Origin of the sequence: Kitasatospora sp. NPDC087861, from assembly GCF_044742585.1 — a bacterium.
Classification (GTDB): Bacteria; Actinomycetota; Actinomycetes; order Streptomycetales; family Streptomycetaceae; genus Kitasatospora.
This window is the reverse complement of record NZ_JBIUUS010000010.1, coordinates 1-113,581: the sequence shown is the minus strand read 5'-3', so window position 1 is coordinate 113,581 and position 113,581 is coordinate 1. Positions and strand designations below refer to the sequence as shown.

Below are 113,581 nucleotides of genomic sequence, written 5' to 3'. Positions count from 1 at the left end.
TGGGGCGGAGCTGGTCGGGGGTGCGGCCGTCGATGCGTGACATAGGCACTGAGCGTAGTCGCTCGGGGTGGGTGTCCCGGCTGCGGCTCGGGCGGTCGCGGTACGCCTCGGCCCGCCGTTCCCCGGTGGGGCGGCGGGCCGTGGAGTGGGGTGAGCCCGGCGGCTCAGCTCACATCATGTCCTCGATGTCGGCGGCGATCGGGTCAGCGTCGGTGCCGATGACGACCTGGATCGCGGTGCCCATCTTGACGACGCCGTGGGCGCCGGCGGCCTTGAGGGCGGCCTCGTCGACCAGGGCGGCGTCCTTGACCTCGGTGCGCAGGCGGGTGATGCAGCCCTCGACCTCTTCGATGTTGTCGATCCCGCCCAGACCGGCGACGATCTTCTCAGCCTTGCTGGCCATCTGATTTTCTCCCTCTGTCTCGGCCCGCCGGCCGCTCTGCCGGGTGCCGTCCTGCGCTGTGCTGGGGTGTCCGCCGGCCGGTGGCCGGCGAGGTCGGGTGCCGGTGCTGACGCGGGTTCAGCTGCGGTCGTGCTGCCGGGCAGCGCGACAAGCATGACCCGCTCCGGTCCGATCTGCCACGTTAGTCCACTTTTGGCCCAGTCCGGCGCGCACGGTCCCGACCGTCGCCAGAGGATGACGATCAGCGGGGTTCGCGCCCGGCGTGCGGCCTGCGTCCCAAAGTGGTCTACACCAATATATGTGTACCCCGATGAACGCGGAAAGGACCCCGGGTGTTCCAGGGCCCTGCCCGAGGGTCTCGCGAGGGGCCACCGGCCGGCAACCGCTCCCGGAGGGCGACGGATGAGTTCGGCAGGCGCCACGGCCCCGCAGAAAGTGTGGTGGCACTCCTTCTACGGCGGCCTCCAGAAGATGGGACGCTCGCTCCAGCTGCCGGTGGCGGTGCTGCCCGCGGCCGGCATCCTCAACCGGCTCGGCCAGCCCGACGTCTTCGGCAAGGACGGCCTCGGCTGGACCGACGTCGCGAAGGTCTTCGCCTCGGCGGGCGGCGCGCTGCTCGACTCCTCGTTCGGCCTGCCGATGCTGTTCTGCGTCGGCGTCGCGATCGGCATGGCGAAGAAGGCGGACGGTTCGACGGCGCTGGCCGCCGTAGTGGGCTTCCTGGTGTACTACAAGGTCCTGCACGCCTTCCCCGAGAGCTGCAAGGCCGGGACGGTCCTGGTCCAGGACGCGTGGACCGGCCAGTGCGTGGACTACGGCTCGGCCAAGGCGGCGGCCGCGACGTACCAGAACCCGGGCGTGCTGGGCGGCATCGTCATCGGACTGCTGTCGGCCTGGCTCTGGGTCCGGTTCCACCGCACCAAGCTGGTCGACTGGCTGGGCTTCTTCAACGGCCGCCGCCTGGTGCCGATGATCACCGCCGTGGTGGGCCTGGCCGTCGCCTGCGTCGCACTCGGGGTCTGGCCGCCGATCGGCCGCGGGCTCAACGACTTCAGCCAGACCCTGGCCGACCTGGGCGCGGGCGGCGCCGGCATCTTCGGCCTGTTCAACCGCGCACTGCTGCTGATCGGCATGCACCAGCTGCTGAACACCTTCGTCTGGTTCCAGTTCGGCGAGTTCATCAAGCCGGACGGCACCATCGTGCACGGCGACATCCCGCGCTTCCTGGCGGGCGACCCGACGGCCGGCCAGTTCCAGTCCGGATTCTTCCCGATCATGATGTTCGCGCTGCCGGCCGCCGGTCTGGCGATCGCGCACGCGGCGAAGCCGCACCGCCGCAAGGAGATCTACGGCCTGATGCTCTCGGTCGGCCTGACCTCCTTCGTGACGGGCGTCACCGAACCGCTGGAGTACTCCTTCGCCTACATCGCCCCGGCCCTGTACGGCGTGCACGCGGTGCTGACGGGCGTCTCGATGGCGGTGACCTGGGGGCTCGGGGTGCACGACGGCTTCAGCTTCTCGGCCGGCCTGATCGACTACGTGATCAACTGGGGGCTGGCCACCAAGCCGTGGCTGATCATCCCCATCGGGCTCTGCTTCGCCGTGGTGTACTACGCGCTCTTCCGGTTCATCATCATCAAATTCGACCTGAAAACACCGGGGCGGGAGGACGAGAGCGAGGTCGAGGACGTCACCAAGATCTGAAACCGAGCGTCATCCGGGATCACCCGCAATGGCCTCCGGACCCGTCGGCCCGGGGGCCTTCGGCATTTCCGGAAAGGACCAACGGCCCGACCTGAAAACAATTCCGATATCGACCGCGCGCATTCCCGGGCCGGGCCGCCCACCGGGCCGGGAGGGGTCATCGGCGCCGGAGCCGCCCGGCCCGGGCGGCTCCGGAGGGGGCGGGGCCGGGTGGCACCGGGGTGGGGGCGTGGCATCACCGGGGGTTTTACGACACCGCCGCTCCCGACCGCCCCGCACCGGTTCCCGAATGCCTTCTTCCAGGTTCCGGTCCGTTTTCCGGTCCGCGCCCACCCCGATCGCGACGTTCGGCCCCGTCGGCCGCCACCGCTCCGATCGCTCGCGCCGTCCGCCCCGAGCGCCGCGAGGTCGCCCCGGGGGCGACGGCGGTCGCCCCCGCCGTCCGACCCGACTCCGCCCGGCCGAGGACCCCGCACCCCGCCCGTTCGCCCACCTCCGGACCCCGCCCCGGAGCCCGCCCCGGAGCCCGGTCCCGCGGCCTCGGGCGGGGCCGGGCCTTTTGTTGCGCAAATAGCCAAAATCCCAATCACGGCGGTAATCATGATCGCCGTTCCGCACCTAGGTTTCGATTTCATAGCACTTCCCGGCGGTGGCCCTTTCCGGGGTTCCCCCCCTTCTCCACCCGTGCTACAAAACTGGTCTACACCACACGTGGTGTAGACCAGTTCGCGGTTCGGCCCCCTGTGCCCCTCCCCCGACCGCCATGCCGTTAGGAAGCCCACCCCATGAGTCAGTCAGCGCAGGCACCGGCGCCCGCCACGGCTCCGGCCACGCCAAGCCCCGCCAAGAAGTTCGGCCAGAACCTCCTGCAGGGCCTGCAGAAGATCGGCCGCAGCCTCCAGCTGCCCATCGCCGTGCTCCCCGCCGCCGGTCTGCTGATGCGCCTCGGCCAGGACGACGTGTTCGGCAAGGACGGCCTCGGTTGGGACAAGGTCGCCGCGGTGTTCAACACCGCCGGCAGCGGGGTCTTCGACAACCTCCCGCTGCTGTTCGCGGTGGGCATCGCGATCGGCTTCGCCAAGAAGGCGGACGGCTCCACCGCCCTCGCCGCCCTGGTCGGCTTCCTGGTCTACAAGAACGTGCTGACCGCGTTCCCGATCACCGAGGGCCACATCGCCGACGGCAAGTGGGTCGCCCCGACCTACCAGAACCCGGGCGTGCTCGGCGGCATCGTGATCGGTCTGCTGGCCGCCGTGCTGTGGCAGAAGTACCACCGCACCAAGCTGGTCGACTGGCTCGGCTTCTTCAACGGCCGCCGTCTGGTGCCGATCCTGATGGCCTTCGTCGGCACCGCCGTCGGCGTGGTGTTCGCCCTGGCCTGGGGCCCGGTCGGCGACGCCATCAAGAGCCTGAACGACACCCTGATCGGTGCCGGCGCGCTCGGCGCGGGCGCCTTCGGCCTGGTCAACCGCGGTCTGCTGCCGGTCGGCATGCACCAGTTCGTGAACTCCTACGCCTGGTTCCAGACCGGTGACTTCACCAAGGCCGACGGCACGGTCGTGCACGGCGACATCCCGCGCTTCTTCGCCGGCGACCCGACCGCCGGCCAGTTCATGTCGGGCTTCTTCCCGATCATGATGTTCGCGCTGCCCGCCGCCGCGCTGGCGATCGCCCACGCCGCCAAGCCGCACCGCCGCAAGGCCGTCCTCGGCATGATGATGTCGCTGGCCCTGACCTCCTTCGTCACCGGTGTCACCGAGCCGATCGAGTTCGCCTTCGTCTTCATCGCACCGGCCCTGTACGTCATCCACGCGGTGCTCACCGCCGTCTCGATGGCCGTCACCTGGGCGCTCGGCGTGCACGACGGCTTCACCTTCTCGGCCGGCCTGATCGACTACGCGCTGGCCTGGAGCAAGGCCACCGACCCGTGGATGATCATCCCGATCGGCCTGGTCTTCGCCGCGCTGTACTACTTCCTCTTCCGCTTCGCGATCACCAAGTTCAACCTCAAGACCCCCGGTCGCGAGGACGACGACGAGATCGAGGACGTGACCAAGGCCTGAGGCCCCGCCCGTCCGCACACCACGACCCCGCCCCGCCGCTGCTCCCCCAGCGGCGGGGCGGGGTCGTCGCGTATCCCGATCCGGGGCGGGGCCGTCATGCGTCCCGATCCAGGTCGGTGGGGACAGCGGTTGCGGCGGGAACGGCGGTTGACGAACCGGCGGGGGCACTGGTCAACTGAAGCGGTGAACGCCTCGTGCCCGCTGGTGACCCGCAGCCACATCGACTTCGGTCGCGTGTGGTCCGCGGCGTGTCGCGGCTGAACCGACCGTTCCCCCCGCCGCCGCCCGGCTGACGTCCCGCCCGGCGCCGCTCCTCCCCTCCCGCCCGCGCGGGCCCCGCCCGCCTCCGGGCCGTCACCGCGCACCCGCGCGCGGCCGCACGCACCCGCACACCCCTGTGCGCGTCCGCCGGCGTCGCCCGCACGCGTCCGCACGAGGAAAGTCAGGCCCCTCCATGCCCCGCCCACTGCACCTCTCCGCCGCCCTGGACAGCCCCGGCCACGTCGACGCCGGGCACTACGCCGCCCTCGCCCGCCTCGCCGAACGGGCCGCCCTCGACTTCGTCACCCTCGACGACTCCTTCACCCCCGAACCGCGCCGCCCCGACGCCCTCGCCACCCTCGCCCGGATCGCCCCGCTGACCGAGCGGGTCGGGCTGGTGCCCACCGTCACCACCACCCACACCGAGCCGTTCCACACCTCGATCTCGGTCAACACCCTGGACTGGGTGAGCCGGGGCCGGGCCGGCTGGCTGGTCGGCGTCTCCGCGACCGAGGCCGAGGCGAAGGCCTTCGGCCGCCGCCCGACCGCCCCCGCCGACGCGCTCTGGGCCGAGGCGGCCGACGCCGCCGAGGTCGCCGCCCGGCTCTGGGACAGCTGGGAGGACGACGCGGAGATCCGCGACGCCGCCACCGGGCGGTTCATCGACCGCGACAAGCTGCACTACATCGACTTCGAGGGCGCGCACTTCTCCGTCCGCGGCCCGTCCATCACCCCGCGCCCGCCGCAGGGCCGCCCGGTCGTCTCGGTGCCGGTGACCGCCGCCGACCTCGCCCCGGACGCCTCCCCCGGCGGGCGGGCCCGGGTCTCGACGGCGATCCGGTACGCGGACGTCGTGCTGCTCGACGCCCCCGACCACACCGCCCGGCTGACCGCCGCCACCGAACTGCGGCTGCGCGCCGGGGAGCACCTGCGCATCCTCGCCCGGACCGAGGCCGCCCTGCCCGACGCCGCCGCCGTCGAGCGCCTGCTCGCCGAGCTCGCCGCCACCGGCGCCGGGGTCGACGGCTTCCACCTCGTCCCCGCCGACCCGGGACGCGACCTGGCCGCACTCGCCGAGCGGGTCGTCCCGATCCTGCGTGCCAGGGGGCTGTTCCGCGCCGGGTACGCCGGCCGCACCCTGCGCGACCACCTCGGCCTGGCCCGCCCGGCCAGCCGCTACGCCGCCGGCCCTGCCGCCGCCACCGACTCCGCCGGCCCCGCCGCTCTCGCCGAGGTGACCCGATGACGGACCGCCCGCTCAAGCAGATCCACCTCGCCGCGCACTTCCCGGGCGTCAACAACACCACGGTGTGGAGCGACCCGGCCTCCGGCAGCCACATCGAGTTCGACTCCTTCCGCCACCTCGCCGAAACCGCCGAGCGCGGGAAGTTCGACTTCTTCTTCCTCGCCGAGGGCCTGCGGCTGCGCGAGAACAAGGGCCGCATCCACGACCTGGACGTGGTCGGCCGCCCCGAGTCGATCACCGTGCTGAACGCGCTGGCCGCCGTCACCACCCGCCTCGGGCTGGCCGCCACCGTCAACGCCACCTTCAACGAGCCGTACGAACTGGCCCGCCGCTTCGCCTCGTTGGACCACCTCTCCGGCGGACGCGCGGCCTGGAACGTGGTCACCTCCTCGGACGCCTTCACCGGGGAGAACTTCCGCCGCGGCGGCTACCTCGACCGCGCCGACCGCTACACCCGGGCCGCCGAATTCGTCCAGTTGGCACGGGAGTTCTGGGACGGCGACGAGGAGACCGTCCGGCACCAGGGCCCGCAGTTCGACGTCGAGGGCCGGCTCTCGCTGCCCCGCCCGCCCCAGGGCCACCCGGTGGTCATCCAGGCCGGGGACTCCGACGAGGGCCGGGAGTTCGCCGCCGCGACCGCCGACGTCGTCTTCAGCCGGCACTCCACCCTCGCCGACGGCCAGGCCTTCCACGCGGACGTCAAACGCCGGCTCGCCGCGTACGGCCGCAAGCCGGACGAGCTGAAGATCATGCCCGGCGTCACCTTCACCCTCGGCGACACCGACGCCGAGGCCGCCGAACTCGCCGCCGAGACCCGCCGGGCCCAGGTCGGGGCGCCGACCGCGATCGCCTTCCTGGAACAGGTCTGGGGCATCGATCTGTCCGACCACGACCCGGACGGCCCGCTGCCCGCCGTCGACCCCGACCCCGGCAGCGCCCTGGCCCAGGGCCGGGTCCGGATCGGCGACCCGCTGGCCATCGCCGCCAGGTGGCGGACACTGGCGACCGAGAAGAAGCTCACCAGCCGTGAGCTGGTCATCGAGGTGACCGGCCGACAGTCCTTCATCGGCTCCCCCGCGACGGTCGCCGAGCAGATCGACTTCTTCGTGCAGAACGACGCGGCGGACGGCTTCATCCTCGTCCCCCACCTGACCCCGGGCGGCCTCGACACCTTCGTCGACCGCGTGGTGCCGCTGCTCCAGGAACGCGGGGTGTTCCGCACCGACTACAGCGGGACGACCCTGCGCGAGCACCTCGGCCTCCCGCTCCCCGGCCGGCGCTGACACCAGCCGGCGCCCAGAGCTTGTCTCACAACTCGCGCGCGGCGGGAATTGTGAGCGGCGGTGCCCGGTCGGGGGCTTCCGATCGGCGAGACGGCTCCGCACGGAGTCCATGGCTCGGGACGGCGTTTCCGCTCCCGGTCATGGCCGGTTCCGGTCGTCCCCGGCGGGCTACCTGCGGCGCGGCGGCCCGCAGGATGGCGGCATGGCTCCTCCCGAAGCTTCGACGATCTGGTTGGACGGCGCCCTGGTGCCCTGGCACGAGGCCCGGGTGCACGTCCTCACGCACGGCCTGCACCACGGCACGGGGGGTACTGGAGGGCACCCGGGTGTTCGCCACCGCGGACGGTCCGGCGGTGTTCCGACTGTCCGAGCACCTGCGCCGACTGGACCGCAGCACCCGCGTGATCCGGATGGAACTCCCGTACGGCACGGACGACTTGGCCAAGGCGACGGTGGACCTGGTGCGCGCCGACAGCCACCGGGCCCGCTATCTGCGGCACTTCGCGTTCCCGGGCTACGGCTCGGTGGGCGAGTGCACCGGGGAGAACGTGTTCGCCGCCCGCGACGGGGTGCTGCGCACGCCGCCGACCAGCGCGGGAGCCCTGGAGGGCATCACCCAGGACACCGTGCTGACGCTGGCCCGCGACCTCGGTCTGCCGGTCCGGGTGGAGGGCCTGCTGCGCTCGGACCTGTACGCGGCGGACGAGCTGTTCGTCTGCGGGGCGGCGGCCGGGGTCGTCCCGGTCCGCTCGCTCGACGACCGCGAGCTGCCGACGGCCCCCGGCCCGGTCACCACCCGCCTGCGCGAGGCGTACGCGGCCGCGGTCTCGGGCGCCGACCCGCGCTACCGGCACCGGCTGACCCCGGTGGGTTGAGCGGGTGCCCGCTCCGCCCGGGCGGGGCGGAGCGGGCGGTGGTCGCCGGGCGTCAGACGGAGCGGCGGCGGCGCCGGAGCAGGGCGAACGTGGCGGTGCCGGCGCCGAGCAGCATCGCGGAAGCGCCCGCGATGACGCCGGTGCGGTCCCGGTCCGCGCCCGTGCCGGCCAGCCGGTCGGCCGGAGCGGGCGCGGCCCCGGTGCCGGACGGGGCGGGTGCGGCAGCGGTCGGCGTGGCCGTCACGCTCGGCGCCGCAGCGGGGGCGGGCGGGGTCGCCGGGGCGGTGGTGACGTCGGCGGCCGGCTTCGGCGCGTGGGCGGGCGCCGGGTTCTTCGCCTTCGGCCCGGCCGGGGCGGCGTCGGTGCCGGCGGTACCGGTGCCGGCCGGGGCCTGCGGTCCGGCGTCCACCGCGATCTGCACGTTCGCGGGGTCCGAGCACGTGGTGGTGCCGCGGAAGGGCTGGTCGAGCCCTTCGTTGACGAAGACGCAGGGATTCAGCCGGGTCATGCCCGCCGGCATGTCGGCGGGGTAGCTCACCCGTACCCGCCTGGTCGTCGTGCTGTCGGGCCCGACCGAGGAGTCCCGGCCGCCCAGGTGGAAGCCCACTATTCCTTCGTCCGCCGCTCCCGGGGACACCGGGGTGAGCGCGGTCCAGCCACCGTCGGCGCCGCGCATCTCCAGCTTGGCGCGCTTGTCCGTGAAGAGCACGTTGCCGACGTTGACGTAGGCCGACGGGGTCGGGTTCTTCAGCACCGCGTCGAACTCGATCGGCGCACCGCCCGCGATGGCCATCCGCGGCACTCCGGCGATGCCGTTGGAGATCGTGCCCACCGCGATCCGATGGGTGTCCTGAACCGGCGGGTCGACCGGGTGGTCCAGCCGCCATCCCTTGACCTCCGAACGGAGCGTGAGGACCGGGCCGACGCCCCCGTTGCTCGCACCGTCGTGCGGCGTGCCCATGGGCGCGCCGAGGCGCAGGTGGACGTCCGCTCCGCCCGGCATGACGAGGATCTTCCCGGCCTGGGCCGTGTAGACGATCCGGTCCTCCTCGGTACGCTGCTCCAGCGGCAGGTCCTCCCAGTTGCCGCCGGCGAAGTCGTTGCGGTACGCGAGGCTGAGCGCGTGCTGCGGCGCCCCGATGCCGGTCTCGACCGCCAGTTCCAGTACGACGGCGAAGCCCTGGTCCCCCGGGTTGGCGATGGTCTCGGTGAACTCGACCGGCTCGCCCGCGGCGCCGATCATCGCCGGCGCGTGGACGGTGAGGCTCAGCGGCCCGGCGTCGGCGAACGCCGGGGCTGCGGTGACGGTACCGCCGGCGACGAGCCCGGCGGTGAGGACGAGGGCCGGAACAACGCCCCGGACCTGGCGCAGGGCACGGTTGATCTGTCGCATGGGAATCCCCCCTGGATTTCCTCCCGGGTCGGCGAGGCCGAGGCCGGGCAGCACGAAGTAAGCCTGGTGACTGGTGTGATGGCGGCCGCGCCCGACGGGCCGGCCGGTCGAGCGGCTCCCCTCGCCGCTCACTCACATAGACGTGCGGGGGCCGGGAAGGTTGCAGGTGGTGCCAAGAGCTTTTCCGGAACCTCGCCCGGCACCTCGGAAATGACCGCCGACCAGGTCAGATCAGGTACACCGCGCCGGCCCGGGCGACCTCGACGGGGCCGGCGTAGACGGCGGCGGCGTCGCGGCGGTTGTGTTCGGCGTCGGTCCACGGCGGGATGTGGGTGAGGACGAGCCGGCGGACTCGGGCGGCGGCGGCGTGCTCGCCGGCCTCCCGGCCGTTGAGGTGGACGGCCTGGTAGGTGTCCCGGCCGTCGATGTAGGCGGCCTCGCAGAGGAACAGGTCGGCGTCGCGGGCGAGTTCGACGAGTTCGGCGCTCTCACCGGTGTCGCCGGAGTAGACCAGCGCGCGACCGCCGTGTTCGAGCCGGAAGGCGAAGGCGTCGACGGGGTGGTTGACCTGGGCGACCTCGATCCGGAACGGGCCGAGGTCGAAGGCGCCGGGGGTGAGGGTGTGGAAGTCGAAGACCTCCTTCATCCCCGGGTTCTCCGGCATGTCGTAGGCGCGGGCGAGCCGTTCGGCGGTGCCGTCCGGGCCGTAGACGGGCATCGGGTCGGGGCAGCCCTCGGCGCGGTAGTTGCGGGCGACCCAGTAGGCGCACATGTCGATGCAGTGGTCGGCGTGCAGGTGGCTGAGCAGGACGGCGTCGACCTCGTAGAGGCTGACGTACTTCTGCAGGGCGCCGAGGGCGCCGTTGCCGAGGTCGAGCACGACGCGGTAGCCGTCGGCCTCGACGAGGTAGCTGGAGCAGGGGGAGTCGGCGGACGGGAAGCTCCCCGAGCACCCCACCACGGTCAGTTTCATCCGAGCCCCTCCGCCCCGACACGTCCTGGCTGCTGCTGGAAAACGGCAGGCCGGGCCGGTCGACCGGCCAGTAGCACTGCTTCGCGTGTCGAGAGTAAGGGCGGAGCGGCACTTTGCCCCCGTCCCCGTGCCGGGCTGTGGCTGGAATCACCAGAACGCCGGGGCGGGGGCGGGGCGTCGGTTCGGGTGCCGCCGGGTCAGCGGTGGCGGGGCCGGTTGCGGGCCCAGGCCCTGATCGTGCCGGGGTACCAGCGGGGGTGACCGCTGCCGTCGACGACGTCCGGCTCGGGCAGTAGCCCGTGCCGCCGGTAGTTGCGGACGGTCTCGGCCTGGACGTTGATGTGGCGGGCGATCTCGGCGTAGGACCACAGGTCGGTGCTGCGGCTCACGGGTGACCTCCGGGGGTGTGGGGGCGTTCGCGAGCAGCCTTTCCGGGCACCGGTGGTCACTCCGTCGCGGAACGGACTTCGTGGTCATTCCGTGACGAACTGGGAGCAGGGTGCGGACAAATGCCCAACTGCCACGGTGGTCACGGTGGTGGGGGACCTCGCGGGCCCGGTACGGTCGGCGGCATGACTGGCATCTGGGTGGCCCTGGCGGCGGCGGGCGTCGTCCTGCTGGCCTTCGTCGTGTCGGCGCTGGTCCGGCGGGGCCGGCCGGCACCGGCACCGTCCGCGCCGCGGCCGCGGCCGGCGAAGGGGCGTCCGGCACCGGCGCCGCAGGAGATCTGGTGGGCGGAGGTGCCGTTCGAGGACGGCCCGGGGGCGAAGGACCGCCCGTGCCTGGTGCTGCGGGTGCACGGCCGCACCGCCACCGTCGCGAAGATCACCAGCAAGCACCACGCCGACCGCCCGGGCGTGCTGCCGCTGCCGCCCGGTTCGGTGGGCGACCGCCAGGGCCGGACCAGCTGGCTGGAGACCGACGAGCTGCGTGAGGTGCCGCTGTCGGCGTTCCGCCGCCGGGCCGGCGCGGTGGACGGGCAGATCTGGGCCCGCGCCCAGCGTGCGGCCAAGGCCGGTTAGCACCGGGCGGGTTGGAGCCGGGCCGGGTTGGAGCCGGGCCAGGTGGGACTACGCCCAGAGCTGGCCCTGCAGCGCCTCGACGGCCGCCTCGGTGGACTCCGCCGTGTAGATGCCGGTGGACAGGTACTTCCAGCCGCCGTCGGCGACCACGAACACGATGTCCGCGCGCTCCCCGGCCGCCGCGGCCTTGCGGCCGACGCCGATCGCGGCGTGCAGGATGGCCCCGGTCGAGACGCCCGCGAAGATCCCCTCCTGCTGGAGGAGTTCGCGGGTGCGGCGGACGGCGTCCGCGGAGCCGACCGAGAACCGGGTGGTGAGCACCTCGGCGTCGTACAGCTCGGGGACGAAGCCCTCGTCGAGGTTGCGCAGCCCGTACACCAGGTCGTCGTAGCGGGGTTCGGCGGCGACGATCCGCACGCCGGGGACCTTCTCGCGCAGGAAGCGGCCGACGCCCATCAGGGTGCCGGTGGTGCCGAGGCCGGCCACGAAGTGGGTGACGGTCGGCAGGTCGGCGAGGATCTCGGGGCCGGTGGTGGCGTAGTGGGCGCCCGCGTTGTCGGGGTTGCCGTACTGGTAGAGCATGACCCAGTCCGGGTGCTCGGCGGCGATCTCCTTGGCGATCCGGACGGCGGTGTTGGAGCCGCCGGCGGCCGGGGAGGGGATGATCTCGGCGCCCCACATGCGCAGCAGCTCGCGCCGTTCCTCGCTGGTGTTCTCGGGCATCACGCAGACCATCCGGTAGCCCTTGAGCTTGGCGGCCATGGCGAGCGAGATGCCGGTGTTGCCGCTGGTGGGCTCCAGGATGGTGCAGCCGGGGGTGAGCCGGCCGGCGGCCTCGGCGCGCTCGATCATGTGCAGCGCGGGGCGGTCCTTGATGGAGCCGGTGGGGTTGCGGTCCTCCAGCTTGGCCCACAGGGTCACCAGGCCGTCGGCGTTGCCGGGGACGGCGGCGGACAGCCGCGGCAGGCGGACCAGTGGGGTGTTGCCGACGGCTTCGAGCGGGCTGTCGTAACGCAAGGGAGGCCTCCGGCGTCGGCGGTGAGGGTGGGGAAGGGCGCTCCCCCGCCCGCTCCTCGCAACGGGCGGGTGGGGGAGCGGGAGGTCAGCGGGCGCCGCCGGCCACGGCGGGCAGGATGGTGACGCTGTCGCCGTCGGCGAGGGCGGTGGAGATCCCCTCCAGGAAGCGGACGTCCTCGTCGTTCAGGTAGACGTTGACGAAGCGGCGCAGCTCGCCGCCCTCGACCAGGCGGGCGGCGATGCCGGGGTGGCGGGCGTCGAGGTCGGTGAAGAGTTCCCCGAGGTTGCTGCCGGTGCCCTCGACGGCCTTGGCGCCGTCGGTGTAGGTGCGGAGGATGGTCGGGATGCGGACCTCGATGGCCATGGGTGCGCTCCTGTGCGAGTCGTGAGGTGGGTGGGCCGCAACGGGCGCGGCAGGGCGGATGGTCCCGGGGCTCGGCGCCGTCGGCGGGCGGCGGGCCCGGGCGGGGCGGCTCAGCGCGAGCGCGCGGGCGTGCCGGGACAGATCGCGCTGGCGAGCCGGCACAGGTCGACGTGCAGGCGCGCCACGAGGCGGGTGCCCGGGGCCTGGTTGCTCACATCGACGGAACGCATGGGCTCATCGTATAGATTCCCCGCCCCGCTCCTCCATGCCTGTCTCGGGATCCGGATGTTCCCGTTTCTCAGGCTGAGACGACACGGGCCCGCCGACCGCTCGACGGCGGTCGGCGGGCCGCGCCCAGGTGGGTGCTGGTCAGGCCGGGTAGGCCTCGACGACCTGGACGTCTTCCTCTGTGATCTCGCCGTCCACGATGCGGAACGAGCGGAACTGGTACGGGTCGTCCTCCCCGTCGCCCTCGGCGGTGGAGACCAGGACGTAGTGGGCGAACGGCTCGGAGGCGTAGCTCACGTCGGTGCGCGAGGGGTAGGCCTCGGTGGCGGTGTGCGAGTGGTAGACGATCACCGGCTCCTCGTCGCGGTCGTCCATCTCGCGGTAGAGCTTGAGCAGGTCGCCCGAGTCGAACTCGTAGAAGGTGGGCGAGCGGGCCGCGTTGAGCATCGGGACGAACCGCTCGGGCCGTCCGCTGCCGGCCGGTCCGGCGACCACGCCGCAGGCCTCGTCCGGGTGGTCGGCGCGGGCGTGGGCCACGATCCGGTCGCGGAGTTCTCGGGTGATGGTCAGCATGCGGCCAGGATAGCCACGCTCCGGCGGGTGTCCGCCGGGGCGTCCGAGGCCCGGTCACCGGGCGTCCGCCACCTGGGCGCGGAGGGCCGGCGACCGGGCGTCCGCGGCCGGTTCAGCCGCCGTTGCGCGCGTGCAGGTGGTCGTGCGCGACGGCCTGGGCGGCCTGCGGATTGCGGCGCTTGAGCACCTGGTAGCCGACCACCAGCAGCACGGCCCAGCACGGGAAGACGTACAGCGAGATCCGGCTGCTCGCGTCGAAGGCGATCAGCACCACGACCAGGACGAGGAAGGCGAGCGCGGCCCAGCTGGTCCAGACGCCGCCCGGCGCCTTGAAGGTGGGCGGCGGCAGGTGGCCGGACCGCCAGGCCTTCCGGTAGCGGATCTGGCAGATCAGGATCATCGCCCAGGTCCACAGGCCGCAGACGGTGGCGACGGAGGTGATGTACTCGAACGCCTTGGCCGGGACGAGGTAGTTGAGCACCACGCCGGCGCCCATCAGCAGGCAGGAGACGGTGATCGCGAAGGCCGGGGTGCGGCGGGAGTTGAGCCCGGTGAGCCGCCCGGGGGCCTGGCCGCGCAGGGCGAGGTCGCGCAGCATGCGGCCGGTGGAGTACATCCCGGAGTTGCAGGAGGAGAGCGCGGCGGTGAGCACCACGAAGTTGATGATGCCGGCCGCCGCCGGGATGCCGATCTTGCCGAAGGCGGCGACGAACGGGCTGACGCCCGGCTGGAACTCGGTCCACGGCACGAGCGCGAGGATGACCGCCAGGGCGCCGATGTAGAACAGCGCGATGCGCCAGGGCAGCGTGTTGATGGCGCGCGGCAGGGTCTTCTCGGGGTTCTCGCTCTCGCCCGCGGTGACGCCGACGAGTTCGACGCCCAGGTAGGCGAACATGACGATCTGCAGGGTCATCACGGTGGCGCCGATGCCCTTGGGGAAGAAGCCGCCGTTCTGCCACAGATGGGTGATCGACGCGGTGTCACCGGCCTTGCTGAAGCCCAGGGTGAGGACGCCGACGCCGATCAGGATCATGCCGATGATGGCGGTGACCTTGACCATGGAGAACCAGAACTCGATCTCGCCGAACAGCTTCACCGAGATCAGGTTGGCCGCGTAGAGGATCACCAGGAAGGTCAGCGCGCTGATCCACTGCGGGATGTCGGGCGCCCAGAACCGCACGTACACGGCGGCGGCGGTGGTCTCCGCCATGCCGGTGACGACCCAGAACAGCCAGTACGTCCAGCCGGTCACGTAACCGGCGAACGGGCCCAGGAACTCCCGCGCGTACTCGGCGAAGCTGCCGGAGACCGGGCGGTAGGTGAGGAGTTCGCCGAGGGCCCGCATGATCGCGAAGATCACCACGCCGGCGACGGCGTAGGAGAGGATCAGGCTCGGGCCGGACCTGGAGATCGCGGTGCCCGCACCGAGGAAGAGGCCGGTGCCGATGGCACCGCCGATCGCGATCATCTGGATCTGGCGGCTGCCCAGCCCGCGGTGATAGCCCTCCTCGTCCGGTGTCGGGTCGACCACGTCGTCGTACAGCTGCTCGGCCATGGTGCACCGTCCTGGGTGGGTCTCGTGGGGTGCAGAAGTCGTACCACGCAGGGTCCGGATAGCGGCGTTCATCTGAGCGTTATTTGAGCATGACCTGATATGGTTTGCCCGATTTAACCGGAAATGCCCCGACCGCCCGTCCACATGCTGGACGAAACGGCCGGGGCTTGCCCGAAAGCGGGCAGGATCAGTCCGCGATCGCCTCCAGCAGCGTCTCCTGGAGCGCCCCCAGCCAGACGTACGCCATCACCAGCGGCTTGCGGTCGTCCTCGTCCGGCAGCTCGTAGAGCTCCTCGTCGTCCTCGCTGACCTCCAGCTGGACGCCCAGGGTCAGCCGCAGGTCGTTGAGCGCGCCCAGCCAGTGCAGGCAGTCGGCCGGGTCCAGCTTGAGCACCCCGCCCTCGCCGCCGAGCCGGTCGAGCATCCGGACGACGTGCAGCGCGTCCTCGCGCTTGCGGGCCCGCAGATCCACCTCGGTGTAGCGGCGGAACTCGCCCGAGGCGGCGCGGCTCTCCGGGTCCTCCGGCTTGGCCGGGTCGCCGTAGGCGTCCGGGAAGAGCCGCGCGAGCATCGGATTGGCCGGCGCCTCCGTCGGGCCCTCGGCGAACAGCGCGGCCAGCGGATCGCCGCCGTCCCCGCCCGGGCCGGGCCCGATCATCTGCACCATCCCCACCTCCAGGGAGCGCAGGATGGAGACCTCCAGCTCGTCCAGCGCGATCGCCGCACTGCCGCCGCCGGCACTCTCGAACAACCCAGCCATGTCTATCGGTCAACCCGTCTTCGTCGTCTCGGGTGGGTACTGGCTCCGCGGGCCCGCGGCCAGTCGTACCCGCGGCCAGTCGCACCCGCGGTCAGTCGTGCTGCAACGTCGCCCACAGGCCGTAGCCGTGCATCGCCTGGACGTCGCGCTCCATCTCCTCACGGGAGCCGCTGGACACCACCGCCCGGCCCTTGGTGTGCACGTCCATCATCAGCTTCCGGGCCTTGTCCTTCGGGTAGCCGAAGTAGGCCTGGAAGACGTACTGGACGTAGCTCATCAGGTTGACCGGGTCGTTGTGCACGATGGTCACCCAGGGCGTGTCCGGCTCCGTCACCGGCAGTCCTTCGACCTCCGGGCGCTCGATCTCCACGGGCGCGACACTCACCGCCGGGTCCTCCTCGCTGCGCAGTCCGTCCACGCCTCTTCAGCCCCATGCTGCCATCCGAGGGATCCCCGGGCGATTCCGGCCCGGGTCCCACCACGAGAAATCGTCACTCTGACGCTAAGTGGTAGTAGCATCATCCGCATGGACGCCACTTCAGTGCGCGCGGCCGGTTCGACCGCGCTCCTCACCGACCGCTACGAGCTCACCATGCTGCAGGCCGCCCTGCGCAGCGGGGCCGCGCACCGCCGCTCCGTGTTCGAGGTGTTCACCCGCCGCCTGCCCAACGGCCGCCGCTACGGTGTCATGGCGGGCACCGGCCGAGTGCTCGACGCCGTCGAGAACTTCCGCTTCTCCCCCGCCCAGCTCGACTGGCTGGCGGGCCAGGGCGTGGTCGACGACGACACCCTGCGCTACCTCGCCGACTACCGCTTCGGCGGTGACATCCAGGGCTACCCCGAGGGCGAGATCTACTTCCCCGGCTCGCCGCTGCTCACCGTCGAGGGCAGCTTCGCCGAGGCGGTGATCCTGGAGACGGTGATCCTGTCGATCCTCAACCACGACTCGGCGATCGCGGCCGCCGCCTCCCGGATGACCGCCGCCGCCGGCGGCCGCCCGGTGATCGAGATGGGCGCCCGGCGCGCCCACGAGCACGCCGCCGTCGCCGCCGCCCGGGCCGCGTACGTGGCCGGCTTCGCCGCCACCTCCGACCTGGAGGCCGGCTTCACCCACGGCATCCCCACCACCGGCACCGCCGCGCACGCCTTCACCCTGGTCCACGACAGCGAGCGGGACGCCTTCCGCGCGCAGATCGCCTCCATGGGCAAGGGCACCACGCTGCTGGTCGACACCTTCGACCTGCGCGAGGCCGTCCGCACCGCCGTCGAGGTGGCCGGCCCTGAACTGGGCGCCGTCCGGATCGACTCCGGCGACCTCACCCTGCTGGCCCACCGGGTCCGCCGCCAGTTGGACGAGCTCGGCGCCGAGAAGACCCGGATCATCGTCACCTCCGACCTCGACGAGTACGCCATCGCCGCGCTCGCCGCCGCCCCGGTGGACGGCTACGGCGTCGGCACCAGCCTGGTCACCGGCAGCGGCCACCCGACCTGCGCGATGGTCTACAAGCTGGTCGCCCGCGCCGAGGCCGAGGACGGGCCGCTGGTGCCGGTGGCCAAGCGCGCGGCCGGCGGCAAGAGCAGCATCGGCGGCCGCAAGTGGGCCGCCCGCCGGCCCGACGCCGACGGCGTCGCCGAGGCCGAGGTGGTCGGCACCGGGGCGGTCCCCGCCGCCCTGGAACCCCACCTGATGCAGGTGCCGCTGGTGCGGGCCGGCCGGATCGTCGGCCGAGAACCGCTCACCGCCGCCCGCGAACGGCACATCCGGGCCCGGGCCGCGCTGCCGCTGTCGGCCACCCAGCTCTCCAAGGGCGACCCGGTCCTGCCGACCGAACTCCTCCTCTGACCCGGCCCCGGACGACCGACGCGACCCGGCGGACGGCCCCGGGGCCCGCCCCAGGCCTTCCGCCCCCGCGCGCCACTCCCTAAAGTCAGCCGTAGAGTTCCCCTGGAGCTCCCCGAGAACCCCCGAGCCCCGCAGCGGGCCGAGCACTCCCGAGGGCTCCCCCACTCGGGGCCGCCACCGTCGCCGCCCCCCACATCCGAGGATGCGAGCCATGCACCGGGCACTGATCGTCGTCGACGTGCAGAACGACTTCTGCGAGGGCGGCAGCCTGGCCGTCGCCGGCGGCGCCGAGGTGGCCGCCGCCATCACCGACCTGATCGCCGAATCCTCCCCCGGTTACCAGCACATCCTCGCCACCCGCGACCACCACATCGACCCGGGCGACCACTTCTCCGACGAGCCCGACTACGTCAACAGCTGGCCGGTGCACTGTGTCGCCGGCACCGAGGGCGTGGGCTTCCACCCCAACTTCGCCCCGGCCGTCATCTCCGGCGCGGTCGAGGCGGTCTTCGACAAGGGCGCCTACTCGGCGGCGTACAGCGGCTTCGAGGGGCTGGACGAGAACAACCGCGGCCCGGTGGAGTGGCTGCGCGAACGGCAGGTCGACGAGATCGACGTGGTCGGCCTCGCCACCGACCACTGCGTCCGGGCCACCGCCCTGGACGCCGCCCGGGCCGGCTTCACCACCCGCATCCTGCTCGACCTCACCGCCGGCGTCGCGCCGGAGACCACCGCCGCCGCGCTGGCCGAACTGCGGGCCGCCGGGGTCGAGTTGGTCGGCACCCCGGTGGTGAGGCCCTAGTGTCCTGCCGGGGCGGACTCTAGTCGACCATCAGCTCCACCACGTCCGTACCGCCCACCTGGAAGGCCTCGCGGAGTTCGGCGCCGACCGCGTCCCGGTCGGCCGCGAGCCGGGCGCCGGAGACGTACACCACCCGGATCCCCAGGTACTCCATCCGGTGCTGGCCGCCGCGCACCCAGGCGGCCTCGCCCTCGCTGACGCAGCGCAGGTCCGAGTCCACCTCCAACGCGACGCCCCGCTCCGGCCAGTAGAGGTCCGGGACGGCGATGAACGTGCCGCCGCGCATCCGCAGTTCGGGGCCGGCCAGCGGGACGGGCAGCAGGCACTCGTCCACCAGCTCGCCGACCCGGTCCAGGACGAAGTCCCGCTCGCCGGCCAGCAGTTCGTCCAGCGCGGCGCGCACCCGGGGCTCGCCGGTCAGCCCGGACTCGGTCAGCTCGGCCGCCAACTCCCGTACCGTGCACCGGCTGTCGGGCCGGGAGACGGCCTCTCGCAGCACCTCCCGCACCGGCATCGGGACGCCGGCCCCCTCCTCGGTCCACTCGCACAGCGCGTCCGCGACCGCCCGGGCGACCGGCGCGCAGGCCAGGCCGTGCACCGACCGGGCCACCAACTCCCGTCCGGTGCGCCGGATCCGCACCTCGCCGGCATCCTTCAGCCGACGCTGACGGGGCACCAGGACGTCCACCCCGGTCACCGCGGGCAGCCGGGGCACCGCGGCGAAGCCGTACAGCGCGAGCGCGGCCGCACCGGTGATCACCGCCCCCTCGCGGCCCTCCTCGCGGCCGTTCTGCGCCGCGTACAGCAGCGCGGCCCACAGCCGTTGCTCCGGGGTCGGCCCGTCGGACTGCAGCAGGTAGACCCGGGGCAGCAGCCGCCGCCAGGGCCCGCCGCGACGGCAGTGCTCGGTGATGACCCGGGCCGGCACACCACGGGCGCGCAACTGGCTCGCGGTGACGACGTTCTGTTGACGCTTCGCCAGCTCCTCCAGGGACGGTGGCGGCGTGGGAATCCGGTAGCTCATGCCGACACCATCCCCAACCGCCGCGACCCGCCACCGGCCGCCTGACGCACTGTTACCCAACCGTCGCGAAATCGGGATCAGCCTGCACTAAAGTCCCCATACCCTCACCCATTCGGAGTAATTGACGGTCGTCAGGTTGTCGTATCTGATCGAAAACGATCGCCCACCAGGCCGCCTGACCCAGAGTGACCAAGGGCATACGCCGAGGGACCCTCCGCGCGTCAATCCCGCCCCTGGAATTGCCTAGGCTTACGTCATGTCACGTGACGAGACCGCCGGCCTCCGCGCGGCCCAGCTCCGCCTCGGCCGTCTGCCCGGATACGTCCGCCGCCCGGACCCGGCCCGCCGCAGCGGCGAACAGGGCCATACGTACAAGAAGGGCTGGGAGGTCCGCTTCACCGCCCGCAGCGAGGCCGAGATAGCCGAGATCCGCGACCTCGTGGTCGCCGCCGGGTTCGCCCCGGCCAGACCGTTCTTCAAGGGCCACCAGCTCATCCAGCCGGTCTACGGCATGGCCGCCGTCCAGGCCTACCTGGCCGCGAGACAGGCGGCCGAGGAACACGCCGCCCGCACCGCGCTCGGCCGCCGACGACGCGCGCCCGGCGGGCACTCCGCCAGTGGGCACCCGACCGGAGGCGGGCACCGGTGCGAGCGGGAGGAGGCCGCCGCCGGGGCCGCTGCGGCGGCTTCGGCCGCAGCCGCCACCGCCACCGCCACCGCCACCGCCACCGCCGCCCAACTGGCCCGGCGGCGGGCCATCGAGTCCTTCCCCGCCCAGGTCGAGCGAGGCAACGCCGTCGACGACCGGATCTCCCCGACGGAGGCCCGCCCCACGTCCTGACGCCGGACCACCCCAGCCGCGCCTCGGGCTTCGGTCCTCGGGCTTCGGCCCTCGGCTTCGATCCTCGGATTTCGACCCTCGGGCTTCGACCCTCGGGCCGGACGGCCTCAGGCCGCCGGGGCGTGGTCGATGTGCACGGTGGCGGCCAGCAGGCGCGGGACCGCCCGGATCAGCGCCTGCTCCGCCGCCTCCGCCACCCCGTGCGCCGCCACCACGGTGAGCGCACCGTCCACCACCACGTCCGCCTCGGCGCGCAGCGAGTGCCCGATCCACCGCATCCGCAGCGCGCCCACCCCGCGCACGCCGTCCACTCCGCGCAGCGCTCCCTCGGCGGCGTCCACCAGGCCCGGGTCCACCCCGTCCATCAGCCGCCGGCCGACCTCGCGCACCGAGCCCCGCAGCACCACCAGGATCGCCGCCGTGATCAGCAGGCCGACCAGCGGATCCGCCCACGGCAGGCCCAGCCCGACCCCGGCCGCGCCGACCAGCACCGCCAGCGAGGTCAGGCCGTCGGTGCGGGCGTGCACCCCGTCCGCGACCAGCGCCGCCGAACCGATCCGGCGGCCGGTGCGGATCCGGTAGCGGGCCACCCACTCGTTGCCGAGGCAGCCGACCAGCGCGGCCGCCGCCACCGCCGCCAGGTGGTCCACCGGCCGGGGATGCAGCAGCCGGTCCACCGCCGCCAGGGCGGTGAAGACCGCCGACGCGGCGACGGCGAGCACGATCGCCACTCCCGCCAGGTCCTCCGCCCGCCCGTAGCCGTACGTGTAGCGGCGGTTGGCGGCCCGGCGGCCGAGCAGGAAGGCGATCCCCAGCGGGACGGCGGTCAGCGCGTCCGCGAGGTTGTGCACGGTGTCGCCGAGCAGGGCCACCGAGCCGGAGAGGGCCACAATGGCCCCCTGGAGCAGCGCGGTGGCGCCGAGCACCACGAGCGAGATCCAGAGGGTGCGCAGCCCCTCGGCGGAGGCCTCCATGGCGGCGTCCACCCGGTCTGCGGCATCGTGCGAGTGCGGGCGCAGGACGTGGGCGAGACGATGCCGCAGGGCGGCCGTACGGGAGCGCCCGAGCCCGTGCCGGTGGTCGTGGCCGTGGCCGTGGCCGTGGCCGTGATCGCGGGTGTGGTCGTGGGCGTGATCGTTCGCGTGATCGTGGTCGCGATCGTGGGTGTGGTTGTGCGGGTGGTTGTGCGCGCGCGGCTTCGCGCCGTGGGCGTGGACGTCAGCCTCCATAAGGCCTACGGTTGCACATCAACCGACTTGCGGCTATGGCCGTCCTACACCCTCTGACCAGCTGCGACGTGCTCGCAACTACGCCACCCACGCCACTGCGCCACCCTCCCCCCGCCGATCTCCCGCCCGGCCGCCCCACCACCGCTCCACCATCGCGCTCCACCGGTCGACACCGGAACCGGCCGAGCGGCGGCGGGTTCCGGGCATTCAATCCGATTGGTCACCCAGCGCACCGAGGGCATACCGTAGAGTGAGCACAGATGATCGACCGTCAGAAACCCATCTCCCTTTCCGAGAAGCCGAGATGACCATTCGTCACGCGACGTCCGCCGAGCCACCCCCGGGGCCCGGCGAACCGGAGGACGTACCGCTGGAGTTCGCCGCCTTCTGCGAACTCCACCGCCCCCGGTACCTCAGCTACGCCCGGGTGTGGCTGACCGAACACAGCGCCGCGGCCGCCGCCGTCCAACAGGCGTTCGCCGAAATCGCCGTCCAATGGCGCGAGTTACTGGGCAGCTCCAACCCCACCGCGCAGGCCTGGCAGATCCTGCGCGGCACCATCGCCGACCACACCCGGCAGGTGCCCGCGACCCCGGACCACCACCCGGCCGACGACGACCTGGCGATCCTGCACTACGTGGTCGGCCTCGCCGCCCCCGAGATCGCCGACGTCATCGGCACCGACACCGCCAGCGTGGCCGGCCGGCTCCGGCGCACCATGCTGCGCGAGGCCTCCGGCTGGTGAGCCCCTCAGACCCGCTCGCCGGTCACGTCGAACAGGTGGTGCACCGGGTCGTGGATCAGATAGCGGGCAAACGACTCCACGGTGAACCGCGCCCCGTCGCTGCGGTCCCCGGTCCGCCCCCACTGCTCGCCCGCAACCCGCCCGAAGGCCGCGGCCAAGGTCTCCGCTGCCTCCGCCAGCTCCCCGGCCACCACCGCCGGGGCCTGCTCCCCGTAGCGCTCGGCGAGCGCCGTCTCGTCCTGATCCCAGTTCGGGAACAGCGGGCCGTCCTCGTCGAGCATCAGGTTCAACCGGACGTGGAACAGCCGGAACACGTCCCGGACGTGGCACGCGTACTCCAGCCCCGACCAGACGCCCGGCGCCGGACGCCGCCGCAGCCCCGCCCCGTCCCCGGCCAACAGGGCAAGCCAGGCCTCCGCATTGGCGCGGACCATCCCCGCGACGTCCTCCCGGACCACCGCCGGGGTGTCCAGCCCGCAGTCCGGGCACGGGCGTTCCAGCACCCAGGTCCAGTCCTTGCCGTCCGGAACGATCACGTCCGCCGGGTCCACACCGCGCTCGCCGCGCTCAGAAGTACTCATGGCCCCAGCATGGCCACCGTGCCGCCCACCCCACCAGCAGCAGGGGCGCCAACCGCCGCCAAGATGCTGCCAGTCCGGCCGGGGCGCCTCGCTCCTCACCGATACGGAGACGACCCCGGGCCCGGCCCGCCTCCCGCAGCCGCCCGCCTGCGCCGCCGCGCCCGCACCACCGACACCACCACCAGCACCACCCCGCCGACCAGCGCCCCCCACAACGCCAGCCCCAGCACCACCCCGACCCCGAACCACCCACCGCGGTCGGCCTGCGCCTCGGGCACGACAGCCTGCTCGCCCGGCGGCTCCGTCGCCTCCCCCGGCGGAGCCCCCTGCGACTCCCTCCGCCCCACCAACGGATTCTCCCGAGGCCCGCTGTCCACGGCCGGATTCGCCTCCAACGCCTTCGCCGGCGCGAGGATCCCGTAGCCGTACTTGTCACCGGGCACCGCCGACCCGTCAGCCGGCGCGGCAGCGGACTTGATCAGCCGGTTGATCACCTGCCCGGCGGAGAGCGCCGGGTACTTGGCCCGGATGAGCGCGGCCGTGGCGGAGACGTAGGCGGTCGCGTCCGAGGTGCCGTTACCGACGCCGTAGCCGGCGGAGGTCTTGGCACTCGCCCGGTAGATCTCCGCCCCGGGGGCGACCAGTGTGGTCTCCGGTCCGTAGCTCGACTTCTCCCACAGCCGCCCCTGCCGGTCCACCGCACCGACTGCCACTACTCCGGGGAAGGCTGCCGGGTACTCGACCTGAGCGGCCTGGTTCCCGCTGTTTCCCGTCCCGGCGATCAGGAGCACATCATGGTCGACCGCGTACTTGATCGCCTCCCTGGTCGCCTGGTCCGCTCCGGAGTAGCCGCCGATGGACATGTTGACCACCTTGGCACCGTGGTCGACGGCGAACCGGATCGCCTGCACCAGACCGACCTGTGCCACGGCGCTGTTGGACTCCCAACTCACCCGAATCGGGAGGATCCTGGCCTGCGGGGCCAGACCCATGATGCCGGCCCGGTCGCCGTGTCCGTGGCCGGCGATGAGACTCGCCATCCCGGTGCCGTGGCCGTCCTTGTCGACCGTGCCGTCCCCGCCGTCACCGGAGAAGTCCGCCCCAGGGAGCACTTGTCCGGTCAGATCCTGATGGTCCTTCATGACACCGCTGTCGATGACGGCAACCGTGACGCCGCCGCCCCGCGACACCGGCCACAGCTCGGTGTCCGCCCGGTAGTCCCCGAGTACCCACTGCGCGTCACGGACACTGTCCGCTCCGGCCGGTCCCGCCCCGATCGCCGCGACCAGGCTCCCTGTCACCAGCACAGCCGCCCCGCGCCCAAGCCGCCCGTACCTCAAGCCCGGTCACCCCACTCAGCACAGCGGCGCCCCCGCGGTACACGAACCACGAGGGCCCCGATCGAATCACCCGGTCGTCTGAGAACCAGGAGTCATTTCACCACGTTCGGATTGACGGGCGCGTCCTCCGCCCAGGTCTCCTCGTCCTCGACCAGGTAGTCCGGCCGCTTGCGGCCGTTCTCCTTGTCCTTGGTCTGCCCGCGGGCGCCCCCGTACGGGACCGCAGACGTCTGGGACGGCGCGGGAGCACCCGCCGACTCCGGTCGCGGTCGATTGCGCATCCCAAGGCCCGACCCGCCCTCGGTGAAGGCCCACTTGCCGTTGGAGGCGCCTTCCTTGGCTGGGGTCCGGCCACCCGGCACGGCTCCCGGTCGTTCACCCACGCCCACCACCGTGCCCCCGGCCCGGCCCGACGTCGGGCCTGCCGACCCGGCCCGGCCTCCCGGACCCGGGCCGTCACCGTGAACGCCCTCCGAGGTCTGCCCACTGCCACCGCGAACAGCGCCGGGTCCGGTCAGCTGGTTGCCCCGACCCCCGGGCCCTCCTTCGGCGGCCGCCTGCTTCTCCCGCGCCCGGTCGAGCAAGCCTGGCGTCGTTCCAACACCGCCAGGTCCGAACCCGCCGGGGCCGGCGGCGGTCTGGCTTCCGGGCCCCGAGGAGACCGGTGTGCCCGTCACCCCGGTCGACGACGCTCCCGCGGCCGTCGTCAGCTGCGAGGTGCTCACACCGTCCACTGCCGTTACCGCGCCGACGTTGGCCGGTCCCGGTTTGGCCGGTCCCGGCTTGACCGGGGCCTCGGTCGCCCGGCCCGTGATCCCGGGATCCGAAGGTACCGAGGTCCTCCCCGAGGCAGCGGGGGGCTTCGGAGAGGCACTGGTGCTGCTCGACGTCCGGTCCCGGGGCGGCACGGCGGTCGCCTCGGGTGGGGTGCCAAGGCCGCCGAGCGAACCCAGGTTGCCGACCCCCATGCCGGTCATCAGGCCGCCCACTGCGGCCACTCCCCCTTGGTCGGCACCGGTCTTGTCGGTGAAGTCGTCCAGTCCACCGGGCTTCAGCGGGGACGGCGGCTTCAGGGCCGGGGTGGCGATGCGGTAGTGCATGGCGAGGGTCTGCATGACGGTGGCGGCTTCGGCTTTTCGGCGGTCGGCGACGGGGATGTGGTCGTCGTCGCCGCCGAAGACGGAGGAGACGCCGTCGCCGACGGTGTCCTTGACCTTCTCCCAGGTGCTGGGTTCCTCGGGCATGTCGCGTTTGGCCTTGGCGATGGCCTCGGACATGGCGTGGAGGGTGTTGGCCGCGTCGTTGGCGTAGGAGGCGGCGTTGTTGATGCCTGCGGCGAGGTGGAGCATGCGGGTGTGGAAGGCGTCGCTGGTGGTGCCTTCCCAGGTGACGGCGGCTTCGGTGCTGGCGCGCGTGAGGGTGGTGCGGATGGCCTTGAGGGTTTCGGCGGCGCGGCGCCAGGGGTCACCGGCGGCCATGACCTCGCCGGGGTTGAGAGCCTCCGCCATCGCGCGGAGTTGGGCGTGGCTGTATCTGGTGAAGTCGGTGTAGGCCATGGGTGGTTCGCCTCCGTTCGGGCTCGGCCGGCGGTCGCCGGGAGTTGACGACGGGCGTTACCGGGCGGATGGGCCGCCGTCGCGGGTGGGCGGGGTGACGGTGTGCTCGTAGGCGGCCTTGCTGCTTGCGGAGGGGTTGGCGATGGACCAGCCGTCGTCGCCGAGTTTGAGCTTCTTCGCGGTGTGCTGGTCGTGTTCCTCGTAGTTGGTGGCGGTGAGTTCGGCGTTCTTCTGGGCGTCGTCGACGGCCTGTTGGAGTTGGTTGAGCACGTCGCGCAGGCCGTCGCGCATGGTGTTGTAGCGGTTGTGGATCTCGGCGGCCTCGGCGAAGGTGCCGAAGGAGGTCTTGGCGACGCCGCTGCGCCCGTGCGTGTCGGTGCCGTCGGCGTGGTGCTGGAATTCGGCGAGCAGGAGCCGGACCTGGGCGGCGAAGGCGCGGAGTTGTTCGACCTCGACGCGGTAGCCCTGGCCGCCTCCGCCGGTCGTGCCGGTCCCTGTTGCCACGTCGGCGCCTCCCCCGTGCGTCCGCGAGTCGCTGCCAGGGGTCGGGCCCCGGTGTCCATGTCTAACACACCGGGCCCGAATCCCGCCTGGTACATGGTCAGTTCGCAGGCGTCCCCGACCGGAGGGCGTCGGCGAGGGCGCGGCGGCAGAGGGAGTCGGCGTGCCGGGTGGTCTCGGGGAGCCGGTAGTCGCGGGCGAGGTGGAGGGTGGTGCGGACGGCGGTGTCGAGGCCGATGCGGTGGCCGATGGAGACGTAGACGGGTTTGACGCCGGGACGGGTGCGGAGGGCACGGCCGACTTCTTCGCCGGTGGCGGGGTCGGTGAGCGGGGTGGTGGAGCCGCGGGGGGCGTCGGGGTCGCGGTGGTCGAAGGTGAAGGGGGTCTTGGCGACGCCGAGGGTGCGCAGGCCGGTGAGGACGCCGAGGTGGCTGGCGAGGCCGAGGCGGCGGGGGTGGGCGAGGCCGTAGCCGTCGCAGACGACGGTGTCGGGGGTGCGGGTGAGGGCGGCGAGGGCGTCGAGGACGGCGGGGAGTTCGCGGAAGGCGAGCAGTCCGGGGGTGTAGGGGAAGGGGATGCGGCCGACGGCGGTGGCCTGTTCGACGACGGTCAGGGTGTCGCGGTCGAGGAGGACGGCTGCGGCGGCGACGAGGTCGTGTTCGTCGTCGTAGGCGACGTCGACGCCGGCGATGAGGCGGCCGCCGTCCGGGGCGACGGCGTCGCCGGGGTCGTCGTGGGTCTGGACGAGGGGGCGCAGGCGTTCCTGTTCGGCGAGTGCCTGGGCTTCGGTGGTGGGCCAGTCGGCGGGGATGGGCACGGGCGGTTCCCTCGGTGTGGCGGGTCGGGCGCGGTCCTGTTCACCGTATCGAGGGGGCGGACGACCCCGGGGTGAGCCTGTGCGCCCCCTGTGCCCCCGGTCCGGCGGGTTAGCCTCGACTTACCGAACTCCCTTGCCGGGTAGGACCCTGGAACCGGCACCATTCCCGCTCGTTTCCCCCGACGTGCGAAGGACCCCCGCCATGCCGCGTCCGTCCGCTGCCCAGTACTGCCTCGGCTCGTTCACCGTCGTCGCCGCCACGGTGGCACTGCTGGCCGTCTCGGGCGCCTCGGGCGTCCTGGAGGTCGCGGTGCTGGTGGGGTTCGCGCTGGCGCTCGGCACCCTGGTGACGGTGTTGTCGCTCGCCATGTCCGGCAGGTCGGCGGCGGGGGCGGCCTCCCCGGCGCCCGCCGGGCGCGAGTACGCCCGGCAGCGCTGATCCGCCGCCGGGCGTCGCGGTCCGCCTGACCGGGTCAGTCGGTGGTAACCACCACGGTCTTCGCGGCCTTGTCGTGGATGCACTGCCGGTAGGGCTTGTCGAAGACGCCGAACAGCCCGTCGATGATCCACCAGAGGGCGGCGCAGCAGAGCACGGCCGGGAGGATGTAGACGGCCGCGCGGGTCCAGGCGGCGGCCTGGGTGGGCTTGTTCCCGTCGATCAGCATGGCGACCCGGATGTGCATCGCCTTCTTGCCGAGGGTCTGGCCGTCCCGGCTGAGCATCAGCGCCTCGTAGAGGAGGTAGATGGCGCAGCCGAGCCAGAAGGCGCCGGCCGAGCCGGAGCGGTCGCCGAGGTTGGCGAAGGGGGCCACCACGATCACGCCGACGGCCTGGATGAGGACGTAGTCGATCAGCCGGGCGACGATGCGCCGGGGCCAGCTGCCGATCGGCGGCATGCCGGGAACGGGGCCGGCGCCGGGGGCTCCGTGGCCGGCGGGGCCGTAACCGGGCGGGGGCTGGCCGTAGGGGTTCTGGCCGTAGCCGGGCTGGCCGTAGGGGCTCTGACCGTGGGTCGGTCCGCCGTAGGTGCCGCCGTACGCACCGGGGCCGCCGGGCGGGGCATCGGACGGGCCGCCGGTGGGCGGCGGGGCGGGCGACGGGTTCGGGTCCGACGGCCGGCCTTCCGGCGTGCCGCCGCCCGGCTGCGGGGACTGCTTGTCGAAGGAGGGCTGGCCGCCCCCCTCCGGCTGGGGGCCCGAGGGGTCGTGGGTGCTCATCCCTCGAGTAGAACATCACACATTCTCGCGTTTTGGGAGATTCTGTCCGTTTTGCCGCCCCGGGCTCGAAGGGACCTTCACCGAAACCTTCGCCGGACCTTCGCGCCGTCAGGCGGCCGCCGGGCCCGACGGCCTCAGTCGCGGACCACCCGGGTGCGGGCCGCCCGGTCCTGCCAGCCGCGCCGGACCGGACGGTCGAACACCGGCCAGACCAGGCCGACGAGCAGCACGAGGCCGAGTTGCCTGACGGCCCATCGGAGCAGTGAGCGGCCGAGGCCCAGCCTGATCCGGGAGGCAGGGGCGGCGGCGTCCACCACCCGGATCCGGGCCAGCCGCTTGCCGAAGGTCTGGCCGGTCCGGGCGGTCGGCAGCACCTCGCAGAGCAGGCTGACGAAGAGCAGGATGCCGAGCAGGACCGCGACCTTGCCGAGCACCACGTCGTCCACCAGCCAGACCTGGACCTGGCGCCGGGTGAGGGCGCTGGCCATCCGGGCCTGGTCGAGCTTCTGCTGGAGGTGCTCGGACGCGGAGTTGCCGAGCGGGATGCCGGCGGCGACGGCGACCACGAGGAGGGCGGCGGTGTCCACGGCCCGCGCGGCCAGTCGGCGCCCGAGGCCGGCCGGCACCGCCGGGGCGGAGCGGCGCCGGGCGACGGCCTCCCGGGCCGGGCGCGGCACGGGCAGCGACGCGGCGGGCGTCGGGGCCGGCACCGGGGCGGATACGGCGGCGGCCGGGGCAACCGGCTCAGGCTCGACCTCGGCCTCGGCCTCGACGGCACGCTCGACTTCGCGCACGACCACCGGAACGGACCCGGTGACGGACGCCAGGGTCTCCCGTACCGCCACCGCCGTCGGGGCGGCAGCCGTGACCGGCGCAGCGACGGCGGCCGCCTCCACGGCCACCGACGTGACGCTCGATACGCCGGCCGGGACACCGGCCGGGACGGCAATCGGAGCACTCGCCTCGCCCGCGCGCCCCTCCTCGGCCTCGGGCGCCCCCGGAAGCACTCCCCAGGAGACCCAGCGCGACGCATCACCCGTCTCCGTCAGCCCCCGCTGCGCCCGCGGATCGGCCTGCCAGCCGGGCTCCTCCAGCCCGGTAGCCGAAACCTCGACGACCGGCTCACCGAAGACCGGTTCGCCGAACCCCGCCTCACCGAACGCCGGCCCCTCGAACACCGGCCCCTCGACCGCCGGCCCCTCGACCGCCGCCGCCTCCACCCCGGACGGCCCGACCGTCCGGAACACCGGCCCGCCGATCACCTCCGCCACCCGCGACCCGAGGACGAACTTCGCCCCGCCCGTGGTCTGGTCGAGGTACACGGGCCCGGTGTCCCCGCCGCCGACGGCCCCACCCCAGGACGGCTCCGCAACGGCCAGTCCCGCAACGGCCGGCTCCGGCGCCATCGGCGGCGGCACCGCCCGCGCCGCCGCCGTACCGGGGGCGGGCCGCCGGTCCGCGAACCGGGGCGGCTCCAGCACCTCACCCTCGGCGGGCGCGGGCCGACTGGTGCCCGGCACCCAGGCCGAGCCGCCCCAGTACCGGACGAAGCCGGGGATGGAGGGATCGGGATAGTAGCCCGGCTCGGGTCCGACGGCCGGGTCGCCGGCGGCGGCGAAGGGGCGGTCCGTCATGGGGGTCTTCTTTCCTGGCGGGTCCTGGCGGGGCCGACGCGGCACACCCGCCCGGCGCGCCCGCGAGCCGCCCGGCACGCGTGGGGCGCCGCCGGTAGGCGGACAGTCGCCGGGCAGTCACAAAGGGTAGTACCTCACCAGGGCGCCGACGGAAAGTTGGCGAATCACCGGACAGCGGGGGGCCGTCCGGGGTAAGGACGGCCGACCGGCCCCGGCGTGCGACAGATGTCCGCACGCCGCGACCCCGGCCGTTCACCACCCCTCACCGAACTTCCCGGAGAAATCCCGGAAACGTGTGTAAGAGCCGGTGTGGACCGACCTCTCAAGAGGTCAACGGGCCCGGAACCGGGCAGGAACCGAAGGCAGAGAGGAAGACGATCATGGAGCTCCCCACCAGCGTGGTCGAGCACGAACTGGAACTCAACCTGGTGCTCTCCCCCGAGCACAGCGTCCCCGTCCCGGCCCGGCTGTCCTACGGCAGCCACGACCCGTACGCGGTGCACATCACCTTCCACCTGGACACCGGCTCGCCGGTGACCTGGGTGTTCGCCCGCGAGCTGCTGGTCGAGGGCACCTTCCGGCCGTGCGGCCAGGGCGACGTACGGATCTGGCCGACCCGCTCGGGCCGGCGCAGCGTGCTCTGCCTGGCGCTGAGCTCCCCGGCCGGGGACGCGCTGCTGGAGGCGCCGCTGCCGGCCGTCGCGGCCTGGCTGGAGCGGGCGCACCGGCTGGTCCCGCCGGGCAGCGAGCTGGCCGCGCTGGACATGGACGGCTCGCTCGCGGACCTGCTTGCGTGAGCGCGCGCGAACGCGAGCGCACGTACGCACACGGGCGGACCGGCGGACCGACGCACACAGGCAGAGCCGCGCACGCGGGCGGACCGACCAACACGGGCAGACCCGCGCACACGGGCGAACCGACGACCAGGAACGGCGCCCCCGCCGGCTCAGCGGGCCGCGGGGGCCTGCTGACGGCCGCGGGCGGCGTCCGGGCCGCCGCCGTCGCGCTGGCCGGGCAGCCGGACCAGCGGTGCGCCGGCGGAGCGTCGCCGTGCCCTTATCCGGATGGCGGCGGCGAGCAGGAAGCAGAGCCCGACCCACGGGTAGATCGAGGTCGACAGCTGGCGCAGCGGTGACATGTGGAGGACGGCCACCCCGACCGGCTTCGTGACCCACATCGCGAAGGAGAGGAACGCGAGCAGCGTCGCCCAGAAGGCGGCCCGCCAGCGCAGCCGGCGGACGGCGGCCGGGCGGGCGTGCTCGACGGAGGCCTCGGCGGCGAGCAGGACGAGCACCGGCACGCACCAGACCCAGTGGTGGGTCCAGCTGATCGGGGAGATCAGCACGGCGGTGACGGCGGCGCAGCAGACGCCCCAGGCCTCGGCGCGGGGCAGCCAGCGGGCGCTGCGGGCGGCCCAGGCCGCGACGGCGAGGCCGGCCAGCGCGACCAGGCCGGCCGCGAGGGTGGCGACGGTGCCGGGTTCGGCGACGTGCAGCAGGCGGGCGACGGCGCCGCGCAGCGACTGGTTGTCGACGATGTACGTCTTGCCGACCCGCGAGGAGTCGTAGAGGTACTTGGTCCAGAAGCCCCAGGTGGCGTCGGGCAGGGCGACGGCGCCGATCAGGAAGGTGCCGAGGAAGGTGAGGCCGGCCACGATGGCGGCCCGGATCCGGCCGGTGATCAGCAGGTAGACGGCGAACAGGCCGGGGGTGAGCTTGAGGCCGGCGGCGATGCCGATCGCCATGCCCTTGCTGCGGCGGGCGTCCGAACGGGTGAGGTCCCAGAGGATCAGGCAGGCGAGCGCGAGGTTGATCTGCCCGTACCGGAGCGTGGTGAACACCGGTTCGAGCCAGACGCCGAGGCCGGTCACCAGGACGACGCCGATCGGCCGCAGTTCGCGGCGCGGCCAGCCGACCAGCTTGAAGGACAGGTGGGTCAACAGGGCGAGCAACCCGAGGTTGCCGAGAGTGATCGCCACCCGGAGGAACGGGACCGGGAACCAGGTGGTCGGCACGAACAGCATCGCCGCGAACGGGGGGTAGGTCGCGGGCAGGTTCCACTCGGTGACGCGTAGTGCGTACAGGTCGTCGCCGTTGGCGACGGCGGCGCCCTCGGCCCGGTAGACGATCATGTCGACCATCGAGGTGTGGACGAAGTGGCGAACCACTGCGTACACGACCAGGGACAGGAGCGCCACGGCCGAGGCGGCCAGCAGCGGTCGGCGGGGGGCCTCGCGCAGCGCGCGGACGGGGGCGCCGAGTGCGTCCCGCAGCCGGTCCGACAGGGGGGCGGGCGCGGGGTCGGGTGCGGTCCGCACCGGGCTGCGCTCGTCTTGCACCGCTGTCACCAGTCCACTCCGTCCACCGCTCGACCAACCGCCGACGATACCGGATGCGGCCCCGCCCGGCCCGGGCACGATTAGTCACGGAACGTGACGAATGTGCCCCGACCGGCTGTACTCCGTTGCGGGCGGAACACGGACGGCCGGGGCTGCGCGAAGGGGCGCGGGGCCTCAGCCGGTGCAGGCGAGAGGGCAAAGGGGCGAGAAAGCGCCCGAAGCCGACCGGGCGGCCGTCACTTCTGGAACAGCGTGCCCCGGCTGCGTCGCCGCCCGGCCCGCGCGGGGGCGCCGTCCGGGCGGGTCTGCAGCCGGAGCCGGATCTCCGCGCCGCCGAGCACGGCGGAGCGGCCGAGCGCCAGGTCGCCGCCGGTGGACTCGGCGAGCTTGCGGGCGATGTCGAGGCCGAGGCCGGTGGAGCCCTCGCCGCCGTGGCCCTCGCCGCGCTTGAGGGCGGCGGCCGGGTCGCTGAAGCCGGGGCCGGCGTCGCCGACCAGCACGATCACCGAGCTGTCGGTGGCGAGCACGTCCACCGAGAAGGCGGTGCCGACGGCGGTGTGCCGGAAGACGTTGCCGAGCAGCGCGTCGACGGCGGCGGCCAGGTCGGCGCGCTGGATCGGGACGGGCGTCGCCCGGTCGGCTCCGGCCAGCTGCCAGCGGCGCCCCTCGTCCTCGGCGAGCGCGGACCAGAAGCCGACCCGCTCGCGGATCACCTCGGCGACGTCGCAGCCGACCGCGACGGCGGGCGCGTCCTCGGGGGCGCGGCGGGCCGAGCGGATGATCTGGTCGACCTCGCGCTCCAGTTGGGAGACCGCGTGCCGGGTGGCGTCGGCGGCGTCGCCCTCGCCGAGCGAGGCGGCGTTGAGCCGCAGCACGGTCAGCGGGGTGCGCAGCCGGTGCGACAGATCGGCGGCCAGTTCCCTTTCGGCGGCGAGGAGTTGGACCACCCGGTCGGCCATGGTGTTGAACGCGTGGGCGGCCTCGCGCAGTTCCTCGGGGCTGCCGGCGGCCTGCTTGCCGTCCGCCGGGACGCGTACCGCGAGGTTGCCGGCGCCGAGCGAACGGGCGGCGGCGGCGAGCCGGCGGGCGGAGGCCACGATCCGGCTGCCCATCCGGTCGGCGACCAGCACCGAGATGGCGACCAGGCCGAGCGCGACCGCGGAGAGCACCAGCCAGGCGGTGGAGACGCCCCGGGTCAGGTCGCCGTCGGCGACGAACACCTCGACCACGGCGGTCCGCCCGGTGTCCACCGCGACCGGCTGGAGCAGCGCGTACCCGCCCGGCACCTCGACGGTGAAGGAACGGCCCTGCCCGCCGGCGGTGGACACGTCGCCGGCGGCGGCGCGGGCCTCGCCGAGGGTGGGCCCGCCGGGGCCGTCCACCCCCGGCAGTACGGCCTGGTCCGCCGAGGCGGGCGGTACGGCCTGGGCCGCCGGCAGGTGGACCGCCATCCGGCCCTGCCCGCCGGCGTCGGTGCTGGCCAGGGCGCGGTTGATGGCGTCCTGGTCGGTGGTGATGGCGAGGGCCGGGCCGAGCGCTGCGGCCTGCCGCTCGGCGGCGGTGAACGCGCGGTCCCTCGCGGTCTGCTGGACCATCAGGCCGAGCGGGATGAGGAAGGCCAGCGCGACCATCGTGGTCCCGGCCACGGCGGCCTTGACCAGGGCCCAGCGCAGCGAACGCCCGGACTTCCTCATGTCCGGTGCTCCACCGGTCCCCCGGCGGCCTCCAGCCGGACCCCGACACCCCGGACGGTGTGCAGGTAGCGGGGGTTGGAGGCGGTCTCGCCGAGCTTGCGGCGCAGCCAGGAGAGGTGGACGTCGATGGTCTGGTCGCCGCCGTAGGTCTGCTGCCAGACCTCGGCCAGGATCTCCTTGCGCGGCACCACCACGCCGGGGCGCCCGGCCAGGAAGGCCAGCAGGTCGAACTCGCGCCGGGTCAGGTCGAGCGGCCGCCCGTCCAGCGCCGCCTCGCGCCGCTGGAGGTCGATGGCGAGCCCGCCGACCCGCAGCACCTGGGCGACGGGGGCGGCGCCGCCGCCGAGCCGGCGCAGCACGGCGGCCATCCGGGCGCTCAGGTGCTCCCCGGAGAAAGGTTTCACCAGATAGTCGTCGGCGCCGTCGTTGAGCAGCCGGACGATCTCGGCCTCGTCGTCCCGCGCGGTCGAGATGATCACCGGCACATTGGTCAGGCCCCGGATCATCTTGAGCGCCTCGCTGCCGTCCAGGTCCGGCAGGCCCAGGTCCAGGATCACCAGGTCACAGCCGACCTGGGCAACCTCCCGCAGCGCCTCAAGTGCCGTGCCCACACTGCGGACCGCATGACCGGTGTCGGTCAGGTGCCGGATGAGGGCGGAGCGTACGAAGGGGTCGTCCTCGACCACGAGCACTGTTGCCATGGCCCTGCACGGTACGCCATCGGCGGGCAGTGGTCTGTACCTCGGGGTGGCCTCCGGACCTTGTGCAACTGCCGTGACTGATAACGGGGCTGTCCGTCTGCACCGACCCGGGATACGGCAGGATGAGCGGACGATGCGGAACGGACTGGTACAGCTCGGCGCCTGGGCGGCGGCCACCGGGGCGGCGGTGGCGCTGTCCTGGCTCGGCGTGCACGCGGTGCTGACCGGCGCCGCGTTCGAGCAGCCCACGGCGCTGCCGCTGCCCTCCCCGAGGGTCGACGGCACGCCGCACACCGCGACCGCCACCCCGGACCAGGGCCGACCGGCCACCCAGACCGCGGCCCCCTCCCCACCGGCCTCCCCGGCCGCCGCCACCACGACGACGACGCGCGGGCCGGCCGCCCCCACCGCAGCCACCGCCCCGCAGCCCACCCGCCGCCCCACGCCCACCGCCACCGCGACGTCCTCCGTGAAGAGCTACCCGGTGCCGGGCGGCAAGGTCGCCCTGGACATCCGCCCCGACAAGGCCTCGCTGGTCTCCGCCACCCCGGACCCGGGCTGGCAGATGCAGGTGTGGAACGGCGACCAGTGGATGCGGGTGGACTTCACCAGGGGCGAGCAGGCCAATTCGGTCTTCGTCTACTGGAACGGCCACCCGCCCGTGGTCGAGACGGCCATCCGCTGAAACCGCCTCACCAGGCCTCGAACGGCAGGTACCCCGGCAGGTACGGCCCGGCGTAGCCGGACCGGTCGACCAGCGTGTGCCTGGTCCCGCCGGGCACCCCGATCGTCGCGAGCACCACCGTGCCGAAGCGGTCCCGCGCCTCGTACGGCTCGGCCAGCGACAGCGCACCCCGGTCCACCGCGTAGTCGTAGGCGTAGTAGACGTCCGGCACGCTCACCGCGAGGTCCAGCACCCCGTCCCCGTGCCGGGCCAGGTACCCGGCCAGCTCCCGGCCGCGCGGGCCGATCACCTGGACCAGCGAGGTGAGCACGATCCGGGTCCCGGGCGCGTCGAGCACGTACGAGACCGTCTCCGGCTCCCCGGTCTCCGGCCCGGCGTACGCGCTGCAGCGCAGCCCGAGCGCGGCGGCGTAGCGGCGGGCGGCCCGCTCGGAGTCGCCGACCGCGAAGACCACCGCGTCGGTGCGGCCCGTCGGAAGGGGGTGGGGCTCTCCGAGTCCCGCGGCGAGCAGGACGGGTTCGGCGGCGGTGTCGGTCATGACGGCCCTCCCGGTAGACGTACGGGACCACGGTGGGTGCGACCACGCGCCGGGGTGGGGCCCGGTGCACGGGGTTGTGGCTGGAGGGTGGCGCCGAGCCGACCGGCGCGCAACTGTTCCGTTTCCTCCTGGTCAAGCTGTGCGCCGGGGCGGGAGAATCAGCGGCGCCGCTGTACAGAATGCCCACCGGAGGACGGAGCCGCGATGCCCACCGCCCACTCCCCGAGCTCCCCCGGCTCGCCCAACTCCCCCGCCCCGCAGGGTGCTTCGGCAGGCGCCGGGCCGGTCGGCGGGAACGACACGATCGACGCGCTGGACGGCCGGCTGATCCGGCTGCTGGCCGAGGAGCCCCGGATCGGGGTGCTGGAGTGCTCGCGCCGGCTGCAGGTCGCCCGGGGCACCGTGCAGGCCCGGCTGGACCGGCTACAGGCCAAGAGGGTGATCGGCGGCTTCGGCCCGGAGGTCGACCCGGCGGCGCTCGGCTACCCGGTGACGGCCTTCGCCACCCTGGAGATCTCCCAGGGCCAGGGCGCGGACGTGCGGGCGCACCTGGCGAGCGTGCCGGAGGTGCTGGAGCTGCACACCATCACCGGGGCCGGGGACATGATGGTGCGGATCGTGGCCCGCTCCAACGCCGACCTCCAGCGGGTGATCGACCGGGTGGTGGGCTTCGACGGGATCGTCCGCTCGTCCACCGCCATCGCGCTGGAGAACCCGGTGCCGTACCGCATCCTGCCGCTGGTGGACCAGGCCGCGGCCGAGTAGGCCGCCGTCTGCTTCGCCTGGTACCGGCAGGGCGAGGTCGAACTGGTCGACGCGGCGCCCGCCCCCGGCGCGCCGCTGATCGACCCGGACCGGTTCCGGATCGGCGCGCACGCCCACTCGGCCGGCAAGACCCTGCTGGCCCTGATGTCCGCCGAGGAGCGCCGGGCGCACCTGGCCCGCTACCCGATGGGCGTTCACCCCGTACACCCTGCGGGAGCCCGCGCACCTGCCGATGCTGCCCCGGCAGGGGCCGCAGCGCGCCGCCCCGATCACCCAGTGTCAGGAGTACGCGCTCGGCACGGCCGGGGCGGCGGTGCCGATCGTCGCGGGCAACGGCATCGCCGCGGTCTCGGTCTCGCTGCCGATGGCCCAGGCCCACCGGTTAGCCGGGATCGCCGCCCAGCTGCGGACCCGGCTGAGCGACGACGTCGCCTCGGTGGCCTTCGGGCTCTGACCGGCGGCCGGTCCGGTCAGCAGCCGGGGACGCTGCCGCCGCTCTTCAGCGCCTCCAGCGCCGAGACCGCCTCGCCGAGCGTGCCGACCGGCACCAGTCGCAGCGTCCCGGGCGTGTTCACCTTGGCGTCCGTGCACTCGTCCCTGGGCAGCAGGAACACCGTCGCGCCGTCCCGGGCGGCCGCCTGCGTCTTGAGCGGGACACCGCCGACCGCGCCGATGACGCCCTGGTCGTCGATGGTGCCGGTGCCCGCGATCTTGAGCCCGCCGGTGAGGTCGCCGCCCTTGCCGTCACCGGCGAGCTTGTCGATGATGCCCAGCGCCAGCATCTGACCGGCGCTCGGGCCGCCCACGTCGCCCAGGTCGACCTTGACCTTCACCTGGTCCGGAGAGAGGTGGAGGTAGCCGAGCGCGGCGGCGGTGGCGCTGTTCTGCGACTCGACCATCTGCCGGGCGGTCTGTTCCTCGGCCTTGGCCGGGTTGCCCGGCGGGTAGACCGTGTCGGTCGGGCGCACCGCCTCGTCCTGGTCGAACCAGGCCCGCAGCGCGCGCCAGAACCCGGTCTTCTCCCCCGGGTTGGTGGCCGAGATGGTGACCATCCGCAGCTCGCCCTCGGTGGCGCGCAGCGGCGCCCCGGTGATGGTGAGGACCGGCTTGTCCTGGTACGTGCCGAGGGTGTCCGCGGTCAGACCCGGCCAGGTGAGCGTGTACGGCAGCGGGACGAAGGCGGTCACGCCGAACAGCGCGGCGACCAGCACCCCGCAGAGGGTGAGCGCGCGGGTCCGCGGGGAGGTCAGGGCCTTGGGCAGCTTGGTGTCGGACACAAGGGGAATCCAAACACACCTCGGGGCCTACCTCAGTGCGTCGGCCACCTCGGTCGCCGCCTCCACCACCCGGGGGCCGACCCGCTCGGGCACCAGCCCGTTCAGCATCACCACGCCGACGCTGCCCTCGATGCCGCTCAGCCCGATCAGCGCGGCGGCCGCACCGCTCGCCCCGGACTGCTCCTCCGCACGGGTGATCACGAAGCCCTGCTCCGGCCGGCGCTGGCTGGGGAAGGTGCGGGCCTCCAGGATCGCCCGGCCGGCGGCGCTCTCGCCGAGCGGGTGGCGCAGCCCGGTGCGGTAGGCGACGTGGAAGTCGGTCCAGCTCGGCTCGACCACGGCGACGGCCAGCGCCTCGTTGCCGTCCACCAGGGTCAGGTGGGCGGTGGCGCCGAGGTCCTCGGCCAGGCTGCGCAGGGCCGGCAGCGCGGCCTCGCGCAGCAGCGGGTGCACCCGGTGCGCCAGGCGCAGGACGCCCAGGCCCACCCGGGCGCGGCCGCCGATGTCCCGGCGGACCAGGCCGTGCTGTTCCAGGGTGGCCAGCAGCCGGTAGACGACGGTGCGGTTGACGGCCAGTCGGGCGGCCAGCTCGGTGACGGTGAGCCCGCGCTCGGAGTCGGCGAGGAGTTTGAGGACCCGGACGCCACGGTCCAGGGTCTGGGAGGTCTCGGCAGTCACGACGGGCATCCTTTCCGCGGCGCTCGCGGGGCAGGCGGCGCCGGTCCGGGTTCGGTGTCGCGCGCAGGTGGGTGGCCGCGCTCGGACCGCGCGGTGTCGTCCTTGACGTGCGTACGGTCCTGCGGCGCCCGTCCCGTGGGGATTGCCCGGTGGAAGAGCGTGGGGGAAAGGTAGTGAAGGAAGTGTCGTGACGGAAGTGGTTGTCCAAAATTCGGTCGTGATCGACACCAACAGCGCGACGAAACCGGGGCAGAAACACCCATTTCGCCGGGCCCGTCAGGACGTGGTTCCGCCCCCGGTCCGAAGTCCGGACACACCGGGGCGGACGGCCCGGGCGAACGCCGGGGCGGGCGGACCGACTCGCGGCCGCCCGCCGTACCGTTCCGGTGGCTACTTCGCCCACTCGCGGATCTTGGCGATCCGCGCCTTCAGCTGGTTGGCGGTGGCCTGCGCGGTCAGCGGGCCGCCGCACTGGCGGCGCAGCTCGTTGTGGATGGTGCCGTGCGGCTGGTTGGTGCGGTGGTGCCAGGCGGCCACCAGCGCGTTCAGCTCCTTGCGCAGCTCCCGCAGCTCCTGGTGGGTGACGACCGGCCGCTGCTCGGCCGGCAGCTCCAGCAGGTCGGCCTCCTCGGCGGGCTTGCCCTTGCTGCGCTGGATCTGCCGGTGCTGGCGCTTCTGCAGCAGCATCTGCACCTGGTCCGGCTCCAGCAGGCCGGGGATGCCGAGGTAGTCGTCCTCCTCCTCGCTCCCCGGGTGGGCCTGCATGCCGAACTCCATGGCGTTGTACAGCACCCGGTCGAAGACCGCGTCGGAGCCGATCGCCTCGTAGGAGAACTCCTCGCCGCCCGCGCCGTCCGGCCCGTCGTTGGCCCGCTCGGCCTCGGCGAGCAGCCGGTCCTCCTCGTCGAAGAGACCCTCGCCCTCCTTCTTCGGCCGGTCCAGCACGTGGTCGCGCTGGAGCTCCATCTCGTTGGCGAAGCCGAGCAGCATCGGGATGGTCGGCAGGAACACCGAGGCGGTCTCGCCGCGCTTGCGGGCGCGCACGAAGCGGCCGACGGCCTGGGCGAAGAACAGCGGGGTGGAGATCGAGGTCGCATACACCCCGACGCACAGCCGCGGCACGTCGACGCCCTCGGACACCATCCGGACCGCGACCATCCAGCGCGAGTCCCCGGCCGCGTAGTCGGAGATCCGCTTGGAGGCCTCGGTCTCGTCGGAGAGCACCACGGTGGCCTTCTCGCCGGTGATCTCGCGCAGCATCTTGGCGTAGGCGCGCGCGGTGTTCTGGTCGGTGGCGATGACCAGCCCGCCGGCGTCCGGGATCGCCTTGCGGACCTCGGACAGCCGCCGGTCGGCGGCCTGCAGCACGGCGGGGATCCACTCGCCCTGCGGGGCCAGCGCGGTGCGCCAGGCCTGGGCGATCAGGTCCTTGGTCATCGGCTCGCCGAGCCGGGCCTCCAACTCGTCGCCGGACTTGGTGCGCCAGCGCATGTTGCCGCTGTAGCTGAGGAAGATCACCGGGCGGACGACGTGGTCGGCGAGCGCGTGCCCGTAGCCGTAGGTGTAGTCGGCGACGGACTTGCGGATGCCGTCGCCGCCGGCCTCGTACTGGACGAACGGGATCGGGTTGGTGTCGGAGCGGAACGGCGTCCCGGTCAGCGACAGCCGGCGGGTGGCCGGCTCGAAGGCCTCGAAGCAGGCCTCGCCCCAGGACTTGGAGTCGCCGGCGTGGTGGATCTCGTCCATGATCACGAGGGTCTTGCGCGCCTCGGTCCGGTTGCGGTGCAGCATCGGGTTGACCCCGATGCCCGCGTAGGTGACCACGATGCCGTGGTAGTCCCGGGAGAGCGGGCCGGAGGAGTACGCCGGGTCGAGCCTGATGCCTATCCGCGCGGCGGCCTCGGCCCACTGCTTCTTCAGGTGCTCGGTCGGCGCGACGACGGTCACCTGCTGCACCAGGTGGTTGTGCAGCAGGTACGAGGCCAGGGTGAGCGCGAAGGTGGTCTTACCGGCGCCCGGGGTGGCGACCGCGAGGAAGTCGCGCGGCTGCGTCTCGATGTACTTGTCCAGCGCGCCCTGCTGCCAGGCCCGCAGCTTGCCCGCGGTGCCCCAGGGGGCGCGGCCGGGGAAGGCCGGCGAGAGGTGGTGCGAGGCGGCGGGCCCGGAGCCCCGGGCGGGGCCCTGCGGCTCCGGCACGTCGGAGAACAGGGGCATCGAGGAGGCGGCGGCAGTACTCACGGTCTCCGAGGGGGATCATCGCAGGTCAGAGGCGGTTTTTCAGCCCCGTCCCGCGGTCGGGCGGCGATCGGACAACCCGCCCAGCGTACCGGCCCGGCGCCGCCGGGGCGGCCAGGCGAGGCTCCGCGCCGGGCCCGGGCGGCCGGAAACCGACGTGACGCGGATCACATCCGATCGGATCCGAAACCGGGTAATCACGGCCGGTCCCAGGACTCTCACCAGGGTGAGGCCGTCCCGACCCTCCCCCCTGCCGACCGGCCTCACACCGACCCGAAGGGACTCGCCGTGCACACCCCCACCGAAGAGACCGTCCAGGCCCGCCTGATCCTCTCCCCCCACCGCTCCGTCCGGCTGCGGGTCGTCCTGACCTACCGGCCGGAGGACCCGCTCGCCGTCCGGATGGCCTTCCCCGCCGAGTTCTCCCTGGACGGGCCGGCGGACGGCGGCCCGGGCGGGGAGGCCGCCGACGACATCGTCTGGATCTTCGCCCGCCAGCTGCTCTCGGCCGGCCTGGAACTGCCGGCCGGTGTCGGCGACGTCCACATCCGGCCCGCGCTCGGCCGGCGCACCATGGTCGAGCTGCGGGCGCCGGAGGGCACCGCGCTGCTCCAGTTCGACACCACCGACCTGCGGCGCTTCCTGTGGCGCAGCCGGCTGCTCGTCCCCGAGGGCGAGGAGCACCTGTACCTGGACGCCGACCGCGCGCTCGCCGAGCTGCTCGGCTGAGCGGCGGACCGGCGCGCGGCGGCCGGCGTCCGGAGGCGCCCCCGCGCTTCCGGCCGCCCCCCCGGGTCCGGGGCCCGGGTGCCCGTCCGGCGCCGCCGCCCTCAGCCCGACAGCCTGCGCATCAGCCGGACGCCCTGCGCCGGCGTCAGGTGCGGCAGGTACGCCTTGCCGATCGCCCTGGTGATGCTGGGCAGCGCGGCGGGGTCGGGGTACGCCATGTACATCGGCCGGTACTCCGGCTGGAACTTCGCCTTGAACGCGAGCAGCGAGCGGAAGCCGTACACCGGCTCCAGCACCCGGCCCATCCAGTCCAGCATCCGCTGCAGGCCGGTGGGCCCCTCGTCCTGCCCGGAACGGGCCAGCGGCGCGCCGGAGAGCGACAGGAAGCGCGCGCCCTCCTCCTTGAAGCCCAGCGCGGCCGAGGCGATCAGGAACTCGTTGACGCCGCGGAAGCCGTCCGAGCGCCGGCGCATGAAGTCCAGCGTCCAGCCGACCGGCACGCCGTCCTCGTACACCGGCATCCAGCTGGTCAGCCCGTGCACGACGCGCTGCTCGTCCACCGCGATCAGCACCCGGACGTCCGGGTCGTCCAGTTCCTCCAGCCCGCCGAGCGTGAAGCCCATCTCGGGCAGGCCCTTCTCGGAGACCCACTCCTCGGAGATCGCCCGGATCTGGTCCCGCAGCGCGAGCGGCGCCTCGTGGTAGGCCCACCACTCGGCGGTGATGCCCTGCTTGCCGGCCTTGTTGAGCGCCGTCCGGATGTCCTGCCACTTGCGGCCGGTGAAGGCCAGCTCGGGCAGCGCGACCACGGTGTCCTCGGCGACCTGCACCGAGCGCCAGCCGAGCTGCCCGGCGGCGGCCCTGGTCTGCGGGGAGACGCTGTAGAAGCACGGCGTCCAGCCCCGCGCGTCGCAGTACCGGGCGAAGCCGGCCACCGCCCCGGCCCGGGCCTCCGGCGCGCCGAACGGGTCGCCGGTGGTCAGCGCCACGGTGCCCAGCACCCGGTAGGCGACCGCCGCCCGGCCCTCCTCGTCGAACCAGTAGTGGTTGCCGTCCCAGGTGGTGATGAACGACAGCGTCCCGCCGCCGTGCGCGGTGAGCAGCGCCCTGGCCCGGGCGGCCGCCGCCGCGTCGGTGTGCACCACCGGCCGGCGGAAGGCGAGCAGCAGCGCGCTCAGCGCGACCACCCAGAACGCCAGCCCGCAGTACGTCTCCAGGAAGAGCGCCACCGGGCCGACCGCGATCGGGTAGTCCGGCGTCAGGTCGTTGTACGCGGGCGGCAGGAACTGCGCCGGCAGCCCGTGCAGCAGCCTGCGGAAGGTCGCCCCGGGCTCGAACTGGTCGGCCGCGAGGACGCCGAGCCCGGTGTACGCGGCGGAGGCGGCCAGCGCGGCGCCGCCGGTCAGCGCCGCCAGCCGGCGCACCGACCGGCCGGACAGCCGCAGCCGGAACCGCTGGCGGTTGGCCAGCAGCAGGCCGATGGTCAGCAGCGGCAGCAGCAGCGCCTCGACGAAGTACTGGACCGCGTCGCCGCCGACCGGGCCGGAGCCGAGGTACAGCCAGCACAGCAGCCCCGCCCAGAGCAGCTCGGTGGCGATGGTGACCCGCCAGGCGAGCCGCAGCCCCCGGCGCAGCCCCTCGGCCAGGACCAGCAGCAGCGCCGGGAAGACGGCGGCCATCAGGCGGCCCGGGGTGTCGAAGATCCGCTCCACGGCGTGCGCGCGGGCGCAGTCGTGCGCCGAGACCGCGCAGAGGTCGGCCACCTCGTCCGGGCTGAGCCGGTGCGAGAAGTACAGCTCGGAGAAGGTGTTGAACGGCCCGCTGGCGTTGTCGTACAGCGAGGCGATCAGCGGCCCGAGGGCGGCGGCGACCAGGCAGACCGCCACCAGCACCCGGGTCTCGGAGTGCGAGGAGCGGTGGGTGCGCAGCCGCAGCCGGCCCCGGCCGAGCAGTGCGCCGACGCCCAGCCCGACGAGCGCGGCGGCGCACCGCTGGACGCTCTGCAGGTGGCCCACGTAGAGGGTCATGACCAGCGGGACGAGCAGCACCAGCAGGTGCAGCCGGCGGCGCCAGAGCACGGTCAGCCGGTAGCCGAGCACCCCGGCCAGGGTGAACAGGCCGATGGCGGGGCCGACGGCGGTCTGGTCGGCCACCGAGGCGGTCCACTGCTCGCCGACCCGGGAGCCGACCGCGATCAGCCCGGCGCCGAGCAGGGTGCCCGCCAGCTGCCCGCCGACCAGCACCGCGAGCGTGCGCACCCGCCCGAGCCGGTGCTCGGCGGCCGGGCCGACCAGGAGCAGCAGCAGGCTGGTGAACACGTACGAGCCCGCGCCGGAGCACCAGAACAGCGAGGTGAACGGCGTCCACCAACGGCCCTCGGCGAGGGTGGGCAGGCCGACCCCGACCCGGTCGAGCAGCCGCTCCGACGGCCCGTGGGCCAGGCTGCCGGTGGCCGCGCCGAGCGCCCAGAGCCCGGCCAGCAGCACCAGCGTCAGCGGCGCCGAGCGGAGCCACCCGCCGAGTGCCCGGGCCGCCCGGCGGGCCCGCTGCGGGCCCGGCTCCGGCGTCCGGGTGACCGGGCCGCGGTCCGGCCGGTCCGCCTCCTGTTGGCGCTCGCCGACGACGGCGGGCGCGGTGCCGACGCCGATCACCTGATCAGCCCGGTCTGCTGGGCGAGCCAGGGGATCTGCTGGACGATGCCGGGGCGGAACACGACCCAGCCGTGGTCACCCGGCATCAGCTCGAACTTGGCCTTCATCCCGGCCGCCTTCACGGACTTGTAGACCTCCTCCATCTGCGGCCGGAACTCGGTGTCGTTCTTGCCGACCACCATGGCGACGGCGGTGTCCGGGAACCGCTTGCGGGCCATCACCTGGACCGGGTCGACGGCGTCGAACTTCGCCTCGTCCCCGTCGTAGGCCGCGTTGACGGTGTCGGCCCGGGTGCCCAGGGTGGGCTCCAGCTGCCCGGACATGTCGAGCACGGTGCCGAAGACGTCGGGGGCGTTGACGCCGAGCTGGAGCGCGCAGGTGCCGCCCATCGAGGCGCCGCCCACGGCCCAGGACTTCCGGCCCTGGGCGGTCTGCAGGTTCTGGTGGATCCAGTCGGGGACGTCCTCGGCCAGGTAGGTGTGCACGTTGGCGATCTTGGAGTCCAGGCAGAGCGTGTTGGCCCAGGTCGAGCCCAGCTGATCCGGCATCACCACGATCGGCGCGAGGCCGCCGTGCTCCTTCGCGAAGTCGTCCATCGCCTCGTTCACCTGCCCGGAGAGCACCCAGTCCCCCGGGATGCCGGGCTGGCCGCTGATCAGCATGACCACCGGCAGCAGCGGGCGCGGGTTGGCCTGGTAGGCGGGCGGCAGGTAGACGTACGCGTCGCGGGCCTGGAAGCCGGACTTGGTCCCGGGGATCGGCACCACCGAGACGGTGCCCTTGTCCGGCAGGTCCGCCGGGGGCTTCCAGACCTCGGAGAGCACCTTGTCCGCCGGGGCGGCGGCCGTCCGCGCGACCTTGGGTGCGACCAGGTCGTCGGTCTTGGTCAGCCACGGCGCGAGCATCACCCGGCCGCTCGGGAACTGCCCGAAGCCGATGTTGATCTCGGAGGCGGCCATCAGCAGCACCAGCGAGCTCAGGCCGAGCGCGAGCGCCTTGCGCCGCCAGGCCAGTCGGCGTATTCGCCAGCCGGCCAGGCAGAAGCCGAGCAGGGCGACGGCGATCCACCAGGTGACGTACTCGGGCGTGCCCTCGGGGAAGGGATGCCACCAGCCGTCGACCACGACGTCGAGCAGCAGGCTCAGGGCCGCCGCGGTGAACAGGGCGGCGGGCAGCCGGAAGCGCCACCAGTTCCGGCTCCGGCCGACGGCGAGCGCGAGCAGCGCGACCCAGCCGACGACGTACACGGCGTACGGAATCGGGCCGTGGGTGAGCGGCCAGTCGATCGGGTTCCAGCGGGTGGCGAGGGTCAGCGTGGTCATGCGGGTTTACCCGGCCGGGTGGTGTCGGCCAGGAAGCCGTAGGCGACGACGTTGCCCTCGTAGCCGTGCTCGTCGCTGTACGCGCCGCCGCAGGTGATGACCCGCAGCTGTGCGTCGGCGGCCTGGCGGTACACCCGGTCGTCCGGGAAGTCCTTTCGGTCGTGCACTTCGATGGCGTACAGCTGGTAGACGGCGACGGCGCCGTCCGCGCGGACGATCTCGATCCGGTCGCCGCGGCGCAGTGCTCCCAGATGGTAGAAGACGGCCGGGCCTGCCTTGTTGTCGACGTGTCCGGCCAGGATGGCGGTGCCGCGCTGCCCGGGGCTGGCCCCGCCGCGGTACCAGCCCGCCAGGTTGCGGTCCGCCTCGGGCGGGGCCTGGAGGTGGCCGCGGGAGTCGAGGCCGAGCGTAGTCACCGGGGCGTCCAGCCGGACGACCGGGATGCGGATCCGGATGGGGTCGGACGGGCCGAGCGGCGGAACGACGGAGACCGGGGCGAAGCCGGACAGGGCCTGCGCGACGCCGGGGACGGGCGGCGGCGCGCCCGGTCCGCCGTCGTGCAGCAGCCAGGCGCCGAGCACCAGCGCGGCACCGGCCGCCAGGGTGCCCGGCCACGGGCCCCTGCTCTGCTGGACGCCCACGGGCGCTCCCCTCTGCCGACGGATTCCCGATCCTGGGAGTTCCCTGGGAACAATTCAATCCGATCGGACCTTAAAGCACGTCCATACGACGGTCGTACCGACACCCGCCGATCGGCAGGGCCACCGGTCCGATCACTGCGCCGAGTGGGTGCCCCGTGACGGAACGCGACGGCCGGCCCCCAGGCGTCGACGCCGCCCGGACACCTCGGCATGAGCTTCGACGGCGGACGGGGTCGATCCGGTTGCGTCAATCAGGCGATCGATTACGACCGTCCGTGGAGCCTCTCCGACCGATCGAGCCCACATGCCATGCTGACCCGGTCATGGGTTCTATCACCCCACTCGTCCGACCGGACTTTCGCACGCCTGTACGCATGCTGAACGCCTCATGAACGGAGTGACCATGGACGCTCTCTCCCGCCGAACCCTGCTGGCCGCCGGAGCGGCCACCGCCGCCACCCTGGCGGCCGGCTGCGGCAGCAACAGCGTCGGCGGCGGAGAGCGGGCGACCGGCGCCGGGTTCCCCGCCGCCGTCCCCACCAGCGACGCGGCCACCACCCGGGGCGGCATCCCCGCACCCGCCCCCAAGCCGCAGGCCGCCCTGATCGGCGACGGCTCCACCTCCGACACCGGCGCCCAGCCCCACCAGCCCGTCCCCGAACGCCTCAAGGCCGGCGAGCGCCCGCCGCAGTTCGTGGTCTTCTCCTGGGACGGCGCCGGCGAGCTCGACAACGGCCTGTTCGCCCGCTTCCGCCGGCTGGCGCGGGAGCACAACGCGTCGATGACCTTCTTCCTCAGCGGCCTCTACCTGCTGCCCGAGTCCAAGAAGGACCTCTACCGCCCCCCGCAGCACAAGGTCGGCGCCTCCGAGATCGGTTACCTGAGCGACCAGCACATCCACGACACCCTGGAGAACGTGCACGCGGCCTGGCTGGAGGGCCACGAGATCGGCACCCACTTCAACGGCCACTTCTGCGGCTCCACCGGCGTCGGCAAGTGGTCCCCGGAGGAGTGGGACAGCGAGATCCAGCAGGCGATGGACTTCGTGACCAACTGGCGGACCAACACCGGCTTCACCGACCTGCCCGCGCTGCCCTTCGACTACCGCAAGGAGCTGATCGGCAGCCGCACCCCCTGCCTGGAGGGCCAGCGCAACCTGCTGCCCACCGCCGTCAAGCGCGGCTGGCGCTACGACAGCAGCGGCAACGGCACCCAGGTGTGGCCGCAGAAGATCCAGGGCGGCGCGCTCTGGGACCTCCCGCTGCAGTCCATCCCCTTCCCCGGGCACACCTTCCAGGTGCTGTCGATGGACTACAACATCATGTACAACCAGTGCGGCCCCAACACCAAGGCCGACCCGGCGCTCCACCCGGGCTTCCAGACCCAGGCCCGCGACTCCTACCTGATGGGCTTCGACCGCACGTACAACAGCAACCGCGCGCCGTACATCATCGGCAACCACTTCGAGGAGTGGAACGGCGGCATCTACATGAACGCCGTCGAGGAGGTGCTGAAGAGCATCGCGGGCAAGCCCGAGGTCCGGCTGGTCTCGTTCCGCCAGCTGGTGGACTGGCTGGACGCCCAGGACCCGGCGGTGCTGCGCAAGCTGCAGAGCCTCGCCCCGGGCCAGTCGCCGGCAGGCGGCTGGGGGAGCTTCCTCGGCACCCCGGCGGCGCCGCCGGTGCCCTCCGCCGGCGCCACCGCCTCCGCCGGCGCCACCGCCTCCGCCGTCGGCTGACCGTCAGGCCTTGCGGACCCGGCCGGAGACCAGCGCGCCCAGCAGGGCCACCCCGGTCATGGTCAGGAAGATCACCGCGAAGGCGCCGGTCGAGCCGGCACCCTCGACGCCCTCGTGGGCGGCGGCCACCGAGCCGCCGCCCAGCGCCGCGAACAGCACCCCGGACAGGCCGACCAGCAGCACGTTGCCCAGCGCGTCGCTCATCTGCAGCGAGGCCGAGTTGGCCCCGGCGTCCTCCGGCGTGGACAGCTTCATCATCAGGACGCTGACGCTCGCGACCGTCAGCCCCATCCCGATCCCGCCGACACCCCAGGCCACCGCCGCCGCCCAGGCCGGCACCGCCGGGACCAGCACCAGCGCGGCGCCCGCGATCGCCACCGCGGTCAGCACGAACCCGCCCCGGATCATCGCCTCGCGGTAGCGCTCGGCCCCGGGCCGCCCCTGCAACCACGAGCCCAGCGCCCAGGACAGGCCGCCGCTGGTCAGGGTGAGCCCGGCCAGCGTCGGCGACAGGCCGCGCTGGGTGACCATCATCAGCGGGATGAACGACTCGGCCGCGAAGAACGCCCCCGCGGCCACCCCGCGCAGCAGGATCACCGTGGGCAGCCCGCGCCCGGCCCGCAGCGTCCCGGTGGGCAGCAGCCCCAGCACGGCGGGCAGCAGCAGCGCCGCCCCGGCCGCCGCCGGGAGCAGCCCGATCAGGTCCAGCCGCTGGCCCGCGTACTGCAGCAGGCCGGCCCCGAGCGCCGCCATCGCGGCCAGCACGGTGCGCCGGCGGTCGAAGTCCGCGCCCTTGAGCACCGGGTGGTCCCGCTCGGAGCGGGCCAGCGCCGGGCCCATCACCGCCAGCGGCAGCAGGATCAGCACCGGGACGGCCAGGAACACCCAGCGCCAGCCCAGGTGCTGGGTGATCGCCCCGGAGACCACCGGGCCGACGATCGAGGGCAGCACCCAGGCCGAGGAGAAGGCCGCGAACACCGCCGGGCGCAGCCGCTCCGGGTAGGCCCGGCCGACCACCACGTACAGGGCGACGATCACCAGTCCGCCGCCCAGGCCCTGGATCGCCCGCCCGGCCACGAACATCCACATCCCCGGCGCCGTCCCGGCCACCACCAGGCCCATGCCGAACACCGCGATGCCGGTGAACAGCGGCTGGAGCGGGCCGCGCCGGTCGCACCACTGGCCGGAGACGACCAGGGCGAACAGCGTGGTGGTGAAGTAGCCGGAGAAAGCGAAGGCGTACAGCCCGATGCCGTCCAGCTGGCGGGCCGCCACCGGCATCGCGGTGTTGACGGCCGTCGCCTCGAAGGCGAGCAGCAGGACCACCGAGACGATCCCCAGCGTCAGCGCCCGGTAGCGGCCGCTGAGCACCCCGCCGCCGGGGTCGTCATCGAGGGGTATCGGCGCGGAGTCGACCGAGGTGGGAGAGGCAGTGGTCATGGGTGACATCGTAAGGGCCGTCTTCGTCCGTGACCCCTGACCGGAGTTGGTGACCAGCTAGGTCTCAGGGCCTAGGCCCGAGGTCAGTGCAGCACCTTCAGGCCGACCACGCCGGAGACGATGAGCAGCAGGCAGCCGATCCGGGCCGCCGTCACCGCGTCCCCCAGGACGGCCATGCCGTAGAGCGCGGTGCCGACCGCACCGATGCCGACCCACACCGCGTACCCGGTGCCGATCGGAATGGTGCGCATCGCGTACGCCAGCCCGCCCATGCTCAACAGCAGGGCGACGCCGAAGACGAGGCTGGGGACGAGCCGGGAAAAGCCCTTGGACGACTCCAGGGCCACCGCCCACACGGTCTCCAGGACACCCGAGACGATCAGAACGAGCCAAGCCATGACGGCCGTACCTCCGCAGTCCACAGCGGCCGGATTGCCGCTGAACTGCGCCGTCTTGTCGTCACCGGGTACGACGCGCTCGTCCGGGGTGGCCGGACACCGGCCACCTGGCTCCGACGGTAACACAGGTTGCCATACAGAATTTACATTCCGCCGTTGACGGCCCCCCACGTATTCCGCCACTATGAATTCACTGGCCGTGTGCCCGAGTGGCTTAGGGAACCGTCTGCAAAGCGGTGTACACGGGTTCGATTCCCGTCATGGCCTCGCTGGAAAAAGGAATTGCCGGTCGACATTCCGTCGACCGGCAATTCCTTTTCAGGCGTTTCCGGGGCGGTCGGCGCAAAGCCGCCCGCCCCGGTCCGTCAGACCGCGACCGCGTCCTCCGGCCGGATCGGCAGCCGGCCGACCGGCAGTCCGGTGGCGGCCCGGACGGCGGCGGCGACGGCCGCCGGGGCGACCACCGCGGGGACGGCGCTGACCGCCTTGGCGCCGAAGGTGGCGACCACGTCCCGCTCCTCCAGCAGGGCGGCGATCCGCACCTCCGGGGTGTCCAGGGCGGTGGGCAGCCGGTAGCCGGTGAGCGAGGGGTTCTGCAGCACGCCGCCCTCGGTGCGCAGGTCCTCCAGCAGGGCCAGGCCGACACCCTGGGCCACGCCCGCCTCGATCCGGTCCTCGATCTGTCGCGGGTTCAGCGCCCGGCCGACGTCCTGGGCGACCGTCATCTCGACCACCCGGACGGCGCCCAGCTCGATGTCCACGTCCACCACCGCGCGCATCGCGCAGAACGCGATGGACACGAAGGCGTCGCCCTGCCCGGACTCGTCCAGCGGCTCGGTGGGGTGCGGGCGGCACTGCGCGGTCGCCCAGAGCTCCTTGCCCTCCAGCGCCTCGGCGACCGGCATGCCGAGCACCCCGTCGTACGAGGTGATCTTGCCGTCGGCGATCTGCAGCAGTTCCACCGACATCCCGAAGTTGGCGGCGATCGGCTGCAGCAGCTGGTGGCGCACCATCAGCGCGGCGCGCTCGACGGCGCCGCCGGAGACCCAGGTGTGCCGTCCACGGGCGGAGGGCCCGGCGATCGACTGGTCGCTGTCGGCCGGCGCGATGTACACCTCGCTGACGCCCAGCACGGTCTGCACGATCTGCCGGGCCAGCGTGGCGAAGCCCTGCCCGGAGTCGACGGCCGCGCAGATCACCGTGGCGTGGTCGCCACTGACCCGCACGGTGGCCGTGGAGACCTCGTCCTCGCCCTCGGCGCCGAGCATGTGCACCATGCCGACGGCGTAGCCGATCCCGCGCCGCACCGCCGCCGGGTCGCCGGCGCCGCCGGGCCCGCCCGGCAGCAGCCACTCGGCGTCCGGGTCGTCCACCGGCAGGGCCGGCAGCGGCTCGGCCGCGACGGCCTCCAGCAGCGCGCCCACCGGCGCCGGGCAGGTGACGGCCTGCCCGGTGGGCATCGGGTCGCCGGTGGCCATCGCGTTGCGGCGGCGGATCTCCACCGGGTCCACGCCGAGCCGGGCGGCCAGCTGGTCCAGCTGCGACTCGTAGGCGAAACAGGCCTGCAGTGCGCCCTCGCCGCGCATCCGCCCGGCCGGCGGGTTGTTGGTGCGCACCGCCCAGGCGTCCACGAAGACGTTCGGGCAGACGTACGGGCCGACCGAGAAGGCGGCGGCGGCGGCCAGCGCCTCGGCGGAGACGTCCGCGTACGCGCCGCCGTCCAGCAGGATCTGCGCCTCGACCTTCACCAGGGTGCCCTCGGCGTCGGCGTGGTGGCGGTAGCGCAGGAGCGCGGGGTGGCGCGAGGTGTGGGTCTGGAAGGACTCCTCGCGGGTGAGGGTCATCTTCACCGGGCGACCGGTGCGCAGCGCCAGCAGCGCCAGGGTGACCTGGAAGGAGATGTCCTCGCGGTCGGTGGTCGCGCCGGGCACGCCGGTGACCACCAGCCGGACCCGGTCGGGCTCCAGGCCGAGGCAGGCGGCGGTGCGGTCGCGGTCCCCGTGCGGATCGGTGGAGGACAGGTGCAGTTCGACGCCGCCGTCCGGGCGCGGCACGGCCAGCCCGGCCTCGGCGCCGAGCGGGGCCGGGTCCTGCCGGCCGACCTGGTAGAGGCCCTCGACGACGATCTCGCCGACCGCGTCCGGGTCCCCGGTGCGCAGCGGCAGGTGGCGGAACAGGTTGCCGTCCGGGTGCAGCGCCGGGGCGGTGAAGGCCTGCTCGGGGTCGGTGACGGCCTCCAGCGGCTCGTAGTCGACCGCGATCAGGCCGACCGCCAGCCGGGCGGTGTCGGGGTGGTCGGCGGCCACCGCGGCGATCGGCTCGCCGTGGTGGCGCACCACGCCCGCGGCCAGCACCGGCCGGTCGGCGACGATCGGCCCGGCCGGGGCGCCGTCCGGGCCGCCGTCCGGGCCGGGCGGCAGGTCCGCGGCGGTGACCACGGCGTGCACTCCGGGCAGCGCGAGCGCGGCCGAGGTGTCGATGCCCCGGATCCGGGCGTGCGGGTGCGGCGAGCGCAGCACCGCGCCCCAGAGCAGCCCTTCGGCCCACAGGTCGGCCGCGTACGGGTAGATGCCGAGCGCCTTGGGCAGCGCGTCGCTGCGCAGCGGTGAGCTGCCCAGGCCGAACGGCTCCGGTGCGCCGCCCTCGCCGCCGTCCTGCTGGAGTGCTGCGCCGATGTCGGTAGGCGACGTCATGATGCGTGGTCGTCCTCGGTGAGCCGGATGCCGTGGGCGGGGGTGGCGCCGTACGGGACGCCGGGCGGGGCGGTGCCCTCGGCCGGGGCGCCGTGCGGGGGCGTGGCGACGTACGGCGTGCCGTGCGGGGGCGTGCCGTCGAAGGCGGTGCCCGGCAGGGGCGTGCCGTGCGCGGGGGTGGGCTGGTAGACCGGGGCGTCGTCGTACCCGGTGTCGTAGCCGCTCTGCTGCGGGTAGCCGCCGGGCACGTAGGTGCCGTGGGCGGGGGTGCCCTGGTACGGCTGCTCGGGGTAGCCCTGCGGCGGGTAGTACACCTGGTCGTCGGCGGTCTGGGCGGGCATGCCCTGGACCGGCGTCAGGACGGCGGTGTCGTACACGCCGCTGTCGTAGCCGCCCGGCCCGTCGCCGTACGGCTCCCCGGCGCCCGCCGGGGTCTGCTCGGCGGGCGGCTGCGGAACGTGCTCGATCCAGGCGTCGGCGTCGGTGTAGACCGGCGGTTCGACGGCGGCCGCGGGTTCGGCGGCCGGCTCCTCGGCGGGGCGGTCGGCGGCGGGCTGGTCGGCGGCCGCGGCCTGCTCGGCCTGCTCGGCGGTCTCCTCCGCCTCCTCGACGTCCGAGGCGCGCCCGTCCGCGATGCTCTGGACGGCGGCCAGCACGCCCCGGTAGCCGGTGCAGCGGCAGAGGTTGCCGCAGAGCGCCTGGCGGGCCTCGACCTCGGTCGGGCGGTGGTTGCGCTGGAGCAGGTCGTGCACGGCCATCGCCATGCCGGGGGTGCAGTAGCCGCACTGCACCGCGCCGGACTCGGCCAGCGCCTGCTGGACGTCGCTCGCGCCGCCGGCGGCCGACAGGCCCTCAACGGTGTTGATCTCGCTGTCGGCGGCCAGGGCGGCGGGCACCAGGCAGCCGGCCACCAGCTGGCCGTCCACCTGCACCGAGCAGGCCCCGCACTCGCCCTGCTCGCAGCCGTCCTTGGCGCCGGCCAGGCCGAGCCGCTCGCGCAGCACGTAGAGCAGGCTCTCGCCGATCCAGGCGTCGGTGACGGGCCGTTCGAAACCGTTGACCCGCAAGGTGTACGAGGCGCACGGGCGCAGCTCGCGGCTGACCTGCGGGGTGAGGCCGAGCGGGTCGGCGTCGAGGGTCTCGTTGGGGTCTGTGGTCACTTCAGCGCCCTTCCCAGTGCCCGTCGGGCCAGCACCGATACGGTACGCCGCAGCCGAACGGCGGCCGCGCTCGGCCCCTCGGTCACGGCCTCCCAGGCGCCTTCGGCGCCGTAGCTGTCGGGGACGCACGCGGCGGCCACGTACTCGCCGAAGGCGGCGGTCGCGGCCGGGTCGATCTCCCTGCTGCCGTCCCAGTCGATGCAGCCGGCCACCCAGGCCTCGGCCTCCAGCGGGCGCAGCGGCACCGGGGCGACGGCGCCGACCGCGCAGCGCACGGCGCGCCGGGCGGGGTCGAGGACCAGCGCGACGGAGGCGGTGGCGCGGGCCGGGCCGCTGCGGCCGGTGGCCTTGAGGAAGACCTGCGGGGCGTGCAGCAGCGGGACGCGCACCCAGGTGAGCAGTTCGCCGGGGCGCACCGGGTCGAGGCCGGTGAGCAGGTGACTGACCGGCACCTCCCGGCTGGCGCCGGCCCGGGCGAGGGTGACGCTGGCCTCCAGGGCGGTGAGCACCGGGAGGGTGTCGCCGGCCGGGGCGGCGGTGACGATGTTGCCGCCGAGGGTGCCGACGTTGCGGACCTGCGGCGGGCCGGCCGTGCGGGCGGCGTCCGCGAGCGCGGGGATCAGCGCGGCGAAGTCGGGGCGGTCCATCCGGGCGTGGGTGAGTCCGGCGCCGAGGACGGCGGTGCCGCCGTCCTCGTAGCGCCAGCCGCGCAGTTCGGTGATCCGGCCGAGGCCGACCAGGGCGGCGGGGCGCAGCCGCCCTGCGTTGACGGCCTCCATCAGGTCGGTGGCTCCGGCCACCGGTACCGCGGCCGGGGTGGCGGCCAGCGCGTCGACGGCCTCGTCGAGGGAGGCCGGCAGCATGATCGTCCGGTTCACCTGGGTCCCACCGTGCTCCACTTGCTCATCGATCGCCTGCCGCCCGCGGCCTTCGGCCGTGGTGTCCGCGTCAGCAGCCCGGCCTGGCCCGTAGGGTACGGGCGATCGGGCCGGGTTGGGCAACTCTGGCACACAATGCTCGATGATCATTTCGGGGTCGGTGAACGGGACTGCCCGATTGGGACGGATACCGGGCGGTATCTGCCCCGACCCGAATCGGGCCAGGGCAGATGTTCATCTGTTCTTGACGTCGGATGACCACTCAGAAGTTCCCGGGACGTGACAACCGCCGCACTCAGCGCACCGGCGGCGGGCCCTCGATCGGCCGGCCGGCCACGCCGGGCCGGCGCTGCCAGGGGTGCGGACCGTCGGCCGGGCGGTACTCGACACCGAGCGCGTCCAGCACCTTCAGGTGCGTCTCCAGCCGGCGCTCGAAGCCCGCGTAGTCGCGCTCGGCCGGCTCGGTGGGCAGATCGGACCAGGCGACCTCGGCGAAGGCCACCAACCGGGGGAAGGCCCGGTAGTCGATGTCGCGGGCGCTGTCCATGAACTCGCTCCACAGGTTGGCCTGGGTGCCGATCACGTGCCGGGCGGCGGTCTCGTCCAGCTGCCCGGGCACCGGCTCGAAGCGGTAGACGTCCTCCAGCGTGCGCACGAAGCCGACCGGGATCGGCTCGTCGGGGCCGTCGGCCTGCCGGTGGTCGAAGTAGACGTGCTGCTCGGGGCACATCACCACGTCGTGCCCGGCCTCGGCGGCGGCCATCCCGCCGCCGAACCCGCGCCAGGAGGAGACGGCCGCGCCCGGGGCCAGCCCGCCCTCCAGGATCTCGTCCCAGCCGATCAGCCGGCGGCCGTGCTCGGCCAGCCAGCGGTCGAAGTGCCGGATCACGAAGCTCTGCAGTTCGTCCTCGTTGGCCAGGCCGAGCTCGCGGATCCGCGCCTGGGCGGCCGCGCTGTCCTTCCACTGCTCCTTGGGGCACTCGTCGCCGCCGAGGTGGATGAACTCGGACGGGAAGAGCTCCAGGACCTCCTCCAGCACCCCCTCGAAGAACCGCAGGGTGTCCTCGGAGGCGTTGAGCACGTTGTGGCTCACCCCCCAGTCCGTCCAGACGCCGAGCGCGGCGGTGTCCACCACGTCGGTGTTGCCCAGCTCGGGGTAGGCGGCGACGGCGGCCTGAGTGTGCCCGGGCAGGTCGATCTCCGGGACGACGGTGACCCCGCGCGCGGCCGCGTAGGCGACGATCTCGCGCAGGTCGTCCTGGGTGTAGTAGCCGCCGTGCGGGCGGTCGTCGCGGCGCTGGCCGGCCCGGTAGCCGACCATCGAGCGGTCCCGCCAGGCGCCGCGCCCGGTCAGGCCCGGGTAGCGCTTGATCTCCACCCGCCAGCCCTGGTCGTCGGTCAGGTGCAGGTGCAGCACGTTGAGCTTGTGCGCGGCCAGCAGGTCGACGAAGCGCAGCACGTCCGACTTGGGCAGGAAGTGCCGGGCGACGTCGAGCAGCGCGCCGCGCCAGCCGAACCGGGGGGCGTCCGCGATGTCCGCGCCGGGCAGCACCCAGCCGGTGCGGCGCAGCGGGGAGCGGCGGTAGGCGTCCGGGCCGAGCAGCTGCCGCAGGGTCTGCGCGCCCCACAGCGCACCGGCCGGCCCGCCGGCGGCGATCAGGGCGTGGCCGGGGCGCACCGCGATCCGGTACGCCTCGGCGGCCAGCGCGTCGTCCTGGACCAGCTCGACGCCCGCACCCGGCCGGCCCGGGCCGAACGGCAGCCCGGTGGCCGCGGACAGCGCGGTGCGCAGCCACCGCTCGGCGTCGGCCAGCCCGGGCGGCGCGGTCAGCGTGGTGGTGGCGTCGAGGGGGAAGTCCTCGTCCGGGCGGCGGACGGCACTCGAAGGCACGGGAATGAGGTCCATTCCGACATCCTGCCCCCGCCCTGGACGACTGGCATAGACCACTTCGGAAACGCGGCATTATGCAAAACGGCGCTGTGCACGACGACGCCGTGCACCTGCGCGGAGCGGCCGGTGCTACTTGTTGCCGTTGTCGTCCCCGCCCTGCGGCTTGCCGATGCCGTCGTAGATCTCCTTGCACATCGGGCAGACCGGGTACTTCTTCGGGTCGCGCCCGGGCACCCACACCTTGCCGCAGAGCGCCACCACGGGCGATCCGGAGAGCGCGCTCTCCATGATCTTGTCCTTCTGGACGTAGTGCGCGAAGCGCTCGTGGTCGCCGTCCCCGTGGGACACCTGCGGGACGGGCTCGACCAGGGTGCCGGTGCCGAGGCCGCGCTCGGGCTCAAGAGTGCTCATAGGTGCCAAGTCTATGGGCGCCCCGCGAAACCCGGCCAGTGTCGCGCCGACGGGCCGTGCGTCAGTTCAGCGTCGGGTCGTCCGGGTAGGTCGCCAGCAGCGCGAGCGGGCCGCGCTGGCGGCGCAGCACCGAGCGCCACAGCCGCTCCGGCTCCGGGCTGGAGATGTCCCCTGGCTCGCAGTCCACCAGGTACCAGGCGCCGCTCTCCAGCTCCGTCTCCAGCTGGCCGGGCGACCAGCCGGCGTACCCGGCGAAGATCCGCAGCCCGCCCAGCTCGCCGGCCAGCACCTCGGGTGGCGCCTCCAGGTCCACCAGGCCGATCGCGCCGTGCACCCGCCGCCAGCCGAGCGGCTCGCCGGTGCCCGGCTCCCCCGGCGCCACGGCGAGGCCGAGCGCCGAGTCCAGCGCCACCGGCCCGCCCTGGAAAACCACGGCGGGCTGCCCGACCAGCCGGCCCCAGCCGTCCAGCACGCTGCCCACCTCGACCGGCGTCGGCCGGTTGAGGACCACGCCGAGCGCCCCCTCGACGTCGTGGTCGAGGAGCAGCACCACCGCCCGGGCGAAGTTCGGATCGGTGAGCAGGGGCGTCGCGACGAGCAGACGGCCGGTGTGGGACCGTCCTGCGTGCGAATGGGCCGCCGTCATGCCACACATGATCCCGCAGAACGGCCGGGGTCGGACACCGCAACGCTCGAAACTTCCACGCCCGACGAACACCCGTACGGCCCCTCCGGCGGGCGGGACCGGACCCGGAGAGAGCACCATCACGGGAGAGGCTCACGGGAACCATCGGCACGCCCACTACCATCTACGGATGGTGGACGCCCTTTCTACGGTGCCGACTCGGTTTCGCCGGGGGCCCGAACGCGCCCGTACCAACCGGTCCACCACCGGCTCTCTACCGGAGCCCCTTCCCACTCCTCTGGCACCCCGGATTGCGAGAACGATGACCGACGACGTCCTGCTGGTCCACGGCGGAAACCCGCTCGAAGGCGAGATCCGCGTCCGCGGTGCGAAGAACCTGGTGCCCAAGGCCATGGTCGCCGCCCTCCTCGGCCAGGGCCCCAGCAGACTGCGCAACGTCCCGGACATCCGCGACGTCAAGGTGGTCCGCGGCCTGCTCCAGCTGCACGGGGTCACCGTGCGCACGGGCGACGAGGACGGCGAGCTGATCCTCGACCCGTCCCACGTGGAGAGTGCGAACGTCGCTGACATCGACGCGCACGCCGGCTCCTCGCGGATCCCGATCCTGTTCTGCGGCCCCCTGCTGCACCGCCTCGGCCACGCCTTCATCCCGGGCCTGGGCGGCTGCGACATCGGCGGCCGCCCGGTCGACTTCCACTTCGAGGTGCTGCGCCAGTTCGGCGCCACCATCGAGAAGCACCCGCAGGGCACCTACCTGGTCGCCCAGCAGCGTCTGCGCGGCACCAGGATCGAGCTGCCCTACCCCTCGGTCGGTGCGACCGAGCAGGTGCTGCTCACCGCCGTCCTCGCCGAGGGCGTCACCGAGCTGCGCAACGCGGCCATCGAGCCGGAGATCGTCGACCTGATCTGCGTGCTGCAGAAGATGGGCGCGATCATCACGCTGGGCACCGACCGGACCATCCTGATCACCGGCGTCGACGAGCTGGGCGGCTACACCCACCGCGCGCTGCCGGACCGCCTGGAGGCCGCCTCCTGGGCCTGCGCGGCGCTCGCCACCAAGGGCGACATCTACGTCCGCGGCGCCCGCCAGCTGGAGATGATGACCTTCCTGAACACCTTCCGGAAGGTCGGCGGCGCCTTCGAGGTGGAGGACGAGGGCATCCGCTTCTGGCACCCGGGCGGCGAGCTCAAGGCGATCGCCCTGGAGACCGACGTGCACCCGGGCTTCCAGACGGACTGGCAGCAGCCGCTGGTGGTCGCGCTGACCCAGGCCACCGGGCTGTCCATCGTCCACGAGACGGTGTACGAGTCGCGGCTCGGCTTCACCGGCGCACTCAACCAGATGGGTGCACACATCCAGCTGTACCGCGAGTGCCTGGGCGCCACCCCGTGCCGCTTCGGCGCGCGCAACTTCCTGCACTCGGCGGTCGTCTCCGGCCCGTCCAAGCTGATGGGCGCCGAGCTGGTCATCCCGGACCTGCGCGGCGGCTTCTCGTACCTGATCGCGGCGCTGGCGGCCGAGGGCACCTCGACCGTGCACGGCATCGACCTGATCAACCGCGGCTACGAGAACTTCATGGAGAAGCTGCGCGACCTGGGCGCCCACGTCGAGCTGCCGACCGAGCAGCTGGTCGACGCCTGATCACCGGGGCCGGAAAACCGAGCGGCCGGGCTCCCCAGTGGGGAGCCCGGCCGCTCGGGCGTTCAAGGGGCGGTTCAGCCCTTGGCGGCTTCCTTGAGCTTGGAGCCGGCGCTCACCTTGGCGCTGTAGCCGGCCGCGATCTGGATCGGCTCACCGGTCTGCGGGTTGCGGGCGGTGCGGGCGGCACGGTGGGTGCGCTCGAAGGTCAGGAAACCGGGGATGGTGACCTTCTCGTCGCCCTTGGCGACGACCTCGCCGACGATCTCGGCGAACGCGGCCAGAACGGCGTCGGCGTCCTTGCGGGTCACCTCGGCGCGCTCGGACAGCGCGGCCACCAGCTCACTGCGGTTCATGTGTACTCCTGTGGTCTGTTCGCTTGCGGTGTGCGGGGGCCCATCGGTACTCCCACCGGGGGGCACCCGGATGGGCCGCAGGTCCGCACACTGTGCTCATGCAGGCATTGCGTGGTCGCAGGCCGGGTCCGTACCCGATGCCGCGCGCCGGTGCCGTCGAAGGCCCGTCCGCCTGCCTGGATACGAATCCTGCCCCGACCGGCCCCGAGAAAGCCAATCGGGCCCCGGCCGCGACACCCGAACAAAGCCCGCCCGTTGGAGGTGTGACGCTCCGTCGGCTCCGGCGGACCGGGCGCGGGCGGCGGTCGGGAGGACGCGCCGGAAGACCAGGGGGACGTTCCGTACTTGTCGGACACGCCTGCCCCGTGCAGGGCTACCGTACGCCCTAGGCACGACAAGCCCAAACACGCCCCTCGCCCTTGTGTCGCAAGGGTTCGGGGCGGACTTGGGCGGGCATGTCCGCTATTCGGACATTTGACCGACCGGCGACATGCCGGCGACCGGTCCGGTCAGAGCTTGACGGTGGGGAAGGAGGACGCGTCGAGCGTGCCGACGATGCCCGGGGTCGGACGGGCCGGCTCCGTGTTCTCCTGGACGCCGGCCAGCGCCGCCTCGCGCACCGCCGAGGCCACCGTCTTGGCGACGTCCTTGTGGAAGACGCTCGGGATGATGTAGTTGGCGTTCAGCTCGTCGTCGCCGACGGTGGTGGCCAGCGCCCGGGCGGCGGCGATCATCATCTCGGTGTTGACGGTGCGGCTCTGGGCGTCCAGCAGGCCGCGGAAGACACCCGGGAAGACCAGCACGTTGTTGATCTGGTTGGGGAAGTCGCTGCGGCCGGTGGCGACCACGGCGGCGGTCTGCCGGGCGATGGCCGGGTCGACCTCCGGGTCCGGGTTGGCCAGCGCGAAGACGATCGAGTCCTCGGCCATGGTGGCCAGGTCGTCGCCGTCCAGGACGTTCGGGGCCGAGACGCCGATGAAGACGTCGGCGCCCGCCACGGCCTCCTTGAGGCTGCCGGTGCGGCCCGAGCGGTTGGTGTGCTCGGCGATCCAGCGCAGGCTCTCGTTGAGGTCCTCCCGGCCCTGGTGGACCACGCCGCGCACGTCCGCCACGGTGGCGTGCTCGACGCCGGCCGCCAGCAGCAGCTTGAGGATCGCGGTACCGGCGGCGCCGGCACCCGACATCACCACCCGGATGTCGCCGATCTCCTTGCCGACCACCTTGAGCGCGTTGGTGAGGGCGGCCAGCACCACGATCGCGGTGCCGTGCTGGTCGTCGTGGAAGACCGGGATGTCCAGGGCCTCGCGCAGCCGGGCCTCGATCTCGAAGCAGCGCGGCGCGGAGATGTCCTCCAGGTTGATGCCCGCGAAACCGGGGGCGATCGCCTTGACGATGGCCACGATCTCGTCGCTGTCCTGGGTGTCCAGGCAGATCGGCCAGGCGTCGATCCCGGCGAAGCGCTTGAACAGGGCCGCCTTGCCCTCCATGACCGGCAGCGCGGCGGCCGGGCCGATGTTGCCCAGGCCCAGCACCGCCGAGCCGTCGGTGACCACGGCGACGCTGTTGCGCTTGATCGTGAGGCGGCGGGCGTCCTCGGGGTTCTCGGCGATCGCCATGCAGACCCGGGCGACGCCCGGGGTGTAGATCATGCTGAGGTCGTCACGGTTGCGGATCGGCAGCTTGGACGACATCTCGATCTTGCCGCCGAGGTGCATCAGGAAGGTGCGGTCCGAGACCTTGCCGATCGACACGCCGTCGATCGCCCGCAGCTTCTCGACGATCTCCTCACCGTGCGCGACCGAGGAGGCCGCGACCGTGACGTCGATCCGCAGCGCCTCCAGGCCGGAGGCGGTGACGTCGAGACCGGTCACCGAACCGCCGGAGGACTCCACGGCCGTGGTGATCGCACTGACGGCGTTGCCCCGGGCCGGGACCTCCAGCCGCACCGTGATCGAGTTGGAGACACTGGGCACCGTCGCCATCGACGCTTCCTTCTTCCGTCCGTGCGGCAGGTTCAACGTTTTGTTGAAGGCATCGCCTGCGCATGCTAGACCTCGATCGTCGCACCTTCCAAGGGGTAGCCAGAAATAACGTTCATTGAGTGTGCGGATCCGACAACTTCTTGCCTCTCCGGGCCGATGCGTTACATTGGACGGGACACCGGCTCGATCCAAGCCCCCGGGCCCAACCTTCGTCCCTTCGAGGGACCACTTGCCGCGAGGCGAGCATGGCGGGTCGGTGTCACTAACGTCTGAAGGCCCCTCACCAAGCGGTGAGGGGCCTTCTTCGCGTCGCGGACCGGCCGTCAGCCGTGCAGCAGCGCGGGCACGCCCGCCGCGTCCGGCAGGTCGTCCGGGCCGGACAGCACGGTCAGCCGCTGGGTCGCCCGGGTCAGCGCCACGTACAGCACCCGCAGGCCGGCCTCCGACTCGCCGGCGATGCCGGTCGGATCGGCCACCACGGTCGCGTCGTACTCCAGGCCCTTGGCCTCCAGGCTGCCCAGCGCCACCACCCGCTCGCCCAGGCCCTCGGTCCAGCCGGCCGCCTCGGCCCGGCGGTCCATCGGCACCACGATCGCCACCGTGCCGTCCACCTCGGTCAGCAGCCGCTCCAGCTCGGCCCGGGCCGCCGCGCCGAAGGCCTCCGGCGCGGGATCGGTGACGGCCGCGAAGCGCGGCTCGACGCCGACCCTGCGCACCGCGCTCGGCGACGGGGTGCCCGGCGCGGCCAGCGCCAGCACCTTGGCCGCGACCTCGGCGATCTCGGCCGGGTTGCGGTAGTTGACGGTCAGCGTGAAGCGGCGGCGCGGCTTGCCCGACAGCACCTCGTCCAGCGCGGCCTGGGCCTCCTGCGGGAACGGCCAGGAGGACTGCGCCGGGTCGCCGACGATCGTCCAGGTCGCCATCCGGGCCCGGCGGCCGATCATCCGCCACTGCATCGGGGTGAGGTCCTGCGCCTCGTCCACGATCACGTGCGCGTACTCGGTGCGCTCCACCGGCACCCGCTCGCGCTGGCGGGAGCTGCGGTCGGCGAAGGTGGTGACCTCCTCCAGCCCGCTCAGCAGGTCCACCGCGTCCACCTCGCGCACCTTCGGCCGGGCCGCCTCGCCGAGCAGCACCTGGAGCTCGTCCACCAGCGCGACGTCGTGCGCGGACAGCGCACCCTCGCCCCGGTGGGACAGGTGGCGCCAGGAGGCGGCCAGCAGCCTCGCCTCGTCCGGGGCGACGACGCGGCGGGCGATCCGGTTGGTGTGCCGGTGCTGCTTGAGCGTGGCGAGCACCCGGCGCGGGGTGAGGGCGGGCCACCAGGCGTCCAGGAAGTCCAGGAAGGGCGCCTCGTCCGAGACGTACTCGTCGAAGGACTCCTTCTCCTCCTGGCGCTGCTCGCGGGCGTAGTGGTCGGCGGGCTTCGGCAGGTGCCGGGTGGCCTCCTGCCACAGGGCGTCCAGCAGCAACCTGCGGGCCCGCGGGCGCAGCAGGTTCAGCGGGGTGCCGCCGGAGCCGATCACGTTGCCGCGGACGGCCTTGAGGCGGGCCGCGTCCAGCTTGAGCACCTCGCCGCGGGCGACCACCTTCAGCTCCTGCGGCGCGCCCAGCTCCAGCGCGGCCCGGGCGGCCCGGCGCAGCAGCTGCACCATCCGGGCCGAGCCCTTGACCCGCGACGCCTCCGGGCTGTCGTAGGTGCCCGCCTCGATGCCGTCCACCAGCGAGCCGACCGCGCGGATGGCGACCTGGCCCTCCTCGCCGAGCGAGGGCAGCACGCCCTCGGTGTAGGAGACCAGCAGCGGGGTCGGCGAGACCACCAGGATGCCCCCGGCGTAGCGGCGGCGGTCCTGGTACAGCAGGTACGCGGCGCGGTGCAGGGCCACGGCGGTCTTGCCGGTGCCCGGGCCGCCGGTGACGAGCGTGGCGCCGGCGGCGGCCGCGCGGATCACCTCGTCCTGCTCCTTCTGGATGGAGGAGACGATGTCGCGCATCGAGTGACTGCGGGCGCGGCCGAGCGAGGCCATCAGCGCACCGTCGCCGACCACGGCCAGCTCCCGGCCGTTCAGGGTCGGGGTCAGATCGGGGCGCAGCAGGTCGTCCTCGACGCCGATCACCCGGCGCCCCTTGGAGCGGATCACCCGGCGGCGGATCACCCGGCCCGGCTCGACCGGGGTGGCGCGGTAGAACGGCGCGGCGGCGGGCGCCCGCCAGTCGATCACCAGCGGGCCGTACTCGGCGTCCAGCACGCCGAGGCGACCGATGTGCAGGGTCTCGGCGACGGCCGGGTCGGCCGGGTCGAGCGGGGTGTCGGAGGGAATGCCGTGCTCCTCCGGGGCATCCGCCCGCTGGAGGTCGATCCGGCCGAACAGGAAGTCCTCGAACTCGTTGTTCAGGCGCTGGAGGTGCGCACCGGCCCGGTAGACCTGGGCGTCCCGCTCGGCGAGTGCGCCGGGGGTGCCGACGTGGACCCGCTTGGCGGCGTCCTCCAGGATGTACTCGGCCTCGGCGAGCTTCTCCTCCAGCCGGTGGTAGACGGTGTCGAGGTGCTGCTGCTCACCGGCGATCTCGCGTTCGCGTACGGTCTCGTGGTCGGTGGCGGCGGTGGTGTCCGTGTTGCTCTGCATGGCCTCGGTGGTAGCGACGGAATCCGGCTCCGGAAAACGAGCGGACGGATGATCCTACGCCCCGGCCGGTGCCGCGCGCCGCATCGGGACGGCGTCGGAGACGCATCGGAGCCGCATCGAAACGGACACGGCCCCGGTGCGGCGGCAGCACGAAGGCCGCCCTCCGCTGAGCGGTGGACGGCCTTCACTGTGAACATGGGGTGGTGGAGATGCCGGGAATCGAACCCGGGTCCAGTGGAGTTAATTCAGGGCTTCTCCGAGCGCAGTCCGCTGTGCTTTTCTCGGCCCTGGCGGTCACACGGACAAGCCGCCAACAGGCCCAGCTGCTGTTTGATTTCCCATCCACCCTCGCAGCCCGGGCGGACGGTTGAGTTCCCTAGATTATGCCAGGGTCCGGGTCGGGAACTCCCCGGTCTGACACCCAAGCGCTATCGGTGCTTATTAGGCAGCGAGAGCGAACTGCTGGGAATCGCGCTTAGAGTTGGCGATTATTTTTTTGCGACACGTGGTTAACGAGATCATTGCCGCGTTCCTCGGCTCGCTTCCCCTGTTTCAACATCCCCTGTCGAAACCGATCATCCCCATGTTTTGTTGAGAAACAGCCGGACGGCGACCGTCCGTGTTGCTGGCGCCATAGTACGCGAGGCGACGGGTGAGGGTCCAGCGGATTAACGCTGGCGCCGCCGGGCGGCCGCCACCGCGCGGGCCGTCTCGCGGGTGTCCTGCTTCTCGCGCAGCGTCTGCCGCTTGTCGTACAGCTTCTTGCCGACGGCGAGCGCGAGTTCGAGCTTCACCCGGCCGTCCTTGAAGTACAGCGAGAGCGGGATGAGCGTGTGGCCCGCGTCGCGGACCTTGGTCTCGATCTTGCGGATCTCCATCTTGTGCAGCAGCAGCTTGCGCTTGCGCCGGGCCGCGTGGTTGGTCCACGTCCCCTGGGTGTACTCGGGGATGAACACGTTGTCGATCCAGGCCTCGTGGCCCTGGATGTAGGCGTAGCCGTCGACCAGGTTGGCCCGCCCCTCGCGCAGCGACTTCACCTCCGTGCCGGTGAGCACCAGGCCGCACTCGTAGGTGTCGAGGATCATGTACTCGTGTCGCGCCTTCTTGTTCTGCGCGATCAGCTTCTGTCCGGTTTCCTTTGCCATAGCGCGGCCATTCTCGCACTTCGGCCCGCGCGGGGCAGCCCCTTTAGGCCCGGGTGCCGAGCCCGGCCAGCACCCGCAGGGCCAGCGCGTCGGCGTCCTCGCCGCCGGTCGCCGGGACGTCCGGGGCCAGGCCGGCGCCCTCCGGGGAGCGGCCGGCCGGGGTGTAGTAGCGGCCGACGGTCAGCTCCAGCACGGCGCCGTCGGCGAGCCGGCTGGGCTGCTGGACGGTGCCCTTGCCGAAGGTCCGCGAGCCCACCACCACGGCGCGGCTGCGGTCCTGGAGCGCGCCGGTGAGCAGTTCGGCGGCGCTCATCGTGCCGCCGTCGACCAGCACCACCAGCGGGGTCCGCTGGTCGCCTCCGGGCGGGGCGGTCAACTCCCGGGTCTCGCCGCGCTCCTGGTAGGAGCCGACCGGGCCGCCGTCCAGGAAGATCCCGGCGGTGCCGGCGGCCTCCTCGACCAACCCGCCCGAGTTGCCGCGCAGATCGAGCACCACGCCGGTGTGCGGGGCGCGCAGCGCGGCGCGCACCTGGTCGGTCACGCCGCTGGTGAAGGCCCGCACGGTGATCCGCAGCGCGCCCTTCTCCAGGTGCACGGCGGTGACCTGCTGGCTGTCCAGCAGGACGCGCCGCAGCCGCAGTTCGCGGACCTCGCCGTCGCCGCGCCGCACGGCGAGGGTGACCTCGGAGCCCGCCGTGCGCTCGCCGTCCCGCCCGCGCAGCCGGGCCACCACCTCGGTGACCGGCAGACGGTCGGCCGGGTCCTCGTCGATCCGCAGCAGCCGGTCGCCGGCCGCGATCCCGGACGCGGCGGCGGGCCCGGCGGGCGCGACCTGGGAGACCGTGGTGACGCCGTCCTCGCCGCGGCCGACCGAGAGGCCGACGCCCAGGTAGCGGCCGTCCAGGCCCTGGCTGAACTCGGCGTACTCCTGGGCGCTGTAGTACGCGCCCCAGCGGTCGCCGTTGACTCCGAGCAGGTGCTCGGCCTGCTGCTCGGACAGCGCGGTGCCGGCCGGGTCCGCCGGGAGGCCCCCGGCGGACCCGGCGACCGGGCCGGCGTCGACGGACGGGCGCCGCGGCGGACCGCTCGGGTCGCCCCAGGCGCCGGTGGCGGCCCCGGCCATCAGCACGGCGCCGAACACCAGGCTGAGGGTGGCCACCTGACGCGCCCTGCGCGGAGTTTGCAGCATGGCATCGGAGTGTAGACACCGCGTCGGGCACGACGGGCCGGAACGACGGACGGGAAACGGCGGCGGCCCCGGACGGCGCAGTGCCGTCCGGGGCCGCCGGGCCCGTCGGGGTCAGACCTTGAGGTACTTGCGCAGGGTGAAGAACGCCGCCACACCGGCCATGCCCATACCGACCACGATCAGCAGCGGTATCACCGCGAGCACCGAGCCGAGGCCGATGAAGTGGATGAACTGCACTCGGTCGGCCAGCCAGTTCTGGACGAAGAAGTGCCCGCCGACCAGCAGCCCGGAGGCCATGATCGCGCCGAGCAGCGCGGAGAACGCGGCCTCGGCGATGAACGGCATCTGGACGTAGAAGTTCGAGGCGCCGACCAGGCGCATGATGCCGGTCTCGCGCCGCCTGCTGTACGCCGACACCCGGACGGTGTTGACGATCAGCAGCAGGGCGACGAACAGCATCAGCACCATGATCACGAAGGCCGCCGTCTGGAGGCCGTTGAGCAGGCCGAACAGGTTCTCCAGGATCTTCCGCTGGTCCTCGACCGACTTGACGCCCGGTTTTCCGGCGAAGGCGCTCTGGATGACGTCGTACTTGGTCGGGTCGTTGAGCTTGACCCGCCAGGACTGCGGCATGGCGTCCGGGCCCAGGACGGAGATGAGCGGGTTGTCCGGGTTCATCTCCTTCCAGTGCTTGTACGCCTCGGCGGAGCTCTCGAAGGTCGACGACTGGACCACCGAGTCCATCTTGTCCAGCTGGGCCTTGATGTCCTGCACCTGCTGGTCGGTGGCCGCGCCCTTGTCGCACTGCGGCGAGTTGCGGGCGTCCGACTTGGTGCAGAAGTAGATGCTCACCTCGACCTTGTCGTACCAGTACCCCTTCATGGAGTTCACCTGGTCGCGGACCAGGAGCGAGGAACCGGCGAGGGCGAGGGAGAGCGCGACACTGACCACGACCGCGATGGTCATCGTCAGGTTGCGGCGGAGACCCACACCGATCTCCGACAGGACGAACTGGGCACGCATGCGGGTAACAACTCCAGGGTCGGTACTGCTGGTCTGTCGACGCGGGCGGACGGCCCTACAGGTTCAGCGCCGGTCGGTCAGTGCTGGTATCCGTAGACGCCGCGGGCCTGGTCGCGGACGAGCAGCCCCTTGTCGAGCTCGATGACGCGCTTGCGCATCTGGTCGACGATGGCCTGGTCGTGGGTGGCCATCAGCACCGTGGTGCCGGTGCGGTTGATGCGGTCGAGCAGCTTCATGATGCCGACGGAGTTCTGCGGGTCGAGGTTGCCGGTGGGCTCGTCCGCGATCAGCAGCATCGGGCGGTTCACGAACGCGCGGGCGATCGCCACGCGCTGCTGCTCACCACCGGAGAGCTCGCCCGGCATGCGGTCCTCCTTGCCGCCGAGGCCGACCAGCTCCAGCACCTCGGGCACCACCTTGTTGATGGCGCTCTTGGGCTTGCCGATCACCTCAAGCGCGAAGGCGACGTTCTGCGCGACCGTCTTGTTCGGCAGCAGGCGGAAGTCCTGGAAGACGGTGCCCAGCTGGCGGCGCATGTGCGGCACCTTCCAGTTGGACAGCTTGCCGAGGTCCTTGCCCAGCACGTGCACCTCACCCGTGCTGGGGCGCTCCTCGCGCAGGCACAGGCGCAGGAAGGTGGACTTGCCCGAGCCGGACGAGCCGACCAGGAAGACGAACTCGCCCTTCTCGATCTCCAGCGAGACGTTGTCCAGGGCGGGACGGTTCTGCTTGGGATAGGTCTTGGAGACGTTGTCGAATCTGATCACGGCTGCATCACGGAGGCCATCCTAGGCGGCGCCAGTCCTCGGTCCATCCACCCCGGGCGCCCGGCCCTGGGGCGGGCGATGGGAGCGGAAAGGGCCGCTCCCGGTCTGGGACCATACGCGAATCGACGGTCGGCGCGCAGGGTCGGTCCGGGACGGCCGTCGAAATCTGGGGGACAATGTCCGGTTATGCCCCGAAAATTGCGAGGCATCTCACAGCCCGGGAGCCGGAACGGTCAGAACCTGGCAGAGTGGAGCTGGCGTCCGCGTTCGGGCGCTCCCCCGCACAGGGCAAGAAGAGGAACCAAAGCCCCGTCCGGTGCGTTGGCTGTAGCAGCGAGGAGGAGATCGCATGACCTGCGACCATCTGGTGTGCGCCAACTGCAACGGCCGCGTGAGTGACGGGCGTTGCCCGGTCTGCCGCGCCAACCGGGCCCGGCTGCAGGAGCAGCAGGGGCCGTTCGCGGCGCTCTCCCCCGCGATGCTGCTGGCCCTGCTGGCCGGTCTGCTCGCGGTGGCGCTGATCGCCCGGCAGGCACTGGCTTGAGTCCGCTCACCCCGTCCGAGACCTACCGCAAGGGCCCCCGACCGATCCGGTCGGGGGCCCTCTTCGCTGTCCGCGCCTGGCCTGCGCCTACTGCGCGGCGGTCTCCCGCTGCTTGCGCCACCGGATGCCGGCCTCGATGAAGCCGTCGATGTCGCCGTCCAGCACGCCCTGCGGGTTGCCGACCTCGTACTCGGTGCGGACGTCCTTGACCATCTGGTACGGGTGCAGCACGTAGGAGCGCATCTGGTTGCCCCAGGAGCTGCCGCTGTCCTTGAGCGCGTCCATCGCCGCGCGCTCCTCCTGGCGGCGCCGCTCCAGCAGCTTGGCCTGGAGGACGTTCATCGCGGACGCCTTGTTCTGGATCTGCGAGCGCTCGTTCTGGCAGGAGACGACCACGCCGGTCGGGATGTGCGTGATGCGCACCGCCGAGTCGGTGGTGTTGACGCCCTGGCCGCCGGGGCCGGAGGCGCGGTACACGTCGATGCGCAGGTCGCCCTCGTCGATGTCGACGTGGTCGGACTGCTCGACGACCGGGAGCACCTCGACACCGGCGAAGGAGGTCTGCCGGCGGCCCTGGTTGTCGAACGGCGAGATGCGCACCAGACGGTGGGTGCCCTGCTCGACCGAGAGCGTGCCGTAGGCGTACGGCGCCTTGACGGTGAAGGTCGCGGACTTGATGCCGGCCTCTTCGGCGTACGAGGTGTCGTACACCTCGGTGGCGTACCCGTGCCGCTCGGCCCAGCGCAGGTACATGCGCATCAGCTGCTCGGCGAAGTCGGCGGCGTCGACGCCACCGGCCTCGGCCCGGATGTTGATGAGCGCCTCGCGGGCGTCGTACTCGCCGGACAGGAGGGTGCGGACCTCCAGTTCCTCGACCGCCTTCTGGACGGAGACGAGCTCGGCCTCGGCCTCGACGCGGGTGTCCGCGTCGTCCTCGGCCTCGGCCAGCTCGAACAGCACGCCCAGGTCGTCGATGCGGCTGCGCAGGCCCTCGACCTTGCGCAGTTCACCCTGGAGGAAGGAGAGCCGGCTGGTCACCTTCTGCGCGTTCGCGACGTCGTCCCACAGGTTGGGGGCGGCTGCATCCTCCTCCAGGACCGCGATGTCGGCCCGGATCTTGTCCAGGTCGAGGACTGCCTCGATCGACCCCATGGTCGTTTCGAGGTTCTTGAGCTCTTCGGAAGGATCGACGGCTGCCACGCCCCCAGGGTAATGGTTCCGGGGGTGGTCATGACGACACCGGGGTCCACCGACCCTCCGGGAGCGGCCCGACGGCCCGCTACGGCGCCCGCGGGGCCGTGCCGGACACCGCCGGACGGGCCCGATGGCCGGCGTCCGGCGCGGTGGCCGCGAAGGCCGTCCAGGCCGCGGCGGCGCCCGCCAGCAGCAGGACGGTGGCCAGCAGGACGGCCAGCAGCCGGCGGCGGCGCAGCAGTGCCTGCCGGTCCCGGCGGTGCCCGGCGCCCGGGGCGGTGCGCTGGGCGCGGGACTCCGCGGCGTACGCGGCCAGCTCGTCCGCGGAGGGGCGGCGCAGGCTGGTGTGGGTGTCCCGGGTGGAGTCGGGGGCGACGCCGGGCACCAGCGGGACGGCCGGGCCGCGGCGGCGCTTGTGGACGCCCGGGCCGGCGTCCACCTCGGCGTACACGGCCTCGCCGGGGGTCAGCGCCTCCTCGGCCGGGGCGCGGCCCTGGGAGGGGACGGCCAGCACCGGCAGGCCGGCCAGCGAGGGCAGCTGCTCGCGCAGCCGGGCGGCCAGCTCGGCGGCCCGCAGCCGGGAGGCCGGGGCCTTGGCCAGGCACTCGGAGATGATCCGCCACAGCCCGTCCGGCAGGCCGGGGATCGGCGGCACCTGCTCGGTGACGTGCCGGCGCAGCACCGCGCCGGTGTGGCCGCCGCCGAACGGGGTGAAGCCGGCCAGCAGCTCGTACAGCACGGTGGCGAGGGCGTAGATGTCGACGGCGGCGCGCGGCTCCAGGCCCTCGATGATCTCCGGGGCGAGGTAGTCGGGGGTGCCGATGATCCTGGTGGCCCGGGTGCGGCGCGGGGCGTCGACCAGGCGGGCCACGCCGAAGTCGGTGAGCTTGGCGCGCGGGGCGCCGCCGGGCCCGGGGGCGGCGGCGAGGTCGAGCAGGACGTTCTCCGGCTTGACGTCGCGGTGGACGATGCCGGCCGCGTGCGCGGCGGCCAGGCCGTCGGCGACGTCCGCGATGACCGAAGCGGCGGTCTGCGGCGGGAGTGCGCCGTCGCGCTCCAGCCGGGAGCGCAGGTCGGTGCCCTGGACCAGCTCCATCACCAGGGCGAGGTCGCTGCCGTCTACGACCATGTCGCGCACGCCGACCACCCGGGGGTGGTCGAGGCTGGTCAGCGCGGCGCGTTCCTGGACGAAGCGGCCGACCAGCACCTGGTCGGCGGCCAGGTCCTCGCGCAGCAGCTTGACCGCCACCGGGCCATCGGGCCCCTCACCGAGCCAGACCGTCCCGGCCGAACCCCGGCCGATCACCTGGTGGACGGTGTACCGGCTGCCGATCTTGCGTGCCAATGCTGCTCCGTGGGCGGCGCGGGAGCGCGCCGGGGGTCCGGTGCGCTCGGTGGGGCGGGACAACAGCGACCAACCTACGCGCCCCGACCCCCCGCGCGGGCCGCCTGAGGGCCCCGGGCGGGCAGTCTCGGGCGAGAAATCTCCGGAATTGTCGACAAATCGTCAATCCCGCCGCCCGGTCCCGGTGTCGGGCGCGAGCGGGGCCCGTACGCCGGGCCCGACCCTGCGTCAGATCTACGAGCCGCCGAACAGCGCGTTCGCCCAGTCGCGCACGGTGTTGAACCAGCCCTGGACGTTTTCCCAGTAGTGCGGCAGCGGCGTGAAGTTCCACAGCGCCACCCCGGCCACGGCCAGGACCAGCAGCACCATCAGGCAGCCCTTGAGGCAGCCGAGCCCCGGGATGTACATCCGGTTGCGGCTGCGCGGGCGCCGCTCGCGCGGCGGGGCGGGCTCGCGGCGGGCCTGCTCGCGCGGCTCCTCGCGGTGCTGCGGGGGCTCGCGGTGCTGCGGCGCCGGCGGCTCGCTCCGGCGCGGCACCGGGGTGGGCGGGGGCGGCGGCGGGTAGCCGCCCTGCGACTGCCCGTACGCCGCCGGGGCCGGCCGGTAGCCGCCGGGCGGCTGCGGGCGGCCGCCGGGCTGCGGCTGGCCGCCGTGGCCGGGCTGGCCGCCCTGGTACGGCGGCGGGGCGACCTGCGGGCGCTGGGCGTACCCGGGCGGCGGCGGGCCCTGGCGTCGCTGGTCCGGCTGGTAGCCGGCCGGCGGCTGCGGCTGGTAGCCCGGTCGGCCGCCCTGGCCCGGCCGGCCGCCCGGCCCGGCCTGGTAGGGCGGCGGGGCGACCTGCGGGTCCTCGAAGTCCTCCGGCCCGAAGTAGCCGACCTGGGTCTGCTGGTTGCGGTCCCGCGCCGCCCGCAGCTGCGTCTGCCACGGGTGCGGCGTCTCCTCCTTCGGCGCGCCCGGCGCGCCCGGCGCGCCCGGCGGGGGCGGCGGCACGACGGTGGGCGGCATCACCTGGGTGCGGTCCGGGGCACCGTACGGCGGGGCGGGCGGCGGCTGGGTGCTCATCACCCGGGTCGCCGCGGCCGGGTCGTAGTGCGGGGCGCCGGGGCCCGCGGGCGGCATGCCCGGGGCGGTCGGCGGCAGGTCCGGGACGGCCCCGGCGGCGCTCGGGACGGCGGTCGGCCGCGGGTCCGGCAGGAGCAGCGCGCCGACCGCGAGCGCCTCGTCCACCGCCGCCGGGGAGGCGTGCACCCCGACGCCGGCCGCCACCACCCGCAGCGCGCGGGCCAGCGAGGTCGCGCCCGGCCGCTGCGCCGGGTCCTTGCGCAGGCAGCGCTCGATCACCGTCCAGAGCGGCTCGGGCATGGTGCTGGGCCGCTGCGGCTCCTGCGCCAGGTGGGCCTGGAGGACCGCGAGGGCGCCGTCGCCCTGGAACGGCTGGCGGCCGGTGACCAGCTCGTACAGCATGATCCCGGCGCCGTAGACGTCCACCGCGGAGGTCTGCGGGCGGCCCTCGGCGGACTCCGGGGCGACGTAGGCGGGGGTGCCGACGAACTCGTGGGTGCGGGTGATGCCCGGGGAGTCGGCCAGGCGGGCGATGCCGAAGTCCGTCAGCAGCGGGTGCATCTGCTCGGTGCCGTCCACCAGCACGGAGGCGAGCAGCACGTTGGCCGGCTTGAGGTCGCGGTGGACGATCCCGTCCTCGTGGCTGGCCGCCAGCGCGTCCGCGACCTGGGCCATCAGCAGGGCGCCGGCGATCGGGCTGAACGGGCCGTTGGCCCGCAGGTAGCGAGCCAGGTCGGGGCCGTCGACCAGGTCCATCACCAGGGCCAGCAGCTCGCCCTCGACCACCAGGTCGCGGACCCGGACGATGTTGGGGTGGGTCAGCCGCAGCAGCAGCGAGCGCTCGCGCAGGAAGCGCATCACGACGTCCGGGTCGGCCGCCAGTTCCTCGCGCAGCACCTTGATCGCCACCAGCTGCCCGGGCTCGCTGCCGGGCACCTGGACGTCGGGGCGCACCCGGCCGCGCCAGACCGTCCCGGTGGCACCCCGACCGAGGGTCTCCTCAAGCAGATACTTGCTGCCGACTGGCCGCACCTGTCGCACTCCTCGTCGTGCCGCCCGCGCGGGGCGCTCCTCCGCCGGTGCGGTGAGCCTGCCGGGCCCGTGTCTGCGGCCACTCTAACGGTGTCCGTTCAGGTTTTTGAGGCGACCGGCAGGCCATCCCGGAGGGGTTGGGGGACATCCCCTAGGGGACTTCCCGGACCCGTTCGACGGGCCCGCCGACGGGGCCCTCGCGGCACCGGTTGACCTGACCCTCCGTCGCCTCCACCATGGCGATGATCGCAAGATCGTCAAATCCGGTACGGTGCGCGGACTGTCCGTGACGGATGGCAGGATGGACACTCGCCACTCGTGTGGCCCAAAGGGTCGCCGCGGTCGCCCCGCGCGCCCGCGAGGACACCGGGCAGCGGTACCAGGCTTCACACCAGCAGAAGGGACCCGCGGGCGAGATGCAGATCCGGCTGACCGTCCTCCGACCGCGCAGCGGCCCGACCGCCGCCGGCTCCGCCATCCCCTACGTGGACGTGCTGGTCACCGCGCCCGTCGGCACCGCGCTCGGCTCCCTCGCGGGCGCCCTCGCGGGCGCCGTCGGCGTGCGCGGGCCCCGGGCCGCCACCCATGTGCACCTGTACGCCGGGGCGCACCGGGTGGACGAGCACACCCTGCTCGGCCACCCCCCGCTCCTCGACGGCGCCGTCCTCAGCCTCAACGAGCCCGACCCGACCGCCGACGACCCCGACGACACCCCCGCCGCCGCCGAACTGCGCGTGGTCGGCGGCCCGGACGCCGGCGGGGTGCACCGGCTGCACGGCCGGGAGATCCGGATCGGCCGCTCCGGCGAGGCCGACGTCCCGCTCGACGACCCCGACGTCTCCCGGCTGCACCTGGCCCTGCACCTCGCCGACGACGGCAAGGTCACCGTCCGCGACCTCGGCTCCACCAACGGCACCACCCTGGACGGCCGGCTCGTCCCGCCCGGCGCACCCGAGGAGGCCGTCCCGCTGGACGCCGGCGCCCTGCTGCGGATCGGCGAATCCACCCTGCAGGTGGCCGTCCCCGCCCCGGCCGACAGCCCCGGCACCGGCCGCGCCGCCCTGCCCGACGGCCACGGCCACCTCCAGCTCGCCGCCCCCGGCCCGGTCCGCCCCGCCGCGCCGGTGGCCGAACCGCCCGCCGCCCCCGAACCCGCCCCCGGCCGCGGCCGCGGCCTGCTCTCGCTGCGGCTCGGCCGCACCGCCGAACCGCCCGGCCAGGAGAGCGCCGAGCGCCACCACACCGCCGTCCGGCTCCGCCAGGCCGCCGCCCAGCGCGAACGGTGGCCGGATCTCGCCACCCTGCTGCTCAACGCCGTCGGCCCCGGCCCCCGGCTCTGGGAGCGCGGCCCCGGCCATCCCGACGCGCTCACCCTGCGCCTGGGCACCGCCGACCGCCCCGGCGGCCCCGGCACCGCACCCGGCACCATGCTGCCCGCCGTCCCCGTCACCCTCGACCTGCAGACCGCCGGCAGCCTCGGCCTCAGCGGCCCCCGGGAACGCCTGGACTCGCTCACCCGCGCCGTCGTCGCCCAACTCGCGGCCCTGCACCCGCCGACCGGCCTGAGCCTCGTCGTCGTCGACGCCGACCCGGGCCGCGCCCCCGAGGAACGCACCGACACCTGGGCCTGGGCCCTGTGGCTGCCCCACCTGCGCCCCGCCGAAGGCCAGGACTGCCGCCTGCTGCTCGGCCTCGACGACGAACAGGCCACCGCCCGGCTGACCGAACTCACCGCCCGGCTCAGCGCCCCGACCGGCCTCGGCGGCCACCCCGCCACCGTGGTCGTGGTGGACGGCCGCCCGGCCACCGAGACCGCCCGGCAGGCGCTCGACCTGCTGCTGCGCCAGGGCCCGGCCGTCGGCATCTTCCCGATCTGCCTCGCCGAGCAGCCCGAGCTGCTCCCCCGCGGCCTCGGCGCCACCGCCCTGATCACCGGCGAGGTCGGCACCCAGCTCTCGCTCGACCGCCCGGTCGCCCGCGGCCGGGAGACCCTGCACGAGGTCTCGCTGGACGCCGTCTCCGACGTCTGGGCCGAACGGCTCGCCCGCGTCCTCGCCCCGCTGCGCGAGGCCGTCCCGGCCGCCCGCGGCCCGCTGCCCGACGCCCTGCGGCTGCTCGACCTGCTCCAGCTCGACACCGTCACCCCCGCCAAGCTGTCCGCCCGCTGGGACGCCCACGCCGGCGGCATCGGCGCCGCCACCGCGCTGCTCGGCACCACCCGGGACGAGCTCTGCACGCTCGACCTGGCCGACCCCGAACTCGCCCTCCCCTCCCCCGACCCGGGCGGCCCGCACCTGCTCATCGGCGGCGCCCGCGGCTCCGGCAAGACCGAACTGCTGCGCACCCTGGTCGCCTCGCTCGCCGTCTCCGAGCGCCCCGAGCGGCTGGCCGTCACCCTCATCGAGGGCCGGGCGGCGGAGGACGGCCTGGACGGCTGCACCGAGCTGCCGCACGTCACCGGCCGGGTGAACGCCGCCGCCGACCCGCGCGCCGCGCTGCTCGCGGCCGAGGCGCTGGAGGACGAACTCGCCCTGCGCGAGCGGCTGTTCGACGGCCTGGACTTCGCCTCCTGGCACGCCGCCCGGATCCTGGACGGGCAGCACGGCGCCGCGGACGCGGAACGCCCACAGGTGCCGGTGCCCGCCACCGTCGGCGCGGCCGGCTCCGCCGCCTCCCCCACCCCCAGGATCATCCAGCCCCGCAGCGGCGACGCCCCCCGCCCGGCGGCCGCCCCCGTTCCGGCCCGTCTGGTCGTCGTGGTCGACGACTACGACGCCCTGCTCGCCCCCACCTCCCCGGCCGGCCGGCCGCTCGCCCGCGCGCTCGCCGCCGTCGCCCGCCGCGGCGGCCCGCTCGGCGTCCACCTCGCGGTCGCCACCGGCCGTCCGGAGGAGAGCGCCGGCACCGAGGTCGACGAGGCCGCCCTGCTGCGGATCGCGCTGCGCACCGAGGACCCGGCCGACTCCGACCTGCTGATCCACCTCGGCGACGCGGCCGCCCTCCCCGAGGACACCCCGGGCCGCGGCTACCTGCGCCTGCCGGACGGCGGCGTCACCGCCTTCCAGACCGCCCGGATCAGCGGCCGCATCCCGCGCACCGCCACCCTGCGCCCCACCGTCGTCGCGATAGACCCGCTCCAGCTCGGCGCCCCGCCCGCCCGCCGCCCGGTCCGCGAACTCGGCAACGGCCCCACCGACCTCGCCCTCCTCGCCAGCGCCCTCCAACGCGCCGCCGCCCGCTGACCGGGTCGCGGCGCCCGCCCACCCCGGCCGCCGCACCTGCCCGCCCGTCGCCTTCCGGAGGCGACGGACGGCAGCGGCCGGCTAGGGCCTGTCGGCGAGGCCGCGGGTGTAGTGGGCGGCGGCGAGGACCGAAGCCATCAGCTCGGAGTCGAGCACGGAGGCGTCCGCCAGCCGGGTGGCCGACGCGTGGGCGCCGAGCAGTGTCTTGGTGACCCGCAGCGCGGCCTCGGGGCGGCGCGTGACGGGCCTGGTCCACTCGGCCACCGCCGCATCCAGGTCCTCCTCGGGGACGACGCGCTGCAGGATGGCGAGCTCACGCGCCTCCACCGCGCCGACCGGGCGGCCGGTGAGGATGATCTCGCGGACCCGGGCCGCGCCGACCTCGTGGATCAGGCGGGGCAGCAGACCGCCCCAGGCGACGGGCAGGCCCAGGGCCAGCTCGGGCAGCCGGAAGACGGCGTTGTCGGCGCCGACCCGCAGGTCGCAGGCGAGCGCCAGGGCGAAGCCGGCGCCGGTCGCCCGGCCCTGGACCCGTGCGACGGTCACGGCGGAGCTGTTGGTGAGGGCGTCGCAGACCCTGCGGGCCTTGTCCCCGTAGCTCCGTATGCCGCCGCCGGTCGGGTCCTCGTCCAGACCCGCGAAGAGTTCGTCGCGGTCGCCGCCGAGGCAGAAGTCCCGGCCGGCCGCGGACAGCACGATCACCCGCACGGCCGGGTCGGGTACGGCGAGGACGGCGAGGAGTTCGTCCAGCATGGCCGCGGTGACGGCGTTCCCGGTCCCCGGGCTGTCCAGCTCGACGTGGAGCACCGCGCCCCGGAGCTCGGAACGGACCGTACGGGCCGGCGCGGGCTCGGCGGCCGGCGCGGGCTCGGGGACGGGCCCGGGCTGGGGGTACCAGCCGGTGGGCGCCGAGGGGTACGGGACGTACGGGGGCTGCATCGCGTGCGACGGGTACTGGGGCACCTGCGGGGAAACGTTCATGCGGACACTCTCAGGGACGTCACCCGGTGGAAGACCATCCGGGGCGCGTGCTCCGGCGGGCTCACCGCCCGCAGGGTCGGGAAGCGCCGCAGCAGCTGGCCGAGCAGGGCGCGTGCCTCCAACCGGGCCAGGCCCGCGCCGAGGCAGTAGTGGGCGCCGCCGCCGAAGGTGAGGTGGGTGCCCCGGCGGAGCACGTCGAAGGCGTGCGGGTCCGGGTTGCGGCGCGGATCGCGGTTGGCCGCGCCGTACATCACGTGGACCATGGTGTCCTTGGGGAGGGACACCCCGGCCAGCACGGTGTCCTCGCCCGCGACGCGGCTGTTGACGCGGATCGGCGGGTCGTAGCGCAGCGCCTCGTCGATCGCCTCGTCGACGTGCTCCGGCCGCTCCCGCAGCCACTCCCACGTCCCGGGCGACCGCAGCAGCTGCCACACCAGCGAGGAGAGCAGCGTCGCCGTGGTCTCCAGCGAGGCGATGGTGACGAACATGGTGAGCTGGTAGACCATCCGGTCGGTGGCCTCGCGGTCGCCCTCCAGCTCGTCCCAGGTGCGGATCCAGCCGGCGATCACGTCGTCGCCGTCCTTGTCGCGCCGCTCCCGGACGAGGCGGGTGAAGTACTCGCGCAGGTCCATGGTGGCCTGCTCGGAGACCGCCAGCTGGCTCTTGGTGGGCAGCAGCTCCTGGGCGTGCACCTGGTTGTGGGTCATCGTCAGGATGTGCGGGTGGTCCGCCGGCGCGATGCCCAGCCAGCGCCCGACGGTGCCGATCGGCAGCTGCTCGCTGACCACGGCGGCGAAGTCCGCCTCGCCGTCCGCCCGTATTCGCTCGGCCAGGCGGTCGAGCAGTTCGGTGGCGTCGGCCTCGATCTGCGGAGCCATGTCCCGCAGGGTGTTCCGGTCGAAGAGGTTCCCGAGGCTGCGCCGCTGCCGGGTGTGCTCGGGGGCGTTGAGCCGGGAGAGGGTCCGGCTCATCTCCTGGGTGGCGACGGCCTCCCAGCGCTCCGTCCCGGTCTGCCGCTCCTGCCAGGCGAAGTCGGGGACGAGCCAGGTCCTGCCGCGCAGGACCTGGTCGCACGCGTCGTAACCGGTGACCAGGTAGCCGCCCCAGGGCGCCGGGACGAGATCGCCCAGCGCCCGCAGCTCGTCGTAGACCGGGCTCGGGTCGGCGAGCCCCTCGGCCGACCGCAGCCGCCGCAGGAGCGGCACGGCGGCACGGCGGTCGACCCTTCCGTCAGGACGCTCCGGATCCGCAGGGCGGGCTTCCAACATGGCGGTCACACGGGGCTCCTTGCGCGCGGGCGGGCAGTACGGCGGCGATCTACCCAGTACCAGTGCGCTCAAGCGTCGATCCGTGTTGCCCCCGTCACGTGCCGCGCCGCCGTCACACCCGGTTCACCCAGCGGCGGCCGAGCGGATTCCGACGGCGCGTCGGATCGGAGCCCAGGACGTCTCAGATCCGGAAGACGTCCAGGAAGGAGCTCCACCACCCCTTCTTCTGCGGGGCCCGGACCGGCTCCGGGGCGGTGACCTGCGGGTACGCCTGCGCCGCCGCGGAGCCACCCGGCGACCCGCCCGGTGCGGGGTCCGTCCGCACACCCGGCCCCGTGGTACGGGCGGGCGCCGGGGTGAACCGCACCGGCAGCGAGACCAGGCCGCGCTGGAACGGGCCCGGCCGCCACTCCACGCGCTCCGCGGGCACCGCGAGCGTGACGTCCGGGAGGGCGTTGAGCAGGCACTCGATCGCGCTCAGGGCGATCAGCTGGGCCGGGGACTTGGCCGGGCACGCGTGCGGGCCGGCGCCCCAGGCCAGGTGGGCTCCCTTGCTGAGGGTCAGCCGGGCGTCCGTCAGCGCGGGGTCGCTGTTGGCGGCGGCGAAGCTGATCACCACCGGGCTGCCCGCGTCCATCGGGACCCCGCCCATGTCGAGGTCCTGCATCGGGTAGTGCGTCGCGTAGTTGGCGATCGGCGGGTTGTTCCACAGCACGTCGTCGAGGGCGTCCTCGATGCGCAGCCCGGAGCCGCCCTCGCCGGACAGCAGCAGGAGCAGCGCGTTGCCGATCAGGTTGCGCTCGGGCTCGACGCCGGCCCCCATCAGCATGACCAGCTGGTCCTTGAGCTCTTCGTCCCGCAGGCCGGCCGGGTGCTGGATGAGCCACGAGGTGATGTCGTCGCCCGGCTGACGGCGCTTCAGCGCGACCAGGTCCATCAGGCAGGACGTCAGGTCCTCGTTGGCCTGGATCACGTCGAGGCCGTCGAAGAGCGCGGACATGCTGCGGGTCAGCCGGTCGCCGATGTCGGCCGGGCAGCCGAACAGCTGGTTGAACAGCAGCAGCGGCAGCAGCTTGGCGTAGTCGTTGAGCAGGTCGGCCCGGCCCAGCGGACTGAACTGGTCGATCAGGTAGCCGGCGATCCGCTCGACGTGCCGGTTGAGCCGGTTGTCGTTGAGCCGCTCCAGGCTCTCGGTGACGGCCTTGCGCAGCCGCAGGTGTTCGGCGCCGTCCGTGAAGAGGCAGTTGGGCCGGTAGAACATCATCGGCAGGACGGGGCTGTCCAACGGCACCCGCCCTTCGTTCAGCGCCGCCCAGCGCCGCGAGTCCCGGGCGAACATCCCCGGGTTCTGCAGCACCCGCAGAGCGGCCTCGTGCGAGGTGACCAGGGTGGCCTCCACGCCCGGGGCCAGCTCCACCGGCGCGGCGGGACCGTTGGCGCGCAGCTTGTCGTAGACCGCGCCGGGGTCGGACGAGAACATCTCCCCGTAGAGCGGTGTGCTCACGCCGACGTGCATCGGGCAGCCCGGCGGAGGCGACTGCGGGGCGGGTCGCTGCGGAGAATCCATGGGTCGTTCCTTGGAGGTGGCCCCGGGCGGGTGCGGACCCGGGAGACGTGAGCGGGGGGAGGCGTGGGGGGAGGTCAGGAGGCGCGGTCGAGCAGGTGCCGGACGAGCGTCAGCAGGGCGTTGGCCGAGGAGCGCTGGTCCCGCGCGTCGCAGAACACCACCGGCGTGTGCGGCAGCAGGTCGAGCGCCTCACGCAGCTGCTCCTCGGTGTACTCGCTCTGCCGGTCGAAGCTGTTGACCGCCACGGCGTACTCCAGGCCGTACCGCTCGATCAGGTCGATGACCGGGAAGGTGTCCGCGAGACGGGTCGGGTCGGCCAGCAGCAGCGCTCCCAGCGCTCCCCGCGCCATGTCCTCCCAGAGCTGCATGAACCGCTGCTGCCCCGGCGTGCCGAACAGGTACAGCACCAGGTCGTCGCCGAGCGTCAGCCGGCCGAAGTCCAGGGCGACGGTCGTGGTCTTCTTGTCCGGTACGCCGCGGAGGTCGTCGACGCGGGTGGACGCCTGCGTCATGCTCTCCTCGGTGCTCAGCGGGGCGATCTCCGACAGGGCCCCGATGAGCGTGGTCTTGCCGACCGCGAAGTGCCCCACGACCAGGATCTTGACAGCGGTCGTCACCGCGCCCGGGACGTAGATGTCCTCAGGCGAACCGGCGTTGAAGTCCATGCAGTACCTTCTCTAGAAGTCTCGGATCCGGGACCTGGGCCGGCGGCGGGGCCGACCGGCGCAGCAGCCGTCCCTCCCGGATCAGGTCCGTCAGCAGCAGCCTCACGACCCCCACCGGCAGCTCCAGCCGGGCCGCGACCTCGGCCACCGAGAGGTAGCCGCCGGAGCACAGCTCCCAGATCGCCCGGGTCTCCGGGCTGGGCAGGGCGGGGAGGCCCTGCTCGGGTCCGACGGTGACCAAGGTGATCAGAGACAGGTCGTCCGCACTCGGCAACTCGCGCCCGCCGGTGATGACGTAGGAGCGGATGAACCCGCCGGTGACCCGCTGTTCCTCGCCGCCGACCGTCATGAGCCGCTGAGCGTGCTCTGGCGCGGCGCCGCCGACATCGCCCGTCCGAGTGCGCCCACCTGCTGCTGCATCCGGAAGGACATCGCCTCCATGTCGACGTCGGGGGCGGCGGAGGCCGCCAGGTAGGCACCGCTGCCGGCCGCGATCAGGAAGATCCAGCCGTGGTCGTACTCCAGGAGGGTCTGGCGCCAGGCCCCGCCGCCTCCGCCGACGAACGGGGCGACCGCGCGGCTCAGCGACTGCATCGAGCTCATCGCGGCGGCGTTGGTCTCCGCCTCGTCACGGCCTATCTCGCTGCACCTTTCGAGCAGGAGGCCGTCGGCGGAGACGAGGATGGCGTGCCGGGCGCCGGGTACCTGGAGTACGTCGTTGAGCACCCAGGAAAGATCACGGCTCACTGGATCTCGGTTCCTTCCGTGGTCATGGTGTTACGCCCGGACAGCGTGCCGCGCTGGAACGCGCCGAGGCGGGACGGCGTGTGCTGGCCGGTGCTCCGCACCGGCTCCTCGGCCCGACCGGGGTCCTGCGGGGAGGGGACGACCGACACCGGGCGCTGGCGACGGCGTCGGGGCAGCAGCCCGTCCGCGGTCGTCTCCGGCTCCGCCATCGCCGCCGGCACCGGGGCCAGGGGCGCCGCCGGTTCGGGCAGCGACACGAGCCGCTGACCGGAGGCCGGCGCCCAGGCCGGAGCGGGCTGCTCCGCCGGCGCGGCCTGGTGGTCGCCGTGTTCGGCGGCGACCGGGGCGGCGACCTCGCTGCTGAGCAGCTCGGCCGGCAGCAGCACGACGGCCCGCACGCCCCCGTACGGGGAGACCGAGTCGACGGAGACCCGGAAGCCGTAGCGGGCGGCCAGCATGCCGGAGACGGCGAAGCCGAACTTCGGCGGGTTGCCCAGGCTGGTGAGGCTGATCGGCGCACCCGGGTTCAGGAGCACCGCCGCGCGGTCCTTCTCCTCCTGGCCCATGCCGAGGCCGGCGTCGTCGATGATCAGGCAGACCCCGGTGGGAACGGCCTGGACGCTGACCTCCACCGGGGTGTCCGGGGCGGAGTAGTTGGTCGCGTTGGCGAGCAGCTCGGACAGCACGACGGCGACCGGCTCGACGACCTTGCTGGCGAGCGAGACGCTGATCCGGGAGTGGATCCGCACCCGGTCGAAGTGCCGGATCCGGCCCTGGGCGCTGCGGACCACGTCGTAGACCGAGGCCACGCTCTCGCGGCGGCCCAGCCAGCCGCCGCAGAGCACCGCGATGCCCTGGGCGCGCCGGCCGAACTGGCTGTTCGAGTGGTCGACCGTCATCAGGTCGGCCAGGATCTGCGGGCTGTCGCCGTACTTCCGCTGCACCTTGTCGATGACGACCTGCTGCTCGTCGGCCAGGCCCTGCAGCGTCCGCATCGCCGCCTTGAGGACGGCCTTGGTGTCCTCCTCGGCGTCCCGGCGGACGTCCGCGAGCTCGGACGCGTGCTGGCCCTGCATGCGGTCGTACAGCGCGCCGAGTTCGTCGTGCTGCCGCTGCGCCAGGGCGCTCGCCTCCTCCAGGGAAACGTTTCTCCGCCGCAGGGCGAGGTTCGTCCTGCGGGCTTGGAGGGCCGCTCCGACGGCTGCGAGCATCACCACGATGAAGACCCAGAAAAAGGGTTCCTGCACAAATGACGTCATGAAACTCTCTTCAGGTGGCATCGCGTGGAGCCGCTCCGGGCCCCGATACGCGAATGGGACTGGCGGCCCGAAGCTCTCCGAAAGCCACCTGATGTCACATCACATCGAGGTGCTTTCCGGCACGAGACCTGCGGCGACGCCTATCGCGGGGTCAGCCTACTGCAACTCATGCCAGGTCAGAACAGCTACCAAAAAGGGCAGTTGGGGCGAAATTCCGCGCCCCGTCGGGAACTCCGGTGAGCATTGGCGGAGTTCGTGATGTCGCGTCAACCGCAGGGGCACACTCCGGCCACCTCCGGTTCGCGCGCAGAGTGATTCCCCCGTCACCCTCCGGAATCCGCCGCCCGCGGGCCCGCCCACGTAAAACGGCGGGCCCGCGTCCGAGAGGACGCGGGCCCGCCGGGAAGGAGCCGTCCGTCAGCGCATCGAACCGGTGCGCAGGAGGGTGCGGATGACCCGCATCGCGACCGAGAGGCTGGACAGCTCGTAGTTGTCCGAACCCCTTATGTCGTCGAGGGTGCTCTTGGCGCGGTTCAGGAGGGTCGCGTTGAGGTCCGCCCAGGCGGTGTAGCGCTCCTCCGGGGTGGCGCCGTCGGGGCCGCAGGCGAGGATGTCGGCGGTCAGCGCCGCGTGCGCCGCGAAGAGGTCCTCGCGGATCGCGGCCCGGGCCATCGACGACCAGCGGTCGGTGCGGGGCAGCTCGATGATGCGGTCGAGCAGGTGGGTGATCTGGAGGCGGTCGGCGAGGTCGTAGTAGAGCTCGGCGACGTCCGCGACGTCCTTGTCGGCGCGGTCCGCGACCTCGCTGATGTCCAGGGTCGGGAAGGTCGAGGAGAGGCCGGCGATCCGGGTGGCCAGCTCCTCCGGCACCCCCGCCGAGGCGAGCTCGTTGTAGACGGACTCGTACCAGACCAGGTCGTCGCCGCGCAGCGGCTTGGGCAGCGAACCCCAGACCTGCTTGACCCGGTCGTGGAAGAACTCGATGGTGGCGGCGATGTCGAGCGGCTGGCGGCGGTTGTTGAGCATCCACCGGGTGGCGCGCTCGACCAGGCGCCGCGAGTGCAGCCGCATCCTGGTCTGGACCCGGGCCGGGACCTGGTTGTCCAGGCCCTCGATCTCGGCCCAGATCCCCTCCAGGCCGAACACGGCCCGGGCGGCGGTGTGGGTCCGGGCGATCTCCTCGTAGGTCGCGCCGGTCTCCTCCTTCAGCCGGAAGGCGAAGGTGCAACCGCCGCGGTTGATCGTGTCGTTGACGATCAGGGTGGTGATGATCTCGCGGCGCAGCGCGTGGTTGTCGATCGCGTCGGCGAACCGGGCCCGCAGCGCGCTCGGGAAGTACTCGTGCAGCGCGGTGCGGAAGAACGGGTCGTCGGGCAGCGAGGTGGCGAGCAGCTCGTCGGCCAGCGTGATCTTGGTGTACGCGAGCAGGACGGACATCTCCGGCTGCGACAGGCCGCGGCCGTTCTGCTGGCGCTCGCGGATCTGGCGCTCGGTGGGCAGGAACTCCAGCCCCCGGTCGAGCTGGCCGGCCGCCTCCAGCCGGTTGATCATCCGGGAGTGGACGTTGACCATGCTGTGCGCCTGGGCGACGGCGTTGGCCAGCACCACGTTCTGCGCGTAGTTGTTGCGCAGCACCAGGTGGCCGACCTCGTCGGTCATCTCGGCGAGCAGGACGTTGCGCTGCTTGACCGTCATGTCGCCCTCGGCGACGACCTGGTTGAGCAGGATCTTGATGTTGACCTCGTGGTCGGAGGTGTCCACGCCGGCCGAGTTGTCGATGGCGTCGGTGTTGATCCAGCCGCCGGTGCTCTCGGGGCCGCCGACCGCCGCGTACTCGATGCGGCCGAGCTGGGTGCAACCGAGGTTGCCGCCCTCGCCGATGACCCGGGCCCGGACCTGGTCGCCGTTGACGCGGATGGCGTCGTTGGCCTTGTCGCCGACCTCGGCGTTGGTCTCGGCGGAGGCCTTGACGTAGGTGCCGATGCCGCCGTTCCAGAACAGGTCGACCGGCGCCTGCAGGATCGCCTTCATCAGCTCGGCCGGGGTGAGCCGGGTGACCTGGACACCGAGCGCGGCCCGGACCTGCGCGCTGAGCTGGATCGACTTGGCGGTGCGCGGGAAGACGCCGCCGCCGGCCGAGATCAGCGACTTGTCGTAGTCGTCCCAGGAGCTGCGGGGCAGCTCGAAGAGCCGGCGGCGCTCGGCGTAGGAGGCGGCGGCGTCCGGGTTCGGGTCGAGGAAGATGTGGCGGTGGTCGAAGGCGGCGACCAGGCGGATGTGCTCGCTGAGCAGCATGCCGTTGCCGAACACGTCGCCGGACATGTCGCCGATGCCGACGACCGTGAAGTCCTCGGTCTGGGTGTCGTGGCCCAGCTCGCGGAAGTTGCGCTTGACCGACTCCCAGGCGCCGCGGGCGGTGATGCCCATGCCCTTGTGGTCGTAGCCGGCCGAGCCGCCCGAGGCGAACGCGTCGCCCAGCCAGAAGCCGTACGACTCGGCGACGCCGTTGGCGATGTCGGAGAAGGTCGCGGTGCCCTTGTCCGCGGCGACGACGAGGTAGGTGTCGTCCGCGTCGTGGCGGACCACGTCGGCCGGGTGCACGACCTCGCCGCCGACCAGGTTGTCGGTGATGTCGAGCAGCGCGGAGATGAACGTCTTGTACGAGGAGACACCCTCGGCCAGCCAGGCGTCCCGGTCGACCGACGGGTCCGGCAGCTGCTTGGCGACGAATCCGCCCTTGGCGCCGACCGGCACGATGACGGTGTTCTTGACCATCTGGGCCTTGACCAGGCCGAGGATCTCGGTGCGGAAGTCCTCGCGCCGGTCGGACCAGCGCAGACCGCCGCGGGCGACCTTGCCGAAGCGCAGGTGCACGCCCTCGACCTGCGGCGAGTAGACCCAGATCTCGAACGCGGGGCGCGGGGCCGGCAGGTCCGGAATGGCCTTCGGGTCGAACTTCATCGACACGTAGGAGTGCCACGCGCCGGTGCCGTCGTGCTGGAAGAAGTTGGTCCGCAGGGTGGCCCTGATGAGGTGCAGGAAGGAGCGCAGGATGCGGTCCTCGTCCAGCGACACGACCTCGTCGAGCGCGCCGGCCAGCTCCTCCAGCATGCCCTCGGTCAGCTCCAGGGCGCCCGAACGGTGGCTCGGGCTGAGCCGGGCCTCGAACAGGTTGACCAGCAGGCGGGTGGTGTGGGTGTTGTTGCGGAGCGCGTCCTCCATGTAGTCCTGGGAGAACGTGGAGCCCGCCTGGCGCAGGTACTTGGCGTACGCGCGCAGCATCATCGCCTGCCGCCAGGTCAGCCCGGCGGTGAGGACCAGCTCGTTGAAGCGGTCGTTCTCGGCCTTGCCGGTCCAGGTGGCGGCGAAGGTCTCCTGGAAGCGCTCGCGGGCCTCGTCGGTGAGCTCGGTGGCCTCGCGCAGCTTCAGGCCGAAGTCGTACACCCACGCGGTGGTGCCGTCGGAGCGGCGCAGCGCGTACGGGTGCTCGTCGAGCACCTCGACGCCCAGGCGCTGGAGCACCGGCAGGACCTCGGTGAGCGAGATCGGGCCGCCGACCCGGTAGATCTTGAAGCGGCGCTCGTCGTCCCCGGCGCCGACCGGCTGGTACAGGTTGAGGCGGAAGTCGCCCTCGCCGTGCAGCGACTCGATCTGCTTGATGTCGGAGACGGCGGTGCGCGGCGGGAAGTCGGCGCGGTAGCCGTCGGGGAAGGCGTTGGCGTACTTGTGGCCGAGCTCGGCGGACTTCTCCTCGCCCAGCTCGATGTGCAGCTGGTCGTGGAAGCCGTCCATCCAGAACCGGGCGGCCTCGGCCAGGCGGTTCTCGATCCGCTCGATGTCGGAGTCGGTGAGTCGCGGCAGCGCGGTGCCGGGGGCGACCCGGACGACGAAGTGCAGACGGGTCAGCACCGACTCGGTGGCGTACACCGTGTAGTCGATGGTGGCGCCGTGCAGCTCCTCCTTGAGGATGTCGGTGAGCAGCAGCCGGATCCGGGTGGTGTAGCGGTCGCGCGGCAGGTAGATGAACGCGGAGAAGTAGCGCCCGTACTCGTCCTGGCGCAGGAAGAGCCGCAGCTTACGGCGCTCCTGCAGGTAGAGCACGCTGGTGGCGATGGAGATCAGGTCGGCGGCCGCGGTCTGGAACATCTCGTCCCGCGGGAAGGTCTCCATGATCTGCAGCAGGTCGCGGCCGTCGTGGCTCTCGCTGGAGAAGCCGGAGCCGTCCAGCACCTCCTGGACCTTGCGGCGCACGACCGGGATCCGGGTGACCGACTCGGTGTACGCGGCGGAGGAGAACAGGCCCAGGAAGCGGCGCTCGCCGGTCGGCTCGCCGGCGGCGTTGAACTTCTTGACGCCGACGTAGTCCAGGTAGGCCGGACGGTGCACGGTGGAGCGGCTGTTGGCCTTGGTCAGGACGAGCAGCTTCTTCTCGTGGGCCTTGGCGCGGACCGGCGCGGAGAGCCGGCCGAAGGCCTCGCTGACCGCGTGGTGGTCGTCGTCGTGGCCGCGCGGGTCGGAGCGCAGGATGCCCAGGCCGGTCCCGGCGACGGCCTTCAGGACCTCCTCGCCCTCGTGCTCGACCAGGTCGTACTCGCGGTAGCCGAGGAAGGTGAAGTGGTTGTCGGCGAGCCAGCGCATCAGCTCCCAGGCCTCGCCGACCTCCTGCTCGGGCAGGCCCGCCGGGGGCTCCTCGGCCAGCTCGTCGGCCAGGCGCAGCGCGCTCTCGCGCATCTTGCCCCAGTCCTCGACGACCTCGCGGACGTCGCCGAGCACCCGGCGCAGGTCGGTCTCGATGCCGCGCAGGTCCTCGCGGTCGGTCTCGCGGTCGATCTCGATGTGCATCCACGACTCGACGGTCGCGTCGGCGGGCCACTCGGCACCGGCGGCCTGGCTGCGGGAGCAGGCGTCGACGTCCAGGATCTCCAGCAGCTTGCCGGTGATGTCACGGCGGACGAGCAGCTGGGGGTGGATCACGATGTGGATCGCGCGGTCCTGGCGGGACAGCTCGTTGGTGACGGAGTCGACCAGGAAGGGCATGTCGTCGGTGACGACCTCGACCACGGTGTGGCCGCAGGACCAGCCGTTCTCCTCCACCGAGGGGGTGTACACCCGCACCTCGGCGGTGCCCTGCGGGCGCTTGAGGCCCAGCCGGTAGTGGGAGGCCGCCGCCCCGTACACGTCGACCGGGTCGCGGTCGACCAGGTCCTCGGGCGCGGTGTGGAGGTAGTAGTGGTGCAGGTACGCGGTCAGAGCGCCGTTGCTCAGGCCTTCCCCCGGCGCCGCTCCCCCCACCTGGCTGTTCTCAGCGGCTGCGGCTGCCTTCTTGAGCAGTTCGGCCTTGGCTGCGTCCAGCTTGGTCTGCATGACTTCTTGGCTCCTGTCGCGCGCCGTTGCGTGACTCGGTGGTGTGTGGATGAACACCGACGGGTCACTCGCAATCCTGCCGCACCTTCCGACTGAAAAGGCTTCATGGCGCGCATGAAATTCCTCAGCAGTGGGTAGGACGTTTCGTCCTGCGGAGCCACCCGACGACGCCAGCCAGCCTAACCGGATCAATCGAAGGTGGACAGGGACAGGGAGGCGCAAACTCGCAGGATGATCGGTCCGTCCTGGACACCATGTCCAAACCGGAGCGTCAGGTTCACTCTCAGCCCATATGCGGGTAACCGTGGTGGGTCGACGGCACGAAGGTCTCCTTGATCGCGCGGGCCGAGGTCCAGCGCAGGAGGTTCGTAGCGGCACCCGCCTTGTCGTTGGTCCCGGAGGCCCGGCCGCCCCCGAAGGGCTGCTGGCCGACGACCGCACCGGTCGGCTTGTCGTTGATGTAGAAGTTCCCCGCGGTGAAGCGCAGCTCCTCGACCGCCTGGGCGATGGCGTAACGATCCTGCGCGATCACCGAACCGGTCAGGCCGTACGGCGCACCGGAGTCGACCCGGCGCAGCACGTCCTCCCAGCGGGCGTCCTCGTAGACGTGGACGGCCAGGATCGGACCGAAGTACTCCGTCCGGAAGATCTCGTTGCGGTAGTCGGAGGAGACCAGCACGGTCGGCCGGACGAACCAGCCGATCGCGTCGTCGTACTGGCCGCCCGCCGCCAGCTCGATCGTCGGATCGGCCTTGGCCCGCTCGATGGCGTCCCGGTTCTTCTCGAAGGCGCGGCGGTCGATCAGGGCGCCCATGAAGTTGGAGAGGTCCGTGACGTCGCCCACCGTGAGCGCGTCCACCTCGGCCAGCAGCTCGTCCTTGATCTTCTGCCAGAGGCTGCGGGGCAGGTAGGCGCGGGAGAGCGCCGAGCACTTCTGACCCTGGTACTCGAAGGCGCCGCGGACCAGCGCCGTCTTCAGGATCGCCGGGTCTGCCGAGCGGTGGGCCAGCAGGAAGTCCTTGCCGCCGGTCTCGCCGACGATCCGCGGGTACGTCCGGTAGCCGCCGATGTTGGCGCCGATGGTCTGCCAGAGCGACTGGAAGGTGGCGGTGGAGCCGGTGAAGTGCAGCCCGGCGAGCGCCGGGTCGGCGAGGGCGACCGCGGAGAGCTGGAGGCCGTCGCCGGTGACCAGGTTGACCACCCCGGGCGGCAGGCCGGCCGCCTCCAGCAGCCGCATCAGGTGGTACGCGGCCAGGGTCTGGGTCGGCGCGGGCTTCCAGACCACGGTGTTGCCCATCAGCGCGGGCGCGGTGGGCAGGTTGCCGGCGATCGCGGTGAAGTTGAACGGCGTGACCGCGTAGACGAAACCTTCCAGCGGGCGGTGGTCCACCCGGTTCCAGACGCCAGGTGAGGAGATCGGCTGCTCGGCCAGGATCTGCCGGGCGAAGTGGACGTTGAACCGCCAGAAGTCGATCAGCTCGCAGGCGGAGTCGATCTCGGCCTGCTGCGCGGTCTTGGACTGGCCCAGCATGGTGGCCGCGTTGAGGGTCTCCCGCCAGGGCCCGGCCAGCAGGTCGGCGGCGCGCAGGAAGACCGCCGCCCGGTCGTCGAAGGACAGCGACCGCCACTGCCGGCCCGCGGCGAGCGCCGAGTCCACCGCCGCGCGGGCGTCCTCCCGGGTGGCGTTGCCGAGCACCCCCAGCTTGGCGGCGTGGTGGTGCGGCTGGACGACCTCGATCCGCTCACCGCCGCCGAACCGCTGCTCGCCGCCGATGGTCATCGGCAGCGGGATCTGCTCGGCCGCCAGCTCGTCCAGCCGCCGGACCAGCCGGTCCCGCTCCGGACTGCCGGGCGCGTACCCCTGCACCGGTTCGTTGGCCGGGTGGGGTACCTCGGTGACTGCGTCGATCGGCATGGCGGCTCCGTCCTGCTGGCTGCTCGGTGGCAGGGCCCGTCCTGATCCACCCGACAGGCCCCAGGACAAGCCCTAGTCCAGCCTGACCAGCGACCGCGCGATCCGCCCGTTCAGACACGCGGACGGCGGACGTGGCGCCCGCCACGCCCACCGGGGCCGGTCAGGGCCGCCCCAGCCGCCCGGCCAGCTCGACCGCCTCGGCCAGGCTGTCCACCACCGGCACGCCGAGCGGCTCCAGCTTCTCCCGGGTGTGCGAGCCGCCGGCGTAGAGCACCGCGTGCGCACCCGCGCTCAGCGCCGCCAGGGCGTCGTCCGCGGCGTCGCCGATCAGCACCGTCCGGGCCGGGTCCACCCGCTCGCCGAGCGCGGCCAGGTGCCGGGTCAGGTGCTCCGCCTTCTGGCCGCCGGACGGGCCGCTGCGGCCGTCCACCCGCAGGAAGCTGCCGGTCAGGCCGAAGGTGTCGACCAGCGGCAGCAGCTTCTCGTGCTCGTACATCGACAGCAGCGACTGGCTGTGCCCGGCCTCCCGCCAGCCGTCCAGCAGCTCGCGCGCGCCGTCCGTCAGCCCGCAGGCCGGGCTCAGCTCCCGGTAGCGGTCGTGGAAGGCGTCGTCCAGCCGCAGCCACTCCTCCTCGGACGGCGTCCTGCCGAGCAGCCGCCGGTAGAACCGGGGGATCGGGATCTCGTACTGCTCGCGGTATTCCTGCATGGTCATCGGCCCGACGCCGATGGTCGCGAACGCGGCGTTGCTCGCGCCGAGCACCGCCTCCATGTCGTGGAAGAGCGTGCCGTTCCAGTCCCAAACGATGTGAGTACGCACGCGGGGAACGGTAGCCCCGACCACCGACACGCCGGTAGGACGGGGCTCACCCGCGCGCCTCGCCCACTGCCCGGCGGTCAGGCGGTCAGGCGGTCAGGCGGTCAGGCGGTCAGGCGGTCAGGCGGTCAGGCGGTCAGGCCAGCAGGCCGGGGATCTCCTGGGTGGCGAACCAGAGCAGGTCGTGGTCCTCGGCGCCGTCCACGGTGAACTGGGCGTCCTGGTCACCCGCGTCGGCCGCGGCCACCGCCGCCACCGCCGCCGCGACGTCCTCGACCACCTCGCCGTCGGCGACGTCCGCGTGCACCGCCGCGGCCTTGGCGAGCCGCACCGGGTCGGCCAGCACCACGCGGCCGAGCGAGGCCTGGTCCTGGTACTCGTCGCCGGGGAAGGGCCGGACGGCGGAGTCGGCCACGTCCAGGGCCACCACGACCCGGCGGCGCGGGGCATCCGGGTCGGCGGCCAGCAACCGCAGGGAGGACTGCGCGGCCCGGTTCAGCGCCGCGTACTCCAGCTCCTCCAGGTCGTCACTGACGTACCACTCGCGCAGTGCGGGCGTCACGGCGTAGGCCGCGGACTGCTCCAGGGCACCACCCGGGTGCGCCGCCGCCAGGCCGTTCAGGGTGGTGGGCACGTACACGCGCATCGGTGGCACTCTCCGGTTCGTCCTGCGGGGGTTCGTCCAGCGGGGGTTTGTCCAGCGGCTCCGCTTCCAGCGCCCCCAGAATAAGCGCCGCCGGGCCGGGCGTGATCACCTCGGCCCTGCTCACCGGGCGGCCCGCAGGGCCTCCCGGCTGCTCCGCAGGGCGCTCTCCAGCACCGTGTCGCGGCGGGCCGGGTCCATCATGTTCGGGCCCATCACGGCGAGGTCGGCCGGCGTCGGCGCGAGCAGCCGCACCCGGACGCCTTCGGCCCGCAGCAGCGCGGCCTCGCGCAGCAGCTGCCGGGTGACGGCGCGGCGGTAGCGGCTGACCAGCTGGGCCAGGACGCCGCGTGGGCGGTCCCGGTCGGCGCGCCACTCGCGCAGCCCGGCCAGGGTGCCGCGGGCGGTGCCGCCGGCTCCGCCGGCTCCGTCGGCTCCGTCGGTACGGTCGGCGCGCGGGCGCAGCCGCAGGGCCATCGGGGCGAGCACGTACACCTCGTCCAGACCGCGGCCGAGCAGCAGGTCGGCGTTGGTGGCGGACCAGCAGCCGCCGTCCACGTACGCCGAGCCGTTCAGCCGCACCGGGGCGAACCAGCCCGGGATCGCGCAGGAGGCCATCACCGCGTCGGCGACCGCGACCACCGGGGCGTCCGGGTCGCCGAAGACCACCCGGTGGCCGTTGCGGTAGTCCACCGCCGCCACCCGCAGCGCCGCGGCCCCGGCGCCACCGTCCGCGTCCGGGAGCGGCCAACCGCCCGGGCCGAGCAGGCCGCGCACCAGCTCGCCGACCGGGGCCAGCGAACCCCGGCCGTGCGGCGCCATCGCCGACACCATGGTCAGCAGCGGGTACTCGCGCGGGTGCCGGACGGCGTCCCGCAGCAGGCCGGGCGAGCCGATGCCGGCCCGGGGTCGGGACGGCAACGCGCCGCCGGCGGCCGTGTCGTAGTCGAAGGCCACTCCGGCCAGCGGGCCGTCGGTGACCGGCAGGCCGCGCTGGTGGTCGCGCAGCTGCTCGACGCGGACCCCGCCGGCCAGCATCGCGCCGAGGATCGAGCCCGCCGAGGTGCCGAGCAGCACGTCGGCGCCGCCCGGCCGCCAGCCGGTGGCCTCCTCGACGGCGCACAGCGCGCCGACCGTCCAGGCCGCGCCGAGCATCCCGCCGCCGCCCAGCACCAGCCCGCGCCGCGGCGCCTCCCCGGCGGGCGGGGCGGTGCCCGCGGCCGCCGGGGCCGGCACCGCAGCTAACCGTGTCGTCATGGCGGCCGCCCGTCGTGGTGGGGGCGGCTGGCCCGCTCCCCGCAGTTCCCGATCAGGATCCGATGGTGCGCGCGGACGGCCGGGCTACGCAACGGGGGCGGCGCCGCAGGACACCCGGTCCGGCGCATCGGACCGTCCTCTTTCGGACCGTACGACCCGTCCGCGCACGTCAACCGGGCGCCGCGCGGTGGCGCGACGGACCCGTCACCGCACTGACCTGTTCACCCGGATAGGTGAACCTTCCGGCTGGTCCGGGGGTACTCGCAAAAGCCCTTGCCGCCCCGCGCGGAGCACCGCTAGCAAGGACCCGTCCGTACCCGCACCACCACGCCGAGGAGCCTCCGTGACCGCACCGCTCACCGCCCGCCCGCACCGTCGGCCGCGCACCGCCGCCGGCCAGCCCCCGACCGCCCACCACCCGGTCGCCCACCACCCGGCAGGTCGGCACCCGGCCGGGCGCCGACCGCGCCACCCCCGTGCCACCTGTACGGGCGCGGGCGGCCACGACCCCGGGGCGCTGGCCTCCCGCTTCGCCCACCAGCTGGTCGAGGTGCTCACCGGCGCCCGGCCCTCCGGCCAGCTGATGCGGCACACCAGTCTGGACGGCTACGGGCAGCTCGCCTCCCTGGTCCGGGCCGGCGCGCTGCGCCGCGGCGGCGTCGCCGACCGGCCCCGGCTCGGCCCGGTCCACGACCGGTCGCCCTCGCCCGACGCGGTCGAGGCCTGCGTCCGCGTCGACCTCGGCCGGCGGCACCACATGGTGGCCTTCCGGCTGGAGCAGCGCGGGACGGCCGGGCAGTGGCAGTGCACCGCCGTGGAGGCCCGATGACCAGCCCGGCCATCGCGGTCCGCCCGACCAGGACCTCCGGCACCACCAGGACGGCCACCACGGCCACGCGGCGGCACGGGACGCACGGGACGGCACAGGGCGCCGCCCCCGTCCGGGAGCGGCGCCCTGTGCGGCGTCCTGCGGCCTGCTCAGCCCTTGCGGCGGCGGCCCTTGGCCGACTTGGCGGCCTTGCGCCGCTCGGCGCGGGTCAGCCCGTCGCCCTCGTCCTCCGGCGCGAGGTCCTCGAAGTCGCCCTCGATGACACCGCCGCCGACCTCGTCCGAGGGGGCCGTGTAGTGCAGCCGCTGCGGCTTCGGGGCCTCCAGGCCCTTGGCCTTGATCTCCGGGCGGGCGGCGTCCTTCTCCAGCTTGTCGAGCACCACCTGGGCGTCCTCGACCGGGACCTCCTCGACCTGCTGCTCGACCTGGACCTCCAGGTTGAACAGGTAGCCGACGGACTCCTCCTTGATGCCCTCCATCATCGCGGTGAACATGTCGAAGCCCTCGCGCTGGTACTCGACCAGCGGGTCGCGCTGCGCCATCGCCCGCAGGCCGATGCCCTCCTGGAGGTAGTCCATCTCGTAGAGGTGCTCGCGCCAGCGGCGGTCCAGCACCGACAGCACGACCCGGCGCTCCAGCTCACGCATGATCTCGGAGCCGAGCTGGTCCTCGCGGGCACCGTACTGGGCCTGGATGTCCTCCTGGACGACCTTGATCAGGAACTCGGAGGTCATCCCGGCGGAGCCGCCGGCCTCCTCCTCCAGCTCCTCCAGATCCAGGGTGATCGGGTAGAGCTGCTTGAGCGCCGTCCAGAGCTTCTCCAGGTCCCAGTCGTCCTCGAAGCCCTCGCCGGTGGCCGCCCTGACGTAGGCCTCGACGGTGTCGTCCATGAAGTGGCCGACCTGCTCCTGCAGGTCCTCGCCCTCCAGCACGCGGCGGCGCTCGCCGTAGATGACCTCGCGCTGGCGGTTCAGCACCTCGTCGTACTTGAGGACGTTCTTGCGGATCTCGAAGTTCTGCTGCTCGACCTGGGTCTGCGCGGAGGCGATCGCCCGGGTGACCATCTTGGACTCGATCGGCACGTCCTCGGGCACGTTGGCCATCGACAGCACGCGCTCGACCATGCCGGCCTTGAACAGGCGCATCAGGTCGTCGCCCAGCGACAGGTAGAAGCGGGACTCGCCCGGGTCGCCCTGACGGCCGGAGCGGCCGCGCAGCTGGTTGTCGATCCGGCGGGACTCGTGCCGCTCGGTGCCGAGGACGTAGAGGCCGCCGGCCTCCTTGACCTCGTCCTGCTCCGCCTTGACCGAGGCCTTGGCCTTCTCCAGCGCGGCCGGGAACGCGGCCTCGTACTCCTCCGGGGTCTCGGTCGGCGTGAGCCCGCGCTGCGCCAGCTCGGCCGCCGCGAGGTGGTCGGAGTTGCCGCCGAGCATGATGTCGGTACCGCGGCCGGCCATGTTGGTGGCGACGGTCACGGCGCCCTTGCGGCCCGCCTGCGCGACGATCTGCGCCTCGCGCTCGTGGTGCTTGGCGTTCAGCACCTCGTGCGGGATGCCGCGCTTGCGCAGCTCCTGCGACAGGTACTCGGACTTCTCCACCGACACGGTGCCGACCAGCACCGGCTGGCCCTTCTCGTGCTTCTCGGCGATGTCCTCGACCACGGCGGCGAACTTGGCCGGCTCCGACTTGTAGATCAGGTCTGGCTGGTCGATGCGCAGCGGGTCCTTGTTGGTCGGGATCGGCACCACGCCGAGCTTGTAGATCTGGTGGAACTCGGCGGCCTCGGTGGTGCCGGTACCGGTCATGCCGGCGAGCTTGCCGTACAGCCGGAAGAAGTTCTGCAGGGTGATGGTGGCCAGCGTCTGGTTCTCGTTCTGGACCTCCACCCCCTCCTTCGCCTCGATCGCCTGGTGCATGCCCTCGTTGTAGCGGCGGCCGGCCAGGATGCGGCCGGTGTGCTCGTCGACGATCATGACCTCGCCGTTCATCACGACGTAGTCCTTGTCCGCCTTGTACAGCTCCTTCGCCTTGATGGCGTTGTTCAGGAAGCCGACCAGCGGGGTGTTCACCGACTCGTACAGGTTGTCGATCCCGAGGTAGTCCTCGACCCGGGTGACGCCCTCCTCCAGGATGCCGACGGTGCGCTTCTTCTCGTCGACCTCGTAGTCGCGGTCGATCTTCAGGCGCAGCACCAGCTTGGCGAAGTCGGCGTACCACTTGGTCGCCTGGTCGGCCGGGCCGGAGATGATCAGCGGGGTACGGGCCTCGTCGATGAGGATCGAGTCGACCTCGTCGACGACCGCGAAGTTGTGGCCGCGCTGGACGAGTTCGTCCTTCGACCAGGCCATGTTGTCGCGCAGGTAGTCGAAGCCGAACTCGTTGTTCGTGCCGTACGTGATGTCCATCGAGTACTGGTGCTTGCGCTCGGCGGGCGTCATGTTGCCCAGGATCACGCCGACTTCGAGGCCGAGGAAGCGGTGCACCCGGCCCATCCACTCCGAGTCGCGCTCGGCGAGGTAGTCGTTCACGGTGATCAGGTGGACGCCCTTGCCGGTGAGCGCGTTCAGGTACGCGGGCAGGGTGCCGACGAGGGTCTTGCCCTCACCGGTGCGCATCTCGGCGACGTACCCGTGGTGCAGCGCCGCGCCGCCCATGAGCTGGACGTCGTAGTGCCGCTGGCCGAGCACGCGCTTGGCGGCCTCGCGGACCGTGGCGAAGGCCTCGGGGAGGATGTCGTCCAGGGTCTCGCCGTCCGCGAGCCGCTGCTTGTACTCGTCGGTCAACGCGCGCAGCTCGGCGTCGGTGAGGTTGACGAAGTCCTCTTCGATGGAGTTGACCTGGGCAGCAATCCGCTGCAGCTTGCGAAGGATCTTGCCTTCGCCGGCGCGCAGGATCTTGTCGAAGACGGACACTTGAGCGGGCTCCTTGCCTGTATTGGCACTGGACGACTGCACGGGGGGTCCACCCCACCGCACGGGCCATCGTATGCGAGGAGTCCAATGCCCCGGGAGGTGCGTCAGCACGGTATTCCCGTGTCACCCGCACGAGCACTTGATCCGATAGCACCGCCCACCGGGGCAAACCGGTCAACCGGCCGAGGAGTTGGCTCCATAATCGGATGCCGGAATTCCCCCTCCCCCGGAATAATCCGCCCATGGAAGAGCCCCGTACCGAGCCCGTCACCCTCACCACCGACCGCCTCGTCCTGCGGGCCCCGCAGGAATCGGACGTCGACGCGATCTCCGCCGCCTGCCAGGACCCGGAGATCCAGCGCTGGACGGTGGTCCCGAGCCCGTACCGGCGCGCGGACGCCGAATACTTCGTCCGCGACCTCGCCGCGAACGGCTGGCGCACCGGCGAGAACCGGATCTGGTGTGTGTTCGAGCGCAGCTCCGGCGCCCTGGTCGGCTCCCAGGGCCTGGTACTGCGCCCCGGCGACCCGGGCTCCGCCGAGGTCGGCTGGTGGGCGACGAAGGAGTTCCGCGGCCGCGGCTACACGGTCGAGGCCGCCCGCGCGGTCGCCCGCTACGGCCTGGCCGGGCTCGGCCTGCGCCGCCTGGAGTGGCAGGCCTACGTGGGCAACGAGGGCTCCCGTGCGGTGGCCGAGAGGGTCGGCTACCGCTTCGAGGGCACCCTGCGCGCGTACGCCGAGCAGCGCGGCGTCTTCCGCGACGCCTGGATCGCCTCGCTGATCGCCTCGGACCTCCCGGACCTCCCGGACCTGCGGCCCTGACCCCTCGGCGCCGCGCCCCGGCCGGTTGTCGGTGCCCCGGGCTACCCTCACCGGCATGACCGCCCTGCCTGCCGCCGGCTCCCCCGCCGGCCCGCCGCCCGCCACCGTCCTGAGCGCCGACGAAGCCCGCCGGATCGCCCTCCGCGCCCAGGGCCTGCTCGGCGCGCCGGACCGCCGGGCCGGGGTGCGCGGGGTGCTGCGCCACCTGGGCGCCGTCCAGTTGGACACCATCTCGGTCCTGGCCCGCTCGCACGAGCTGGTGCCGTACGCGCGGCTCGGCGCGGTCGGCCGCCCGGCCGTCGAGGCGGCGTACTGGGGCGCGGGCGCGAGCTTCGAGTACTGGTCGCACGCGGCCTGCATCCTGCCGGTCGAGGAGTGGCCGCTGTTCGCGTTCCGGCGCCGCCGCTACCGCGACCGGGGCCACCTCTGGGGCCACCAGGTCACGCCCGAGACGTACCGTCACGTACTCGACAAGCTGCGCGCCGAGGGGCCGCTGACCTCCACCGAGCTGGGCGGCGCCAAGAGGACCGCCGAGTGGTGGGACTGGTCGGACACCAAGATCGCGGTCGAGCGGGCGCTGGCCTTCGGCGACGTGGTCTGCACCGAGCGCCGGAGCTGGAAGCGCGTCTACGCGCTGGCCGAACAGGCCATCCCCGACGCACTGTTCGGGCAGGACCTGGCCGACCGGGAGTGCGTGCGCACCCTGGTCGCCCAGGCCGGAGCCGCGCTCGGCGTGGCCACCCGGACCGATCTGCTGGACTACCACCGGCTGCGCGCCGAGGAGTTGGACCCGGTGCTCGCGGACTGCGGGCTCGTCCCGGTCGAGGTGACCGGCTGGGGCCCGGACGACGCCCCGGCCCCGGCCTGGGCCGACCCGGCCGCGCTGGCCGCCGCCCCGCGCGGGCGCCACCGCACCACGCTGCTCTCGCCGTTCGACTCGCTGGTCTGGGACCGTGCGCGCACCGAGCGGATCTTCGGCATGACGCACCGGCTGGAGGCCTACACGCCCAAGCACAAGCGGGTGCACGGCTACTTCGCGATGCCACTGCTGGCCGGCGGCCGGCTGGTGGGCCGGGTCGACCCGGCCCGGGAGGGGCGCACCCTGGTGGCCCGTCAGGTCTCGCTGGACTCCACCCGGCACGTCGAGGCGCTCGCGGCGGCCCTGCGCGAGGCGGCCGCCTGGGTCGGCTGCGACGACGTCCGGATCGAGGCCCTGCACGATGAGCGGCTGCGCCCGGCCCTGGAGAAACTCCTCGCAGGCTAGGGGGTGTCCGACGGACACTCCCTGAAATCCGGGCGCCGCCCCGGTCACCCTATTTCGAGGATCTTCTCGCGCATCGCGTACACCACCGCCTCCATCCTGGAGTGCAGTTGGAGCTTCTCCAGGATGTTGCGCACGTGGTTCTTCACGGTGTTCTCGCTGATGAACAGCTCCTTGGCGATCTCCCGGTTGTTCATCCCGGTCGCCACCAGCTTCAGCACCTCCAACTCCCGGTCGGTGAGTCGGGGTGCGGGCACCAGGTCCCGGTCGTCGGAACGGCGCTGGATCATCGACTTGAACTCGGTGAGCAGCTTGGACGCCATCGACGGGCTGATCTGGGACTGCCCGTCGGCCACCGCTCGGATCGCGGTGGCGACCTCGTCGGTGGAGATCTCCTTGAGCAGGTAGCCGGTGGCCCCCGCCTTGATCGCCTCGTAGAGGTCGGCCTCCTCGTCGCTTATCGTCAGCATGATGATCTTGGTGCTGGGCGCCACGTCCTTGATCGCGGTGCACGCCTCGATCCCGCTGCGACGCGGCATCCGGACATCCATCAGGATGATGTCGGGCAGCAGGTCGGCAGCCTTCAGCACGGCCTCGGCACCGTCGCCGGCCTCGCCGACGACCTTGATGTCCGGCTCCTCCGCGAGCACGATCTCCAGCCCCCGGCGGAACAGCGCGTGGTCGTCCACGACCAGCACGCGGATCGGCTCACCCCGGTGCGGCGCGTACGCGGGTTCCTCCTCCGGTCCTGGTGACAGTCCGGTGACCGGCCCCGTAGCGGGCCCCAGCCCGAAGTGATCCCCCATCCGCTCCTCCCCCTTCGCGGGACGTCGTGCGCCAATCATTCCACGCCCCGCAGCCCTCAAGGTCACGCTCCGGCGCCGATTGGCCCGCTTCGGGTGACCCCTCGGGCCGGCCCTCGACCTCCGTTCGAGTCGCCCTGCCCCGAAACGCCGGTGACCCCGGCAGCCACGGCCGCCGGGGTCACCTCTCCCACATTGCTCGGACGGTCAGTCCTCGTCGTCGTTCGCGCCGATCGCCCCGCCCGCACCACTACCCGAGCCGGCCGACGCGTCGGTCTGCAGGTGGATGACGCCGTAGTGGTAGCCGTGACGACGGTAGACGACGCTCGGCAGGCCGCTGTCCTTCTCGACGAAGAGGTAGAAGTCGTGGCCGACCAGTTCCATCTCGTAGAGCGCCTGGTCCAGCGCCATCGGGGCGGCCGGGTGGGTCTTCTCCCGGACCACCAGCGGGCCTTCGCCCTCCACTTCCAGGGATCCCATCATGGTCTTGCGGACGGCCCCGTTGGTCTCGCCCTCCGGCGCCGTCGTGTCCGGCAGCGCAGCCAGCGCCGCGGTCGCCTCGGCGACGCTGATGGGGGTGCGGCCGCCGTTGCCGCCCTTGTGCACCCGGCGCCGGTCTGCGGACTTGCGCAGCTGCGCGTCGAGCTTCGCCGAGGCCAGGTCGAGCGCCGCGTACGGGTCGCCGGCGGCGGCTTCGGCCCGGATCACCGGCCCGCGGGTACGGAGAGTGATCTCCACCCGCTCGGACCGGTCGGCCTGCCGCGGGTTGTGCTCCTTGGACACCTCGACGTCGAGGCTGATCACCTTGCCGTCGAACTTCTGGACCTTCTCCAGCTTCTCGGCCACGTGCTCGCGGAACCTCTTGGGCACCTCGGTCTTGCGGCCCTTGACGACGATGTCCACGCAGAACTCCGATCCCTCGTGCTGACGCCGATCCGGGTGCTACCGGACCGGACTGAGACCCAGCTGGACCAGCCCATCCACTGCCGGCCCCCCGCCCCCGCCGCCAGCGGCGGGAAACGACTGGCCCTCACCTCACTTCCTCCCCACCAGGGACGGTTGAAACCCCCTGTGGGCTTATCGAACACCTCACACGGGCTTTTCGCCTCCCCAGGCGAGGCCACGGGTATGACCCGATACTGCGGGCAGGGCGGTCAAGCTGTTCCACCCTCTCTACCCTCCTGCGAGTGAAGCATGGGTAAATACCTGGACAACACCCCCCGTACGGCGCATCCTTTGCTCACTCTCCGTGCCTGCCGCCGCCAGGAGCAGCCGTGCCGCCCTCCCCCACCCCCGTCCGTCCGCCGTCCGCCCAAGGGCCGTTCGGCCACGCACTGGCCGGGCTGCTGGACGTCCTGCTCCCCGCCCGCTGCGCCGGCTGCGGCACCGAACGGACCCAGCTCTGCCCGGCCTGCCGGCACGCCCTGGCCGCCGCCCGGCCCGGCCCCACCCTGCTGCCCTGGGCGCACGCCGCCGCCCCGTACGCCGACCCCGTCCGGCAGTTGCTGCTCGCCCACAAGGAGCGCGGCGCGCTGCGATTGGCCGACCCGCTCGGCGAGGCGCTCGGCCGGGCCGTCCGCTCCGCCCTGGGGCCGCGCGCCGGGTCCGCGCCGCTGCTGCTGGTCCCGATGCCCTCGGCCCGCGCCGCCGTCCGCGCCCGCGGCCACGACCCGACGCTGCGGCTGGCCGGGGCCGCCGCCCGCGCGCTGCGCCGGGCCGGCCTGGACGCCCGGGCGGAGCCGCTGCTGCGGCACGCCCGCCCGGTCGTCGACCAGGCCGGGCTGGGCGCGGCCGAGCGGCGCCGCAACCTGCACGGCGCGCTGACCGTGCTGCCGCGCGCCCGGCGCGGCCTGGCGGGCCGTCAGCCGGTCCTGGTGGACGACCTGGTGACCACCGGCGCCAGCCTCGCCGAGGCGGCCCGGGCGCTGGCGGACGCCGGGCTGCCCGCCCGGGCCGCCGCCACGGTCGCCGCCACCGTGCACCGCACCGGCTGAGGCGCCGGTCCGGGACAGGGCGCCGGCACCGGGCGGCCCGGCGGAGCGTCAGCCCGCGTAGAAGAAGGAGCCGGCCTTGTCCGTCAACTGGACCTCCCGCCACTGACTGCCGATCAGGCGGTAGATCTTGCTGTTGCCCACCGCGAGCACCGAGGGCGCCTGGGCCAGGACGTTGCCCCGGGACTCGGAGGCCGAGACGGTGAGCATGCTCTCCCCGCCCTGCAGCTTGGCGTCGGCGTTCTGCGAGCCGTCGGTGCTGATGTAGTACAGCTGCTGGATCCGGTCGGCCTCCTTGCCGAGCACCAGCAGTTGGTCCGACTCCGCCCAGGAGACCGAGACGACGTCGGTGAGCCAGGGGGCCGCCCGGCGCAGGCCGGTGATCCGCGCGGTCGGTGCGTCCGGGGTCCCGCCGTGCACCACCAGGCCGAACAGCAACGAGCGGCTGGGCGCGCCCGCGGTCTTGACCACCAGGGCGACCCGGGTGCCGTCCGAGGAGATCCGCAGGGCCTGCACGGTCTGCCCCTCCAGCCCCTCGACCGCGACGGGGTACGCCCGGTTGCCGCGGACCATCACCACCCGCGGGCCCTGCGGGTTGCGGTCCACCACCCAGAGGTCGCCGCGGCCGTCCCAGCTGGGCGAGGCGAACCCGTCCTCCTTGCCGGCGGTCTTCACCGGCGAGGTGACCACCGGGTCGGGCATCGTCACCGGGCTGTCCGCCAGCGGCACCGAGTAGAGCTGGTGGCCGTCCCCGCTGATCGCGGCGGCCCGGGAGCCGTCCCGGTTGACGGCGATCTCGCCGAGCGGGGCCTTTCCGGCCGGCTGCGGCTTGCCGAGGGCGCCGCGCACCGATTCGCCGCTGCGCTGCTCGTCGGTGACCATCAGGACGCCGTTGTCGGCCCGCTGGTAGTACTGCTGCGCGGGCAGCGGCCCGGCCAGGGCGCCGGGGCCGGTGGCCGGCAGGTCGTTGCGGCTCGCGAAGCACGTGCCGCGCTGGCCCTTCAGCTCCAGCCGCTCGACCTGCCCCTTGCCCTGGTCGGCGAGGGTGTAGAAGAGCTGGGTCGCCATCCGCCGGCAGGACACCGGCTCACTGACGTCCACCCCGCCGAGCTGCACATGGGCGACCCGGCCGTCGTCGACGCTCACCCGCTCGACGGTGGCGCCGCTCGGGAAGGAGGTCCGGGCGACCGGCGCGAGCCAGGTCGAGGGCCCGGCGACCAGGGCCTTGGCGGCCGCGGTCAGCGGGTCCGTCCGGCGCCGCAGGTAGATCGGGTCGGGGACCAGCACCTGCTGGCCGGCGCTTCCGGTGGCGGTCGAGGACGGGTCCGGGGTGGTGTAGAAGTACCGGTCGACCTGACGGTAGCTGTTGTTGAAGTTGGTCTCGTTCATGATCACGCCGGCCGGCAGCTTGTCGATCCGCCACTCGCCGTCCTTCTGCCGGACGAAGGTGAAGTCGGACGAGACGTCCTGCCGCCCGACCAGGACGTACGAGTGCCGCTCGTCGATCCTGGCGACCAGTGCCCCGGTCACCGTCCCGGAGATCCTGGTGTCGGCGTCGGTGACCTCCTGGCCGGCCGGGAGGTTCGGGGTGGCGGCGGAGAGCACCTGGACGCCGGCGTCCGGGTTCCAGTGCGCGGCGGCGTCCTCGGTGAGGTACTGACGCGCGGTCTCGTACCCCTCGTCGGCGGTCACCGCGTCCAGGAACCCGGTCAGCAGGGCGCGCGGCTTGGCGCCCTTGGCCGGCGCCACCGGGTAGACCTTGGCCTGCAGGTTCTTGTCGGCGGCCCCCTGCGACAGCTCCACCTTGGAGATGCCGCCGGAGTCCGGCATGGCCGCGCAGCCGCTCGCCACCAGGGCGCCGAGCACCACGCCGGCCACCGCCACGAACCGCGGCTCAGTCCTGCTGCTCGTCCTTCGCACGCTGCGACCCCTCCAGGTCCGTCCCGCCCGTCACGTCCGGCTCCGCCGTCCGCTGCGCCACCGACGGCCGTCCGCGCGTCGGGTCCACCATCACCTGGGCGCCGGTGGCACCGTACCCGGCCCCCGCCGCCCGAACGTCCGAGGGGTCCGCACGCGGCCCCTCGGGCAGCCGGCGCTTGCCCACCGGGCCGATGTTCAGCACCCCGCCGAGCCCGCTGCCGAAGGCGTTGACCGGCCCCTCCGGCGTCTCCGTCGGCTCCTCGGCGGCGGTCATCGCGGTCGCGCCGGACGGGCTGATCGCCCGCCGGTACGGCATGCCGTAGGTGCCCAGGCCCCGGTTGTTGCGGGAGTCCTCCGGCTCCAGCCGGAACGGCGCCCGGCTGATCTCGCCGCCGCGGGTGCGCGGCAGGGTGAGCCGGAAGTGCGAGCCGCCACCGGGCTCGCCCCAGGCCTGCAGCCAGCCGCCGTGCAGGTGCGCGTCCTCGACCGCGATGGACAGGCCGAGGCCGGTGCCGCCGGTGGTCCGCACCCGGGACGGGTCGGCTCGCCAGAAGCGGTGGAACACCCGGGACGCCTCGCCCGGCTTGAGGCCGATGCCGTAGTCGCGCACGCCGACCGCGACCGCGCCGTCCGCCGAGCCCAGCCGGACCACCACGTCACGGCCCTCGCCGTGCTCCAACGCGTTGACCACCAGGTTGCGCAGGATGCGCTCGATCCGTCGGGAGTCCACCTCGGCGACGACCGGCTCGCCGTCGCCCCGGATCACCACCGCGCTGCCCTTGGCCTGCGCCAGCGGGTCGGCGGCCTCCACCACCCGGGCGACGATCTCGCGCAGGTCGACCGGCTCGCCGTCCAGGATCGCGGCGCCGGCGTCGAAGCGGCTGATCTCCAGCAGGTCGGCGAGCAGCGACTCGAAGCGGTCCAGCTGGCCCTGCAGCAGCTCCGCCGAGCGGGCCGCCATCGGGTCCAGGTCCTCGCGGCTGTCGTAGATGAGGTCCGCGGCCATCCGGACGGTGGTCAGCGGGGTGCGCAGCTCGTGCGAGACGTCCGAGACGAAGCGCCGCTGCACCCGGGAGAGCTCCTCCAGCTGGCGGATCTGCGCCTGCAGGGCGTTGGCCATCCGGTTGAACGACTCGCCGAGGCGGGCGATGTCGTCCGTGCCGGTGACCTTCATCCGCTCTTCCAGGTGCCCGTCGGCGAGCCGTTCGGAGATGCCGGCGGCCATCCGGACCGGGGTGACCACCTGGCGCACCACGACCCAGGCGATGCCGCCCATCAGGATCACCACGAACACGCCGGCGGTCGCCAGGGTGCCGGTGATCAGGTTGAGGGTGTCGGTCTCCTGGCCGAACGAGAACACGTAGAACATCTGGTAGGTGTTCCCGGCCGGGCCGACGAACTGCATGCCCAGGGCCAGCCCGGGCTCGCTCCGGTCGTCGACCCGGTGGATCCGGGCCGGCTGGTCGAACATCTGGCCGGGATCGGCGTAGACCTTCTCCCGCAGGCTGTCCGGGACGCTGCTGGGCAGGATGTCGCCCGAGTAGCGCGGCGCGAAGCCGGTCTCCGGGACGATGGCGTCGGTGCCGGAGGCCATCGCGATCACCGAGTAGACGGTCTGCCCGCTCGCGGCCAGGTCGTTGACCTGCCGCAGCAGCCAGGTGCCGGTCTCCTCGGTGGTGGGGTCGGGCGTGCCACCGACCCGCAGCCGCTGGTCCTTCGCCTCGTCGATCTTCTTCAGCTCGGCCTGGAAGCCGATCCGGGCCTGCTCGCGGGCGGCCGCCATCTTGGTGTCGAGCAGGCCGGTGCGCACCTGCGCCATCACGACCACGCCGAGCACCAGGACGACCGCGATGGACGCGAGCAGCGAGACCGCCACCACCCGCAGCTGGATCGACCGGCGGTACAGCACCGTCACCCGGCGCGCCGGACGCCGCAGCTGACGGGTCAGCATCGCGTACGCGGCCGCCCGGCGCCGACGGCGGGTGGTCGAGCTCAGCACGGACCCGCGAACGGCGTCGGCCCCGTCGGTCGCGGAACCCGACGGGGCTTGGTCGGACGGGTGCGTCACGTCAGCTGGGTCCGGCCTTGTAGCCGACGCCGCGGACGGTCACCACGATCTCGGGACGCTCCGGGTCCTTCTCGATCTTGGACCGCAGGCGCTGCACGTGGACGTTGACCAGGCGGGTGTCCGCCGCGTGCCGGTAGCCCCAGACCTGCTCCAGCAGCACCTCGCGGGTGAACACCTGCCAGGGCTTGCGGGCCAGCGCGACCAGCAGGTCGAACTCCAGCGGGGTCAGCGGGATGCCCCGGCCGTCCCGCTTCACCGAGTGGCCGGCCACGTCGATCACCAGATCGCCGATGGTCAGCTGCTCGGGCGTCGGCTCCTCGGCGCGGCGCAGCCGGGCACGCACCCGGGCCACCAGCTCCTTGGGCTTGAACGGCTTGGTGACGTAGTCGTCGGCGCCCGACTCCAGGCCCACCACGACGTCGACCGTGTCGGTCTTCGCGGTCAGCATGACGATCGGGATGCCGGACTCCGCCCGGATCTGCCGGCAGACGTCGATGCCGTCCCGACCGGGCAGCATCAGGTCCAGCAGGACCAGGTCGGGCTTGGTCTCCCGGAACGCGGCTAGCGCCCTGTCCCCATCCGCGACGAAAAACGGTTCAAAACCCTCACCCCGCAGCACGATGCCGAGCATCTCGGCCAGTGCGGAGTCGTCATCAACGACGAGGACGCGTCCCTTCATGCGTCCATCCTCTCATTACCGGATTGTGACCTGCCGCACAGCAGTGCCAATGCTCCACAACGGCCAACTCCCCCAGCCGGTTAATTCCGGCCATACCGGGCGAATGCACCCCGCCGGAACGCCTTCGAACCGTCCGCGGCCCACCGCCCGGTCACCGGAGCGCCCCCGTTTCCGATCAGCGACCGGATACCCATGGGGCCGTTCCTGGCCCCATGGCACGATGGGCGCTGCGCGCGGGCGAAAGATCCGCCCGGAACCGCGCCCGTGACGCCCCTCCGAGGAGCAGTGATGACCGACACTCCGGGCTGGGCCTCGCCCGGCTCGTCCGAGCCGCCCCGCGACGACGCCCGGCCCCCGGCCGACGCGCCCGCCGCCGTGCCCGGGCCGTCGGCACCACCCCAGGGCACACCCGCCCCCGGCCGGCCGGGCTGGGGCCAGCAGGCACCCGGCGGCCCCCACCCGTACGGCTGGGGGGCTCCACAGAGCCCCAAGCCCGGCGTCATCCCGCTGCGCCCGCTCGGACTCGGCGAACTCCTCGACGGCTCCGTCGCCACCATCCGCAAGCACTGGCGGACGGCGCTCACCTTCTCCCTCGGCATCGCCGTCATCGAGCAGGCCGGCAACGTCGCCGCCAACCTGCTGATCAAGGGCAAGACCGGCGCCGCCACCCAGGTCACGATCGTGCTGGCCTCGATGCCGCTGACGGTGCTGGTCAGTGTGGTCGCCACCGCGCTGCTCACCATGGTCGTCAGCCGCGCCGTCCTCGGGCAGTCCGCGACCGCCGGGGACGCCTGGCGCGACGCCCGTCCCCGGCTGCTGCAGCTGCTCGGGCTGACCGTGCTCACCGGCCTGATGTCCGGCGGCGTGGTCCTGCTCGGCTTCAGCCCCTGGTACTTCTACTCCACCGGCTCGGCGGGCGCGTCCGGGACGGCGGCCCTGCTGTTCCTCGTCGGCTTCCTGACCATCCCGGTCGGCCTCTGGCTGTGGATCCGGTTCAGCCTGGCCGCCCCCGCCCTGATGCTGGAGAAGCAGGGCGTGCTGACCGCGCTGTCCCGCTCCCGACGCCTGGTGCGCGGCTCCTGGTGGCGGATCTTCGGCATCTCCCTGCTCGGCGAGGTGCTGACCTTCATCGTCGCCATGGTCATCGCGATCCCGTTCCGCTTCGTCGGGCTCGTCCTCGGCTTCAGCGACTTCAACAGCCAGGTCGACGTCAACAGCGCGGCCGACCAGCCCACCGCGATGCTGATCACCACCGCGATCGCCGGCATCATCGCCGCCACCCTCACCATCCCCTTCAGGGCCGCCCTCGGCGTCCTGATCTACGTCGACCAGCGGATCCGCCGCGAGGCCCTGGACATCGAACTCGCCCGCGCCGCCGGCTCCACCGAGCCCGGCACCGCCGGCTGGGGCGACCAGTCCGGCCGAACCCCCGCGAGGCGCTGAACCGGATGCCTACCTGGGGGGACAGGCTCCTCGCCGCCGGCGGCGCCCCGGTCACCGTCCCACGTGACCCGGCGCGCGACGCCGCGCGCGACGAGCTGCTCAACGCGGATTACCACAAGCACGACCCGACCGTCCTGGAGCGGGTCATGACCTGGCTCAACGACCGGATCACCGGCGCACTCGACGCCATCTCCGGCAACGGCACCAGCGGCACCACCGGCCTGGTGCTCTTCCTGATCGTCGCCCTGCTGATCGGCGCCGCGCTCTGGTGGCGCCTCGGCGCGCCCCGGCGGGCGGCCCGCACCGTCCTCGGCGTCTACGGCGTCGAGGGCCCGCGCAGCGCCGGCCAGTACCGGGCCGACGCCGAACGGCACGCCGCCGCCGGGCACTGGACCGAGGCCGTCCGCGAGCAGATGCGCGCCCTGGTCCGGGCCCTGGAGGAGCGCACCCTGCTCGACGTCCGCCCCGGCCGCACCGCCGACGAGGCCGCCGCCGAGGCTGGCCGGGCCCTGCCCGAACACGCCGCCGCCCTGGCCGCCGCCGCCCGGACCTTCGACGACATCGCCTACGGCGAGCGCACCGCCGACCAGGCCGCGTACCAGCTGCTGCACGAGCTCGACCGGACCCTGGAACGCGCCCGCCCGGCCCTGGGAGGAGCGGCATGACCGGCACCACCCCCGCGCCACCCGCCCCCCGGTCGCCCGCGGACGCCGGGCCCACCAGCCCGCCCCCCGCCGGCCCCGGTCCCGGCCCCGCCGGGACGACCGCGACCAGCCCCGCCGGGACGGCCACGACCAGCCTCGCCCTGACCGGCCGCGGCCTCTGGCGCCGGGCCCGCTGGTACCTGGTCGTCCTCGCCGTCCTGCTGATCGGCGCCACCGCCGTCGCCGCCATCGGCCAGGACCGCCGCTACCCGCCGCTCGACCCCCGTTCGTACGACCGGGACGGCGCCCACGCCGTCCTCGCGCTGCTCGAACACCAGGGCCTCAAGACCGACCTCACCACCGATCCCACCGGCCACCCGACCGGCGCCGACACCCTTGTCCTGCCCGAGCCCGACCTGCTCAGCCCCGCCGAACTGCGCGCCGTCGCCGCCGCCCGGCACAGCCGGCTCGTCCTCATCGCCCCCGGCCCCGCCGCGCTCAGCGCCCTGGCCCCCGGGATCCGCTCCTCCGAGGAGGACGGCGGCCCGCCCTACGCCTCCGTTCGCAGCACCGCCGCACAGTGCTCGCTCACCGAGGCCGTCCGGGCCGGGACCGCCGGCATCGGCGGGATGCTCTACACCAACGGAAGCCGGGGCGAGGGCTGCTACCCGCGCGGCCACGGCTACCCGCTGGTCAGCACCCCGGCCGTCGGTGGCGACGTCATCGTGCTCGGCACCGGCGCCTTCCTGCACAACGAGGAACTCGCCAAGGACGGCAACGCCGCGCTCGCCCTCGGCCTGCTCGGCTCCCAGCCCCACCTCACCTGGCACCTGCCCGACTACACCGCCCCGCTCGCCCAGGGCACCCGGGACAAGACCTTCGGCGACTACGTCCCGGACGGCTGGCGCTGGGCCGGCTACCAGCTCGCCATCGCCGCCGTCCTGACCGCCCTCTGGCGCGGCCGCCGACTCGGCCCGGTGATCAGCGAGAACCTGCCCGTGGTGGTCCGCGCCGCCGAGACCACCGAGGGCCGCGCCCGGCTCTACCGCCGCGCCAAGGCCCGCGGCCGCGCCGCCGAGGCCCTGCGCCGGGCCACCGCGCACCGCCTCGCCCCGGCCCTGGGCGTCCCGCTCCAGGCCGGCGAGCCCGACCCCGACACCCTCTGCGCGGCCGTGGCCGACCGCCTCCCCGAGCAGCCCGCCGGAGACGTCCGGGCCCTCCTCTTCGGCCCGCCCCCGACCGACGACGCCGCCCTGCTGCGGCTCGCCGACGACCTCGACGCCCTCGAAAGGCAGGTACGGAACCCGTGACCGAACAGGCCACCGCCACCCCCTCCAGCACCCCCGGCGCGGCGGCTGCCACCCCGGGCACCCCCGACACCGCCACCGACCCGCGCGCGGCGCTCACCGCCCTGCGCGCCGAGATCGGCAAGGCCGTGGTCGGCCAGGACGCCGCCGTCACCGGCCTCGTCGTCGCCCTGCTCTGCGGCGGCCACGTCCTGCTGGAAGGCGTCCCCGGCGTCGCCAAGACCCTGCTGGTCCGCACCCTGTCCACCGCGCTCAGCCTGGACACCAAGCGCATCCAGTTCACCCCCGACCTGATGCCCGGCGACGTCACCGGCTCCCTCGTCTACGACGCCCGCACCGCCGAGTTCTCCTTCCAGCCCGGCCCGGTCTTCACCAACCTGCTGCTCGCCGACGAGATCAACCGCACCCCGCCGAAGACCCAGGCCGCCCTGCTGGAGGCCATGGAGGAGCACCAGGTCACCGTCGACGGCGTGCCGCGCGCGCTGCCCGTCCCGTTCCTGGTCGCCGCGACCCAGAACCCGGTCGAGTACGAGGGCACCTACCCGCTGCCCGAGGCCCAGCTGGACCGCTTCCTGCTCAAGCTCGTCCTGCCGCTGCCCGACCGCGACCAGGAGTTCCAGGTCCTCTCCCGGCACGCCGCCGGCTTCGACCCCCGCGACCTCGCCGCCGCCGGCGTCCGCCCGGTCGCCGGGCCCGCGCACGTCGCCGCCGCCCGCGCGCAGATCGCCGAGCTGACCGTCTCCCCCGAGGTCCTCGCCTACATCGTCGACCTCTGCCGGGCCACCCGGCAGTCCCCGTCGCTGTCCATCGGCGTCTCGCCTCGCGGTGCCACCGCGCTGCTCGCGGCCTCGCGCGCCTGGGCCTGGCTCGCCGGCCGCGACTACGTCACCCCGGACGACGTCAAGGCCCTCGCCCTGCCCACCCTGCGGCACCGCGTCGCGCTGCGCGCCGAGGCCGAGATGGAGGGCGTCACCGCCGACTCCGTCATCCAGGCCGTCCTCGCCCAGACGCCCGCCCCCCGCTGAACCACCGCCCGTTCCCTAAGGAGCGCACCGCATGGCCCTCACCGGGCGAACCGCCCTGCTCGCCGCGCTCGGCACGCTCGTCGTGGGCCTGTTGCTGCCGTCCTGGGCCGGGATCGGCCTCGTCACCGGCACGGTCCTGCTCGCCGCCGTGATCGACCTGGCGCTCGCCGCCCCCGTCCGCAGCCTGCGGCTCGGCCGGGGCGGCGACACCACCGTCCGGCTCGGCGAACCCGCCTCCGTCGAACTGACCGTCACCAACCCCTCCGGGCGCCCCCTCCGAGCCAGGATCCGCGACGCCTGGGCCCCGTCCGCGTGGCGGCCCGGCACCGCCGAGGCCGCCTCCCGGCACACCCTGCTCGTCCCCGGCGGTGAGCGGCGACGAGCCGTCACCGTGCTCACCCCGACCCGCCGCGGCGACCACCACGCCCGCCGGGTGACGGTCCGTTCACTCGGCCCGCTCGGCCTGGCCGGCCGTCAGGGGTCCCACGTCCTGCCCTGGACGGTCCGCGCGCTGCCCCCGTTCGCCAGCCGCAAGCACCTGCCCTCCCGACTCGCCCGACTGCGCGAACTCGACGGCCGCACCTCGGTCCTGACCCGTGGCCAGGGCACCGAGTTCGACTCCCTGCGGGAGTACCTGCCCGGCGACGACGTCCGCTCCATCGACTGGCGGGCCAGCGCCCGCCGCAACACCGTCGCCGTCCGCACCTGGCGCCCCGAACGCGACCGGCACATCCTCATCGTCCTCGACACCGGACGCACCTCCGCCGGCCGGGTCGGTGACGCCCCGCGCCTGGACGCCGCCCTCGACGCCGCCCTGCTGCTCACCGCCCTCGCCACCCGCGCCGGCGACCGCGTCGACCTGCTCGCCCACGACGCCCGCAAGCGCGTCGCGGTGGCCGGCAGCTCAGCCAGTGAGATCCTGCCGGCCTTCACCAACGCGATGGCCTCCCTGGAACCGGCCCTGCACGAAACCGACATGCGTTCGCTGGTCTCCACGGCCCTGAAGATGGCGCCGCACCGCTCCCTGATCGTCCTCCTCACCGGCCTCGACGCAGCCCCGGTCGAGGACGGCCTGCGCCCGCTGCTGCCGCTGCTCACCAAGCGCCACGAGGTCGTCCTGGCCTCCGTCGCCGACCCGCACCTGGACGCCCTCGCCGCCGGCCGCGGCACCCTGGAAGCCGTCTACGGCGCCGCCGCCGCCGAACAGACCCGCGCCGACCGCCGCGCCACCGCCGAGCGCCTCACCCGCCACGGCGTCACCGTCCTCGACGCCGCCCCCACCCAGCTCGCCCCCGCCCTCGCGGACACCTACCTCGCGCTCAAGGCCGCCGGCCGGCTCTGAACCTCCCTCCGTACAAGACCACTTGGAGCGTACGGGGGTGTTGCTAGCCTCTTCCGCATGATCGGGAAGGATCCCAAGCTCCGGATATCCAGCTTGCTGGGGCCGGGCGGCCCGCAGCGCGCTCTCATCGTCGCGAACTTCGTCAGCCGGGTGGGCAACGGGCTGTTCAACACCGCCGCGGTGCTCTACTTCACGCTGGTGGTGCACCTGCCCGCCGCACGGGTCGGTATCGGCCTCACGATCGCCGGGTTGGTCGGGCTGCTGGCCGGGATCCCGGCCGGGAACCTGGCCGACCGGTACGGGCCGCGCACGGTCTGGCTGACGGCCCTCGCGATGCAAGCCGCGACGATGGCCGCTTTCGTCTTCATCCACGGCTGGCTCACGTTCACGCTCATCGCCACCCTGGACCGGCTGGCAGCAACGGCGAGCGGCGCCGCAGGCGGTGCGCTCATCGCCCGTGCCAGCGGCGAACGCCCGGCCGCGTTCAGGGCGAAACTCCGCACGTTCGTCAACCTCGGCGTGGTCCTGGGCACCCTCGGCGCCGCCTTCGCCGTCTCGGCCAACACCCGCCCGGCGTACACCGCGCTCATCCTCGCCAACGCCGCCAGCTTTGCCTGCGCCGGCCTGATCGTCCTGATCCGCGTCCCGAACTACCAGCCCCTGCCCCGGCCCAAGAACCACCACCGCTGGGCCGTTCTGTCCGACCGGCCGTTCGTGTCCTTCGTCGCGCTCTACGGCGCGATGGGCCTGCAGTACCAGACCGTCTCCCTGCTGCTGCCGATCTGGCTCTCCGCCCACACCGGAGCGCCCCGCTGGACCGTGGCGGCGGTCTACGCGGTCAACAGCGGGGTATGCGTGCTACTCCAAAGCAGGATCGGCTCCCGGGTGGAAACGCCGCGCCAGGGCGGCCGGGCGTTCCGCCTCGCGGGGCTGCTCTTCCTGGTCAGCTGCCCCTTGATGGCCCTGACCGCGGACGTTCCGGTCTGGATCGCGCCGGGGCTCGCCATCCTCGCCGTCTGCGTGCACAGTCTCGGAGAGGTATGGGAGTCCTCCGGCGGCTTCGCGCTCGGCTTCGGCCTCGCCCCCGACCACGCCCAGGGGCAGTACCAGGGCCTCTTCGGCATCGGCTTCGACGCCGGCCAGGCCCTGGCTCCGGCGGTCCTCACGACAGCGGTCCTCGGACTCGGACACGCAGGCTGGCTGCTGCTCGGCGCGTTCTTCGCGGCTCTGGGCGCGGCAGGCCCGGCGGTGGCCGCATGGGCGGAGCGCACTCGACGGTCGAGCCACGACACGGCCCGCGCGACACATGGTCAGCCCGACGAGGCCCCCCTTCCCGACAGCGCCTAGTTTCCGCCGGGTCTCAGTGGCTGGAGCCCTGCCCACCCCGAGCGCCAGGCCGTACTCCACAACGCAAAGAACCCCCATCCGGTTTCCCGGATGGGGGTTCTCTGTGAATGATTGTTCGGCGGCGTCCTACTCTCCCACAGGGTCCCCCCTGCAGTACCATCGGCGCTGTAAGGCTTAGCTTCCGGGTTCGGAATGTAACC

The 113,581-nt window shown here is 73.3% G+C and carries 96 protein-coding genes, 1 tRNA gene, 1 rRNA gene, 1 other RNA gene, 1 pseudogene and 1 riboswitch (1 of these 101 cut by a window edge); of the genes and pseudogenes, 31 read left to right on the top strand and 69 right to left on the bottom strand.

Annotated elements, in window-relative coordinates; genetic code table 11:
• Positions 1–43: the beginning of a ribonuclease PH gene (gene rph / locus ACIOJE_RS16635; protein WP_280680012.1), read on the bottom strand. It extends 683 nt beyond the left edge of the window; the window shows 43 of its 726 coding nt (coding positions 1–43); its start codon is at positions 41–43; its stop codon lies beyond the left edge, outside the window.
• Positions 44–169: 126 nt separating this feature from the next.
• Positions 170–418 (bottom strand): annotated as a pseudogene (locus ACIOJE_RS16630) (glucose PTS transporter subunit EIIB); the annotation flags it as partial.
• A gap of 387 nt (positions 419–805) precedes the next feature.
• On the opposite strand from ACIOJE_RS16630, the gene ACIOJE_RS16625 reads away from it, so the two are divergent.
• The 5 genes from ACIOJE_RS16625 (at position 806) to ACIOJE_RS16605 (ending at position 7,835) form a co-directional block, all read left to right on the top strand.
• On the top strand, positions 806–2,107 hold the full coding sequence (locus ACIOJE_RS16625) for a PTS transporter subunit EIIC (protein WP_400776885.1): 1,302 nt from the start codon (positions 806–808) through the stop codon (positions 2,105–2,107).
• A 785-nt stretch (positions 2,108–2,892) separates the two neighbouring features.
• Positions 2,893–4,170: a PTS transporter subunit EIIC gene (locus ACIOJE_RS16620; protein WP_280680016.1), complete on the top strand. Its 1,278-nt coding sequence runs from the start codon at positions 2,893–2,895 to the stop codon at positions 4,168–4,170.
• 454 nt (positions 4,171–4,624) lie between these two features.
• Positions 4,625–5,677: an LLM class flavin-dependent oxidoreductase gene (locus ACIOJE_RS16615; RefSeq protein WP_400776884.1), complete on the top strand. Its 1,053-nt coding sequence runs from the start codon at positions 4,625–4,627 to the stop codon at positions 5,675–5,677.
• The gene (locus tag ACIOJE_RS16610) at positions 5,674–6,960 is read left to right on the top strand and encodes an NtaA/DmoA family FMN-dependent monooxygenase (protein ID WP_400776882.1); all 1,287 of its coding nucleotides are present in this window, start codon (positions 5,674–5,676) and stop codon (positions 6,958–6,960) included. The genes ACIOJE_RS16615 and ACIOJE_RS16610 overlap by 4 nt, the downstream gene beginning before the upstream one ends.
• Before the next feature lie 326 nt (positions 6,961–7,286).
• On the top strand, positions 7,287–7,835 hold the full coding sequence (locus ACIOJE_RS16605) for an aminotransferase class IV (protein ID WP_400776880.1): 549 nt from the start codon (positions 7,287–7,289) through the stop codon (positions 7,833–7,835).
• Between the two features lie 52 nt (positions 7,836–7,887).
• Here the strand turns inward: ACIOJE_RS16605 and ACIOJE_RS16600 are convergent, their stop codons facing one another.
• The 3 genes from ACIOJE_RS16600 to ACIOJE_RS16590 form a co-directional block, all read right to left on the bottom strand.
• Positions 7,888–9,228 carry a hypothetical protein gene (locus ACIOJE_RS16600; RefSeq protein WP_400776879.1) on the bottom strand — a complete coding sequence of 447 codons (1,341 nt, stop codon included), beginning with the start codon at positions 9,226–9,228 and terminating at the stop codon, positions 7,888–7,890.
• 226 nt (positions 9,229–9,454) lie between these two features.
• Positions 9,455–10,201 (bottom strand): MBL fold metallo-hydrolase, encoded by a 747-nt coding sequence (locus ACIOJE_RS16595; protein WP_280680026.1) that lies wholly within the window; start codon positions 10,199–10,201, stop codon positions 9,455–9,457.
• Between the two features lie 197 nt (positions 10,202–10,398).
• Positions 10,399–10,590 carry a MerR family transcriptional regulator gene (locus ACIOJE_RS16590; RefSeq protein ID WP_280680028.1) on the bottom strand — a complete coding sequence of 64 codons (192 nt, stop codon included), beginning with the start codon at positions 10,588–10,590 and terminating at the stop codon, positions 10,399–10,401.
• Positions 10,591–10,773: 183 nt separating this feature from the next.
• Here ACIOJE_RS16590 and ACIOJE_RS16585 point away from each other — a divergent pair, with 183 nt between their 5' ends.
• Complete coding sequence (locus ACIOJE_RS16585) at positions 10,774–11,223, top strand: type II toxin-antitoxin system PemK/MazF family toxin (RefSeq protein WP_400776877.1); 450 nt, start codon at positions 10,774–10,776, stop codon at positions 11,221–11,223.
• Between the two features lie 48 nt (positions 11,224–11,271).
• Here ACIOJE_RS16585 and ACIOJE_RS16580 read toward each other — a convergent pair whose 3' ends face one another.
• From ACIOJE_RS16580 to clpS, 7 genes are all read right to left on the bottom strand, one after another.
• The gene (locus tag ACIOJE_RS16580; RefSeq protein WP_280680032.1) at positions 11,272–12,240 is read right to left on the bottom strand and encodes a cysteine synthase; all 969 of its coding nucleotides are present in this window, start codon (positions 12,238–12,240) and stop codon (positions 11,272–11,274) included.
• 85 nt (positions 12,241–12,325) lie between these two features.
• The gene (locus ACIOJE_RS16575; RefSeq protein WP_196952340.1) at positions 12,326–12,604 is read right to left on the bottom strand and encodes a MoaD/ThiS family protein; all 279 of its coding nucleotides are present in this window, start codon (positions 12,602–12,604) and stop codon (positions 12,326–12,328) included.
• Positions 12,605–12,714: 110 nt separating this feature from the next.
• The gene (locus tag ACIOJE_RS16570) at positions 12,715–12,834 is read right to left on the bottom strand and encodes a putative leader peptide (RefSeq protein ID WP_347878546.1); all 120 of its coding nucleotides are present in this window, start codon (positions 12,832–12,834) and stop codon (positions 12,715–12,717) included.
• A gap of 139 nt (positions 12,835–12,973) precedes the next feature.
• A complete protein-coding gene (locus tag ACIOJE_RS16565; RefSeq protein WP_280680035.1) occupies positions 12,974–13,405 on the bottom strand; it encodes a M67 family metallopeptidase in 432 nt (143 codons plus the stop codon).
• A 112-nt stretch (positions 13,406–13,517) separates the two neighbouring features.
• The gene (locus ACIOJE_RS16560; RefSeq protein WP_280680037.1) at positions 13,518–14,960 is read right to left on the bottom strand and encodes an amino acid permease; all 1,443 of its coding nucleotides are present in this window, start codon (positions 14,958–14,960) and stop codon (positions 13,518–13,520) included.
• Positions 14,961–15,147: 187 nt separating this feature from the next.
• Positions 15,148–15,720 (bottom strand): DUF2017 domain-containing protein, encoded by a 573-nt coding sequence (locus ACIOJE_RS16555; protein WP_400776875.1) that lies wholly within the window; start codon positions 15,718–15,720, stop codon positions 15,148–15,150.
• A gap of 91 nt (positions 15,721–15,811) precedes the next feature.
• A complete protein-coding gene (gene clpS, locus ACIOJE_RS16550) occupies positions 15,812–16,105 on the bottom strand; it encodes an ATP-dependent Clp protease adapter ClpS (RefSeq protein WP_280680041.1) in 294 nt (97 codons plus the stop codon).
• 141 nt (positions 16,106–16,246) lie between these two features.
• Here clpS and ACIOJE_RS16545 point away from each other — a divergent pair, with 141 nt between their 5' ends.
• A complete protein-coding gene (locus ACIOJE_RS16545; protein ID WP_400776872.1) occupies positions 16,247–17,563 on the top strand; it encodes a nicotinate phosphoribosyltransferase in 1,317 nt (438 codons plus the stop codon).
• 211 nt (positions 17,564–17,774) lie between these two features.
• The gene (locus tag ACIOJE_RS16540; protein ID WP_280680045.1) at positions 17,775–18,365 is read left to right on the top strand and encodes an isochorismatase family protein; all 591 of its coding nucleotides are present in this window, start codon (positions 17,775–17,777) and stop codon (positions 18,363–18,365) included.
• A gap of 19 nt (positions 18,366–18,384) precedes the next feature.
• On the opposite strand, the gene ACIOJE_RS16535 is transcribed toward ACIOJE_RS16540, so the two are convergent.
• Positions 18,385–19,389 (bottom strand): hypothetical protein, encoded by a 1,005-nt coding sequence (locus tag ACIOJE_RS16535; RefSeq protein WP_400776869.1) that lies wholly within the window; start codon positions 19,387–19,389, stop codon positions 18,385–18,387.
• Between the two features lie 256 nt (positions 19,390–19,645).
• Between ACIOJE_RS16535 and ACIOJE_RS16530 the strand changes: the two genes are divergently transcribed.
• Entirely contained in the window at positions 19,646–20,230 is a 585-nt protein-coding gene (locus ACIOJE_RS16530) for a hypothetical protein (protein ID WP_400776866.1), read from the top strand.
• A 107-nt stretch (positions 20,231–20,337) separates the two neighbouring features.
• Here the strand turns inward: ACIOJE_RS16530 and ACIOJE_RS16525 are convergent, their stop codons facing one another.
• Positions 20,338–21,459, bottom strand: coding sequence for a cation diffusion facilitator family transporter (locus ACIOJE_RS16525; protein WP_400776864.1), 1,122 nt, complete (start codon positions 21,457–21,459; stop codon positions 20,338–20,340).
• Positions 21,460–21,763: 304 nt separating this feature from the next.
• Here ACIOJE_RS16525 and ACIOJE_RS16520 point away from each other — a divergent pair, with 304 nt between their 5' ends.
• Positions 21,764–22,204 carry a hypothetical protein gene (locus ACIOJE_RS16520; RefSeq protein ID WP_280680053.1) on the top strand — a complete coding sequence of 147 codons (441 nt, stop codon included), beginning with the start codon at positions 21,764–21,766 and terminating at the stop codon, positions 22,202–22,204.
• Between the two features lie 5 nt (positions 22,205–22,209).
• On the opposite strand, the gene ACIOJE_RS16515 is transcribed toward ACIOJE_RS16520, so the two are convergent.
• The 5 genes from ACIOJE_RS16515 to ACIOJE_RS16495 all read right to left on the bottom strand — a co-directional run bounded on the left by ACIOJE_RS16515 (position 22,210) and on the right by ACIOJE_RS16495 (position 26,999).
• Positions 22,210–22,785 carry a DinB family protein gene (locus ACIOJE_RS16515; protein ID WP_400776861.1) on the bottom strand — a complete coding sequence of 192 codons (576 nt, stop codon included), beginning with the start codon at positions 22,783–22,785 and terminating at the stop codon, positions 22,210–22,212.
• 95 nt (positions 22,786–22,880) lie between these two features.
• The gene (gene mycP / locus ACIOJE_RS16510; protein ID WP_400776859.1) at positions 22,881–24,086 is read right to left on the bottom strand and encodes a type VII secretion-associated serine protease mycosin; all 1,206 of its coding nucleotides are present in this window, start codon (positions 24,084–24,086) and stop codon (positions 22,881–22,883) included.
• A gap of 131 nt (positions 24,087–24,217) precedes the next feature.
• A complete protein-coding gene (locus ACIOJE_RS16505) occupies positions 24,218–25,681 on the bottom strand; it encodes a hypothetical protein (RefSeq protein WP_400776856.1) in 1,464 nt (487 codons plus the stop codon).
• Between the two features lie 57 nt (positions 25,682–25,738).
• The gene (locus ACIOJE_RS16500; protein WP_400776854.1) at positions 25,739–26,185 is read right to left on the bottom strand and encodes a DUF2563 family protein; all 447 of its coding nucleotides are present in this window, start codon (positions 26,183–26,185) and stop codon (positions 25,739–25,741) included.
• A 97-nt stretch (positions 26,186–26,282) separates the two neighbouring features.
• Positions 26,283–26,999 (bottom strand): endonuclease V, encoded by a 717-nt coding sequence (locus ACIOJE_RS16495; protein ID WP_400776851.1) that lies wholly within the window; start codon positions 26,997–26,999, stop codon positions 26,283–26,285.
• Positions 27,000–27,201: 202 nt separating this feature from the next.
• Here ACIOJE_RS16495 and ACIOJE_RS16490 point away from each other — a divergent pair, with 202 nt between their 5' ends.
• Complete coding sequence (locus ACIOJE_RS16490) at positions 27,202–27,438, top strand: hypothetical protein (protein ID WP_400776848.1); 237 nt, start codon at positions 27,202–27,204, stop codon at positions 27,436–27,438.
• Between the two features lie 34 nt (positions 27,439–27,472).
• Here the strand turns inward: ACIOJE_RS16490 and ACIOJE_RS16485 are convergent, their stop codons facing one another.
• Together ACIOJE_RS16485 and ACIOJE_RS16480 are read right to left on the bottom strand one after the other, a co-directional pair.
• On the bottom strand, positions 27,473–28,216 hold the full coding sequence (locus tag ACIOJE_RS16485) for an RDD family protein (protein ID WP_400776846.1): 744 nt from the start codon (positions 28,214–28,216) through the stop codon (positions 27,473–27,475).
• 134 nt (positions 28,217–28,350) lie between these two features.
• Entirely contained in the window at positions 28,351–29,850 is a 1,500-nt protein-coding gene (locus ACIOJE_RS16480) for an RDD family protein (RefSeq protein WP_400776843.1), read from the bottom strand.
• A gap of 380 nt (positions 29,851–30,230) precedes the next feature.
• Between ACIOJE_RS16480 and ACIOJE_RS16475 the strand changes: the two genes are divergently transcribed.
• Positions 30,231–30,647 carry an SsgA family sporulation/cell division regulator gene (locus ACIOJE_RS16475; RefSeq protein WP_400776840.1) on the top strand — a complete coding sequence of 139 codons (417 nt, stop codon included), beginning with the start codon at positions 30,231–30,233 and terminating at the stop codon, positions 30,645–30,647.
• 149 nt (positions 30,648–30,796) lie between these two features.
• Here the strand turns inward: ACIOJE_RS16475 and ACIOJE_RS16470 are convergent, their stop codons facing one another.
• The 3 genes from ACIOJE_RS16470 to ACIOJE_RS16460 form a co-directional block, all read right to left on the bottom strand.
• Positions 30,797–32,197 carry a glycosyltransferase 87 family protein gene (locus tag ACIOJE_RS16470; protein WP_280680085.1) on the bottom strand — a complete coding sequence of 467 codons (1,401 nt, stop codon included), beginning with the start codon at positions 32,195–32,197 and terminating at the stop codon, positions 30,797–30,799.
• A 227-nt stretch (positions 32,198–32,424) separates the two neighbouring features.
• Positions 32,425–33,882, bottom strand: coding sequence for a HAMP domain-containing sensor histidine kinase (locus ACIOJE_RS16465; RefSeq protein WP_280680087.1), 1,458 nt, complete (start codon positions 33,880–33,882; stop codon positions 32,425–32,427).
• Positions 33,879–34,583 (bottom strand): response regulator transcription factor, encoded by a 705-nt coding sequence (locus ACIOJE_RS16460; protein ID WP_400776836.1) that lies wholly within the window; start codon positions 34,581–34,583, stop codon positions 33,879–33,881. Before ACIOJE_RS16460 ends, ACIOJE_RS16465 begins: the two co-directional genes overlap by 4 nt.
• A 133-nt stretch (positions 34,584–34,716) precedes the next feature.
• On the opposite strand from ACIOJE_RS16460, the gene ACIOJE_RS16455 reads away from it, so the two are divergent.
• A complete protein-coding gene (locus tag ACIOJE_RS16455; protein WP_280680091.1) occupies positions 34,717–35,268 on the top strand; it encodes a hypothetical protein in 552 nt (183 codons plus the stop codon).
• A 7-nt stretch (positions 35,269–35,275) separates the two neighbouring features.
• Here the strand turns inward: ACIOJE_RS16455 and ACIOJE_RS16450 are convergent, their stop codons facing one another.
• Complete coding sequence (locus ACIOJE_RS16450) at positions 35,276–35,806, bottom strand: VOC family protein (protein WP_280680093.1); 531 nt, start codon at positions 35,804–35,806, stop codon at positions 35,276–35,278.
• Between the two features lie 204 nt (positions 35,807–36,010).
• Between ACIOJE_RS16450 and ACIOJE_RS16445 the strand changes: the two genes are divergently transcribed.
• Together ACIOJE_RS16445 and ACIOJE_RS16440 are read left to right on the top strand one after the other, a co-directional pair.
• Positions 36,011–36,571, top strand: coding sequence for an Lrp/AsnC family transcriptional regulator (locus ACIOJE_RS16445; protein WP_400776833.1), 561 nt, complete (start codon positions 36,011–36,013; stop codon positions 36,569–36,571).
• Positions 36,572–36,803: 232 nt separating this feature from the next.
• On the top strand, positions 36,804–37,025 hold the full coding sequence (locus ACIOJE_RS16440; RefSeq protein WP_400776830.1) for a hypothetical protein: 222 nt from the start codon (positions 36,804–36,806) through the stop codon (positions 37,023–37,025).
• A 16-nt stretch (positions 37,026–37,041) separates the two neighbouring features.
• On the opposite strand, the gene ACIOJE_RS16435 is transcribed toward ACIOJE_RS16440, so the two are convergent.
• The 3 genes from ACIOJE_RS16435 to ACIOJE_RS16425 all read right to left on the bottom strand — a co-directional run bounded on the left by ACIOJE_RS16435 (position 37,042) and on the right by ACIOJE_RS16425 (position 40,740).
• Positions 37,042–37,848, bottom strand: coding sequence for a hypothetical protein (locus ACIOJE_RS16435; protein WP_400776829.1), 807 nt, complete (start codon positions 37,846–37,848; stop codon positions 37,042–37,044).
• A gap of 27 nt (positions 37,849–37,875) precedes the next feature.
• On the bottom strand, positions 37,876–38,526 hold the full coding sequence (locus tag ACIOJE_RS16430) for an IclR family transcriptional regulator (RefSeq protein WP_280680098.1): 651 nt from the start codon (positions 38,524–38,526) through the stop codon (positions 37,876–37,878).
• A gap of 390 nt (positions 38,527–38,916) precedes the next feature.
• Positions 38,917–40,740 carry a DEAD/DEAH box helicase gene (locus tag ACIOJE_RS16425; protein WP_280680192.1) on the bottom strand — a complete coding sequence of 608 codons (1,824 nt, stop codon included), beginning with the start codon at positions 40,738–40,740 and terminating at the stop codon, positions 38,917–38,919.
• A 309-nt stretch (positions 40,741–41,049) separates the two neighbouring features.
• Between ACIOJE_RS16425 and ACIOJE_RS16420 the strand changes: the two genes are divergently transcribed.
• Positions 41,050–41,490: an SsgA family sporulation/cell division regulator gene (locus ACIOJE_RS16420; RefSeq protein ID WP_280680100.1), complete on the top strand. Its 441-nt coding sequence runs from the start codon at positions 41,050–41,052 to the stop codon at positions 41,488–41,490.
• A 101-nt stretch (positions 41,491–41,591) separates the two neighbouring features.
• On the opposite strand, the gene ACIOJE_RS16415 is transcribed toward ACIOJE_RS16420, so the two are convergent.
• Genes ACIOJE_RS16415 through ACIOJE_RS16405 form a run of 3 tightly spaced genes read right to left on the bottom strand, consistent with a single transcriptional unit; the run spans position 41,592 to position 46,104 of the window.
• The gene (locus ACIOJE_RS16415) at positions 41,592–44,141 is read right to left on the bottom strand and encodes a rhomboid family intramembrane serine protease (RefSeq protein WP_400776825.1); all 2,550 of its coding nucleotides are present in this window, start codon (positions 44,139–44,141) and stop codon (positions 41,592–41,594) included.
• On the bottom strand, positions 44,138–45,463 hold the full coding sequence (locus ACIOJE_RS16410; RefSeq protein ID WP_400776823.1) for an alpha/beta hydrolase: 1,326 nt from the start codon (positions 45,461–45,463) through the stop codon (positions 44,138–44,140). Before ACIOJE_RS16410 ends, ACIOJE_RS16415 begins: the two co-directional genes overlap by 4 nt.
• Entirely contained in the window at positions 45,460–46,104 is a 645-nt protein-coding gene (locus ACIOJE_RS16405; RefSeq protein ID WP_280680106.1) for a class F sortase, read from the bottom strand. Before ACIOJE_RS16405 ends, ACIOJE_RS16410 begins: the two co-directional genes overlap by 4 nt.
• A 403-nt stretch (positions 46,105–46,507) precedes the next feature.
• Between ACIOJE_RS16405 and ACIOJE_RS16400 the strand changes: the two genes are divergently transcribed.
• Positions 46,508–47,842 carry a hypothetical protein gene (locus ACIOJE_RS16400; protein ID WP_400776820.1) on the top strand — a complete coding sequence of 445 codons (1,335 nt, stop codon included), beginning with the start codon at positions 46,508–46,510 and terminating at the stop codon, positions 47,840–47,842.
• 3 nt (positions 47,843–47,845) lie between these two features.
• Here ACIOJE_RS16400 and ACIOJE_RS16395 read toward each other — a convergent pair whose 3' ends face one another.
• A complete protein-coding gene (locus tag ACIOJE_RS16395; protein WP_400776818.1) occupies positions 47,846–49,282 on the bottom strand; it encodes an MFS transporter in 1,437 nt (478 codons plus the stop codon).
• A gap of 83 nt (positions 49,283–49,365) precedes the next feature.
• Positions 49,366–49,680, bottom strand: a complete 315-nt coding sequence (locus tag ACIOJE_RS16390) for a multidrug efflux SMR transporter (protein WP_280680112.1) — start codon at positions 49,678–49,680, stop codon at positions 49,366–49,368.
• 44 nt (positions 49,681–49,724) lie between these two features.
• A riboswitch (guanidine-III (ykkC-III) riboswitch) is annotated at positions 49,725–49,790 on the bottom strand.
• Positions 49,791–49,875: 85 nt separating this feature from the next.
• Between ACIOJE_RS16390 and ACIOJE_RS16385 the strand changes: the two genes are divergently transcribed.
• A tRNA-Cys gene (locus ACIOJE_RS16385) sits at positions 49,876–49,947 on the top strand.
• 98 nt (positions 49,948–50,045) lie between these two features.
• On the opposite strand, the gene ACIOJE_RS16380 is transcribed toward ACIOJE_RS16385, so the two are convergent.
• From ACIOJE_RS16380 to ACIOJE_RS16355, 6 genes are all read right to left on the bottom strand, one after another.
• Entirely contained in the window at positions 50,046–52,373 is a 2,328-nt protein-coding gene (locus ACIOJE_RS16380; protein WP_400776815.1) for a xanthine dehydrogenase family protein molybdopterin-binding subunit, read from the bottom strand.
• Positions 52,370–53,533 (bottom strand): 2Fe-2S iron-sulfur cluster-binding protein, encoded by a 1,164-nt coding sequence (locus ACIOJE_RS16375; protein ID WP_400776812.1) that lies wholly within the window; start codon positions 53,531–53,533, stop codon positions 52,370–52,372. Before ACIOJE_RS16375 ends, ACIOJE_RS16380 begins: the two co-directional genes overlap by 4 nt.
• Positions 53,530–54,396: an FAD binding domain-containing protein gene (locus ACIOJE_RS16370; RefSeq protein WP_280680193.1), complete on the bottom strand. Its 867-nt coding sequence runs from the start codon at positions 54,394–54,396 to the stop codon at positions 53,530–53,532. The genes ACIOJE_RS16375 and ACIOJE_RS16370 overlap by 4 nt, the downstream gene beginning before the upstream one ends.
• A 310-nt stretch (positions 54,397–54,706) precedes the next feature.
• On the bottom strand, positions 54,707–56,317 hold the full coding sequence (locus ACIOJE_RS16365) for a beta-N-acetylhexosaminidase (RefSeq protein WP_400776809.1): 1,611 nt from the start codon (positions 56,315–56,317) through the stop codon (positions 54,707–54,709).
• Between the two features lie 114 nt (positions 56,318–56,431).
• A complete protein-coding gene (locus ACIOJE_RS16360; protein ID WP_280680118.1) occupies positions 56,432–56,713 on the bottom strand; it encodes a DUF3039 domain-containing protein in 282 nt (93 codons plus the stop codon).
• A 61-nt stretch (positions 56,714–56,774) separates the two neighbouring features.
• Positions 56,775–57,368, bottom strand: a complete 594-nt coding sequence (locus ACIOJE_RS16355; protein ID WP_400776806.1) for a YqgE/AlgH family protein — start codon at positions 57,366–57,368, stop codon at positions 56,775–56,777.
• A 292-nt stretch (positions 57,369–57,660) separates the two neighbouring features.
• Here ACIOJE_RS16355 and murA point away from each other — a divergent pair, with 292 nt between their 5' ends.
• Positions 57,661–59,001 carry a UDP-N-acetylglucosamine 1-carboxyvinyltransferase gene (murA, locus tag ACIOJE_RS16350; protein WP_280680122.1) on the top strand — a complete coding sequence of 447 codons (1,341 nt, stop codon included), beginning with the start codon at positions 57,661–57,663 and terminating at the stop codon, positions 58,999–59,001.
• A 74-nt stretch (positions 59,002–59,075) separates the two neighbouring features.
• Here the strand turns inward: murA and ACIOJE_RS16345 are convergent, their stop codons facing one another.
• The 8 genes from ACIOJE_RS16345 to ftsE all read right to left on the bottom strand — a co-directional run bounded on the left by ACIOJE_RS16345 (position 59,076) and on the right by ftsE (position 68,087).
• On the bottom strand, positions 59,076–59,354 hold the full coding sequence (locus tag ACIOJE_RS16345) for an HU family DNA-binding protein (RefSeq protein ID WP_280680124.1): 279 nt from the start codon (positions 59,352–59,354) through the stop codon (positions 59,076–59,078).
• Positions 59,355–59,863: 509 nt separating this feature from the next.
• Entirely contained in the window at positions 59,864–61,336 is a 1,473-nt protein-coding gene (locus ACIOJE_RS16340) for an NAD-dependent malic enzyme (protein WP_280680126.1), read from the bottom strand.
• 323 nt (positions 61,337–61,659) lie between these two features.
• Entirely contained in the window at positions 61,660–63,963 is a 2,304-nt protein-coding gene (locus ACIOJE_RS16335) for a UvrD-helicase domain-containing protein (RefSeq protein WP_280680128.1), read from the bottom strand.
• Positions 63,964–64,164: 201 nt separating this feature from the next.
• Positions 64,165–64,546: a transfer-messenger RNA gene (ssrA, locus tag ACIOJE_RS16330) on the bottom strand.
• A gap of 85 nt (positions 64,547–64,631) precedes the next feature.
• A complete protein-coding gene (gene smpB, locus ACIOJE_RS16325; protein WP_280680130.1) occupies positions 64,632–65,108 on the bottom strand; it encodes an SsrA-binding protein SmpB in 477 nt (158 codons plus the stop codon).
• 43 nt (positions 65,109–65,151) lie between these two features.
• Positions 65,152–66,297, bottom strand: a complete 1,146-nt coding sequence (locus ACIOJE_RS16320; RefSeq protein ID WP_400776802.1) for a S41 family peptidase — start codon at positions 66,295–66,297, stop codon at positions 65,152–65,154.
• Positions 66,298–66,408: 111 nt separating this feature from the next.
• The gene (gene ftsX / locus ACIOJE_RS16315; protein WP_280680134.1) at positions 66,409–67,320 is read right to left on the bottom strand and encodes a permease-like cell division protein FtsX; all 912 of its coding nucleotides are present in this window, start codon (positions 67,318–67,320) and stop codon (positions 66,409–66,411) included.
• A 77-nt stretch (positions 67,321–67,397) separates the two neighbouring features.
• Positions 67,398–68,087 (bottom strand): cell division ATP-binding protein FtsE, encoded by a 690-nt coding sequence (ftsE, locus tag ACIOJE_RS16310; RefSeq protein ID WP_063349173.1) that lies wholly within the window; start codon positions 68,085–68,087, stop codon positions 67,398–67,400.
• Between the two features lie 349 nt (positions 68,088–68,436).
• Between ftsE and ACIOJE_RS16305 the strand changes: the two genes are divergently transcribed.
• Positions 68,437–68,631 carry a hypothetical protein gene (locus ACIOJE_RS16305; protein ID WP_030059729.1) on the top strand — a complete coding sequence of 65 codons (195 nt, stop codon included), beginning with the start codon at positions 68,437–68,439 and terminating at the stop codon, positions 68,629–68,631.
• A gap of 87 nt (positions 68,632–68,718) precedes the next feature.
• On the opposite strand, the gene prfB is transcribed toward ACIOJE_RS16305, so the two are convergent.
• The 3 genes from prfB to ACIOJE_RS16290 form a co-directional block, all read right to left on the bottom strand.
• Positions 68,719–69,831 carry a peptide chain release factor 2 gene (gene prfB, locus ACIOJE_RS16300; RefSeq protein WP_280680138.1) on the bottom strand — a complete coding sequence of 371 codons (1,113 nt, stop codon included), beginning with the start codon at positions 69,829–69,831 and terminating at the stop codon, positions 68,719–68,721.
• A gap of 79 nt (positions 69,832–69,910) precedes the next feature.
• The gene (locus ACIOJE_RS16295) at positions 69,911–71,170 is read right to left on the bottom strand and encodes a serine/threonine-protein kinase (protein ID WP_280680140.1); all 1,260 of its coding nucleotides are present in this window, start codon (positions 71,168–71,170) and stop codon (positions 69,911–69,913) included.
• Positions 71,171–71,404: 234 nt separating this feature from the next.
• The gene (locus ACIOJE_RS16290; protein ID WP_400776799.1) at positions 71,405–73,264 is read right to left on the bottom strand and encodes a protein kinase; all 1,860 of its coding nucleotides are present in this window, start codon (positions 73,262–73,264) and stop codon (positions 71,405–71,407) included.
• Positions 73,265–73,584: 320 nt separating this feature from the next.
• Between ACIOJE_RS16290 and ACIOJE_RS16285 the strand changes: the two genes are divergently transcribed.
• Positions 73,585–76,506: an FtsK/SpoIIIE domain-containing protein gene (locus tag ACIOJE_RS16285; protein WP_400776797.1), complete on the top strand. Its 2,922-nt coding sequence runs from the start codon at positions 73,585–73,587 to the stop codon at positions 76,504–76,506.
• An 81-nt stretch (positions 76,507–76,587) separates the two neighbouring features.
• Here ACIOJE_RS16285 and ACIOJE_RS16280 read toward each other — a convergent pair whose 3' ends face one another.
• From ACIOJE_RS16280 to ACIOJE_RS16225, 12 genes are all read right to left on the bottom strand, one after another.
• Positions 76,588–77,487 carry an enoyl-CoA hydratase/isomerase family protein gene (locus ACIOJE_RS16280; RefSeq protein ID WP_400776794.1) on the bottom strand — a complete coding sequence of 300 codons (900 nt, stop codon included), beginning with the start codon at positions 77,485–77,487 and terminating at the stop codon, positions 76,588–76,590.
• Positions 77,484–78,617 (bottom strand): cytochrome P450, encoded by a 1,134-nt coding sequence (locus ACIOJE_RS16275; protein WP_400777028.1) that lies wholly within the window; start codon positions 78,615–78,617, stop codon positions 77,484–77,486. The genes ACIOJE_RS16280 and ACIOJE_RS16275 overlap by 4 nt, the downstream gene beginning before the upstream one ends.
• A 319-nt stretch (positions 78,618–78,936) precedes the next feature.
• Positions 78,937–80,322, bottom strand: a complete 1,386-nt coding sequence (locus tag ACIOJE_RS16270) for a cytochrome P450 (protein ID WP_400776792.1) — start codon at positions 80,320–80,322, stop codon at positions 78,937–78,939.
• Positions 80,323–80,396: 74 nt separating this feature from the next.
• Entirely contained in the window at positions 80,397–80,987 is a 591-nt protein-coding gene (locus ACIOJE_RS16265) for an ATP/GTP-binding protein (protein ID WP_280680147.1), read from the bottom strand.
• On the bottom strand, positions 80,962–81,336 hold the full coding sequence (locus ACIOJE_RS16260; RefSeq protein ID WP_280680149.1) for a DUF742 domain-containing protein: 375 nt from the start codon (positions 81,334–81,336) through the stop codon (positions 80,962–80,964). Before ACIOJE_RS16260 ends, ACIOJE_RS16265 begins: the two co-directional genes overlap by 26 nt.
• Entirely contained in the window at positions 81,333–81,734 is a 402-nt protein-coding gene (locus ACIOJE_RS16255; RefSeq protein ID WP_280680151.1) for a roadblock/LC7 domain-containing protein, read from the bottom strand. Before ACIOJE_RS16255 ends, ACIOJE_RS16260 begins: the two co-directional genes overlap by 4 nt.
• Complete coding sequence (locus ACIOJE_RS16250; RefSeq protein WP_280680153.1) at positions 81,731–82,993, bottom strand: ATP-binding protein; 1,263 nt, start codon at positions 82,991–82,993, stop codon at positions 81,731–81,733. Before ACIOJE_RS16250 ends, ACIOJE_RS16255 begins: the two co-directional genes overlap by 4 nt.
• Positions 82,994–83,410: 417 nt before the next feature.
• The gene (locus ACIOJE_RS16245; RefSeq protein ID WP_280680155.1) at positions 83,411–88,357 is read right to left on the bottom strand and encodes an NAD-glutamate dehydrogenase; all 4,947 of its coding nucleotides are present in this window, start codon (positions 88,355–88,357) and stop codon (positions 83,411–83,413) included.
• 283 nt (positions 88,358–88,640) lie between these two features.
• Entirely contained in the window at positions 88,641–90,266 is a 1,626-nt protein-coding gene (gene pruA, locus ACIOJE_RS16240; protein WP_280680219.1) for an L-glutamate gamma-semialdehyde dehydrogenase, read from the bottom strand.
• 166 nt (positions 90,267–90,432) lie between these two features.
• On the bottom strand, positions 90,433–91,092 hold the full coding sequence (locus ACIOJE_RS16235; RefSeq protein WP_280680157.1) for an HAD family hydrolase: 660 nt from the start codon (positions 91,090–91,092) through the stop codon (positions 90,433–90,435).
• A 133-nt stretch (positions 91,093–91,225) separates the two neighbouring features.
• The gene (locus tag ACIOJE_RS16230; protein ID WP_280680159.1) at positions 91,226–91,735 is read right to left on the bottom strand and encodes a DUF6912 family protein; all 510 of its coding nucleotides are present in this window, start codon (positions 91,733–91,735) and stop codon (positions 91,226–91,228) included.
• A 120-nt stretch (positions 91,736–91,855) separates the two neighbouring features.
• Entirely contained in the window at positions 91,856–92,989 is a 1,134-nt protein-coding gene (locus ACIOJE_RS16225) for a patatin-like phospholipase family protein (RefSeq protein WP_400776786.1), read from the bottom strand.
• Positions 92,990–93,332: 343 nt separating this feature from the next.
• Between ACIOJE_RS16225 and ACIOJE_RS16220 the strand changes: the two genes are divergently transcribed.
• Positions 93,333–93,818: an Rv3235 family protein gene (locus ACIOJE_RS16220; protein ID WP_280680163.1), complete on the top strand. Its 486-nt coding sequence runs from the start codon at positions 93,333–93,335 to the stop codon at positions 93,816–93,818.
• Between the two features lie 149 nt (positions 93,819–93,967).
• On the opposite strand, the gene secA is transcribed toward ACIOJE_RS16220, so the two are convergent.
• Positions 93,968–96,730 carry a preprotein translocase subunit SecA gene (gene secA, locus ACIOJE_RS16215; protein WP_280680165.1) on the bottom strand — a complete coding sequence of 921 codons (2,763 nt, stop codon included), beginning with the start codon at positions 96,728–96,730 and terminating at the stop codon, positions 93,968–93,970.
• 242 nt (positions 96,731–96,972) lie between these two features.
• Here secA and ACIOJE_RS16210 point away from each other — a divergent pair, with 242 nt between their 5' ends.
• Positions 96,973–97,551, top strand: coding sequence for a GNAT family N-acetyltransferase (locus tag ACIOJE_RS16210; RefSeq protein ID WP_280680167.1), 579 nt, complete (start codon positions 96,973–96,975; stop codon positions 97,549–97,551).
• Between the two features lie 55 nt (positions 97,552–97,606).
• Complete coding sequence (locus ACIOJE_RS16205; RefSeq protein ID WP_400776782.1) at positions 97,607–98,815, top strand: winged helix-turn-helix domain-containing protein; 1,209 nt, start codon at positions 97,607–97,609, stop codon at positions 98,813–98,815.
• Positions 98,816–98,859: 44 nt separating this feature from the next.
• On the opposite strand, the gene ACIOJE_RS16200 is transcribed toward ACIOJE_RS16205, so the two are convergent.
• Complete coding sequence (locus tag ACIOJE_RS16200; protein WP_079135841.1) at positions 98,860–99,618, bottom strand: response regulator transcription factor; 759 nt, start codon at positions 99,616–99,618, stop codon at positions 98,860–98,862.
• Between the two features lie 204 nt (positions 99,619–99,822).
• Entirely contained in the window at positions 99,823–100,518 is a 696-nt protein-coding gene (gene hpf, locus ACIOJE_RS16195) for a ribosome hibernation-promoting factor, HPF/YfiA family (RefSeq protein WP_280680169.1), read from the bottom strand.
• 452 nt (positions 100,519–100,970) lie between these two features.
• On the opposite strand from hpf, the gene ACIOJE_RS16190 reads away from it, so the two are divergent.
• A complete protein-coding gene (locus tag ACIOJE_RS16190; RefSeq protein ID WP_400777026.1) occupies positions 100,971–101,609 on the top strand; it encodes a ComF family protein in 639 nt (212 codons plus the stop codon).
• A gap of 48 nt (positions 101,610–101,657) precedes the next feature.
• Here ACIOJE_RS16190 and ACIOJE_RS16185 read toward each other — a convergent pair whose 3' ends face one another.
• The 3 genes from ACIOJE_RS16185 to mtrA form a co-directional block, all read right to left on the bottom strand.
• Positions 101,658–103,526: an LpqB family beta-propeller domain-containing protein gene (locus ACIOJE_RS16185; RefSeq protein WP_280680170.1), complete on the bottom strand. Its 1,869-nt coding sequence runs from the start codon at positions 103,524–103,526 to the stop codon at positions 101,658–101,660.
• Positions 103,501–105,525: an MtrAB system histidine kinase MtrB gene (gene mtrB, locus ACIOJE_RS16180; RefSeq protein ID WP_400776778.1), complete on the bottom strand. Its 2,025-nt coding sequence runs from the start codon at positions 105,523–105,525 to the stop codon at positions 103,501–103,503. The genes ACIOJE_RS16185 and mtrB overlap by 26 nt, the downstream gene beginning before the upstream one ends.
• Positions 105,526–105,595: 70 nt before the next feature.
• Positions 105,596–106,273, bottom strand: coding sequence for an MtrAB system response regulator MtrA (gene mtrA, locus ACIOJE_RS16175; protein ID WP_030247322.1), 678 nt, complete (start codon positions 106,271–106,273; stop codon positions 105,596–105,598).
• Between the two features lie 288 nt (positions 106,274–106,561).
• Here mtrA and ACIOJE_RS16170 point away from each other — a divergent pair, with 288 nt between their 5' ends.
• The 6 genes from ACIOJE_RS16170 to ACIOJE_RS16145 all read left to right on the top strand — a co-directional run bounded on the left by ACIOJE_RS16170 (position 106,562) and on the right by ACIOJE_RS16145 (position 113,381).
• Positions 106,562–107,716, top strand: coding sequence for a hypothetical protein (locus tag ACIOJE_RS16170; protein WP_400776776.1), 1,155 nt, complete (start codon positions 106,562–106,564; stop codon positions 107,714–107,716).
• 5 nt (positions 107,717–107,721) lie between these two features.
• The gene (locus ACIOJE_RS16165) at positions 107,722–108,381 is read left to right on the top strand and encodes a DUF4129 domain-containing protein (protein ID WP_400776773.1); all 660 of its coding nucleotides are present in this window, start codon (positions 107,722–107,724) and stop codon (positions 108,379–108,381) included.
• Positions 108,378–109,670, top strand: coding sequence for a DUF4350 domain-containing protein (locus tag ACIOJE_RS16160; RefSeq protein WP_400776770.1), 1,293 nt, complete (start codon positions 108,378–108,380; stop codon positions 109,668–109,670). Before ACIOJE_RS16165 ends, ACIOJE_RS16160 begins: the two co-directional genes overlap by 4 nt.
• Positions 109,671–109,771: 101 nt before the next feature.
• On the top strand, positions 109,772–110,692 hold the full coding sequence (locus ACIOJE_RS16155; protein WP_280680233.1) for a MoxR family ATPase: 921 nt from the start codon (positions 109,772–109,774) through the stop codon (positions 110,690–110,692).
• Between the two features lie 31 nt (positions 110,693–110,723).
• Positions 110,724–112,034 carry a DUF58 domain-containing protein gene (locus ACIOJE_RS16150; protein ID WP_280680174.1) on the top strand — a complete coding sequence of 437 codons (1,311 nt, stop codon included), beginning with the start codon at positions 110,724–110,726 and terminating at the stop codon, positions 112,032–112,034.
• Between the two features lie 57 nt (positions 112,035–112,091).
• Entirely contained in the window at positions 112,092–113,381 is a 1,290-nt protein-coding gene (locus ACIOJE_RS16145) for an MFS transporter (RefSeq protein ID WP_400776767.1), read from the top strand.
• A gap of 113 nt (positions 113,382–113,494) precedes the next feature.
• On the opposite strand, the gene rrf is transcribed toward ACIOJE_RS16145, so the two are convergent.
• Positions 113,495–113,581, bottom strand: a 5S ribosomal RNA gene (rrf, locus tag ACIOJE_RS16140); the annotation flags it as partial.

Coding starts and splice junctions, on each gene's coding strand:
- ACIOJE_RS16465 (WP_280680087.1), bottom strand. CDS start 33,882: ATGAGGAAGTCCGGGCGTTCGCTGCGCTGGGCCCTGGTCAAGGCCGCC.
- ACIOJE_RS16345 (WP_280680124.1), bottom strand. CDS start 59,354: ATGAACCGCAGTGAGCTGGTGGCCGCGCTGTCCGAGCGCGCCGAGGTG.
- ACIOJE_RS16485 (WP_400776846.1), bottom strand. CDS start 28,216: ATGAGCACCCACGACCCCTCGGGCCCCCAGCCGGAGGGGGGCGGCCAG.
- ACIOJE_RS16535 (WP_400776869.1), bottom strand. CDS start 19,389: ATGAGCTACCGGATTCCCACGCCGCCACCGTCCCTGGAGGAGCTGGCG.
- ACIOJE_RS16625 (WP_400776885.1), top strand. CDS start 806: ATGAGTTCGGCAGGCGCCACGGCCCCGCAGAAAGTGTGGTGGCACTCC.
- ACIOJE_RS16370 (WP_280680193.1), bottom strand. CDS start 54,396: ATGCTGCCGGCCTCCCTCGACGAGGCCGTCGACGCGCTGGCCGCCACC.
- ftsX (WP_280680134.1), bottom strand. CDS start 67,320: ATGCGTGCCCAGTTCGTCCTGTCGGAGATCGGTGTGGGTCTCCGCCGC.
- ACIOJE_RS16565 (WP_280680035.1), bottom strand. CDS start 13,405: ATGCTGACCATCACCCGAGAACTCCGCGACCGGATCGTGGCCCACGCC.
- ACIOJE_RS16145 (WP_400776767.1), top strand. CDS start 112,092: ATGATCGGGAAGGATCCCAAGCTCCGGATATCCAGCTTGCTGGGGCCG.
- ACIOJE_RS16320 (WP_400776802.1), bottom strand. CDS start 66,297: ATGCTGCAAACTCCGCGCAGGGCGCGTCAGGTGGCCACCCTCAGCCTG.
- ACIOJE_RS16440 (WP_400776830.1), top strand. CDS start 36,804: ATGCTGCCCCGGCAGGGGCCGCAGCGCGCCGCCCCGATCACCCAGTGT.
- ACIOJE_RS16225 (WP_400776786.1), bottom strand. CDS start 92,989: ATGACGACACGGTTAGCTGCGGTGCCGGCCCCGGCGGCCGCGGGCACC.
- ACIOJE_RS16490 (WP_400776848.1), top strand. CDS start 27,202: ATGCCGCGTCCGTCCGCTGCCCAGTACTGCCTCGGCTCGTTCACCGTC.
- ACIOJE_RS16400 (WP_400776820.1), top strand. CDS start 46,508: ATGGACGCTCTCTCCCGCCGAACCCTGCTGGCCGCCGGAGCGGCCACC.
- ACIOJE_RS16460 (WP_400776836.1), bottom strand. CDS start 34,583: ATGGCAACAGTGCTCGTGGTCGAGGACGACCCCTTCGTACGCTCCGCC.
- mtrA (WP_030247322.1), bottom strand. CDS start 106,273: ATGAAGGGACGCGTCCTCGTCGTTGATGACGACTCCGCACTGGCCGAG.
- ACIOJE_RS16200 (WP_079135841.1), bottom strand. CDS start 99,618: ATGGGGGATCACTTCGGGCTGGGGCCCGCTACGGGGCCGGTCACCGGA.
- ACIOJE_RS16545 (WP_400776872.1), top strand. CDS start 16,247: ATGGACGCCACTTCAGTGCGCGCGGCCGGTTCGACCGCGCTCCTCACC.
- ACIOJE_RS16480 (WP_400776843.1), bottom strand. CDS start 29,850: ATGACGGACCGCCCCTTCGCCGCCGCCGGCGACCCGGCCGTCGGACCC.
- ACIOJE_RS16340 (WP_280680126.1), bottom strand. CDS start 61,336: ATGGCGACGGTGCCCAGTGTCTCCAACTCGATCACGGTGCGGCTGGAG.
- ACIOJE_RS16455 (WP_280680091.1), top strand. CDS start 34,717: ATGCGGAACGGACTGGTACAGCTCGGCGCCTGGGCGGCGGCCACCGGG.
- ACIOJE_RS16265 (WP_280680147.1), bottom strand. CDS start 80,987: ATGGACTTCAACGCCGGTTCGCCTGAGGACATCTACGTCCCGGGCGCG.
- ACIOJE_RS16395 (WP_400776818.1), bottom strand. CDS start 49,282: ATGACCACTGCCTCTCCCACCTCGGTCGACTCCGCGCCGATACCCCTC.
- ACIOJE_RS16160 (WP_400776770.1), top strand. CDS start 108,378: ATGACCGGCACCACCCCCGCGCCACCCGCCCCCCGGTCGCCCGCGGAC.
- smpB (WP_280680130.1), bottom strand. CDS start 65,108: ATGGCAAAGGAAACCGGACAGAAGCTGATCGCGCAGAACAAGAAGGCG.
- ACIOJE_RS16260 (WP_280680149.1), bottom strand. CDS start 81,336: ATGACGGTCGGCGGCGAGGAACAGCGGGTCACCGGCGGGTTCATCCGC.
- ACIOJE_RS16355 (WP_400776806.1), bottom strand. CDS start 57,368: ATGTGTGGCATGACGGCGGCCCATTCGCACGCAGGACGGTCCCACACC.
- ACIOJE_RS16575 (WP_196952340.1), bottom strand. CDS start 12,604: ATGGCCATCGAGGTCCGCATCCCGACCATCCTCCGCACCTACACCGAC.
- ACIOJE_RS16210 (WP_280680167.1), top strand. CDS start 96,973: ATGGAAGAGCCCCGTACCGAGCCCGTCACCCTCACCACCGACCGCCTC.
- ACIOJE_RS16505 (WP_400776856.1), bottom strand. CDS start 25,681: ATGGCCTACACCGACTTCACCAGATACAGCCACGCCCAACTCCGCGCG.
- ACIOJE_RS16610 (WP_400776882.1), top strand. CDS start 5,674: ATGACGGACCGCCCGCTCAAGCAGATCCACCTCGCCGCGCACTTCCCG.
- ACIOJE_RS16390 (WP_280680112.1), bottom strand. CDS start 49,680: ATGGCTTGGCTCGTTCTGATCGTCTCGGGTGTCCTGGAGACCGTGTGG.
- ACIOJE_RS16525 (WP_400776864.1), bottom strand. CDS start 21,459: ATGGAGGCTGACGTCCACGCCCACGGCGCGAAGCCGCGCGCGCACAAC.
- ACIOJE_RS16410 (WP_400776823.1), bottom strand. CDS start 45,463: ATGACCACGCTGACCCTCGCCACCCGCTGGAACCCGATCGACTGGCCG.
- ACIOJE_RS16585 (WP_400776877.1), top strand. CDS start 10,774: ATGACTGGCATCTGGGTGGCCCTGGCGGCGGCGGGCGTCGTCCTGCTG.
- ACIOJE_RS16245 (WP_280680155.1), bottom strand. CDS start 88,357: ATGCAGACCAAGCTGGACGCAGCCAAGGCCGAACTGCTCAAGAAGGCA.
- ACIOJE_RS16165 (WP_400776773.1), top strand. CDS start 107,722: ATGCCTACCTGGGGGGACAGGCTCCTCGCCGCCGGCGGCGCCCCGGTC.
- ACIOJE_RS16335 (WP_280680128.1), bottom strand. CDS start 63,963: ATGCAGAGCAACACGGACACCACCGCCGCCACCGACCACGAGACCGTA.
- ACIOJE_RS16515 (WP_400776861.1), bottom strand. CDS start 22,785: ATGAGTACTTCTGAGCGCGGCGAGCGCGGTGTGGACCCGGCGGACGTG.
- ACIOJE_RS16230 (WP_280680159.1), bottom strand. CDS start 91,735: ATGCGCGTGTACGTGCCCACCACCCTGAACGGCCTGGCGGCGGCGCAC.
- ACIOJE_RS16615 (WP_400776884.1), top strand. CDS start 4,625: ATGCCCCGCCCACTGCACCTCTCCGCCGCCCTGGACAGCCCCGGCCAC.
- ACIOJE_RS16365 (WP_400776809.1), bottom strand. CDS start 56,317: ATGGACCTCATTCCCGTGCCTTCGAGTGCCGTCCGCCGCCCGGACGAG.
- ACIOJE_RS16620 (WP_280680016.1), top strand. CDS start 2,893: ATGAGTCAGTCAGCGCAGGCACCGGCGCCCGCCACGGCTCCGGCCACG.
- ACIOJE_RS16540 (WP_280680045.1), top strand. CDS start 17,775: ATGCACCGGGCACTGATCGTCGTCGACGTGCAGAACGACTTCTGCGAG.
- ACIOJE_RS16530 (WP_400776866.1), top strand. CDS start 19,646: ATGTCACGTGACGAGACCGCCGGCCTCCGCGCGGCCCAGCTCCGCCTC.
- ACIOJE_RS16270 (WP_400776792.1), bottom strand. CDS start 80,322: ATGGATTCTCCGCAGCGACCCGCCCCGCAGTCGCCTCCGCCGGGCTGC.
- ACIOJE_RS16360 (WP_280680118.1), bottom strand. CDS start 56,713: ATGAGCACTCTTGAGCCCGAGCGCGGCCTCGGCACCGGCACCCTGGTC.
- ACIOJE_RS16555 (WP_400776875.1), bottom strand. CDS start 15,720: ATGGCTGGGTTGTTCGAGAGTGCCGGCGGCGGCAGTGCGGCGATCGCG.
- ACIOJE_RS16150 (WP_280680174.1), top strand. CDS start 110,724: ATGGCCCTCACCGGGCGAACCGCCCTGCTCGCCGCGCTCGGCACGCTC.
- ACIOJE_RS16305 (WP_030059729.1), top strand. CDS start 68,437: ATGACCTGCGACCATCTGGTGTGCGCCAACTGCAACGGCCGCGTGAGT.
- ACIOJE_RS16595 (WP_280680026.1), bottom strand. CDS start 10,201: ATGAAACTGACCGTGGTGGGGTGCTCGGGGAGCTTCCCGTCCGCCGAC.
- ACIOJE_RS16250 (WP_280680153.1), bottom strand. CDS start 82,993: ATGACGTCATTTGTGCAGGAACCCTTTTTCTGGGTCTTCATCGTGGTG.
- ACIOJE_RS16560 (WP_280680037.1), bottom strand. CDS start 14,960: ATGGCCGAGCAGCTGTACGACGACGTGGTCGACCCGACACCGGACGAG.
- ACIOJE_RS16170 (WP_400776776.1), top strand. CDS start 106,562: ATGACCGACACTCCGGGCTGGGCCTCGCCCGGCTCGTCCGAGCCGCCC.
- ACIOJE_RS16600 (WP_400776879.1), bottom strand. CDS start 9,228: ATGCGACAGATCAACCGTGCCCTGCGCCAGGTCCGGGGCGTTGTTCCG.
- ACIOJE_RS16205 (WP_400776782.1), top strand. CDS start 97,607: ATGACCGCCCTGCCTGCCGCCGGCTCCCCCGCCGGCCCGCCGCCCGCC.
- ACIOJE_RS16570 (WP_347878546.1), bottom strand. CDS start 12,834: ATGCGTTCCGTCGATGTGAGCAACCAGGCCCCGGGCACCCGCCTCGTG.
- ACIOJE_RS16475 (WP_400776840.1), top strand. CDS start 30,231: ATGGAGCTCCCCACCAGCGTGGTCGAGCACGAACTGGAACTCAACCTG.
- ACIOJE_RS16450 (WP_280680093.1), bottom strand. CDS start 35,806: ATGACCGACACCGCCGCCGAACCCGTCCTGCTCGCCGCGGGACTCGGA.
- ACIOJE_RS16520 (WP_280680053.1), top strand. CDS start 21,764: ATGACCATTCGTCACGCGACGTCCGCCGAGCCACCCCCGGGGCCCGGC.
- ACIOJE_RS16280 (WP_400776794.1), bottom strand. CDS start 77,487: ATGAACGTTTCCCCGCAGGTGCCCCAGTACCCGTCGCACGCGATGCAG.
- ACIOJE_RS16425 (WP_280680192.1), bottom strand. CDS start 40,740: ATGCCCCTGTTCTCCGACGTGCCGGAGCCGCAGGGCCCCGCCCGGGGC.
- murA (WP_280680122.1), top strand. CDS start 57,661: ATGACCGACGACGTCCTGCTGGTCCACGGCGGAAACCCGCTCGAAGGC.
- ACIOJE_RS16380 (WP_400776815.1), bottom strand. CDS start 52,373: ATGACGTCGCCTACCGACATCGGCGCAGCACTCCAGCAGGACGGCGGC.
- ACIOJE_RS16445 (WP_400776833.1), top strand. CDS start 36,011: ATGCCCACCGCCCACTCCCCGAGCTCCCCCGGCTCGCCCAACTCCCCC.